The sequence below is a fragment of the Devosia sp. LC5 genome (genome assembly GCF_000735585.1).
Lineage (GTDB): Bacteria > Pseudomonadota > Alphaproteobacteria > Rhizobiales > Devosiaceae > Devosia.
In genome coordinates, this window is sequence record NZ_JNNO01000023.1 from 57,672 (window position 1) to 173,014 (window position 115,343).

Sequence of the window (115,343 nt, forward strand, 5' to 3'; positions counted from 1 at the left end):
ACACCGCGTTGCGCGACGAGGCCGCCGGGATCATCGGCCGCGATTTCGCGACCGAGATCTGGTCGAAAATGCCGCCCATGAAGAAGGGTTGGCGCATCCTCGGCATCGTCGGCCGCAAGGACAATCCTGTTTCGATATTCGGTGAGGCGATCGAAAAGGCCGGACTGGCGACGGCGCCGGACGGCTGGACCGAAACGGCTGTGCTCGACGCGCTGACTTCCGCTGCGGCCGAAAAGTCCGACAAGCACGGTGGGCTGCTCGTTTTCGTCGACGAAATGGGCAAGATGCTCGAAGCCGCCGCGCGGGGACATGGCGACGTCTACCTCGTGCAGCAGGTCGCCGAGCTGGCGTCGCGCAGCGGCGGCCGGCTCGTATTCGTCGGTATCCTGCACCAGGCCTTCGACGAGTATGCCGCTAAGCTCTCCCGCGACCTGCGCGACGAATGGACCAAGATCCACGGGCGCTTCATCGACCTGCCGGTCAACGTCGGCAGCGAAGAGCAGATCACCATCCTCTCTCAGGCCATCAAGGGCGACCCCGAGGGCGACGCCCACCTGCCTGCGGCACATGCGGTGGCGCGCTCCATGTCTTCGGGGCGCATCGACGCATCCGATGGCCTGGCCACCCTGTTGGCGTGCTGCTGGCCCTTGCATCCGGCCACCGCCGCGCTTCTCGGCCCGATTTCGCGGCGCCGTTTCGGCCAGAACCAGCGCAGCATTTTCGGGTTTCTCAATTCGGCCGAACCGCACGGCTTCCGGGACTTCCTGCGGCAGACCGAGTCAGGCACCTTCATGCCCGACCGGTTATGGGAATATCTCAGGTTCAACCTCGAGCCCGCCATACTGTCTTCGCCGGACGGTCACCGATGGGCCGTCGCTGCGGAAGCCATAGACCGCTGCGGCGCCATGGGCGGCGACGACATGCACCTGCGCCTGCTCAAGACAGTTGCCGTCATCGATCTGTTCAAGGACCGGTCGGGCCTCGTGGCGTCGGACGATGTCATATTGTCCTGCTTCCCCGACAGGTCGGACGATGAGGTCAAGAGCGGGCTTTCGGCCCTGGCGAAATGGTCGCTGATCGTTTTCAAGAAGTTCGTGGGTTCCTATGCCGTCTATGCCGGCAGCGATTTCGACATCGAAGCGGCCATCGACGCCGAAGTGGCCGATCGTCCCGAGATCGACATGGCACTGGTCCGCTCGCTCTCCGGTCTCCAGCCCGTCCTGTGCAAGCGCCATTACCACCGCACCGGAGCGCTGCGCTGGTTCGACATGGACATCGTGCTTTCCGGCGCCGTGGAGAAGCACCTGCAGACCTACCAGCCGGCCGAGGGTACGATCGGCCAATTTGTGCTGGTGGTTCCCGACGGCGGCGAGACGATGCCGGAACTTGACCGGACACTGAAAGAAATCGCTCCGAAGCAGTCTGATTGGGACACTGTTTTCGGTATCGCCTCCAACACCGAATACATCCTCAACCTGGCCCGCGAAGTTCAGGCATTGGGCCGCGTGATGGCCCATCCCGATCTGCAGGGCGATCCCGTTGCACGGCGTGAGGTCACCGCGCGTCTGGCCGGCGCCCAAGGCATGTTCGAAGCCGAAGTCGCCCGGGCGTTCGGCGTGGTCACGTGGTACCACGGCAAGGGACCGTCCGAGAGCAAGGCACTGCGCCACGTCAGCCAGATGGCGTCCGAGTATGCCGATCGGCGGTTCCTCTATTCCCCCGTGCTCCATAGCGAGCTGCTCAACCGCATCAAGCCGTCGAGCAATGCCGTGGCAGGTCAAAACACCCTGCTCAAGGCCATGGTGACCGAGGGTCACCGCGACCGGCTGGGCATCGACGGTTTCCCGGCCGAGGGCGGGCTCTACATGTCCTTGCTGGCCAAGACCGGGCTGCACGGGCAATCAGGCGAAGAATACGCTTTCTTCGATCCGCGCGAGGGTAAGGACCCGGCACGCCTCGGCCCGCTATGGTCGGCTGCCGAGAAGCACCTGCGCAAACATGCCGATCGGTCGGTGTCGCTGGCCGAGATCTATGAGCTCTGGGGCAGAAAGCCGTTCGGGCTGAAGCGGGGTGTCATGCCGGTGCTCGTCATCGCCTTCATGATGACGATGCGGACCTCGCTGGCCTTCTATCGCGACAGCATTTTCCAGCCCGCATTGCGCGATATCGATATCGACTACTTGGTCAAGGATGCGTCCCTCCTGCAGGTCCGCTGGATGGATCTCAACGAGGATGCCAGGGAGCTGTTGTCCGGCCTCGCCGACGTCGTGCGCGATCTCGACCGGCAGAATTCGCTTGCCGATCTCGAACCCATCGACGTCGGCCGCGGCCTCGTCGCCATCTATTCGCGCCTGTCGTCATGGACCCAGCGCACCCAGCGTCTCTCTTCGAACGCCACTGCGGTCCGAGGCGTCTTCAAGAAGGCGTCGGACCCAAACAAGCTCATCTTCAACGATCTTCCTGGGCTCTTCTCGGCCGGCACCGCCGGGCATGATGCCGTGATCTCCAACGTCCGCGAGGGTCTCGAAGAGCTGGTCGCGGCCCATCCCGGCATGCTCCACCGCATGCGATCGGAGCTGCTCGCCGAGCTGCAGGTGCCTAATGCTTCGCCCAAGGCCATTGCCGACCTGCGAGCCCGGGCCGAGAACATCCGCGACCTAGCCGGCGACTTCCAGCTCGAGGCCTTCGTCGGGCGTGTTGCCACCTTCAAGGGCAGCGACGAAGATATCGAGGGTCTTGCGAGCCTGGCCGCCAATCGGCCGATGCGGGACTGGTCGGATGCCGATATCGACCGGGCTGCGATGGGTTTGGCCACGCTGGCCCAGAAGTTCAACCGGGCCGAAGCCTTCGCTCACGTCAAGGGCCGCAAGGACAAGCGCGAAGCCATTGCGTTCGTCGTGAGTGTCGGCGGCCGGCCGGAGCCGATTTTCGGCGAGTTCGACGTCAGCGAGGCGGATCGGCCGCTCGTGGACGACCTCGTGGCAAAACTCGGCACGCAATTCTCGGGCGCCGACCGCAAACACGTGCTTGCTGCCATTGCCCGGTACGGGGCGAGTATTCTCACCGCACAAAACGACGAAGACAAAAGAAAGGCGGCCGTCTGATGGCCCATCGCCATGTTCTGGGATTGTCGGGCGGCCGCGACAGCGCCGCTTTGGCCGTCTACATGCGGCACCACCACCCCGAGATCGAGGTCGAATACTTCTTCACCGACACCGGCAAGGAGCTCCCCGAGGTCTACGAGTATCTTGGCCGGCTCGAGGGTGTCCTGGGAAAGCCGATCCTTCGGCTCAACCCGGATCGCGACTTTGATTTCTGGTTGATGCAGTACAACTCGTTTCTCCCTTCCGCGCAGACTCGCTGGTGTACGCGCATGCTCAAGCTCCGGCCTTTCGAGAACTGGGTGAAGCCCATGCTCAAGGAAGGTGACGAGGTGACCTCCTATGTGGCCATCCGCTCAGACGAGGATTACCGCGAGGGCTACAGCTCGAAATCCGCAAACCTGAAGGTCCGGCTGCCGTTCCGGGAAGACGGTGTCGACAAGGCCGGTGTCATCGAGCTGCTTGACGCTTCGGGCCTGGGCCTGCCGTCCTATTACGAGTGGCGCTCGCGCAGCGGCTGCACCTTTTGCTTCTTCCAGCAGAAAATCGAATGGGTGCGCCTCATGGAGCGGCACCCTGAAGCGTTCGAAGAAGCCAAGTCGTACGAGAAGTCCGCGGTCGAGCACGGCTCCCCGTTCACTTGGAGCCAGGGAGAGTCCCTGGATCAGTTGGCAATGCCTGAACGCGTTGCGCAGATCCGGAAAGACCATGCGGTACGCCTCGAACGCGCCCGCGCCAAGATGCAGCCCAATCCGCTGCGCCCGGACGGCGAGCCGTTGGACATCGACGATTTGTACGGTCAATCCAAGATGTGTTTGACTTGCCATAAGTAACGATTGAAGGCTCGACGCCGGACTGGCGAGCGTGTCTATTGAGGCAAAGCACTGCCGTGATTGGGTAATCGCGTGTCTGGAGGGGCAATGAACAATAACGCGCTGGTCGAATTCCTGGCGGCCTATGGGCCGACCTCGGACGGCAACAACATGTACGACGAATTCGTCGTCGGCGCCGCCGCCAAGGCGGGTGTAGAACCTATCTCCATTCCCGAAACGAGGTCCGTCGAGATCGTGGATCTGCTGCGCGGCGGTCCCGGTCGATCGGTTGTGCTGACCGGGACCGCCGGCGACGGCAAGACCTACACGGCCAGGAAAGTGCTCGAGCTCATGGGCGGCGGAGCCGATGGTCTGCAGGAAGTCACGCCGTTCACTGACCCCTCTACCGGACGAAAGGTTGTCTTCGTCAAGGACCTGAGCGAGGTCGGCGCATCCGAAAAGGCCACGCTGATACCGCGCATGATCGCCTCGTTCACCGCTGCCGATCCGCAGGAACTGTTCGTCCTCTGCGTCAATGACGGCCATCTGTTGAGGTCGTGGGAGGATCATCTCGGCGGCAGTGCGGTAGGTGCTGCAGTCCTGACCTGCTTCCGCGAGTTGCTTCGGGACGACCACGAAATCCCTCCTCCCGAATATTCGTTTCGCCTCTTCAACATGTCGCGGACGTCCCACGCTTCGACCATCGACGCCATCATCGACCAGATCTGCAATCATCCGCGCTGGAACGACTGCGACGCCGGCTGCGCTTCGGGCGATGCAGGTCGCTGCCCGATCCAGATCAATCGCCGCATACTCCTGCGGGAGGGCGACGCGTCGATGCGTTCGCGTCTGCGTGCCCTGGTCGAGATCTCGGCGGCCGACGAGCGGCACCTTTCGATCCGGCAGATCATCATCCTCGTGGTCAACGCCCTGCTCGGGGACGCCAAGAACGTCTACGCCACCCCGCTTCTCAACTGTGCCCGGTCGGCACAGCGCGCCGACGAGGGCGATTACGGTTACACCAACCCCTACAGCAACGTTTTCGGCGAGAACCACCCGCCCTTCCGCCGCGCCCAGAACACGGCATTTTCCGCGTTGAACGATTTCGCGATTGGGTTCGAGACCAACAATTATTTCGACGACGTGTTGATGGATGCCCAGTTCAACGGCGTCGACCACACGCAATACGGCAGCCCCAGCTATGCGGGAAAGCGGGCCAGCTACCTCGAGAACCCCGCCGAGCATATCGGGGATCTGCGCAAGATCCTGACCGCCCAGCGCCGTCGCCTGTTCTTCGAATGGCCGGAAGCGGCGGGAGACGCGCGTGAGCAGAGCCCCTGGCAATTGTCGGTGCACAGCTACGGCGATCATTACCTCAACATCCTCGTACCCGAGGACAAGCGGGACGCCGAGAAGTTCCGCAAGACCCGGTCGCGCCTGGTTAAGGGTCTCAACCGGGCTTTGACCGGTTCGCTGACGGAAACCAGCGACCGCCTTTGGCTGACCCAACCGTCGGGCGTCTACAAGGGTGCCGACATCCCGATCCTGGTGACCGGACCGATCGGCTGGAAGGGTCAGCCCTATAGCCTTCATCTGGCGCCACCTGCCAAACCCGGGCGGCCGCCCATGCTCCAGCTGTTGGCTGCCTATCCTCCGGTCGGCGTGCTGGCGGCGCTGCCGCTCACCCCGACCCTTTTCGAATATCTCATGCGCGTCAGCGATGGTGCCCTGCCCATGAGTTTTTCGAACCAGTGCTTCCAGGACGTGCGCAACTTCCAGATCCGATGCGTCGGGCGCATCCTCGATCGCGACGGCAAGAACGGCTCCGACTTCAAGGCAGTTGACACGGAAGGCGAGAACCTGGCCGAGCGCTCCATCGGCGCCTTGGAGGACGATATCTGATGCTGGATGCGATCGAAATGCCGGCAGCGAGTGCACGCGAGCTCAAGTCCCATCTCGGTGAAGACGGGCGCGGCGCCGAGACTCTGATGTGGGTGCAGGAGCAGATCTTCGGCCACCGCTATGTGGAAGAGCAGCTGCCCTACATGCTCGTCCTCGAAGTTCTCTCGATCTGCCGGGTCCTGCAGATCGGGGATGACGGGCGGTCCTATGCGGAGACCCGTATCTTCAATCAATCCGGCCCCACCCCGCAGGACCACGAGTCGGTGGTGATCCCGATCGTCCGGTCCGTGGCGCTGCGCTACATCATCTTCAAGGACAACTCCCTGGAGCTGATCGCCAAGAACGAGCGCATCGCGCCTCAGGACCGTTTCGACAAATGGATCGAGGCGCTCAATCGCGGCTTCGCCAACGAGGTCCGCCTGGGCGGCGTCAATTTCGCCTATCTCAAGAATCGGTTCGACGACAAGTTCGAGGACGTCCGCCAGGCCGTCCGCATCATCAAGGGTCTCGAGCTCGACGTTCTGAACAACCGTCGCTACACGTCCAAGTTCCTGGCACCGCGCGGGCCCAACCTCATCCTCAACGACGTCGATCTCAAGTTCGTCGCCGACCGCTCCTTTTTCGGCCGCGGCGGAGAAATGATCTACCTGATGCTCAACCGCTCGAGCCTTGCCGGCGAAGTGGCGGCCGAGGTCTCGCGCTGCTTCCTGAGCGCGTCGGACCCGGCCGAGCGACTGGCATCCCGATTGGTGCCGGACACGGCGGATCGCACGACCGGCGGCCAGATCGGTTATCTGCCGCTCGATAACCACCCCGCCTACGACAGGCTGGCGGAAGATTGGACGGCGATCCTCGCCTTGCGCAGCCTGCCGCCGCCGCAGAAGTTCGAACCCCTGTTCCGGATGACGGCACTGAACCTGGTTTGCTACTTCGCCGACCGGGCGCGCGAGGTCAGCGGCAATGCCGTCGACCCCATTCCGCTCGACATGACCGGCGGCCGCAACGCCAACCTGCGGGACGTCTCGAAGAACTATCTCAACCGACACAGGCAGGTGATCGACGACGCCGTCGAGACTTTCATCCGCGACAGGATTGAGGGCGTGCAGGCCTGGCATTCGGCCAAGGCCCATGCCGACCCCGGTATCGGCTCGCAGATGGCCGTAGAAGCCATCGTCAAGACGTTCGAGGCCAAGCGTTGGGCCGACAAGGTAGTCCAGTCCGAAGCCGGCAGGTCGCCCGATGCCTGGCTCGACAGCTTCATCTCCGCGGCAAAGCGGCGAGACCGCAACAACATTTCCTCCATGATGAGCCCGCTCGGCCGGCACGGTGGCTTCATCGTCGCCCGTCGCAGCGCCGGCACGTGGTTTTCGGCATCCGACGAATTCCTGGAGGCGTTGGTCCTGTCCGTCGTTCGCGGGCCCATCACCGTCGGCGACTTCCTTGATCGGCTATACCGCCGGTACGGCATCGTCATCGGGCCGACCGAGCAGCGCCAGGCCTTCTCCGAGCCGCCATGCGACGTTTCGGCCTTCGAGGAAAACCTGCGGGAATTCGAAAAGCGTCTGACGGGCCTCGGCTACGTCAAGCGGTTGTCCGACGATTGTGCCTTCGTCTCCAACGTCTACTGCCTCGACGAGAACCCAGCATGAATGCGATCACCGCCAATCCCGTGCCAGCCGACCGTAATGCAGGCGAACGTGCCGATCTCATCGGCCGGGTAATCTGGGGCATGGTCCGACAGGAAGTCGACCGTAAAGCCGGTCGCACCCTGATGCTGCTTGCGGGCCTCAAGCCCGAGCACCTGGCGGCCGTTGCGAAGCACTACCCGACCATCGAAGGTAAAACCGTCGTCCTGGCGATCGCCCGCGAAGTCGACCCTGTGCTTGCCCGCACGCTCGACGCCCGCTTCCTTACGGATCGACCGGGCGTGTCATACCGCAATTCCGCCGAGGCCGATGTGGTGCTGTTCGCAGTCCCTGATGCCCAGCGCGACACCGTCGGCGCCAGCCTCAGCAACGTCACCCGTGTCGACCGCCGCTCCGTGCAGGACAAGTCGGAACTTTGGCTCGAGGCAATTCTCGATGGCGCCGGTGACGCGATCAAGGGCGACGAGCACCGCACCTGGATCTCGGCCATGCTGGAGGGCCTTGATGACGCCGATATCACTCGGGACCTCGATCAATATGCCGAGTTCGTCCGCAGTTTTATGGCGCTCAAGGAGGAGCCGCTCGACAATCGCCTGCGCAAATCCGCACCTGCGCTCAAGCTGCCCATGGCCAGTTTCGAGGCCGTACCCTCCAAGGGACAGCCACGCGCCAAACTCGTTGTCGATTTCAAGTCGATGTTCCGGAACGCCTATCGCGAGCTTTCCGACATCCCGTATCTGCTGGACGCCAAATCCACGCGCATGGCCGTCGAGCCGATCCTGCAATATCTCGACGCCCCGACTGTAGCGTTCAAGGCTGCCGAACACGACATGGCCGAAGCGATCCGCGACCTGATCGCCGATCGCAAGCATTTGCGGCACGGTGAGTGGCGACCGAGCCAAAAGCGATTCTGCGAAGTCGTGGAATGGGACGATTTCGGCAAGAGCGTATTTGCCTTCAAAGCCCGCAAGCAGACCCCGTCATTGGTTCAGCGCACGCGGCAGTTCATCGAGAACGAATACCCAAAACGCCTCGAAGAACCCGCGACCAAGGAATATCTGGAAAAGCTGGAAGCCGGTGCCAACACCTCCGAGCAGGATCAGGAATTTTTCGACACCTGGCAGGATCAGATCCGGACGGTAAAAGACAAGAAGCTCTATGAGAGCTGGCGCCGGCATCTGTTTACCGACGAGGTGAAGGAAACCGATCTTCTCTCGCTGATCGTCAAAGGCGTGAGGTCCCTGTTGATCAAGAACGCCGAAGATGACGTCATCGCTTCGGACGCCGAGATCACCGTCAAAGTGAAAAACGGCGAGAAGACGTCGGCCTGGGCCGACCTCAACCCGCGCCTGGTCAAGCTGCTTCGTCTCGAGGGTCGTCTTGTCGAGGAAGTCCTGGCGCCGCATGTCAGGTTCGACTTCGGCAAGTGGCTTACTGCCAAGGGGGAGGCCCGCACACAGTCGGCCGGCGCCAACCAGATCGAGTTCGAGCTGAGCCTGAAGATCGGCGGAGAGCCGGCCAAGGCGCAGGTGCGCCTGTTCTGGCATCCCGGCGTATCGAGCATCGCTCTCGCCTGGCCTGAAGACATCGAGGCATTTGGTAGGGCGGCCAACGAAGGTGCGGTGCGCGTCGTCGGTCACACCTTCGAATTGAAGCAAGGTGCCGCTGTTGGGGGTATTCCGGCATCTCTGAGCGATACCGCCAGCTTCGTCGACATCTCGGGCGGCGAAGCCGGTTCCACCGCCAATCCGGCCGATCATGCCTTCGAGAAGGATTTCTTCGCCACGATCCCCGCCAGTCTTGACCAGGCGGTGGCGAGCCGCACGATCGAGCCGGAATCTCGCGATGCGATTGCCTTTGCAGTCAGGGCCTTTGGCGCCGCATTCGGTGCAGCCGTGACGGCCATCGCCAACGACCCCGGGTCCGTCTATTCTGGAAATCTGATCGAGGATCAGGCCAACGCCTTTGGCGAGATGTGTCGCATTGCGCGTGAACACCTGGGCAGCCGGACGACGGTGCGAGAGACGCTGCTGCGGCCTATCGTCGAATTCGGCCTGCTTCCCGCCTCGAACGAGCAGGCGGTGATCATCCCGGCCTGGCACCCCTTGCGTCTGCTGGAGCGGAAGGCCAAGGCGCTGGACCTGGCCGAATTCATTACCCTGGCGATCGGCTCCGAAACGACGTCGGTCGACGGTCTCGAGCGCGCAACCGACGTGCAGCGGTCGATTTTTGCCGAATGGTTCTTCCCCAAGATCGTCTCGTTCGATCTCAAGCCGTACGGCACGGTCCAGGACTGCGCCGGCTACAGCCTCGCCGTGCCTGTCGACTCTCGCGTGTCCGGTGAGCAGAAACTCGAAGCTACCGCCGACATCGCATGCCGCGAATTCATGCTGGCATCGGACAAGTTCATTGAGCTCAATCCCCACGAGGAAGGCAACTTCTCGGCGGCCCTCTACAACGCCGATGCCGTCAGCCTTGCCGGGTTGGTGGCCAAGGAACTCGAGAAGCGCATGAGCAAGAAGGGCCACCTGCGGGCCAGCCTGCTCATCACCCACGACAGCTCCGCGCGCTTGCGTGAGGTCTACATCAAACAGAACGCCCGTCTGAGCGGCGAAAACCTCGACGAGGTAACCGAGGGTTTCCTATCCCGACTGCGGGTCGGTGTCGGTCGCGGCGACAACGTAAACCCGGGTCGTCGGTCCAATATCGACGTCGTCTTCCTGCATGACGCCTTCTACAAGCATGCGCGCATGGCCTGGGAGTTCGTCGACGGGGTCTCCGAAGATCTCGCGACCGATGTCGACTTCCGCAACGCGTCGCTGCCGCGCCGGCGCACGGACTCCGATACGGCCGGCAACATCGCTACCAACGCCATCGAAATCTTCATGACGGCCTCACGGCCGCCGCGAGCTGTCGCCCAGTTCACTGACCTCTGCTACGTCGCTGCCGAAGAGGCCAGAGTCCTGCCTCCGGCACGACGGGCGGTGCCGCTCCAGCGCGTCAACTGGACGGACCAGGACGTCAGTACCACGATCCGGAAGGCTCACGAGCTGGGAGAGTGGGTCGTCAGTGTCGACACGATGTCCAGCAGGCAAATGTTGGCGGCCAACGGCATCAAGGTGATCCGCGACATCCAGTTGCCCGACATCGACATGCGCGTTTTGGTGTCGTCCCGGGAGCCAAGCCAAAACCTGCTGCGCCACCTGCAGGACGACTTCTCGACGATGCAGGACAGCTATCTGGGATCGAACGCCGTCGCGCTTGCGCAACTGGTGGTCAACAAGGTGGTCGAGGTGTGCGGTCAGAAGATCTTGTCGTCGGCCCGCTCCCGATCCGCTGCGCGCGAAATCGTCGGCCTGGCCGCCGCCACCGCGATCGTTGATCGCGAGAAGTCGGTCTTGGGCAAGAAGCCGATCTGGTTTTCGCTCGACGACAATCGGGCCTTCTTCAACCACAAGGGCAAGCTCGCCGATACTCTGGCGCTGACGATCCGCAGAGAGGGAGAGAAGTTCGTCATCTCGATGACAGTGGTCGAGGCGAAATGCGTGAGCGGCGCGTCCGAACTCATCGAAGCCAAATCGAGCCGCGAACAGGTCGTCTCCACCTTGGGCACGATCGAGACCCATTTCGTGACCCAGGCCGATCTGATGGCAAAGCGGGCCTGGGGCCGGCAGCTGCTGTATCTGATGTCCCTGCGGCCCGATTACATCCAGTTCTTCAAGGACAACCGGGAGCTCGAAGAGTTTCGCCAGGCCGTTGCGGACGGTGACGTTGAATACGAGGCCGAGGGTCGCTCGGTCGTGGTCGTCCATGACGATGTCTCGTCGGCTTCGCTTTCGGTCATCGCGGCCGAAAAGAACGACGCCGTGTGGCAGTACACCGTCCGTCAGCGGTCGTTGTCGACACTGCTGCAGGCGCTGGCGGACCCGACGGGTACCGCGCCCCTGGATCTGCCGCGGCCTCACGTGAAGGAAGCCGCGTTCCTGCCGGATCGCATTGAGGTCGAGGGCGTCGACACCGCTGTCGATCTGCAGACGAATACGGGCACCCCGCCCCACGCTGATGCCCCGTCGGTTGAAACGGCGTTGCTTGGTTCCGTGGCCGACGCCCTTTCCATCATCGCCGGCGGACCGGTTTCGGAACCTGCACCCGCACCGCCGGCCCCGGGTATCTTCTCGCACAATCCAGGCCTGCCTTCCGGGCTCGAGACTGTCTTGCGTGAGGTGGCCGAGAGCAAGGGGGCCGGTGAGGTCATGGAAGCCGAGGAGCGCTTCGCGGCCGACACCGCGCGCAATCTTCAAGCTGCACTGACCGAATTCAACATGGTCGCACAACTGGCCGAGCCGCGGACGATTTCGACGCCGAACGGCGTGCTCGTGAACTTCGTCGGGCATTCAACCCTGACGGTGCCCAAGCTGAACGGCAAGCTGACGGAGTTGCGCACGACGTTCGGTATGGACGTCACCGACATCCGCGCCGGCCTCGGCAAGATTTCCTTGTTCGTCGCCGCCCAGGACCGTCGTGTCGTTGACTTGGCGCGCGTCTGGCTGGAAACGAAATGGCCCGATAGCGCGCCGGACAGCATCTCCAATTTCCTGCTCGGGCTGCGCGAGGATACCGGTGAGCCGTTGTGGCTGAACCTGCGCGGCAATTATGGTCGCAACAGCGAGCATGGCCCGCACACCCTGATTGCCGGCGAGACCGGGTCGGGCAAGGGCGTTCTGATGCAGAGCCTGCTGCTGCAGATGATCGCACTCAATTCACCCGACAATCTCAAGATCTATCTGATCGACCCCAAAATGGGTGTCGACTTCCCATGGATCGAAGACGCGCCCCATATGGCCCGGGACATCATTACCGATCAGGAAGAGGCCAAAATGGTCCTCGAGTCCGTGGTCATTGAGATGGACAGGCGGTACGAGCTCATCAAGGAGAAGCGGGTCCCCAAGATCTCTGAGTACAACCGCCTGGTGCCGAAAGCCGAGCAGCTGCCATACATCTTCGTCATCCATGACGAGATGGCCGACTGGATGGCGAGCTCGGACGAGTATCGCAAGGTCATCCAGCAGAAGGTCACTCGGCTGGCCGCGAAGGCGCGGGCATGCGGCATCCATGTCATTATGATCACCCAGCGCGCAGCCCAGGAAGCCATACCGCCGGGCATCCGCGACAACCTCAACAATCGCCTGGTGCTCAAAGTGGCCGGCGAGGCCGGGTCGGTGCTGGCATTGGGGGTCAAAGGCGCCGAGCGTCTCCTCGGGAAGGGTCACCTGGCGGCGCGCCTAGGCGGAGACAAGCCAGCAGGCGAGGAATACTTCGTGGCGCAGGTGCCGTTCGCTTCCACGGAGGAGTTACAGCGCTACGCCAATGCGATCTTGTTGAGGCCCTAGGCGGAAAACAGCGAACAGGTGATCAGCATCAAGCATGCACATGAAGCACCTGACGGTTTGCGTCGATCCTGATCCATCCGTCCTGTCAGTGCCGATGGCAAGATCAAGAGTTGGCGGTAAGGCATCGTCAGACTTTCATATGGCCATCAATCGCTGCCGCGACACAGAGATCATCTTTATGGCCGTGTCCGACAATGCTCTTCCTTCCCAGCGCTGGGAGATTTCCGTGAGATTCAATAAATTCGGCGCCGGCGAAGTGGATTACGCCGTCCATTACAGCCAGTTCGCGGCACCGTTCGTCATCGAAGGCAACGAAACCAACAACAGGTTTTTCGAGACAGAGGCACAAGAAATGCACGTTTTCGGTGTGACCAATGCCGTCAACGAGCTGACGGCGGACGCGCTATTGTTGCTCTCGATGCCGACGCTGCAGCCGGAAGCCGAAAAATTGCTCCGATATGGCGTCATGCGCCGGTGGCGGATGATCGCTGCCGCATGGGCCGACTTCGGATCGGTGGTGAGCCCGCGACGGGAGCGTCCGCTTTCCCTGGAGCAGAGCACGCTGGTCGGCAGAAGCCTCAACGCGTTGTACATCGACTTGCACGGCCTGCTCGACAACTACGCCTGGACATTGGTGCACCAATTCGGCAGCACCGAGACGCGAAATGCAAAGCCGATGGGGATTGGATTGTTCTCAAGGACGTTTCGCTCCGACCCGGGTTTGGCAGCCATAGCGGATCAAGTGGCGTCGTTCGAGACCTGGGAAACCGATTTCAAGACGCGTCGCAATCCGGTCGCGCACAGGATACCGCTGCACGTGCCGCCGGCGGCCCTGACGCAAGCAGACGTCGCCGAGCACCACCGTCTGGACCGCCTCGCCTCCGAGGCCCTGCGAAGCGGAGATTTCGAGGCAAATGCCCGCCATCGGGAAGCCACCTGCGACTTGGGTTCGTTCCTGCCCAAGTTCGTGCACGACCCAGACGAGCCGTTGATGAATATCTTCCCGACCATCCCTGACGATGTCGGCCAGGTCGTGCTTATCGGCCGGGAGGTGCAGGAGTTCATTTGCCCAACCGGCGCAGCAGGGCAGCCGGAATGACAGACCTCGGCCCCTACCCCCTGCAACCCGCAGCGGGCGCGACTCGATGCCGAATTTGGCGAGATCAAGGGGCTCTTCACCAAGAATTTCGACGCCCTCGACGGCCGAATTCTCTGGCATAGGATCGTCATGGCGGTGATCGTCTTATTATCTGTTGCCGGTGCTGGCTTCACTTTGAGGGCCTACGCGGTCCTCACCAAGGGTCGATGCCTGGCCATGTATAAGGTGAGGCAGGCAGTGAAGACGCTGTGGTTTCCGGCATCAGGCCGCGAGTATCGGCGGTTACCTGCCGTCGAGAGGACCTCAGGTTTCGAGCAGTAGGACTCCCACCCCTCGGTCAGTTACCAAGAACTCTACGCCCCCTGAGGAGAGAGCCTCCTCGATCCGTTCGATCGTGCCCGAATAAGTTTTGCCGCCGGCCTCAAACAGCCGGACGGTATGTCGAGCGACGTCAGCTTTCTCGGCCAAAGCGTCCTGACTCCAGTTCAGAAACGCTCGCCCTGCCCTGCACTGGGCGCCGGTGATCATGATGATCGATAGTCACTCGTGGAACGATTCTGGTCAAGGATTGACCGACCCAACGCCAATTAACCATGATTGAAGAACTCTATCCAAAATGGATAAAGTTTGATTGAAATTTTGCCCGATTTGTGTTTTGATGCAGCTTGTGAGGCGGCCACCTTCCCTAAGGCGCTTCTCAGCGTGGTTTTGACCGCGCCATCTCGCTGAAGACGCTGGCGGCATTCCGCCGGTAGAGAGAAAATCTAACATATCCATCGTTGACGCGACAGTCCGTCGCCAACCGGAGCCTCTTCTGATGTCTCTTGCTGCAAAACGCGGGCCGCGCCCGTTCGCCCAGAATTTCAACAGGCCCGAAGCTGTCGATCGAAGTTTCGTCGTGCGGCGTTTGCACAGAAACGCCGCCAGCCTGGTGTCCGCCCATCCCAGGGCTGACTATGTCGGCGCCGACGATCTGACCGAGAGCCTTGCCCGCGCGAAGGGATTCTCCCATGACGATCTGGCAATCCTTCGCATCTCAATCGGCGCAAAGCGGCACACCATGATCTGCGTGCCTTCCAACATCTGGCATTCCCGCAAGTTCGACCTAATCGAGCTCAAGGACATGGCAAATGCGGCCGCCAGGGCATGCATCCTTGTCCCGGAGTCCGCGATCCAGCGCGAGCCGCGCCTGAGTGTCGCCCGGGCAATCGAAGAAGCATTCGGGGTCACTGTGGGTCTCGAAGATCGCATGGCAATCCTTGTCCATATGATCGAGGCAGGCGGGCAGAGCTCCATCATGGATTGCGCGTGCGCGATCGTCCACCCGGAGCCCTTTTCCGCCGTCCTGCACATGGTCGCCTTGGGCGTCCTCAAGATGACCGCATCTGGCGACCTTACGCCTCACAGTGTGGTATGCTTGGCCGATACGACGATCGCTTGAGCACTCGCCGGTGATGCGCTGATAATCCACCGCCCCGCTCGCTCCCAATTTCAATCCTTCATTCCTGAGCTGCGCGGCAATTCGCCGGCGGCCGGACTGGCGAAACATGGAGATGCGCCATGAGTGAACTCGACTTTCTGGTTAAGCCGCATTTGATAACCAGCCTTGCCCTCGACATCGCCAAGTTGCTGGCCCATGGCGCGCCTATGCCTCAGGACCTGGATGTCGCGCCGCTGCTGGAGAATTGGAACCTTGGCATGACACGAAGGGCCCCCGCACTGACGGGTATAGTGTCCGGCCATCCCAAAATCGAAGACGGAACGCTCCACTCGTCCGAACTGATGATCATCGACCCCAGCCGCCGCTGGGCACGCACCCTTTCACGGTTTTACCTGCTCGGCGCCAAGGCCCCCTGACACTAGTCGTTTCCCTTCCATCCTGAGACGGAGCCTGGAATGAAAGAAAACGAAGCCCTCACAGCGGCCGAGGCTTTGGCACGCGTATATGTCGATGCGTTGGCTTTGGCGAATGGCGCCTCACTACACCCGATGAACCGGTCAACCGACACCACGCTCGATACGCTCCTCGGGCTGCAGGACGTCGTTCCGACCGCGGATACCGATCGACTCCGGGTCGATCAGACCCTGGCGGCTATCCTTACGGCGCGCTGTATTGCAACCGAGCCATTGCTACCGGGACGACTCCACCGTGGGGAGGATGTCATCCTCGTCATCGAGACCATTCATGCGGAATGGGTCGACTTGGTGGATGACGTCATCACCACATGCGCGACACCCAAGGGCTCGAAAAAGACCATTCTGTCTCAAGACGGCTCCGAGAAGTCGCACACTCCAGACCGCGGGAACACGTTGATCCACAAAGCCCTGGGGCGTGGTGGTCCGGTCGTTGGCATCTCGACCGCCCCATCCCGCCATTTGCCGTCGGCACTGATGCGGACTGTGGAAGTCCGCATCACCCTGCCGTCGATCGACGCTTGGGCGATCCGCCTCTTGCTCGAAGCAATGACGGGCCAGAAGTATGCTGGCACCATCGACGAGATGGTGATCCGCGCTGCAGAAATCGGTGATCTGAGCCTAGCTATCCGGCCAGGTAAAACCCCGGCAGAGTGCCTGCGCCGGTTGGCGGACTTGGTTTCGGGAAAGGCGCAGTTCGCCGGCGGCGGCCCAAGGTTGGAGCAACTGCATGGATACGGCGAGGCCGCCACGTGGGGCCTTGAGCTCGTGGACGATATCAAGGAATTCAAGGCTGGCCGTCTGAAGTGGGCGGATGTCTCGAACCGCAGTATCCTGCTGTCTTCCGAGCCGGGTCTGGGAAAGACGAGCTTCGCCCGAGCGCTTGCGCGTTCGATGGGTGCTCATCTCGTGGCGACCAGCGTAGCCGACTGGAACGCCGGGCCTCATCTCGGGGCGACCCTCCAAGCCATGCGAGGTGCTTTTGCGGAGGCCCGACGGAATCGGCCGTCGGTCCTCCTGATAGATGAATTTGAAGGCATCGGCGCCCGAAACCGCCTGTCCGGGGACTACATCGAATACTGGACCCAAATCGTAAATCAGCTTCTTGAGCTGCTTTCCAATGAGAGCGATCTCGAAGGGACAGTTATTGTCACGACGACAAATCACCCAGAGAAAATCGACAGCGCTCTGCTTAGATCTGGCCGCATCGACAAGATCATTACCCTGCAGAGGCCCGATCATCCCGATCTGGCAAATATCTTTCGCTATTGCCTCGGAGCCGACTGCCTGCCGCAGATGGACTTGATGCCCCTCGCCTTGGCCGCAACGGGCGCCACCGGCGCCGATGTGACAAAATGGGTCATGCGGGCGAAGGCGATCGCGCGACGCCAGGATGTCGAGTTGTCGATGGATCACCTGCTCTCGGAGATTCGCGGCGACGCACCGTCAATGTCGCCGGAAGTCCGGACGCGTGTGGCTGTCCATGAAGCAGGACACGCGGTGTTGGCCAGGTTCTTCAAGATCGGGACGGTAAGGGCAATGGCGATTGTGCCGAGCGGCGGTCGGACCGAGGTCGACTTTGACCAGTCGTTGGATCTCAATGAAGTCGAGTTGACGCGCACCATAGCCTTCTTTCTGGCAGGTCGGGCAGCCGAAGAGCTCGCGATCGGCACCGCCGGCGGCGGGAGCGGCGGTACGGACGGCAACAGCGACCTGGAGCGGGCGACCGACTTGGCGATCAAGGCCGAAAGTACCTTCGGCTTCGGCAAGACCCTGGGTCTTGTTCACATGCGCATCGAGCATCCCAGCACACTGGTGATGATGCCGCAGGTTTTGGCGGCGGTAAAGGAAAGGCTCGACAACGCCATGGATTTGGCTCGGCAGGTTCTCGAGGTCAGAAAGCTGGAGCTAAACACGATCGCCCAGCATTTGGACCGGATGGGTTATGTCTCCGGGTCTGAGCTACAGGCGTTGTCTGTCCCTCCCTCTGATGTAGCTGCTGCTGCGTAAGAATGGAAGTTGGCTTGGCGTGCCTATTGCCTAACCGAGCGCATCACCAAATCAAATGGCCGGAGGTCGGTGAGATGCTACCAGCCAGGGACCAGCATATTGCCAACGGGTGCTTCTACTTTTTCGCCCCCCGCCGGAGCCCCAGCGTCCGTGATTGGCCGCGTTTGACCTTTGGTTTCGGCGACCTGATCACCTTACCAATGGCTATCGGCGGCTCAGGGGTTGCTGAGGGATCCGCCATCTCTCTGGCCACAGACAAAGCGGCCTGCTTCTGGAGAAACGATCTTGGGTCGGAAATCTCAGCCAGTCGTCGCTCGGTTTCCGAGACCGCCGTCACGGTCGCCAGGACTTGATCAAGATATGCCTGGAAATCCTTGCCGCCACCGGTTTTGTCACCGAGCTCCTGTAGCCTGAGAACGATCTGACCGATCCGGCCATATGCCAATCCGCTCGGGGTCGGCCTGTCGGTCTCTCGCTTGATCGGAACATCAACCCGGAGCCGTCCTGCACCCATTTCAACCATCCCGAGGTTGGAATGATTGTTACCGTACGACCGGTGAAAGAGCGTGACGAGAAATTGCCTCTCGATGCGGTTAAACGCATGGCTGAGAGCGCCACTACTCAGTTCCTGGCGGAAGCGCATGCGTTCCGGTTTTTGGCCAAAGAACCGAGGAAAGGACCCGAACGATGGCCGCACCGCGGGGTTGCTCCTCCGGCAGGCCTCCATGTAGTCCATGTAGTGACCCAGCAGGGTCAAATCCTGAAGGGCGGCTCGGTTGTCAGTGGTCTTCGACAGGTCGAGCTTCCCGACAAAGACCGATCCCTTGCTCTCTCCATCTTCATTCGAGGTGAGGCGGAAGATGGTTTCTGCAGCCGACATCTCGCGGTCTACTGGCCAAAATTCTGGGACGGACAGAGCCAAAAAATCCTCCAAGGATAGTTCCCCTGTCCTTGTGAATGTCAGAGCCTACCTAAACCTAAACGAAGGAGTGGATTGTTGGTCTTCTTCGTTTCCTTGCGGCGAATGATCCGTCTCAGAAAATTCCATCGCTGCGCCGGCAATTTTGCCAACTATAGCCTGGTTTATCGCCTCCCGAATGGCGGCATAGCATCCAGAGCGGATTGCCGGACTTTCCTCAAACAGGATCTCAAGGTCACCGAGATTTAGGCGCTTCATCGCGGCATAAGCACACCGGATCATCACTTCCTCCGCATAGACGGAATTGATCTCGACTTCGGCCGGCGAGATGTCGTGGTCGAGCGCTTCCGTTCGCCGAATTTCATCGAGATGTTTCCTGGTTTCTTCCGCGGCTTCATTGCAGAGCGATTCGAAAAGCATGGGATTTTGAACTCCGTTCCTGCGCCAAGATCCAGCAGGCATTGGCAAGCAACAAACGACGTCCTTGCGTTTAACCGCGCCCGTCGCTCCGGCTCGGAGCGAGAGCTAGGAGCCAAAGACCATCGGCTCTGAGGATTCCTGCTCTGTAGCGGAAACTAGAAGTCGGCAGGTCGCTCCGCCGCGGAGCGATCGTTCAATTTCATGATGTTTATCAATGGGTTAGTTGAATTTCTTGGAAAACGATCCTATAATCGGCGCATAAGCGGCGAGGTCCGCCCCCAGATGGGGGGGTCGCCGAAGCATCGAAGAAGGAGATCAATCGACTGGCCCTGCTGGTACGCACGTCCAATTTTGACGTCGTCCACATCGGGACCAAGAGAACCGTAGCCTCAAAAGGAAACACCCGGGTTCGAGGCCCGGGCGTCTCATTCAATCAAGATCCAGAAGCAAGTTTGGACACAACCTTCTGAATCGAAACCTAAACAACCTGTTCGGGCTGTGATTGCAGTTTTCCGGAAGCGGACCTGTGTGTCAAGCATCCAGACGCTGCGCCACGGCCAAGGAGACATCTATTGGCCCAAAAAGTTTTTTCCGATGACAACGTCGCCGCCACGGTGCCGATCATTGCGCCGCCGTTTTCGTTCCCTCCCGAAGATACGTCGCATACATATCTCGTCACTGCCAAGTCGCGCGGTGATCGTAGTATCGCCCTCACGGGCACGAACCGCGGCTCGTTCGTGGGTGCGATCGTCGCGTGGATTGGGGATCGCTGGCAAACCATCAGTTTCGAAAGCCGGCACGAGATGATGACGGCATATCTCTTGCTGTCCCACCCCAAGCTCACTGATCTTCGTGAGCAGGTTCGTTCGCCTGGATACGTCGATGAAGACGGTGTGCACCACGACCACGTCTTCGACTTTGTGGCGACGATCGATGGCGAGGACCACGCCATAGCCTGCAAGTTGCAGAGCAGCACGGATCGCCTGAACTTCCGCGCAACACTAGGTTTGCTCGCATCTCAGATGGGAGATTTCGCCGACACCGTCGACCTGGTGGTCGAAGGTGCGTTTTCGCGCACTCGCGCTTTTAACGCAGAGCTTTTCCATTTCCTGCGGTGGGAACACGATCAGGAAGCAGACGAAGTGCTATTGGGCTTGGTCAGTTCGCTGGAGGGCGTCACGACAGTAGCGGCGATCGTCGCAGCCTCAGGGCTGAAAGGTCGTGGTTGGCGCTCGCTCGTGCGCATGTGTGCCCATCATCGTGTTGCAGTCGTTCGCGGTCGTATCGACGACTACACCACACTGATTGCCCGGGATATCGCCGCATGACAAAGCTTCGTGTCGCTGTCGGTGACGAGTTCCAACTTGGCGAGAAAACCTTTTTTGTCTCCGCCGCCGCCGGCGACGCCTGCCTTGCGTATCCTGTTGGCTTTCCGAAGCTGGAACAGCAATTCCAGAAGCGGGATCTTGCCGCCCTGCTCGATACAAATGGCTTTGCATACAAGACTTCGGAAACCACGCCCCTTTCGACAGTCGCGCGCCCGACGCTCGCCGCCCTTCATCCCCTACTGCAAAAGGAAGTGCGCCGTCGGCTGAAGTATGTGGAGGGCTTCATCGCTCTTTTGGCCGCAAGCCAATACCTCAATTCCAAGCAGGTCGTCTTGGAATCCCCCCAATGGGTTGCGGCGGTAAAGCTGACAGGCGGTAGGCGTTTTTACAGGACCAGGAACAGCGCCAATGACGCCGCCACGTTCCTCCAACCCAAAGTGGATCGCGAAGGCAAATTCGTCCTCACTGACGACCACGTTATAGAGCTGACGGAAGAGGCCGAAGTAGTCCCAAAACGCAAGCGACGTCATGGCCAGCCAAAGATCGTGGATGGCCAGGAGTCATTTACCGCGATCGATGAACCAAGCGGAAGCACCCTGCTTGATTGGCTGTCGCGTTACGAGGCGTCCGGGGGAAATTGGGAAAGCCTCAAGCCTCAATATGCAAAGTCGGGAAATCACGGTCCCAAGCTGGCGGACGACGTACAGGCAATCATTACCGAACAATTGCCCACTTATCTAACCAAAGAAGCGATCTCCGCAAAGCGGTTCCTCGAAAACGTAAATACTGCCATCCAGCGGGAAAATGAGGTCAGGAAGGTCTCTCGCGAGCCACTGCTGACCAAGGTAGGCATTGGGGCCATCAATAAGGTCATTGGTCAGATTGATCCTTATTTCGCCGATTTTTGCCGCCTTGATGCGGGCATAGTCAAAGCGAAATGGGGCTGGGTTCAGGACACGATTAGGTACCAAGTTAACGGCCAACGCATCGAAATTGACGCATATAAAACCGACTTGGTGACGCTGCTGATCCTCTCCGGGGCATGGAGCGGCCTGAACCACGAGCAGCGCAAAAAAATCAAGCGCGAGCGGCTTTGGCTTACAGTTGCTATCGACAGCGCAACGCGTGTCATCCTGGCGATGCGCTTGTCCCGATCACCCGACGTGCCCAATGGCATTGCCTTGCTCGATATGGTCGAGTCGGACAAATCCGCTATCTCCGATGCCGCCGGCGCCGAAACGAAGTGGAGCCAGCGGACCGGACTTTGCACAGTCGTTGCGGATGGCGGATTTATTTCAGCCGAAATGCGCGATGCCGTGACCGAAGCACGCGCGACTTTCGAAAACCCGATCGCCGGCGCCGCCTACCTCCGCCCCTACATCGAGCGCGTGTTCCGCACGGTCGCCACGCAGTTGATGGCGCGTTTGAAGGGCAAGACCTGGTCCAATGTGTTGCAGCGTGGCGACTATGATTCCGAAGCTAACGCCTCGCTTACAGAGGACGAGCTCGCTTGGATTCTCGTTACTTGGGTTGTCGATATCTACCATCAGACACCCCACGAAGGTTTGGGAGGGGCGACCCCGGAGCAGGCATGGGCATATGCAGAAGAACACTACGATGTTCGACCATGGCGCGACGCTCATGGACGACGCACCGCATTTGGGGTGCCTCTCAAGCGAGCGGTGACCGAACAGGGTGTCGAGGTGCTGGGCAACTTCTACCGCGATGATTCACCGGAAGGCTTGCGCATCCTGCGCAGCGTTCGTAACGCGGAGAAATGCTCGGTAAGGGTAGACGTCGCCAACATGGGCGCGATCTCCATCATTATCGGGGAAGTCGCGTACACGTTACCTGCTCGCGACCAGCGCCTGGAGGGGGTGCGGGCTAGCGATTGGATCGAAGCCACCGCCGAAGTGCGCCGCCAATTTAGCGCCAGCCAAGTGATATCACGCGAGATCGCTTATCGCGCACTCGGCCGGATTATCGACAAGAACAATCAGGCCGCCGAACGAGCTTCGATCATTACACGCGTCTATTCAGCGGCCGACCTCGACTACCTTGAAGAGGGCCTCTTCAAGAGGGTTCGATATGCACAGCCGGTTGACGGGGAAAGTGTACTCAAGATTGGCGAAACCATCGCCCCCATCGATGTGGCGCCGTCCAATTCGCAGGCAACGCGCGCTAGCGATGCCGACGAGATGCCGACGTCTCTTCCGCAGGAATCTCAACAGCCGACCACTGTCCATGGCAGCGCCAAAACGCGCCGTTGGACAATGGAGTGACCCTATGAGCCTTTCCTATGAGTCCCTGCCTTACTATCCCGACGCCAAAGTCTATGATGTCGTAGAAACAATGGCACCATTGCGTCAAAAGCAGATCGCAACCGAGGTCGATGCTCGCATACGGCAGAACTTTACTACCTTGCTGGCCAACCGAAGGCAAAACGTCGCTGCGCCCGGCACGGTAGAAAAGATGGGCATGGTCATCACTGGCCAAACCGGTAGCGGCAAATCCAGGCTGGTGAGCAAGTATATCGAAAAGGATGACAGGGTTGCGTGCCAAGCGGGCGTGGAGCATAGGCCATTCGTAAGTCTCCGCTTGACCGGCCAAGTCAACCTTAAATCAGCTGGCTACGATACCGCTCTGGCCTTGGGAGCCAGGATTGAAGAGTTCAACAGCCGAAAAAACTATTGGACCCGCGTGGCCCAACTGTCGAAGGCACTCGACACACGCGTCATCCACTTCGATGAAACGCATGACATCTTCACGAGTGCCAACGTTCTGGAGGCTGGTCGAATCCTGTCGATGTTGAAGGGGCTCATGGACCGGCCTGATCACCCCATGATCGTTATCCTGACCGGCACCGAAAAGCTCCAACAACGCATGAACTCCGGGGAAACCAACCGGCGCCTGATATCAGTCGCCATTCCCCCTGTCGACCTGGACAAAGACTGGGGCGAGGTCGTTTTGACCATCAACGAATATTGCGAGGCGGCACGCTTGGAAAACAAGCTTTCTGACGAAGACGTCCTCCGCCTCATCCACGCCGCCGGCGGGCAACTCGGCCTTACATTTGCGAGGGCGCTGGACGGTATCCAGGAAGCTCTTTGCGCCGGCAATGCGGCGCTTACGCGCATGAACTTGGCACACGCCTACCATCGAAACACTGACATCGCGGAAGAGTTCAATATTTTTGTGGCCTCTGACTATTTGAAGATAGTTCCCGGGAAGGCAGAAATTCAAACATCGGTCCCGGACGAAACCGCGAAAAGGCCCAAGCGTAAAAATGTGAAGCGGAAGGAGACCCGCTATTGATGTTGCCGCTCACCGTGCCTTTTCACCCCGGGCAAAACTTTACTTCCTATTTCTCTGGTCTCGCCTGCCGGAATTTTGCCGGTAACTCTCGCAATTTCGCGAATGAACTTGGGCTTAAGTGGCCGGATGTCGTCGGCGGGTCGGATACGGTCATCAAGACCATGTCAGATCTCGGCGGCATCGACCTCGCGACGCTGACCGCAGGCACAATGCGAAGGGTCGGACTGCGGGAATTTGCGGTAAGACAGGAGGTTCTTGGTCAATACACCTTAAGCCGGCAGCGGGTCATCGTCTGTCCCTGCTGTCTGGTGGATGATATCGCAGTTGGCAGGTTTGGCGGCCTCCTGGATACGTACCAACGGCTAGCCTGGGAGGTGACCCATATCCGCGCCTGCACGCGCCATGATGTGAGGCTTGTCGACCTCGATTTGAAACTGAACCACCGCCAGACGTTCGACTTTCACCTGCAGATCGCCGATCAGTTAGACCGGATCAATATCCTTGCGGAAAACACCAGCATGCGCCCGGCGACGAAATTGGAGCACTACCTGACTAACCGTCTTGCGGGACATCGCGCTGGCTTGGAGTGGCTTGATACACTTCCATTCGGTTTAGCGGCCAAAGTCTGCGAGATGCTGGGGGTTGTCCTCGCTTTTGATAGCCGACGTAACCTGCAAACACTGCCCGAAGACGATTGGGCGCGAGCGGGCGACGCTGGCTTCGCTGTTTGCAGCGGTGGTGTTGTCAGCGTCAGGCGGTGTCTCGAACAGCTCCAGCATGCATCACCTGGAAAACGATCTCTCCATTCGCGCATGCGGGCCTTTGGTCAGTTTTACGAGTGGCTCGCTTATTCCGACGCGGACTTAGAGCCCGTCAGGGCAATAGTTCGTGACCACATATTTGAAACGACAGCTGTCTCCCCAGGGGTGGCCATACTTGGACAGACGAGAAACAAAGCGGCGGTGCACTCGCTTCAGTCGGCACGCAATTCTTACGGGGTGAGTATCAGGATCATTCGCGGCATTGCGAAACATCAAGGTTTGTTACCAGAAGAATCGGAAAACATCGGTGACGCGAAACTGCTGATTCCTGCACCTGAACTCGCTTCCGCAGTTGCTGCATGGTCAAAGGGGATCACTGGGCTCCAAGCCCAGGAACTGTTAGGGGTAAGCAAAAACGCATGGTGGGTGCTTCAAGGGGCGCACTTCCCGCCACTCTTCGGCGGATTGGGGGCTGCCACTCGGTACAACGCTTTGATGATTACAGACTTTCTGGATAATCTTGAGAGATTGGCCGTCCCGCAGTCCCGCCAGGCCGGCATGAACCCGTTTTTTGAAACGATGTACTCGCAGCAATATGGCGTGCTGAACGCTCTTGATTTGGCCCACTCAGGTCAACTTCGAATAGGGTGGGATCGGAGCAGGCATGGTCTCAATCGCCTACTAGTTTCGGAGATCGAGCTGCGCGAGGCCTTGGCCCAACAGAGAAATCAAGCGAAATATCGCGCGAAAGAAGTGGCTCACCATCTCAATCTCACGCAATCTGCCACTGACAGAGCGATAATACGTGGCCTTATACCATGCTCGGTAGGTGCCACTACCACCGGTCAGATGGTTCGCTTCGTAGCAGGTTCTGACCTCAAATCCCTGCAGCGAAGGTTTGTATCTTTAGGCACATTGACGGGGAAAGGCTCGTCAGCATCAAAACGTGTTCAGATGCGACAGACCCTCGAGAAACGGGGAGTTTTGCCGCTGCCCGACTGGCTCGAATGCAGCGCCATGGTTTTCCGACGATCGGAGATTTAGACCAACCACACCACCCCCCGGATCGCCTCCGGGGGTATTTTTTTGCCCCGCATCCGAGGATGCCAGATCTATCGTGCGGCCAATGCCAAACCTATGGGCTCTGGAATACGAAGACGCTTTGGAATTGATCGAAGCCACAACCTTGTTTTTCAACTACTTAGGCGTCGCTCCAACACCTGAACTGTGGGGTACGGCACACTTGTGAGCCCTATGCGTCTGAACTTCGCAAACCGCAGGCTCAGCACTTGGGCTAGAGGGTCACCGTGCCGTCACGGGGCCAAGGCATAGTGCCTTCATGCAGCGCAACACGGCTAAAAGCACGACACCTGACCGGCTTCGCAGTGCCTGCGAGGATTTGCTCAGGACGGCAACTCACCCGGAAGTGGTGACCGTACGCAGCATAGCGCAGCGCGCGGGCACCAGTATTGGCGCGGTCAGCTATCATTTCGGCAGTGTTGAGCAGTTGATCTTTTCGGCCGCCGAACGCGTCTATCTCAGGCTCAATGCCGAGCGTCTGGCCTTGCTGCAGGCCGCAATACAGCGCGCGCACCCCGCACCTGCACCGGTCGAGGACATTATCGTTGCGCTGATCGGTCCCTCGATCCGCTGGAGCCTGGATCCACGCTCGAGCTATAGCGTACTCCGGCATATGACCACGATTGCCCAATCGAGCGATCACCCCGAGATTTTCCGGCCGATGATCGAGGATATCGACCACCATCGCCTGTTCATCCCGCATTTTCGCAAGATCGCGCCCTGGCTAAGCGACGTGGACATTGGCTTTCGCATCTCGTGCCTTTTGGGTGTGCGCTCGCAGATGACGCGCAGCCGGCAGCGGACGGATGAGCTGACCGATCACAGGCTCGACCTGAGCGATCCCAATGTCGTGCTGGCCCAGGTTGTGGCTGCGACAGCGCCCATGTTCACCTCGCCCCCAACACATTCAAACGCTGTTCCAAACTCGTCACGTCACTGAGACGGGACGGGCATAGGTCGTGTTCCAGCAAAGGGAGCACGGCCCATGGGCGAAACCACTTTCATCCACATCACCGACCTGCATGTCGGCAACCCGGCGGTTGCCGACGATCACCTGTTCAGTGACACCGCGGCGACGCTGACCCGGGTGCTTGAGCTTATCGGCACGATGGAGCAGCCGCCAAAATTCATCGTCGCCAGCGGCGACCTGACCAATCGCGGTGATGCCGACAGCTATCGCCAGCTCCGCTCGATCATGTCGGCCACCGACCTGCCAGTGGTCTGTGCGCTGGGCAATCACGACACCCGCCCCGGCTTTTATCAAGGCATGCTGGATCGAAACGTCGATCTCGATATGCCGTACGATCATGAGCAGGTGATTGCGGGCGTGCATATCATAACGCTCGACACCACCATTCCCGGCCAGATCGGCGGTTCCATCGAGCCGGAACAATTCGCCTGGCTGGAAGCGGCACTCGACGCCAATCCCCACCTGCCCAAGCTGATCGTGGCGCACCATGCTCCAGCGCTCGGCGATACCCCGCCCTGGGATCATTGGCGCACCATCGAGTTCAACCAGTCGCAGAAGCTGGCCGAACTGCTCAAGGGTCGCAATGTATTGGGCATTCTTTCCGGCCATATCCACCATGACCGTTTCTCGCTGTGGCACGGCATTCCCGTCATTGTCGGCATGGGCCAGCACGCGGCCACCGACATCTTGACCTCTGATGTACTGCGCATGGTGGAAGGCGCTTCGTTCGGTATCGGCACCATCCGCCGCTCCGGCCTCACCATGGCGCTGGTGCCCCTGCCCCAGACCCGTGCGGAACTCAACCGCTATGACCTCAAACTGCTCCGGCAAAAGCAGGAAACGGCTCTAGCCGAAGCCGCTGCAAGCTGATCCCTCCCCAAGGACAATCGCCATGATCAAACGCAATTTCCTCAAGCTACTGGCTGCTGCCAGCCTGGGCTTCACCGCCCTTTCCGGCGTGGCCTTCGCCCAAATGGCCGATGCCATCACCGAACCGGTGACCATCAGCTTCTACAATTACAACCTGGCCACTGCGAGCGCCGGCGCCGACGCCACGCGCGAGTTGCTGGCGAAATTCGAGGCAGAAAACCCCAACATCAAGGTCGAGACCGTCGGCGTGCCATCCAACGAAATCGTCACGCGGCTCCAGGCCGATATGGCCGCAGGCCTTCAGCCGGATGTGGCTCAACTGGTGTTCCGCGACCTCTACTACATTGCCAGCGATCTGGGCGCCAACGCGCTGGAAGACATGGCCGGCGCTGAAGGCTATGCCGAGCTTACGGACGGTCTGATCCCCCGCGGCGTCGACCTCGGCAGGATCGACGGCAAGACCTATGGACTGGCCTATACATTCTCGACGCCGGTACTGTTCTACAATGCCGACCTATTCCGCCAAGCCGGTCTCGATCCTGAAAATCCGCCCAAGACCTGGGCCGAAGTGAAGGCCGCTGCCGAAGCCATCGTCGAAAAGACCGATGCGGAAGGCTTCTTCCCCGGCGCCTATGGTCCAGCCGACGGCACCTTCGTCTACCAGGCAATCCTGATGTCCAATGGCGGCAAGGTCCGCGATGGAAACACGCTGACCTTTGCCGATCCCGAGGGCATCGAGGCCGTGCAGATGCTGCGGGACATGGTGGGTAGCGGTGCTCATGCCCGGTTGGACCTCACCAATCCGAGCGAAGCCATGGCCGCAGGCCAGCTCGGCATGTTCCTCTATACCAGCGCCATACAAAACAGCCTGTCCGCGGCTTCGCAGGGCAATTGGGAGCTCCGCGTGGCCGCCATGCCGAGCTTTGGGGACAAGCCGACTGCGCCGACCAATTCGGGCAGTGCGCTCTATGCCTTCTCCAAGGATCCGGTCAAACAGCGGGCAGCCTACGAACTGATGAAGTTCCTTACCTCGAAACACGGCTACACGATTATTACCAGCAAGATCGGTTATCTGCCGCTGCGCCTCGACATCGTGGACGATCCGGAATTCCTTGGTCCGTGGACCCAGAGCCATCCGCTGATCCGCCCGAACCTGGAACAATTGTCGCGCCTCACCCCCAATATTGCTTTCCCAGGTCCCAACTACCGCCAAGCCGAAGCGATGATGAAGGAATCCGTCGTCGAAGCCGTACTCGGTGATGGCGATGTCATCGAAGTGCTGAGCCTTGCCCAGGACAATGCCCAGAGCTTGATGCCCTGATCCCTGCCGGGCGCGGCCAAGCCGCCGCGCCCATTTCTTGAGACTGGAGGCAGCCATGACCATGGCAGCGACACGTCACTGGCCCTTGCCGGAGACCTGCAATATCCGTGACCTGGGCGGCTATGCCCGCGGCAATGGCGGCACCACGCAATGGGGCCGCATCCTGCGCGGCGAGGCCCTGCATCCCCTGCTTGACGACAGCGTCGCCAAGCTCATCGATAATGGCCTGAGCCTGGTCATCGACCTGCGTGGTCCCCATGAGACCAAGGTAACCGCGCACCCATTTCGCGAACACACCATAGTTGCCTATCGCAATATCGCGTTGTTTGACGCCCTGGACCCAATCGCCATGAGCGAGACGCCGTTCGATATGGCGCGACGCTATTGCGACGCCCTGGACAAGTGCGGCGCGCAATTGGCCGAAGTACTGCGCGCCATCATTGCCGCGCCGCAGGGAATTGTCCTGTTCCATTGCACGGCCGGCAAGGATCGCACCGGTATTATTGCCGCGCTCCTGCTGCTGGCCGCAGGCGTCGATCAAGCAGATATCGTCGCCGATTATACCCTTACCGCAGCGGCAGATGGCCTGATCGGCCAATTGCGCCAACGGGCTCTTTCGGCCGGTGGCCGGCCCGAACATGTCGAGCGTGTGCTCGCCAGCGATGCATCGACCATGCAAAACATGCTCGACCATCTCCACACCGCCCATGGCGGTATCGAGGCCTATCTGGCCGGCATAGGCCTGTCCCAAACCGAGGTGGCATTGCTGGCCGACCGGTTATGCGGCTGATCGTCTCAAGCGGCGATGGCGGCCCAGCACATGGCCGCCACCAATTGCCGGTCGGTGGCGCTCAGCGTGGTCTCGGTCATGCGCCGACGCTTGAGCGTGTTGCGGATGGAGCCGCGTACAAAGCTCATGATCATGGTGGGAGGACCAGCACGGACCACGCCTGCCGCCTGAGCGGCCTCGACCATGGCGATGCCGTGCTCGACGAAAGCACTAAAAATCGTCCTGGCATCGCTCAGCGTGATGAGCGGGTTATTGTCGAGATAGTCGAACAGAACCGCGCGATCAGCATCCTCCCAGATGAAGTCGATATAGCTCTCGATATAGCGTTGTACCGGCTCTTCGCCACTGCTGGCGGGATCGGGCGGAGTCACCAGACGTTCGGTCATCAATTCGGTGACGCGCGTATAGACGCCCAGCACCAGCGCTTCCTTGGAGTCGAAGTAATTGTAGAGCGAGCCGGTGGCCACATTTGCCTCTTCGGCAATGGCGGCCATGGAACACTGCAAGCCATTGCGGACGATGAGCCGGGCGGCCGCCGCCAGGATGCGCTCACGCTTGTCGAGGACAATATCCATAAACTGAATGAACCTTCATTCACCTGTCATGCTGAGACGGTAACCGTATCGGCGGCGCCACACAAGACGTTTTTAGGAAAACTAAGTCGCAACAAATAGTTACAGCGGGAATTTTGCCGTTTTGGCCCCCGCCAGAGCAAGGAGAGCGCTCGTGTCCGAACCCGTCACCTTCATCCATCTTACTGACCTGCATGTCGGCAATCCGGCCGTCCCGGATGATCATCTTTATTCCGACACCACAACGACGCTGCGCACCATTCTGGCAGACATCAAGACGCTGGTGCCGCAACCCAAATTCATCGTGGTCAGTGGCGATCTGACCAATCGCGGCGATGCAGGCAGCTACGAAAACCTCAAGGCGCTGATTGCTGAATCCGGCCTCGACATGCCGATCCTCTATGCACTGGGCAATCACGACCGCCGCGACGGCTTCTACCCAGCCATGCTTGGCCGCACCGATAATGTCGATGCGCCCTATGACCATGCCGCTGTCATTGCCGGCATTCATGTCATCACTCTCGACTCCAGTCTGCCCAACAAGGTTGGCGGCGCGTTCGAGCCGGGCCAGCTCGATTGGCTCAGGGCCGAGATCGAGAACCACCCCGAGCTGCCTAAGCTCTTGGTCATGCATCACGCCCCCGCGCTCGATATGCACAATCCGGATATGGAATGGGAATCCCTGTCCTATGTCGATACCGAGGCGCTGCGTCAGCTCGTTGCCGGCAAGAACGTCATCGGCATCCTGTCAGGCCATATCCATTATGACCGCGTCTCCAATTGGTATGGCATCCCAGCCGTCGTCGGCATTGGCCAGCATGCCGCCACCGACGTGCTCTGGCTGCATGAAGGCCTGCGCATGCTCGAAGGCGCTGCTTTCGCCATCGGCACCGTCCGGCCCTCGGGTCTTTCCATCACCTTCGCACCGCAGCCGGCCACCCGCCGCGAACTGCATAGCTTCAGCTTTTCCGGCATGGCCGAGATGCTGAAGAAATACGAAGCCGCTCCGGCCGCCGCCGCTGAGTGACAGGAACCAACACCATGCTCCGCACAAGTATCCTTGCCTGCCTGCTGGCGCTCTCCACGGCCGTTCCTGCGCTCGCCCAAACCATGGCGCCCAGCATCGAGCAGCCAGTCACTATCACTTTCTACAATTACAATCTCGCCGCGGCGGGTCTGGGCGCCGAAGCCACGCAGAAGCTGATCAACGAATTCATGGCTGCCAATCCCAACGTCACTGTGACTGGCGTGCCCTATGGCAGCGCCGATGGCAGCCGCATCCAGGCCGACCTTGCCGCCGGCCTGCCGGTCGACGTGGTCCAGACCGTGTTCAGCGATCTCGACTTCTCGGTCACCAATTTCGGCGCTCAGGCGCTGGAAGACATTGTTCCCGCCGGAGAAATCGCAACGCATCTGCAAGGCATGCATCCCAATGGCACCAAGCTGGGCGTCTTGAATGGCAAGACCTATGGTCTGGCCTATACGTTCTCGACGCCGGTGCTGTTCTACAACGCCGATCTCTTCCGCGCGGCGGGCCTGGACCCGGACAATCCGCCCAAGACCTGGGCAGACGTCAAATCGGCCGCCCTTGCCGTCGAGGAAAAGACCGACGCCGAAGGCTTCACCGCAGGTATTACCGGTCCCAGCGCAGTCGACTGGCTGTTCCAGGGCGTCGTTCGCTCCAACAATGGCGAAGTGATTTCGCGCGACCGAAAGACGCTCAAATTCGCCGAGCCGGAAGCGATTGAGGCCGTCGCCATGTTGCGTGATCTCTACGACGCCGGGGTCTACGAGAATTACGACTTTGCCGGTGCCGTCGATGGTATGGCTTCGGGCAATCTGGCCATGTATTTGCAGACTAGCGCGCTCCAGGGCTCGCTGGTGGCCGGAGCCAACGGCAATTACGAGCTGCGCTCGTCCACCATGCCCCGCTTCGCCGACAAGCCGACCCGCCCGAATAATTCGGGCTCAGCCTTGACCATCCACACCACCGATCCACTCAAGCAACGCGCCGCCTGGGAGCTGATGAAGTTTCTGACGTCCGAGCATGGCTATACGATCATTACCTCGGAGATCGGCTATCTGCCGCTGCGTCCCGCCATCGTCACCGATCCCAAATACCTGGCCGGCTGGATCGCCGACCATCCGCTGGTCGCGCCTAATCTCGAGCAGCTTGACCGTCTCGAGCCCTGGGACCCGATGCCGGGCGCGAATTATCGGCAGATCGTCAAAACGATGATGGATGCGGTGGAAATGTCGATCTTCGGCGGCGCCGATGTTGCGACCACGCTGGCCGACGCTCAGGCCAACGCCCAGGCGCTGATGCCCTGACCCTTTGGCTCGCCCTACGGGGCGGGCCTCCCACTCTCTGACAGGAGCGCGAAATGGCCATTGCTGCCCACGCCCCAACCCGTTTGCGACGCATCAGCAACGCGCGCTGGGCCCCCTGGCTTTATCTGGCTCCAGCCCTGATCACCTTGGTCGTGTGGATCTACTGGCCGCTCGTCGACGCCGTACGCCTCAGCTTTTTCCAGTGGAACATGCTGCCCAATTCCCCTCAGGTCTTTGTCGGCTGGGAGAATTATCAGCGCATTTTCGCACTGCCTAAGTTCTGGCAGGCCCTGCGCAATACCGGCGTCTATGTTCTGGGGCTGTTGCCACTGGCCGTGCTCATTCCGCTGGCCATCGCCATCTACACCCACGACCTGCCCGAGCGTTCGCGCAACATCTACCGCGCCATCATTTTCGTGCCGATGATCATCGCCCCGGTGGTCGCCGCTGCCGTCTGGCGCTGGCTGCTTGATCCCGCCTATGGCCTTGCCAATCAGGCCATCAAGGGCGTCGGGCTCGATCCGGTCAAGTTCCTCTCCGATCCCAACGTGGCAATCTGGACCGTCATCGCCATTACGGGCTGGAAGCTGATGGGCTTTTCCACCCTCATCCTCTCCGCCGCCAATGCCAATATCAATCCCACGTTGATCGAGGCTGCCCGCATGGATGGCGCCGGCAAATGGGAAATCATCCGCGACGTGCGCTTGCCGCTGCTCAGCTCCACCGTGCTGTTTCTGGTGGTCATGACCATCCTGCTCGGGGCGCAGTGGAGCTTCACCTATATCAATGTGCTGACCGGCGGGGGCCCGCTCGGCGCCACCACCAACATCTATTACCTGCTCTGGGATTTCGGCTTCTCCACCATGTCGGTGGGTTGGGGCTCTGCCTCGGCGGTCATCCTCTTTCTTGGCTTCGGCGTGCTGGCCTTCGTGCTGTTCCGCCTGATCGACCGGTATTCCTTCCATGACAATTGATGTGATTGCCCGTCCGGCCCGGGCCCGGCCCGTCACCCTGCGCCGCATTTCGAACCGCTCCGGTCTCAATACCGCTGCGGGGCATCTGCTGATGGTGCTATTGTCGATCTTCTGCCTGTTTCCGGTCTATTGGATGCTGGTCAGCTCGTTCCGCCCGGCCAACACACTGTTCGAAACCAGCCTGTGGCCGACGCAACCTTCGCTCGACAATTACACGCGGGCCGTGGACGCGATCCCGATCGCCCGCATGTTGATCAACACCCTGGTCTTTTCGGCAGTTTCCACGGTCTTCCAATTGCTGACCGGCATTCTCGCCGCCTTCGCTTTTGCCCGCTGGAAATTCCCCTTCGACAAGCTGGTCTATACCGGCGTGGCGCTGACCTGGCTGGTGCCCTTCCAGGTGGTGATGATCCCCAATTACCTGCTGATCGCGCAAATGGGCCTGCTCGACAGCGTACTCGCACTGATCCTGCCCAATATCGCGGCGGCACTCGCCATCATGCTGCTGGCCCAGGCCATGCGCGGTTTTCCCAAGGAGGTCATCGAGGCCGCCCGCATGGATGGCGCCAGCAATTGGCGGGTTCTGTGGGAAGTGCTGGTGCCCAATCTGCGCGGCACCATCGCCTCGCTGGCCATCCTCATCTTCATCTCGACCTGGAACGAATACTTCTGGCCGCTGCTGCTCAGCCGCACCGCCGAGAACAGCGTCATCCAGATCGGCATCCAGATGTTCATGACCGCCGAAGGCAATCAGTGGGGACCGCTGATGGCTGCCTCGACGCTAGCCAGCCTGCCGGTCCTCGTCATCTATGTCGTCCTGCAGCGCCAGGTCGTCCAATCCTTCATGAAGTCCGGAATCCGCTGATGCAATCCGCACCAACCCGTCACCTGCCCATCAAGGGCACCTATAATGTCCGCGACCTGGGCGGCTATGCCGCGGCCGGTGGCAAGACCCAATGGCGCCGCATCCTGCGCGCCGACGCATTGCACCGGCTCGACGGCGACGGGGTTGCGGCGATGCTGGCTTCCGGCATTACCACCGTAATCGATCTGCGCCACGGCGACGAACTCATCCATCAGCCCAACCCGTTCAACGGACACGGCGCCGTGGTCTACCACAATGTGTCGCTGCTCGATGGATTAGCGCCCAGCCTGATGGGTGAAGGCGATGTGCTGCTCGAACTCTACAAGCTCGCTCTGACCCAGCGCCAGCCTGCCCTGGCCCAGGTGCTGCGCATCATTGCCGACGCGCCAGCCGGCGCAGTCCTCTTCCACTGCACCGCGGGCAAGGATCGTACCGGCATCGTCGCCGCGCTGTTGCTTGGCGTGGCGGGTGTCGAAGCCGGGCTCATCGTCGAGGATTATGCACTCACAGCCGAGCTCATCGCCCCGATCGTCGCTGATATCACGGCCGGCGCCGTCGCCCGCGGGGCAGACCCCGCCAGCTTTCAACGCCTGCTGGCGTCCGAACCCGCCACCATGGCGGCGACCCTTGCTTTCATCCAGGCCGAGTTCGGCTCCATCGCGGCCTATGTGGAACGGATCGGACTGGACCAGGTCACGATCGAACGCTTGCGCAACCGCCTTTTGGGAGAGTTCTGATGGCCGATGTCACGATCACCAATGTCAAGAAATCCTATGACGGCAAGCCCGTGTTGCACGGTATCGACGTCGCCCTGCCCGATGGCCATTTCGTGGTTATTGTCGGCCCGTCGGGCTGTGGCAAATCAACCCTGCTGCGCATGATCGCCGGCCTCGAGGATATCACCTCGGGCACGATCGCCATCGGGGGCACGGTGATGAACGACATCGAACCTGCCGATCGCGGCTGCGCCATGGTGTTCCAGAACTATGCGCTCTACCCGCACATGAGTGTGCGGCAGAATATCGCCTATCCGCTCCGCCTCGCCAAACTCCCTCCTGCCGAACGCGATCTACGCGTCGACCAGGCTGCCAAAATTCTCAACCTCACCGATTATCTCGATCGTCGCCCCGCCCAGCTGTCGGGCGGCCAGCGCCAGCGCGTCGCCATGGGCCGTGCCATCGTGCGCGAACCCGATGTTTTCTTGTTCGATGAGCCGCTCTCCAATCTCGATGCCTTGTTACGGGTGCAGATGCGCATCGAGATCAAGCGCCTGCATAAACGCCTCAACGCCACCTCCATTTTCGTTACGCACGATCAGGTGGAAGCCATGACGCTAGCGGATACACTCATTGTCATGAATGCCGGGCGGGTCGAACAGATCGGTTCGCCCGCCGAGATTTATCGCAAGCCCGCCTCGGTCTTCGTTGCCGGCTTCATGGGCTCGCCAGCGATGAACCTGCTGCCCGCCACTGTCGGCGAAAATGGCGCCATTACACTTGATGGCATTGCCGGCAATGCCACAATCGCCCAATCCAAACTGGCCAGGGGCACCCCAGTTACAGTCGGCATCCGCCCCGAGAGCATCTTGCTCTCAACCGAGCCCAACAAGGGATTGCCGGTCACCATCGACCTGGTGGAAGAACTGGGCGGCTCCCGCGTGGCCTATGGCAATTTGGGCGGCCGCGAACTGGCCGTCGTCCTGCCGCCAGGCGAGGAGAACCTGGAAGGGGAGACCGTATGGCTGACATTCCCGCCCCAGGCCTTGCAAGGCTTTGACCGCGTCACCGGCAAGCGCCTCGCGACCGACCTGATTGCGGGCAATTCCGCCCCGGCCAGCGCCCAAGCCGCGGCCGTCTAATGGGTCAGCCGACAATCAGCGGGAGACATGCGGGCTCGCCATGAGCTAACCCGAGGCAGACTCAAAAATGGCGGTGGCGCTGGGCCCTACAGCCCTCCCGCACCGGCTCGTCGGACAAGTTCGTCTACCACTATGCGGACCCTTGGGAGCATGGTGCGGGTTGCTGGCCAGACGGCGTTGAACGGGGATCGCACCTGACAACGGTCCGGCAACACGACGACCAGTTCACCCGCGTCGATGCGGGCCTGGACCAGTGACTGCGGCATTTGACACAAGCCGAAACCAGCTACAGCCATTTCAATGACGACCTCACCGTCGCTTGCCTGATGCGTTGCCAGCGGGTCAAAAGACTGGATACGATTTTCCTCATCGACAAAGCGCCAGGCGACTGGTCGGTCGGGCCGGCTTCCCAGAATGCAGGCGTGACGGTGCAGGTCACTCAGCCTCATCGGCACGCCATGCGTCTCCAGATAGCTGGGCGCCGCACAGAGGAGGAGGCGTTGCGATCCGAGCGGCCTGGCTGCAATATCGGCGCGATCCGGTAGCTCGCCGAACCGAAGGCACAGGTCCACCCCTTCCTCCACCGGGTCGATGATCCGATCCGAAAAGCTCGCGACCAGGCGCAGGTCGGGATGGGCCCTGAGGACGTCCAGCAGGATCGGCATGGCGACCCGACGGCCAAATGCCGCGGGCATGTCCACCCGGAGTATACCTCGCACAGTGCTTGCTCTCGAGCGGGCAAAGTCCTCCGCTGACCGGAGCTGATCAAGGGCAGCCTCGGCTTGCTGGAGATAGGCCGCGCCTTCCGGTGTCAACGACAGCCGCCGTGTCGTGCGGTGCAGCAGCTTGACGTCAAGCCGGCTTTCCAGTTGCGCCACCGATTTGGCGGCCGCTGACTTGGTTATGCCCAACCGGGCAGCTGCCGCAGTGAACGAGCCGGATTTTACCGCATTGATGAAGACTTCGACGCCAGCGAAAGTGTTGGTGAGAGCCATCTGACGCGCCTCGATTGACGCCCTCAAGTCTACGATCTGGCAACCCGAAGCGCAATTGTCTCCGGAGTGCTGCGCGGCCATATCTGCTCCCAACCCAAGGAGTTGCAGATGTCCCGCTTGTTCGACCCGTTGAAAATTGGCGCCCTCACGCTGCCGAACCGCATCATCATGGCGCCACTCACCCGCAAGCGCGCGGGTATCGAGCGCGTTCCGAACGCCATGATGGCGGAATATTATCGGCAACGGTCCGGGGCCGGTTTGATCCTGAGCGAAGCGACGTCGGTATCCCCACAGGGCGTCGGCTATTGGGGGACGCCCGGGATCTGGAACGATGCCCAAATGGAAGGCTGGAAACACGTCACCCAGGCGATCCACCAAGCCGGTGGTCGCATGTTCCTGCAATTGTGGCACGTTGGCCGCATCTCCGACCCTGAACTCCTCGACGGTGAGCTTCCGGTGGCCCCCAGCGCGATTGCGGCTGCCGGTCATGTCTCATCGTTACGCCCGAAGCGCCCACATCCCGTTCCACGTGCACTGGAAACCCAGGAAATTCCTGGCATCGTCGATGACTTTAGACGTGGCGCCGAGCGGGCGAAGGCGGCTGGTTTTGACGGGGTCGAGCTGCATGCCGCCAATGGCTATCTCATCGATCAATTCCTGCAGGACAAAACCAACAAGCGGACCGACCGATATGGCGGTTCGGTGGAGAACCGAGCCCGGTTCCTCCTCGAAATCGTCGATGCGGTGATCGCGGCGTGGGGTGCTGATCGCGTCGGGGTACATCTGCGGCCCCGTGGCGAGGAACACGATATGGGTGACAGCAATCCCAGGGCGATCTTCGGCTACGTCGCCGACGAACTCGCGAAGCGGAAAATCGCGTTCATTTTTGTTCGTGAGATTGAAGCCGAAGACAGCTTGCTTGGTGAGATCAAGCGCCGGTTTGGCGGTCCGGTGATTGCCAACGAACTCATGTCGAAGGAAGATGGCGAACGGTTTATTGAAGCCGGCATTGCCGACGCGCTGGCCTATGGGCGCGACTACATCGCTACCCCCGATCTCGCAGAGCGTCTTCGGGAGGGCCTACCTTTGAACACACCGAACAAGGATACGTTCTACGGCGAAGGTCCGGAGGGTTACATCGATTATCCGAGGCTCTTGCCGTTGCGGTGATGCGGGTCCGCCTAGATCATCGTCGCTCCAAGCCGGTGATGCAGCGCCTTGATCTTGCTGCGCATCTGCACCCGCAGCGGGCGAACCGCCGCTCGCGGGATGGGCTCCGGAATACCAGGACGCTTTGGAATTGATCGAAGTCACGACGTTGTTTTTCAACTACTTAGGCGTCGCCCCGATACCTAACCTGTGCGGTACGGCACAGCTTGTCTGATGGCGGCAACTGCATTAATGCACAAGGACACTGCCCGGGACCACCACCGCCATGCTGTTCAAGTCCGCCGATGAGTTCGTGAAGGCCCCGCGCCGCACCGTGACGGTGTTCGGCATGGCCGGCGTTGGCAAGACGCGGCTGAGCAATATGCTGCGCGCCTCGCGCTGGTTCCACTATTCGGCCGATTACCGCATCGGTACGCGCTATATGGGCGAATATATCGTCGACAATTTCAAGCGCGAAGCCATGAAGGTGCCGTTCCTGGCGGATCTGCTGCGCTCGGATTCGATCTATATCTCGTCCAATATCACCTTCGACAATCTCGACCCGCTCTCGAGCTATCTCGGCACGCCCGGCAATCCGGACCAGGGCGGCTTGCCGCTGGCCGAATATCAGCGCCGGCAGGAACAGCATCGGGTGGCCGAAATTGCCGCCCTGCAGGACGTGCCGCATTTCATCGAGCGGGCCAAGGAACTCTATGGCTATGACGACTTCATCGCCGACACCGGCGGCTCGCTGATCGAGGTGATCGATCCCTCCGATCCGCAAGACCCGGTGGTGCGGACGCTAGCGGCTTCTACCGCCCTTCTCTATATTCGCGGCACCGACAAGGACGCCACTGAACTGGTGAAGCGCTTCAAGCAGAGCCCCAAGCCGATGTATTACCGCCCCCCGTTCCTTGTCGAGAAGTGGGCCGAGTACAAGGCGCTCAACAACATCGCCGAAGACTGCGACGTCGACCCTGCCGGGTTTGGCGCCTGGGGGTTCGAGGCGCTGCTGCATGACCGCCTGCCCCGCTACCAGGCGCTAGCCGACAATTTCGGTTATGTGGTGGAGGCGTCAGACTTGGCGATGGTGCGCGACGGTGACGAATTCGTCGATCTCATGGCCACAGCGATCGAGAAACGCGAGCAGCGAATGCGTTAGCGCGTTCTCCCATTGGAGACGCGCACCTGCTTGAATCGTTTTCCGATCATTCTCGCTTAAGAGGCTGATATGCCTATCCGTATTCCCGACGACCTGCCTGCCCGCAAGACCCTCGAGGACGAGGGCGTCTATGTGATGGATTCCACGCGCGCCGCGCGGCAGGACATCCGTCCGCTCGAAATCGGCCTGCTCAACCTGATGCCCAATAAGGAGCGCACCGAGACCCAGTTCACAAGGCTGATCGGCTCGACGCCGCTGCAGGTGGACCTGACACTGGTGCGCATCACCGACCATCAGTCCAAGCACACGTCCGAGGACTATCTCAAGACCTTCTACAAGACCTGGGAAGAGGTGCGGACCAAGAAGTTCGACGGCTTCATCGTGACCGGCGCGCCCATCGCCAACCTGCCGTTTGAAGAGGTGCGCTATTGGCCTGAAATGCTCGACATCATGGAGTGGACCAAGACCAATGTGCACCACGCCATGTTCATCTGCTGGGGCGCGCAGGCGGCCTTGCACCACTTCCATGGCGCCAGGCGCTACCGCATGGACAACAAGGCTTTCGGCGTGTTCCGCCACCAGGTGACCAATCCGCGCTCGCCCTTCCTGCGCGGTTTTTCGGATAGCCCTATGATCCCGGTGTCGCGCTACAACGACATCGATCGGACCACGCTGGGGGAAAACCTCGAAGTGCTGATCGACAATGCTGAGATCGGGGTCTCCATGCTGGGCGATCGCAAGCATCGCGCGGTCTATTTCCTCAACCATCTGGAATATGACAACCGCTCGCTGGCCGACGAATATGAGCGCGATATCAAATCGGGGCTGGATACGCCGCCACCGGCCAATCTGTTTCCCAATGGGGACACCAGTGTCGAGCCGGAAAACCGCTGGCGCAGCCATGCACATCTGCTGTTCCAGAACTGGATCAACGAGATTTACCAGACGACGCCGTACGATATGGGCGAGATTGGGACGTAGCAAATGCAAACCGGCCCCGCGAGGGGCCGGTTTTTTTGTTGATGGATCGCGGCTGCGGAAGCAGCCCCCTCACCCGTCTCGCCCTACGGGCGATCCACCCTCTCCCACAAGGGGCGAGGGTTGGGATCCGAGTTCAGCCGAACCACCGAGCGTCCCTTCTCCCCTCGTGGGAGAAGGTGCCCGAAGGGCGGATGAGGGGAGCTATCCTTAGACCGCGATCTTGCCGCCGCCCTGCTTGGTGATGACGACCACCGAGGGACGCACCGGCATGGCGTCGTCGAAGTCGGGCCAGCGGGTCGACAGGTCCTCGTAATAGGACACGCGGCCAAAGCCTTCCCAATCGTCGCCGCCATCGGCGGGATGCTGCACGGCGACGAAGGCCGTTTCATCATCTGGGGTGAAGAGCGGGCCGCACATTTCGGCGCCGACAGGCACACGGAAGAACAGCTTGGAGGTCGCGCGGGCATCGCCCTCGGTATCCACCGCCCACAGGCCATCGGTGCGGCCCGTGCCCGAGGGGCTGTTGCCATCGGTTGAGACCCAGAGGCGGCCCAGCGAATCCACCGCGCAATTGTCGGGCATGCCGAACCAGCCATTGACGGTCGTGTCGGTGGAGAAGGTCGCGCCCACTTCGGCAATCGAGGGATCGCCGCATTTGAGCAGCACTTCCCAAGTGCCGGTAGTCGCAGCGAAATCGCCATCGGCTTCGGCAATTTCGATGATGTGGCCGAAGGCATTTTCGGCGGTCGGGTTGGCGGCGTCCACCTGCTCGGCCGTGCGGCGGGTATTGTTGGTCAGCATGACATAGACCTTGCCGTTGACGCCATTCGGCTGGATGTCTTCGGGGCGGTCCATCTTGGTGGCGCCGAGCAGGTCACCGGCGCGGCGGGTCTCGATGACAACGTCGGCCTGGCTGGCAAAGCCGTTGGCTTCGGTCAGCGGACCTTCGCCATACACCAGCGGCAGCCAGGCAATGGTGCCGTCTTCGGCGAACTTGGCGACATAGAGCGTGCCTTCGTCGAGCAGGTCCATATTGGCGGCGCGGTCATCGGGGTTGAATGTGCCGGCGGTGACGAATTTATAGACATAGTCGAAGCGCTCGTCGTCGCCGAGATAGAACACCACGCGGCCGTCCTTGTTGACGATCGACTCGGCGCCCTCATGCTTGAAGCGGCCCAAGGCGGTGCGCTTCTTGGGGATGGAATTGGGATCCATCACGTCCACTTCAACGATGTAACCGAAGCGGTTGGGCTCGTTCGGTTCCTTGGAGACGTCGAACCGGTCGTAGAAATTGGCCCATTCGTAGGAGCCCTCGGGAATGCCCAGGCGATCGTAATTCGCCGCTTCTGGGTGATCGGCCGGCAATTCGCCACCGAAATAGCCGTGAATGTTCTCCTCGGCCATCACATAGGTGCCCCAGGGCGTGACGCCGCCAGCGCAATTGTTGATGGTACCGAACACTTTCGTGCCGCTCGGGTCGGCATTGGTCTGCAGGCGCGCATGGCCAGCGGCGGGGCCGCTAATGGCCATTTCGGTGTTGACGGTGATGCGGCGGTTGAGCGCGCCGTCCTTGACCACGGCCCATTTGCCATCGGTCTTCTTGATTTCGACAATGGTGCCGCCATGGGCCGCCAATTCGATATCCACCTGCTCCTTGGTGAGCGGATTGAGGGTCATTTCGCCCTCGGCCAGCGTCACGATGCCAGGGAACATCAGGTGCGGATTGGTATATTCGTGGTTGACGACCAGAAGGCCATGTTCGGAGGAATCCTCGAAGGGGATATAGCCGACATAGTCGTTATTATAGCCGAACTGGCGGGCCTGGGCCTCGGCAGTCTGGGCGGTCGGATCGAATTCAGGCGCGTCGGGAAACAGGCCATCGCCCCAGCGCAGCAGGATATCGGCATCATAGCCTTCGGCGACGTGGTGAGTCTCGTCGATACCGGCTTCCACTTCGGGGAAGGAGAAGGCCGAGCCGCCGGCGGCCTTGGCATCCTGGGCGGTGAGAATGGCGAGCGGGCTGACGGTGGCGGCAATGGCCGACACGGCAAGCGAACCCTGGAGGAACCCGCGGCGCGAGAACCGCGCGCTGATCAGTTCGCCCATAGTGGGATTGGCAGTCATGTTGCGCGGCGGTGCATCGGCCGCTTCGAGCTGGGACGTCTTGAAAATGGGGGCCTGGTCGTTCATCGCGGAAAGCTCCTCAACAGCCTGGAAGTTTTGAACCATTCCAATCTGTAGGGTGTGCGGCTGACAGCCGGGCGACAATGACATGACGTTTTAACGACATCGTTTTTGGCTGGGGGCTCAAGCACTTGGCCGCAGGCGCGGAATCATCGCCTGTGGATAGCACGGCGATTGCGTCACGCATGCCGCTCTTGCATTGTGGCCGCCAGTCCTTACTTTCTGCGGGCACATGGGAGGCTCGACGTTTGGCTCAATCTCCAACCACCATCGTCGACGAACTGGGCATTGCCCTTGCCAATCTGAGCGACGCCGCAACCGGCGCTTTCACCCCGACATTGCGGTTGGGGGTGACCGGGCTGAGTCGGGCGGGCAAGACCATCTTCATTACTGCTCTGGTGCATAATCTGCTGGCCGGCGGACGGCTCCCGGGCTTCACGCCACTGGCCGAGGGACGTTTCATTGGCGCCCGGCTGGCCGAATATCCAGATGCGACCATTCCCCGCTTTGCCTATGAACGGCATCTGGAAGCGCTGACCGGCAAGACACCCACCTGGCCTGATAGCACGCGGCAGATTTCTCAACTGCGCATCGTACTCAAATACCAATCCAATCGCTGGTATTCGGGGCTGCGCGGGCCTTCGACGCTCAATCTCGATATTGTCGATTATCCCGGCGAATGGATACTCGACCTGCCGCTGCTCGGCCTCTCCTTTGCCGAATGGAGCGCCGAGGCGCTGGAGCGCGCCCATCGCCCCGGATCTGGCAAGGAGGCCAAGCCGTTCCTTGATCTGCTGGGCGCGATAGATCCGTATAAGGAAGCCAACGATCCCGATGCGGAAAAGCTGGCTGCGGCGTTTACCGACTATCTCAGGCGCAGCCGGGAGCATGGGGCGCTGTCCACCCTGCCCCCGGGCCGGTTTCTGCTGCCGGGTGATCTGGAAGGCTCGCCCGCGCTGACCTTTGCGCCGCTGTCGCCCTCGGACCAGCGCGCCCGCTCATCAAGCCTTTATGCCATGCTGGAGCACCGCTACGAGGCCTATAAGGACCGCATCGTGCGGCCCTTCTTCCGCGATCATTTTGCCCGGCTCGACCGGCAGGTGGTGCTGGTGGACACGCTACGGGCGCTCAATGCCGGGCCAGCGGCGGTGGCGGATCTCGAGACGGCGCTGACGGCGGTGCTGTCCTGCTTCCGGCAGGGCGAGAGCAATCCGCTGCTGCGGCCCTTCATGCGCAAGATCGACCGGATATTGTTTGCCGCGACCAAGGCCGACCATGTCCACCACACCAGCCACGACCGGCTGGAGGCGATCCTCAACCGGCTGGTGGCCAGCGCCAGCAAGCGGGCGCGTTTTGCCGGGGCCGAGACCAAATCCATTGCCCTGGCGGGCATCCGCGCGACGCGCGAGGGCAGCATTGTCGAGAATGGCGAGACGCTGCCCACCATTATCGGAACGCCCATGGCGGGCGAAGTCCTGGACGGCACGAGCTATGATGGCAAAACCGAAATTGCTCTATTTCCCGGCGACTTGCCGGAGCGGCCGGATTCATTGTTCGAGGATGGCACGCCCGTGGCATTGAATTTTTTGCGCTTTACCCCGCCGCAAAAGCTCGACCGCAATGCCACGGGCGACGTGGTGCTGCCCCATATACGGTTTGACCGCGCGCTGGATTATCTGGTGGGAGATTGGCTCGCATGAAACGTCCTATTGCCCGCCCGACCGCAGCCACCACCGAGAATAGCGAAGCGCTCCGCGTCCCGCGCGCCTTCGCGCCGGCCAAGGTGGAGATTGCCGAGGTCGACTTTGACCCGGCGGTGGACAAAACCCTCGCTGCGCCCCCGCCAAGACCCATGGGCTGGCTGGGTCGCTTGGCTTGGACCACGGGCGGCGTGCTGGTATCGGCCGGGCTGGGGCTGGCCGCCGACCGGCTGATCCGCGACCTGTTCGAGCGCAATGAATGGTTGGGCTGGGTCGGGATCGGCGTACTGGTGCTGTTCGTGCTGGCGGTATTGGTGCTGGCGGCACGGGAAATGTTCGCGCTGCGGCGGCTGAAAGTGCTGGATCATCTGCGGAGCGATGCCGAGCAGGCCACGGCCGACAATGACCAGCACAAGGCCAGGCATGTGGTGGAGCGGCTGGAAGCCATTTATGCCGCCCGGCCTGATCTGGCGCGGGCACGCCAGCATGTGGCCGATAACCTGCCGCATCTGTTTGATGGGCACGAAGCCATCGCGCTGGCCGAGCGCAGCCTGATGGCGCCGCTCGACGCCCGGGCCAGGACGCTGACGGCAGCTTCGGCCCGGCGGGTGGCACTGGTGACGGCAGTATCGCCGCGCGCCTTGGTCGATATTGCCTTCGTGATCTATGAGAGCATTCGGCTTGCCGGGGCCATTGCAGCACTCTACGGGGCCCGCCCGGGCCTGTTCGGCTCCTGGCGGCTCACTGGTGCCGTGCTGGCGCATCTGGCGGTGACGGGCGGCCTGGTGTTGACTGACGGCATTGTCGAGCAATTGGTGGGCCAGGGCCTCGCGGCCAAGCTATCGGCGCGGCTGGGCGAGGGCGTCGTCAATGGCTTGATGACGGTTCGGGTAGGCATTGCGGCCATGCGCGTGGTGCGGCCCCTGCCGTTCGAGACGCAGAAGCAGCCCATGGTGCGGGATTTTATTCCGGAGCTGACCAAGGTTACGGCGGATGCGGGGAAGGCCGGCTAAGTGTTTGCGGGAGCATCGCACCCCTCACCCTGATCATTCCGCTGAACGCAGAATGATCTGTCCCTCTCCCACAAGGGACGAGGGTAGGCATCGTGGATTGGGAGGCACCGCACCCTCCCTTCTCCCCTCGTGGGAGAAGGTGCCCGTAGGGTGGATGAGGGGGCCTATTCCGCCGCCTGCAATGGCTGATGCAGCACCACCCTGCCCTTGGGCCTGGGCATGGCGTCGGGATGGGCGTCGAAATAGCGCATCCGGGCGGCGATGACTTTGGGACGGTTATTGACCGCCCAGGCGCCCAAAGCCTGGAGCGGCACCTGCAGGTCGCGCCCCAATTCGGTCAATTCATAATCAACCCGTGGTGGAATCGATGGCGTTACCGTGCGGGTGACCAGGCCATCCATTTCCAGATCGCGCAGCGTGGCGGTAAGCACTTTCTGGCTGATGCCACCAATGACTCGCTTGATTTCACCGAAGCGCATCGGCCCTTCGCTGAGTTTGTTGATGATCAAAACGGTCCACTTGCCGCCGATCTGGTGCAGGATTTCACTGACCGGACGGCAATCGTGGTGGGGTTCAATTGGTTTCATTTAAGTGCCTGACATATCGCAAAAGTGCCGTCTTGCGGCATTGGAGACAGTCACTCATATTAGCGTCAGTCTCTAACGGATACCATAGGGTCCATCATGAAAACCGTCGCCGTCCTCGTTGGCAGCCTGAGCCCCGATTCCATCAACCGCAAGCTGACCCGCACGCTGGAAAAGCTGGCCGGCGGCAAGCTGAAGTTCGACTATGCCAATCTGGGCGGCCTGCCCCACCCGAGGCGGTCACCAAGTTCAAGCAGTTCGTCCCCGCTTTCGCGGGGATGACACTGTAGGTGGAACAAAATTTGGGGCAGTGCTGAGCCTTTGTCGGCTCAGTCCTTGGCCGCACTCGGCGCCAAAGTCAGCTTGAGCCCATCCAGTGCGTCGCTCATCAATATCTGGCAGGAGAGGCGCGAATTGGAGCGGACGTCGCCGACGCTGTCCAGCATGTCCTCTTCCTCGTCGCTGGGGGCGCCGACCACGTCCATCCAGTCCTTGTCGACATAGACATGGCAGGTGGCGCAGCTGAGCGCGCCGCCGCATTCGGCCTTGATGTTGAGGCCCCAGTCGCGGATCACTTCCATGGCGCGCCAGCCCTCGAGCCCTTCAAGCTCGTGGACGTCGCCGGCCTGGTCGGTGACTTGGATTTTCATGGGCGTTTCCTCAACTCCGGGGCGTCCATACCCCCCTCCCGGCCTCCCCCGCAAGGGAAAGCCCGCATACCATTCGACGAACCTGGAGGTTAAGCCACGCCCAGCTTCTTCTGCAGCTTGGTGGAGCTGGTGGTGTATTGGAATACCACGCGTTCGTCTGGCGAGACGATCTTCTTGGCGGCCTGGGCCATCAGGGCCGCTTCGTGGAAACCGGAGAGGATAAGTTTGAGCTTGCCCGGGTAGTAGTTGATATCGCCGATGGCGAAAATGCCGGGCACTGAGGTCTCGAACTTTTCAGTATCGACCTTGATCGTGTTGTCGTTGAGCTCAAGGCCCCAATCGGCCACCGGACCCAGCTTCATGGTGAGGCCGAAAAAGGGCAGCAGGCGCGTTGCGGGCACCGAGAGGTCACCGGCATCGGTGGTTAGATGCACATGGTTGATCTGCCCGTTCTCGCCATCGAGCTTGCCGATCTGGCCGGTCAGGAAGTTGATCTTCCCCTCGCCTACCAGTTCCTGCATCTTGTTGACCGACGCTGGAGCCGCCTTGAACACCGCGCGGCGGTGAACCAGCGTCAGCGAGCGCACGATGGGCTGCAGGTTGAGCGTCCAGTCGAGCGCGGAATCACCACCGCCCACGATGACCACGTCCTGGTCGCGGAAATCGTCCATCTTGCGGACGGAGTAGAATACCGACTTGTTTTCAAATTCTTCGATATTGTCGACCGGCGGACGCTTGGGCTGGAACGAGCCGCCGCCAGCGGCGATGACCACGACCTTGGCATGGAAAACCTCGTCCGCATCGGTTTCCAGCCGGAACGAGCCATCTTCCTGCTTCTGCAGCGAATTGACCATGCGGTTGAAGTGGAACTCAGGCGCGAAAGGCGCGATCTGGGCCATCAGATTGTCGGTCAGGTCCTGGCCGGTCACCACCGGGAAGCCGGGAATGTCATAGATCGGCTTTTCGGGATAAAGCTCGGCGCACTGCCCGCCGGGGCGGTCCAGGATGTCGATGAAATGACATTTGAGGTCGAGCAGCCCGAGTTCGAAGGCTGCAAACAGCCCGCAGGGGCCCGCGCCAATCACAACGACATCGGTGACGATTTCAGTGCTCATCTCAGACTCTTCTTAGGGCCATGCGGCCGAAATTCTTCTCAGGGTCATTCCCGCGCAGGCGGGAACCTCTGTTTCAGCAAAACGGGGGTTCCCGCTTTCGCGGGAATGACCCTGTGGGTTAATGTGACAAACCCGATCCACTTACCTCAATGGGCGCGGCGAAGGAAGGGGCGCGTGCCGGCGGGGATTTCTGTCAGTCCCGCTGGTTGGTAGAATAGCGCGACTTCGGGGAGACGGTTCTCGATCAATGCCTGGCGAGTCGGCTCATGGGTCACCACAAAGGCGTTGAAGCCGCAGCGGCGCATCAGCGGAATCTGATCCTGAAGGACATCACCTACCGCCCGAATTTCATTCGCATATCCGTAGCGTTCGGCTAGCAATCGGCTAACCGAATAGCCACGTCCATCGGTGAATGCGGGAAACTTGATGGCGATGGAGGCAAAACGGCCCAGATCGGCCTGCGCATCCTCGATCCGGTCACCCGGAACGATCAGCAGGCCCAGCGGATGCGGATTGGCCAGCACGGCATCGCGATTGGCGAGGAACACGGCCAGCGGCACATGCTTGTAGCTGACGCTCGCGGGATCGTCGCCTTCGGCCCATTCATGGAACGGGTCAGCGATGAAGGCGCCATCCTTCCACAGATTGTGTTTGGTCGCGGCAGTCATCGGCTTGGCGATCGCTCCGTTGAAATCGAAATGGATGCCGCACTCTTTTTTGTTGAGGCCGCGCCACCGGCCGGCACGCGGGTCCTCGCCCTCGGCAACCACCGAGGTGCAGGGCGCGCAGCCGATCGACTTGTAGCCCTTAGCGAAGAGCGGGTGCTCGGGCAAGCCGTGGTCGATCTTGTATTGGTTGACATCGGCATCGGAGAAATAGGCCAAGGGGTTGACCTTGATGCGATCATCACTCGTCAATTCGAAATGCGGCAGCACGCCGCGTTCCTTGGTCTGGAAGCGTTTGCGGCCCGTGACCCAGCCGCCATATTGCTCGGTGACCGGCTCAAGCGGCTCGGTCTTGCGAATATGGCAGCAGGAATCGGGGTCGGTTTCCCAAAGATCGCCATTGGGATCGAAGCGCTTCACATCCTCCGAATTGGGATGCAGGGCATGCACATTGATCAGGCCCAGATGTTTTTTCAGCGTCTCGACATAGTCGAGCGTTTCGCGGAAATGCTTGCCGGTTTCGAGGAAATAGACCGGCAGGCTCGGATCGACCTGCGCCACGAGATGCAGCAGCACGGCGGAGTCCGCGCCGAAGGATGAAACGACAGCCAGATCACCCGCGAGGATTTCGCTGGCGGCCTGACGGAGGACGCCGACGGCATCCATCTCGTCGAACATGCCGTTGAGGGCCAGAATGCCTAGCGCGCGCAATTTGTCATGCGCGGCCGGAACGGGGGCCAATTTAGGCATTGCCATAGAGGGCCTCCTTAAACGGCGCTTCGCCCAGGCGGCGATAGGCGGCAATGAAACTTTCATCGGCGCTTTCGCGCTTGGCGATATAGGTATCGACCAGCGTTTCGATGGCACCGGGCACCGCATCGGCCTCAAAGCCGGGGCCGATGATCTTGCCGACGGAGGCGTGCTCGGTGGCGTCGCCGCCCAGGGTGATCTGATAGAGCTCGCCGCCCTTTTTCTCGACGCCCAGAATGCCGATGTGACCGACATGGTGGTGGCCGCATGCATTGATGCAGCCGGAAATCTTGATCTTGAGATCGCCGATTTCAGCCTGCCGCTTGGGCTCGGCGAACTTTTTCGAGATTTCCTGCGCGATGGGGATCGAGCGGGCATTGGCCAGGGCGCAGAAATCAAGGCCCGGGCAGCAGATCATGTCGGTGATCAGCCCATTATTGCCTTCGGCAAGGCCGGTGGCGACCAGCGCGTCATAGACAGCGCGCAGGTCAGCAATGGCGACGTGCGGCAGGACCAGGTTCTGCTCATGCGTCACGCGCAATTCGTCGAACGCATAGCGCTCGGCGATATCGGCGATATCGTCCATCTGCTTGTCGGTGGCATCGCCCGGCGCGCCGCCGACCGGCTTGAGCGAGACGGTGACCGAAGCATAGCCGGGTTCGCGGTGCGAATTGATATTGTGGTCGAGCCAGCGGCCATAGGCCGGGTCGATGATGGATTGGTAAGCCACATCGATCTTGGTGGCCGGCTGCGCCTTGAACTGCGGCGGCGCGAAATAGGCCGTGATCCGGTCCACTTCCTCAGCCGGCAGGGTCAGCACCCCGCCGCGCACTTCGGCAAACTCGGCTTCCACCTGCCCCTTGATCGTCTCAAGGCCTTCTTCGTGCACCAGGATCTTGATGCGCGCCTTGTACTTGTTGTCGCGGCGGCCATAGCGGTTATAGACCCGCATGATGGATTCAAGATACGCCAGCAGGTGCTCATTGGGCACGAAGCTGTTGATCAGCTTGCCGATCATCGGCGTGCGGCCCAGGCCGCCACCAACCCAGACTTCCCAGCCGATATCACCGGCCGCATTGGTCGCCGCCTGCAGGCCGATATCGTGGAAGCGGATGGCAGCGCGGTCGTTCGGCGCGCCAGTCACGGCGATCTTGAACTTGCGCGGCAGATAGCTGAATTCGGGATGCAGGCTCGACCATTGGCGCAGGATTTCGGCAATCGGGCGCGGATCGATGATTTCGTCGGCAGCGGCGCCGGCGAAATGGTCGGCGGTGACATTGCGAATGCAATTGCCCGAGGTCTGGATAGCGTGCATCTCAACCGAAGCCAGCTCCTCCAGGATCACCGGAATGTCCTTGAGCTTGGGCCAGTTGAACTGGATGTTTTGCCGCGTGGTGAAGTGGCCATAGCCGCGATCATAGGTGCGGGCGATATGGGCAAACTTGCGCATCTGCTTGCTCGACAGCGTGCCATAGGGCACGGCGATGCGCAGCATATAGGCGTGCAATTGCAGGTAGAGCCCGTTCATCAGCCGCAGGGGACGGAACTGGTCTTCGCTCAGCTCGCCCGAGAGGCGCCGCTTAACCTGATCGGCAAATTGGCTGGTGCGGCCCGCAACGAAAGCCGCGTCGAATTCGTCATATCGATACATGACCGTCCTCATCCAGATGCTGGCGGTCGTAGATCTCGCCGTTCAATGTCAGGGGCGCGGTGGGGCCCGCCGCCCTAATGCGTTCGCGCAAGCGCTTGGGGACGATCACGCCGCCCTCCTGGCTCACTTCCTCGATCTCGAGGCTGATGACGCGACCACCGGCCTTGGTCGCCACCAAAGCGGCATCGCGCTCGGCAGTCTCTTCCTTGGAAAAGAGGCGGGCAGCTTGCAGGTCCTCGACCCATTCATTGTGGGCGTCGAGATAAACCGTCGCACCCGATATCAGCTCATTGCCGGTCAGAATTTCCATGCTGCTATGCTACCTTGAAGCTCATGCCGGTGAGCTGGGCGGCATCTGCCCAATCACCGGCCTCAACGGCTTCGCCTACGAAAATGATCGCCGGGCCATCGGCAAACGCCAGCGCATTGGCCGCCAGCGCCCCCAGAGTTCCGGAATAGGTTGATTTGTCGGCCCGGCCCGCATTGACCACGATGCCGATGGGCAGCGCAGCGCTGGCACCCTGCCCGATCAGCCGGGCGGCGACCTCGGGGGCGATGGACTTGCCCATATACAGCGCCAGCGTCAGGCCGGACTGGGCCAGGGCCGCCCAATGGGTCAGGTCACTATCGTCGGCGCCATGGGCGGTGGCCATGACAAAGCCGCTGGAGACCTTGCGCAGGGTGACCGGGGTGGCGGTGTCGGCTGCAGCGGCGAGCGCAGCGCTGACGCCGGGCACGATCTGATAGGGCAATCCGGCCTTGCGCAGCGCGGCGATTTCCTCGCCGGCGCGACCAAAAATCATCGGATCGCCGGATTTGAGGCGGGCAACCTTTTTGCCCTCTTTGGCGAGGCGAACGATCAGCGTGTTGATCTGGGCCTGCGAAAAGCTGTGATGGCCCTTGGCCTTGCCGACGGAAATCTGCTCGGCATCGCGACGGCCCATCTGCACCACCGCATCGGGAACCAATTGGTCATGCACGATGACATCGGCTTCCTGCAGCAGGCGCTGGGCGCGCAGGGTGAGCAGGTCTTCCGAACCCGGACCAGCGCCGATCAGCCAAACGACGCCATTGGCGTGGGCATTGTCGGCATGCTGGGCCAGCAGGGCTTCGGCGGCAGCAGCGCCCTGGCCTGCGGCTTCGGCGGCTTCCACGGCAGGCGAGGCGACCAGCGCTTCGTAAAAGCGGCGGCGGGCGGCGCCATCGTGAATCAGGCTCTCAACCTTCTGGCGCAAGCTACCGGCCAGCCTGGCGATTTTGCCGATGCGAGGCGACAGCATGGCCTCGATCCGGGCGCGGACGAGACGGGCCAGAACCGGCGCATCGCCTTCAGTGGAGATGGCAACGGTGAGCGGCGCGCGATCAACGATGGAGGGCGTGTAGAAATCGCATTCGGCGGGGACATCGACCACATTGAGCGGAATGCCACGGGCGCGGGCTTCGGCCTTGGCCAGATCGGCTGCGGCGCTTTCTTCGGCGACGAAAACCAGGGCGGCATTGTCGAGATCGGCGGCGATGAAATCGCGCTCGATCAGCTCGACAGGGCGGCCGGAAAAATCGGCTTCGATCTGTGCGGATACAATCACGACCTGAGCGGTCGTCTTAGTCACCAGCCGGGCTTTGTTGAGGGCTTCTTCACCACCGCCGACGATGACGATGCGCAGACCCTGTACCTTGTAGCTCAACGGAAATGTGTTGAGATAACCCATTGGAACCCTGTTGTGAGTGGCTGGCAAAATAATCCACTCCACCCCGAATACACAAGACGTTGAAATTCAATAGCTTTTATATTTCTCTGCCGGGGCATGGCGTGGAACGCCGACAATGGGAATACCACAAACCCGCTAAATGAATCTTTGCGGCAGGGGTGCGGAGAAAATTTTACTCTCTGCGACATGGCAGGGACTGGATTGCGCAACACCCACCAGGTCTCCCTCGGACTTGATCCGAGGGTCTTCTCGTATTCCTGCCGCGCTGAGAGCGGCCTTCGGATCAAGTCCGAGGGAGAACGGTGGGGAGGATAGTACAGGGTGTCGGCCCAGCGGAGTGTGTGCCGGGGAGAGTGCGCTGCTTAACCCTGGCGGCTGGGCACGTGCACCACCAGCCCATCCAGCTCGTCCTTGACCTTGATCTGGCACGACAACCGGCTGCTGGCTTTCACGTCGAAGGCGAAATCCAGCATGTCTTCTTCCATGTTGGACGGGCCGCCGACAATATCCGTCCAGGCGTCATCGACATAGACATGGCAGGTGGCGCAGGTGCAGGCACCGCCGCATTCGGCAACGATGCCCGGAATGCCGTTCATGATGGCGGTTTCCATCACGGTGGCGCCGTTCTGGCCTTCAGTCTCGATGCGTTCGCCGTCCTGCTGGACGAAAGTGATCTTGGTCATTGGTCTCTAAGGGCTTGCTGTTCACCAAGGATATAGAGGCTGGGGGACGGTTTAGGAACCCTGCGGATGGCAGATCCGCTTTGCACCCGCTGAGACCTCATGGTGAGCCTGTCGAACCACGAGGTCGGGAACGCAAATGGTGCCACGACCTCGTCCTTCGACAAGCTCAGGATGAGGTCTATTGGGGGAGGAATCTCAGAGCCCCAGCAGACCCTCAAGATAATGCCGCTCGATGCCGAACATGGCCTTGGTGTCGGCGATCTGCTTGAGGATCGCGTCACGGTCGCGGCCGGCGCGGCCGTCTTTTTCGGCGACGATCAGATTGTTCTTGGGCGTATGGGCGTCGGAGACGAACTCGAACACCTTGGTGCGATAGCCGTTCAGCTCAAGATAAAGCGCGCGCAGGGCGTCGGTGACCATTTCGGCCTGGCGCTCCATGAAGATGCCGTGGCGGAGCAGGTTCGATAGCGTGTCCTGGGGCTTGCCGGCTTCCATCTGGCGGCGGATTTGCTTGTGGCAGCAGGGGGCAACGGCGATCAGCGAGGCACCGGCAGCGATGCCCTTGAAGATGGCGTCATCGGTGGCCGTGTCGCAGGCATGCAGTGCAATAACGGCGTCGGCGCCGGTGGCATCATGGTCGAGAATGGTGCCGGGCTGGAAGCTCAGGCCGCCAAAACCGGATTGGGCGGCGGTGGCATTGCCATCTTCAACCAGCTTGTCGCGCATTTCGACGCCGACGATCTCGGCGGGACGATTGGCGACATTGGCGAGATAGTCGTAGAGCGCGAAATCCAGATACCCCTTGCCCGCGCCCATATCGACGATGCGGGGCTTGTCGGCCTTGATCGCCTGAATCAAGGGGGCAAAGATTTCGACCATCTTGTTGATCTGGCGGAACTTATCCTGCGCGTCGTTGCGCACGACGCCATCCTTGCCGGTAATGCCAAGGGCATGCAGATACGGCTTATTGGTCTCGGATAGCGGGCGGTTCTTGGCACGATTATGCTCGGTCGAGGGGGCTTCGCGGCCGGCAACGTCTATGCGCTTGAGGCGGATTTTGTCGCCATTGCGCTCGAAGCTGAGGTCGAACTCGGTCGTCGCCAGCTGGGCGCTGCGGAACTCATCCCTGAGGGCAATGCGCAGATTGCCCAGGGCCTCGGGCTGGATCTGGTTCTTGATGATGTCGCGCGTCTTGTAGTGGAAGGTGAAGCTGAACTTCTCCACCCCCTTGGCGACGATCTTCTTGACGTCGATGGATTTAAGATCGGGCTCGCCGCCGTGATAGCCAGCCAGTTTCAGCTTGACCAGACTATTGCCGGCAAAGGCCGATTTCACCGCGCTCAGGAACTCTTCGATACGATCGGTCAATGCCGTTCCTTCGTGGTGAGGAAGCGTATCCTGGGGAAATCCTGCTTGGCGCGATCGGCCCACCAGGCATTTTGCGCGAGGAAGACCGGGGAGCCGGTGCGATCCTCGGCAATGTTCATCTTCTGGGCGGCGATGAAGCGGTCCAATTCCTTGGGATCATCGCTCTCGATCCAGCGGGCCACTTCGTAATTGAGGCTCTCAAAGGTGATCGGCACGCCATATTCCTTGGCGACGCGCGAGGACAGCACTTCAAGCTGCAACTGGCCGACCACGCCCACGATCCAGTCCGCGCCGACGACACGGCGGAATACCTGAGTGACACCTTCTTCGGACAGGTCCGAGAGGGCCTTGGCCATCTGCTTGGTCTTCATATGATCGGTGAGGCGCACCCGGCGGATGATTTCGGGGGCGAAGTTCGGAATACCTGTCACATTGATCGTCGCGCCTTCGGTGAGCGTATCGCCCACCGAAAGAGTGCCGTGATTGGGAATGCCGACAATATCGCCGGCAACGGCCTGTTCGGCCAGTTCGCGGTCATTGCCGAAGAAGAACATCGGGTTGGACACGGCCATGTCCTTGCCGGAGCGGACATTCTTGAGGCGCATGCCGCGGGTGAAAGTGCCCGAGCAAAGGCGGACAAAGGCGATGCGGTCGCGGTGATTGGCGTCCATATTGGCCTGCACCTTGAACACGAAGCCGGTGACCTTCTTGTCGGCGGGTTCGATGGGCGCAGGAATGGCGGGTTGCGGGCGGGGCTCGGGGCCCCATTCGCCCAGTGTGCGGAGGAGTTCGGCCACGCCAATACCCTTGAGGGCCGAGCCGAACAGCACGGGGCTCAGATGCCCGGCATGGAAGGTGTCGAGATCGAAGGGCGGCAGCATGGCCGTGGCCATTTCGAGGGTTTCGAGCGCGATCATGAAAACCGGATCATCGACCAGCGCTTCGTTGTCCAGCAGGTCTTCGATGGCGTCATAGTCGGCAACAGGCTTGCCCTGGGGGCTCAGCACGCGCTTTTCCAGCAGGTCGAGATAACCGTGGAAATCGACGCCCTGCCCGATGGGCCACAGCACGGGGGTAAGATCGAGCGCCAGCTTGCCCTGGATTTCGTCGATCAGCTCGAGCGGGCTGAGGCCCTCGCGATCCACCTTATTGATAAAGGTGATGATGGGGATGTCGCGCAAGCGGCAGACTTCGAACAGCTTCAGGGTCTGGGCTTCGATGCCCTTGGCGGCGTCGATCACCATGATAGCGGCATCGACGGCGGTCAGGGTGCGATAGGTATCCTCGGAAAAGTCCGAGTGGCCGGGGGTGTCGAGCAGGTTCAGCGTCAGCCCGTCATAATCGAAGGTCATCACCGAGGAGGTGATGGAAATGCCGCGCTGCTGCTCCATTTCCATCCAGTCCGAGCGGGTCGAGCGAGTGCCGGACTTGCCGCGCACGGCACCGGCAGACTGGATCGCACCGGCAGCAGCCAGCAGCCGCTCGGTCAGCGTGGTCTTGCCCGCGTCCGGGTGCGAAATGATCGCGAAGGTCCGGCGGGTGCGATAGGGCTCAGTGATGGCGCGAGACGGCGTCTCGGCGGCGAGGGACATGCTCATGGAAACTTGCCTTTGGGCGCCCGACGCGGCGGGCTGCGAAGCGCAACAAATATTGGGCGCTCTATAGGGGAAGGCAAGGGTGGTGGTCAAATGGGGTGATCTGGGCGCGACCTCGTGGTTCGACAGGCTCACCATGAGGTCTACTAGGGAATCGCGGTCCTACACGTAGACCTCATCCTGAGCCTGTCGAAGGACGAGGGCGTGGCACGATCTGGGGCAAGACCTCGTGGTTCGACAAGCTCAAGATGAGGTCTACTGGGAGTCCTTATCCAGCACATCGCTGACAAACACGCTGACTTCCTCCACCGCCATTTTGAGGTCGTCGATCTGCTCGGGATTGATGCTCACCCCGGCCCTGGCATCGGCCTCCATACCCTTGGCGAGATCGGCAATAGTGAACGCGCCCACGCCCACGGCAGCGCCTTTGATGGTGTGGAGCGCAAAAAGCACCTGATCGGGGGCCTCGGCGGCCAGCAGCCGCGTCAGATAGGTTTTGATCGTCGTGTCGAACAGGCGCAGCACTTCGTGTTCCAGCGCGGCATCGCCCAGGCATTGCTTGGCCAGATGCACCAGATCGATGGGGCGCGACCTGCGCAGGAGGGGGACAGGCGCGGCTCTGTCGAGCGCGGGAAACCGCCGGGCCATCCAACGAACTCCTTAACAAAAGCGGTAACGCAGCCCACAGGGGCAAAACCGCCGGACAACCTTAGAAGCCCCGGATGAACAGGCGATTAAGCCACATCTTCGCCGTTCTTTGCCGTTTTTGATGCCCCTCGTTCTCCCCAAAAAATTAACCTTTGGGTAAGAAAGCGTTCGGTTTGAGTAAAATTGAATGTATGTATGGATTTTGAACCAGCGCGCGGCGGCGGTGGTGCGGAAATAATGCGCGGCATTTGCATCGAATTGTTTCCATTTGACCATCGGCCCGGAAACGGGTTGGGGGTTAACACACCGCCAGTTTGCCGCCCGATCGCTGTGAAGTCGACGCGAGAGTAGTAAAGAGTATGGCGCAGAATTCGACACCCCCAAACGATCCCGCCGCCCTGGCTTTTTCTGCCGTTGAAGACGCCCTCAAGGACTCGGTCTTCAATCTCGACAGCACGCCGGAAAAGGCACCGGAAAAGCGCGCGGCCAATCCCGCGCGGTCCGAGCGCCTGCGCGCCGCCGACAAGATCGCCCAGCAGGCCGGCGCCGTGGCCAATGACGATCGCTTCCCCACCTCCAAGCTGCTTTATACCCTGCAGAGCCGTTCTTCGGCCGCCCCCACCTGGGTAGCGCTGGCACTGTCGGTCATCTGGCTCGCGGTGACGGGCACAGCCGGCTATTTGCGCTATGGTAGCCAGCTCGGCAATTTCGGCCAGTTTGCCAGCAGCATCGATTTCATCGCACTCGCCGCCATCATGATCCTGCCCGTGCTGGGCTTTTTCGGTGTCGCCACCCTGTTCCGCCGCGCCCAGGACCTGCGCAATGCCGCGTCCTCGATCACCCAGGCCGCTATCCGCCTGGCCGAGCCTGAGGTCACCGCCGCCGACAAGGTCGCCTCGGTGGGCCAGGCCGTGCGCCGCGAAGTCAATGCGCTGGGCGATGGACTGGAACGCGCCCTTTCCCGCGCCGGCGAACTCGAAGTGATGATCCACAACGAGGTCACCGCGCTCGAACGCACCTATTCGGATAATGAATCGCGCATGCGCGCGCTGATCGCCGAACTGGCCAGCCAGCGCGAAAGCGTGCTCACCAATACCGAACGCGTACGCGAAGCCATCACCGAGAGCCATACCGGCCTGGTGTTCGACCTCGACATGATCAGCCAGCGCATTTCCGGCACCATCGTGGAAAGCGGCGGCAATCTGACCCGCGCGCTCGAAACCGCCGGCAACACGCTGACCAACGCCTTTGGCGAGCGGACCGAGAATTTCGTCTCATTGGTCGATAACCGCACCACCGACTTTATCTCGGCGCTGGACGATAGCGCGGGCCGCCTGTCGCTGACCTTCGACGACAAGACCGCGGCCATGACTGGCGCCCTTGACGAGCGCGCCGGCACGCTCAACTCTGGTGTCGAAAGCCGCATTGCCGCGCTGACCGACGCACTTGACGGCCACGCCGCGACCATTGCCGCCGCCATGGACGAGCGTACCCGCCTGATCGAGGAACGCACCGGCGCCATTGCGGGCAGCTTCGAAGACCGCACGGCGAACCTTGCCGGCCTGCTCGAAGGCACCAGCGGCCGCATTGCCGAGGCGATGGACAGCCGCACCGGCAACCTGGCCTCGGCCTTCGACGAGCGCGCTGAAAAGCTCGCCAACCTGCTCGACGGCACAACCGGCCGCCTGTCCGAAACGCTGGACGACACCACCGGCCGCCTCGCCGCGGCGCTTGATGAGCGCACCACCACCATTTCGGGCCTGCTCAGCGACGGCAGCACGTCCCTGCTCGGCCAATTGCGCGACCGCGGCCATGAAGTGACCGGCGCGCTGGACCTGATCGGCCAGAAGATCGCCGAGGACATTACCGGCCGTTCGCGCGAGGCCGAGGTGCTGCTCAACGCCCTCACCCGCCAGCTCGATGAATCGGTCTCCATCCAGCTCAACGCCATGGATAGCCGCCTGCAATCGGCGCTGATCGAAATCAACGGCGCGCTGGACGACACCTCCGACCGCGCCCGCATCACCCTGTCCTCCGCCGGGCAGGATTCGCTCAGCCAGTTCGACGCACGGCTGACTGAAATTGCCGCCATTCTCGATACCCGTCTGGGCACGCTCGACGGCGTCATCGGCGACAAGGGCGATAGCCTGATCGCCCGCCTTGAAGCACAGGGCACCAGCTTTGCCGCCCGCGCCAATGTGCTTGAAATGGCGCTCAACGAGGAATCCGGCCGCTTTGACAGCGCCATCAGCGAAAAGACCCGCGAATTGGGCGAAGTGCTGGGGGCCAAGGCCCGCGCCATCTCCGAAGACATCGGCAGCCGCAGCCAGGCCCTGTCGGAAAAGCTGGACGGCCATGTCAGCCTGATCGCCGGCACGCTGGACGAAAGCACCCAGAAGCTGGACGATATCCTGAATACCCGCGCCGGCGACATGAGCGAAGCCATCCGCGTACGCAGCGAGGAACTGGGGCAAGCCCTGTCCGCAGGCACCACCGAATTCGACCAGGCGATCTCGGGCCGCACGACGCGGCTGGCCGATACGCTATCGGAACGCACCTCGGCATTGTCGCTGGAAATCGAATCCCGCACGGGGAACCTCGCCAGCCAGCTCGATGAACGCACCGAATTGCTGGCTACCCAGCTGAGCGAGCGCACCGAAACGCTGACCAGTCAATTGGCTGATCAAACAGCCACGCTGACCGGCGCGCTGGACGAACGCTCGGCGCAACTGCGCACCACGCTCGACAGCGGCACCCAGCAATTGGCCCAGGCCGTCGGCACCCGCACCCTGGCGCTCAGCGAAGCGCTTGGCCAGCGCACCCAGGCGCTGTCGGACACGCTGGAAACGCACACCGCCTCGATGGGCGAGACCATCGGCCTGCGCACCAGCGAACTGGCCGACGCCATCGCGCTGCAGGGCGAAGAAGCCCGCACCAAGATCGAAACCTCGCTGCTCAACGTCACCGAGACCATGAACGAGCGCGTCACCACCATGTCGGACATGATCGCCGAGAAGGTGGCCGAGGTGAACACGCATCTGGGCACCGGCCTCGACAGCGCCATCTCGCGCATTTCGGACGCCGAGCATGGTGTTTCCGCCCGCATCGACGCGGCCAGCGCCACCGTGGGCGAAAGCGCCCGCAAGGCCGCCGACCTCATCGAGAGCGGGGTCAATTCGGCCCGCCGCGCCATTACCGACATGGTCGACCAGCGCCTGGGCACCCTGCCCGAGGCCATCACTGCCCGCGCCGATATCACGGCCGAGCGGCTGGCCGCGCTCAATGCCTCGATCAATACCTCGATCACCCAGTCCATGGCGGATCTCGAAGCCGGCGCCGACCGGATCGAGGAAACCATTGCCACCCGCATCACGGCAGCGACAGAAAATATCGCCACCGACGTCACCGCTACGGCCGACCGCATGGACGGCGCCGTGCGCAACGTGCTCGACCTGATCCGCGCTGCAGCGGGCAATATCGACCAATTGCTGACGGTCAAGGCGCCCGACGCGGTGGGCAGCATCGAAACCCGCCTCACCGACATCAACCGCTCGGTCGAAGAGCATACCAATGCCTTTGCGGCCCTGGTCAGCGACCGCTCCGACCAGTTGCAAAACGCCCTGCTCAGCCATGGCAATCTGCTGCGCGACGCCCTGGGTGACAATGCCAAGGAAGCCGAGGCCATCATGGCCGTCTCGACCTCGCGCATCCTCACCGACGTTACCGCCGCGCTCGGCAAGCTCAACGATTCCAACCTGCTGCTGCAGCGGGTGCTCGATGCCTCGACGGCCAATCTGGCAAACCTGGAAACCAGCGTCGCCCAGCAGACCTCGACCTATTCCAACACCATTCGCGACGCCATCGGGCAGACCGAACAGGCCGGCGTCATGGTCAGCCAGCATGTTGGTGCGCTGCAATCCACCATCCGCTCCATGGTCGACGAATTCTCGACCGTGCTCGGCCGGCTCGATGCGGAAGCGGCCAATATGCAGCAGGTTTCGAGCGAGCTCAGCTCGACCAGCGAATCCGCCCTCATCACGCTGGAAGATCGCCGCGGCGCCATGGATGCCCTGGCCCAGAGCTTTGCCAGCCGCGCCGACGATATCGATGGCCGCATGCGCATGTTCGCGCAATCCATCGCCGATACGGTCAACGATACGGAACGCCGCCTGATCGGCGCCCGCCGCGCCATGGACGAGGCTTTGCAGGCCACCACCGGCTCGGTTGCCGAAACGCTGGAAGCCACCACGGCCACCATTACCGAGGCGATCCAGTCCTCGACGGCCGATGTCAACGACGCGCTCTACCAGACCAACCAGCGCTTCACCTCGACCCTGTCGAGCAATGCCACCCAGGTGGATGGCGCCGTGCAGCGCGCTGCCGAAGCGGCTGCCAGCGCTCTCAACCAGACGGCCTCCTCGGTACGCCTGGCGCTCAACGACCAGACCAGCCAGGTCAACAACGCACTGGAAGAAAACGCCGCCAAGGTCAGCGATGTGCTGGCTTCGACCGCCGGCAATGTCACCGACGTGCTGACCACCACGACCAGCACGCTGGCCGACACGATTGCGGATTCGACCGCTTCGGTGCGCGGGGCGATCGCCTCCAATACCGGCCAGCTGCGCAACGCCATCGACCAGACCACGGGCACGTTCCGCCAGGCGCTGGACGAAACCTCGGGCGAAGTCAGCAGCCGCCTCGGCGATTTCCGCGACAGTGCCGACGCCGAGGGCCGCCGCGCCAATGCGGCCCTGCAGCAGGCCCAGCAGCAGATGATCGCCGAAATGCAGAAGGCGATGGAAGAAGCCACCCAGCGCTTCAACGACACCGCCCGCGCCATGCGCCAGACGGCCAAGGAAGTGGGCAGCGAACTCGAAGCCACCCGCGCCGAACTGGCTCGCGGCGTCAACGAGCTGCCCGAGGAAACCCGCGCCAGCGCCGCTGCCATGCGCCGCGTCGTGGCCGAGCAGATCGAGGCGCTGAGCGAACTCAATGCGATCGTGCGCAGCCAGCCGGCCACGCTCGACCTCAACGACCGCCGCCCGCCACAGCGCCCTGCTTCGCGCACCGAACCGCGTCAGGAAGCCCCGGCCTATCAGGCCCCGCGCGAAACCTATCGCGAGCCGCCGCGCCAGACGCTGGTCGACCCGATCCGCACGACCGAGCCCGTCCGCCAGCCCGAGCCTGCCCGCGCCGCAGCGCCGCAGCGCGATGTCGACGCCCAGGCCGCGGTGGAAGCCGATGCCGCCCCACAGGGCGAAGGCGGCTGGCTGCGCGACGTGCTGCGCAATGCCACGGCCAAGCAGGCCAGCACCCAGCAGCCGCAGGCGGGCCTGTCGGGGCTGACCGACGAGATCGCCCGGGCCATCGACGATGGCGCGCTGGCCGAAGCCTGGGCCCGTTACCAAGCCGGGGAATCCAACGTATTCTCGCGCCGCATCTATACGCTGACCGGCCAGGGCACCTATGACGACGTGCGCAAGAAGCTGCAGCGCGAACCCGACTTCGCCCGCACCGCGCAGGCCTATATGAGCGAGTTCGAGCAGCTGCTGAAACGCGCCGCCGCCGGCCCCCGCCCCGCCGCCGAAACCCGCGAATACCTGCTGAGCGATCGCGGCAAGGTCTATACGACCCTGGCCCATGCAAGTGGGCGGTTGAGCTAAGGCTTGGTACAGAAATTAAGAAGGCCCTGGGAAACCGGGGCCTTCTTGTTGGTGGGACGTGAGAGGAAGAAAGGAAACAGAGGTTCCCGCTTTCACGGGAATGACACTTCGGAGTTGGCAGCTTCGCGCGGAACTCCACCCACCCACAATGTCATTCCCGCGAATGAAGTGCCACGACCTCGTCCTTCGACAGGCTCAGGATGAGGTCTACTGGCGGTCCGTCACTGCTCTGGCAATAGACCTCATGGTGAGCTTGCGTCGTGCCCTCACGCATCCTTGGGCGGCTTGAGCTTCAGCGACCACAGCACACAGCCCATGCCCAGCAGTGCAAACAGCGCAGATGCAAAGAATGCCCCGGCACCGAAATGGCCGACGAGGACTCCGAACAGCATCAGCGATACGAAGGCCGCCCCCTGTTGCAGCATGGTGGCAAAGCCCTGCGCTTCGGCGGCGATGTCCTCGCTGGTCCAATTGGCGATGAAATGCACCACGCCGAAATAGCCCATGCCGAAGCTGAAGGCATGCAGCGTCTGGGTGACGAACAGCACGGCCACGGGCGGATTGAACGCCATGACGAAAAAGCGCAGCAGTGACGCCGCGCAGGCGACCAGGATCATGTTGCGCGCGGTGACGCGCCCGCCAAAGCGCCGCCACATCACCATGAGGACGGCTTCGGCAGCCGCGGCAATGGCCAGCAAGGGGCCGATGAAATAATCGGGAATGCCATTGTCGTGCCAGATCAGCGCGCCGAAGCCACCCACCACCGCATTGTTGGAATTGACCAGCGCAAAACCCAGAATCGGCAGCACGAACCAGAGCTTGAGGGCCGAGGAGAGGCGAGGCTTTTCCGGATTGGCATCGGCCAGGGTCGAGACAGGCGCGGGCGCCCGAAAACGCGGCAGGGTGAAACCGATGATCGCCCGGCCCACCGAAACGGCAAAGAACAGCGGCACGAAAGCGGCCGTGCCATAGGCGGTAACGGCCAGACCCACCAGCGCTGTGCCGATCACATAACCGATCGTGCCCCAGGCGCGCATGCTGCCAAAATCGCTGCCGGTGCGCTGCGCCAGGCGCAGTGTCGCCGCGTCGGTCAGCGGGGGCACCAGCCCGCCGGGAATGGTGCAGAGCAGCCAGACCAGCACGATGCCCCAGAATTCATGGACGAAGAACAGGCCAATCGGCGCCGCTCCGCTAAGCAGGGAAACGATCAGGATAGTCGAGCGCCAATCGCTGGCCCGATCGGCCAGACGGCCCACCAGCATATTGATGCCCAGCAGCAGCAAGACCGGCAGCGCATTGATGATGCCGATCTGTTCGGCGGGAATGCCATGCTCGGCCAGCCAGATCGCCAGATAAACGCTGCTGACGGCGCCGGGCAAATAGACGGTGAAATGAAAAATCGAAGCGCGCAGCTCGGGCGAGGCCCAGCGCGACAGAACGGATGCCATGAAAAGTGAACCCCGGGCAAATCAGCGCCCGGCACCTTTGTTCGCTTGGCTTGTTGGCGAAGGCAAGGGGATTTGTGACGTTGCAATCGTTACAATTGCAGGTGCGGCATTCGGGTGACGGGGGGTGAAGTGGGCGACGGAGGGGTACGGGAGCCCCCTCACATTACCGCCTGCGCATTCTCGCGCTTAGGGTTCATTACCAGCAGCGACACCACCACCATGACTGCACCGATCGCACTCATGATGGCCGCCACATAGAAAGCACCGGCGCCCATCGTGCCGGCGAGGATGCCGAAGCCCAGCAGCGCCACCACGGTCACCACCTGGCGTATCATCACGAAAAAGCTCTGCGCTTCCGCGGCGATGTCCTCGCTGGTCCAGTTGGCAATGAAATTGGTGATGCCGAGGAAGGTGAGCCCCACAGTTGCCAGATGCAGCGTCTGCAACAATACCAGCACCCAGATATCGGGCTCGAGCGCAAAGCCCCACCAGCGTAACGCACCGCAGAGGCAGCCGAGCAGGATCAGGTGGCGGGCGGCGAAGCGCTTGGTGATGCGCTCGAAATAGACCATGGCGAGGATTTCGGCGGTGGGCGCCACGGCCCACAATATGCCGATGACCCAGCCGGGTATCCCCTCCTCGGCCCAGATCAAGGCGCCAAAGCCCATCTGCATCATGTGGCTGCCATGCAGCAGCGCGGCCCCGATCAGCGTCATCAGAAACCACGGGCGCCAGAGCTGACCCAGGCGAATGGCGATCAGCGGATTGATCGGCGCATCGATGGGATGCATGGGGCGCGAATATTCGTCGGGCGAGCGGAACAGCGGCAGACCAAGCGATACCAGCGCGCGAATGAGGCTGACCGCGATCAGCAGCGGCACGAAGGCCCCCGCGCCCATGCGGTCGAGCACCACGCCGGCCACCAACGTCACGGCGACAAAGCCAATCGTGCCCCAGACGCGGATGGCGCCGAAATCCATGCCGGTGCGGCGCGTCATGCGATAGGCGGCGGCGTCGACCACCGGGGCGATGGCCTGGAACGGCACGATCAACAGGGTCCAGATGATGAGGATGGAGACATAATCATCCCTGAACAGCAGGAAGATTGGTGGAATGGCGGCGATGATGGAGCCGATGACGATGACGTTGCGCCAGTCGCTGGCCCGGTCGGCGAGGCGTCCCACGATCATGTTGATAACGATCATCGCAAAGATCGGCGCGGCGTTGATGACGCCGATTTCGCCGGTGCCGATGCCGCGCTCGCTCAGCCAGATCGGCAGGAACGGATTGGAGACCGCGCCCGAGGTGAACAGGGTCGCGTAGAAAAGACCGGTACGGACAGCGGGCGAACGGAGGCGCGCTGCCAAAGGCGAACCCATCGCAGAATGGCTCCGGGAAAATCACATAAAATCAATGTGACGAACAATGCGCCGCAAGTATGTTCGATGCAAGCAACGATCAGCCGGCAGCGGCCATCGAGACAGACTGCCGGGCCAATTGCAGATGCGAGACGAATTGATCGACACTGGCCGGAACAGTGAAGCGACAGCCATGCGCCCGGGCGGCGGCGCGGGACAGCGTGAGGGCGCGGCGCACGGCACTGCCCAGGTCTTCGTCGAGCGCCCCTGCTGTTGGATCAGTGAGGATATCGCGCGGGCCGGTGACCGGATAGGCAGCCACGGGAACGCCGGAGGCCAGGGCCTCGATCACCACATTGCCGAATGTATCGGTACGACTGGGAAAGACGAAGACATCGGCGCTGCGATAGATTTCGGCCAATTCATCGCCGAAGCGATAGCCGAGGAATTGCACATCCGGATAGCGGCGAGTCAGCGCGGGCAGGTCGGGGCCGTCGCCCACCACGATCTTTGTGCCCGGAACATCGAGATCCAGAAACGCGGTGATGTTCTTTTCTGCCGCGACCCGCCCGACGCAGAGCAGATGCGGGCCGGGCAACTCGGCAAACCAGGTCTTGGGGCCGGGGCTGAAGCGGGAGAGGTCGACTCCGCGCGACCAGAGCGCCAGATGCCCCAGGCCATGGCCGGCCAATTCCACCATCAGCGATGGCGTCGGCACCATGGTGCGGGCGGCCGGCCAGTGGAACCAGCGCAGATAGCCATAGCCGAGTTCGGGCGAAACGGGGACGCGTGCGGCCAGATATTCGGGGAAGCGGGTGTGGAAGCTGGTGGTGAAGACCAGGCCCCGGTCGAGGCAATATTGCCGCGCCTGCCAGCCCAGCGGGCCTTCGGTGGCGATGTGGATGCAATCGGGGGCCACGCCATCGATGAAGGCGGCCACGGCGCCCTGAGTGGCCAGCGACAGCCGGATTTCGGCATAGGTGGGGACCGGCACGGTCCAGAACCGCTCAGGAGTGAGGTAGCGGACCTCGATAGTGCGGGCGGCAAGTTCGCGGCCCAGCGTGTCCAATGTGCGCACCACGCCATTGATTTGCGGGTGCCAGGCGTCGGTAACGATCAGGAGGCGACGGAGCGATCCGCCTTGCGGAGGCGGAAGCGGCGGGGCTCGCCCGCCATCATCTCGGTCCACTTGATCAACTCGAAATTGCCGTCCGTTGTCTCGACTATCGCCGTGCAACTTTCCACCCAATCACCAGTGTTGATGTAGTGGATACCTAGCCTGTCATGCATGTCAGCAAAATGAATGTGCCCGCAGATGACCCCGTCAACCCCGGATTCCTTGGCTTCGTGGACCAGAGCCTCCTCGAATCGCCCGATCACCGAGACGGCATTTTTGACCTTTTGCTTGGCCCAGGCACTCAAGGACCAATATTGCAAACCGAGTCGCCGGCGCACCCAATTGATCGCAATGTTGACGCGCAGGGCCGCGTTATAGGCCCAGTCCCCAACATGGGCGAGCCATTTGGCATTCATCACCACCACGTCAAACTGGTCGCCATGGATGACCAGATAAGTCTTGCCGGTGGCAGTGGTGTGGACGGTGCGATCGACGAATTCGACCTCGCCGAAATAGGTGCCCAGATATTCGCGCAGGAACTCGTCGTGATTGCCCGGCAGATAGACGACGCGGGTGCCCGCATTGGCCTTTTCGAGCAGCAGGTTGACCAGCACATTATATTCATTGGGCCAGTGCCAGGCCTTGGCGAGGCGCCAGCCATCCACGATATCGCCGACCAGATAGATGGTCTCGGCATCATGAGCGCGCAGAAATTCGATGAGCTGGCCGACGCGGATCGGCTTCATGCCCAGATGCACGTCCGAAATGAACATGGCCCGGACTTGTCGGGTCTCGCGCTCGTCCGCCATCAAGCAAAGTCTCCTGCACACGCCATCCAGGGCAGGACAGCGACACGCAGTTTATCTGGGGATGGCTCCCGAGGAAACACTTAGCCCGTTTTGGCTGGGGAAAGCCCCACGGATGCGGGTTTCGGCCGCAGTCTCGATCAGTGGATACGGGCTTTGAGGGCGATGATTCGCTGATAGCTCTGCTCGATCCGCGCCGCAAACGCCGGATCGGCCTCTGCTTCGGCCACTAGAATAGCCCGGATTTCATCGGCCAGACCCGGCCGGTATTTGGCGGTATTGGAAAACAGCAACACATCCATGCCGGCCCGCACCGCCATGGTAACGGTCTGTTTGAGGTCAAAATGCTGGCGGATCGCACCCATTTCGAGATCGTCGCTGATCACCACGCCATCAAAGCCGAGGTCGTCGCGCAGCACGCCGGTGATCCATTGCGGGGAGAGCGAAGCGGGCACCTGCGCGCCCTCGTCGGAATAATCGGCGTGGTAGAGGTGGCCCACCATCACGAAATCCACATCACCCTTGGCCAGCAGTTCCCGGTAAGGATCGAGTTCTTCAGGCTTCCAAGTGCTGGTGATATCGACAAAGCCCTCATGGCTATCGGCGGTGGACGAGCCATGACCGGGAAAATGCTTGAGCGAAGTGAGCAGGCCCGCCGCGTGGTGAGCGGTGATGAAGGCCTCGTCATAGGCGACCACTGTCGCGGCGTCAGCGCTATACGAGCGGCCGAATTTGGCGATCACCGGGTTGTTGGGGTTCAAGTTGATATCGGCAACCGGGCCGAAATTGACGGTGAAGCCAAGCCCGGCAAGGGAAGCGGCCATGCCGGCGTAAATCTTCTCGGCGGCTTCGGGGGAATTTCGGGCGGCAATGCTGGCGGCGCTGGGAATTTCCTTGAAGCCGACATCGCCATCCAGCCGCTCGACGGCGCCACCCTCCTGGTCGACGGTGATGAAGGGCAGCAGCTCGGGCGACGCGGCGCGAAATGCCTGGTTCATCGCGGTGACGGTGGTGAGGTCTTTGACATTGGTCTTGAGGAACATCACCCCACCCAATTCGCTCGCGGCCAGCTTTTCGCGCAGCACCGCGACGCTGGCGTCGTCGGCATCATCGCCCTGAAAACCCACGACGATCATCTGTCCCGCCATCTGCTCGAGGGTCGCGGCATGCGCCGGTACGGCCGCGAACAAGGAGGCGGCGAGCAGCAGGTGGGGAAGAAATGTCACGGGAAAATCCAGCTTTCGGAGAATCGCAGCGACAGCGTCACCGGAAAAAGCCGCCGAAACAATGACAGCCGCAACTATTCGCATGCCTACGTCATTTGGGGTATGCCAATTGATATGCATCAATGGCATAGATGGCACAGGCGACTTGGAGCATAGGCCGTTTTTCAACCTTCCGGCCGATGAAGCCGCCGCCTTTAGCGGGCGGAGATCTTGGGGTCTCCGTCCGCGTTCGTTTTGGCGATAGCGCTACCTACCGGTTCTGCCGGTTGGTGATCAGATCGTCCACCACTGCCGGGTCGGCCAGTGTGGAAGTGTCCCCCAGCGAACCGAAGTCGTTTTCGGCCACCTTGCGCAGAATGCGGCGCATGATCTTGCCGGAACGGGTCTTGGGCAGGCCGGGCGCCCACTGGATCAGGTCGGGCGTGGCGATCGGGCCGATTTCCCTGCGGACCCAATTGCGCAGCTCGACTTTGAGCGCGTCGTCGCTGGCTTCGCCGGCCATCAGGGTGACATAGCAATAGATGCCCTGCCCCTTGACGTCGTGCGGGTAGCCGACAACCGCCGCTTCGCTGACCTTGGGATGCGCCACCAGCGCGCTTTCGACCTCGGCAGTCCCCAGGCGATGGCCGGAAACGTTGAGCACGTCATCCACACGCCCGGTGATCCAATAATAGCCGTCTTCATCGCGGCGGCAGCCGTCGCCGGTGAAGTAATAGCCCTTGTACTGGGTGAAATAGGTATCGATGAAGCGCTGGTGATCGCCATAGACGCTGCGCATCTGGCCCGGCCAGCTATCGGCAATGGCCAGCACGCCCTCGGCCTTGGTCTGCTCCTGCAGCCGCCCCTCGGGCGACAGTACAACGGGCTGCACACCGAAAAACGGCTTGGTGGCCGAACCGGGCTTGGTGGGAATGGCGCCGGGGAATGGCGCGATCATGTGGCCGCCCGTTTCGGTCTGCCACCAGCAATCGACAATGCCGCAGCGCTCCTTGCCGACATGCTTGCTGTACCACAGCCAGGCCTCGGGATTGATCGGTTCGCCCACCGTGCCCAGCAAGCGCAGCGAGGGCATGTCGTATTTATCGGCAAATTCGTGGCCCGCACCCATCAACGCGCGGATGGCGGTGGGGGCGGTGTGGAAGATATTGACCTGGTGCTTTTCCACCACCTGCCAGAAGCGCGAGGCATCGGGATAACTCGGAATGCCCTCGAACATCAGCGTGGTCGCGCCATTGGCAAGCGGGCCATAGACGATATAGGTGTGGCCGGTGATCCAGCCCACATCGGCCGTGCACCAATAGACCTCGCCATCGCGATAATCGAAGCTGAGCTCATGCGTCAGCGCGCCATAGACGAGATAGCCGCCCGTGGTGTGCAGCACGCCCTTTGGCTTGCCGGTCGAGCCGGAGGTGTAGAGGATGAACAGCGGATCTTCCGCATTCATCGGCTCGGGCGGGCATTCGGCGCCGACCTTGGCGGCGGCGTCCTCATACCAGACATCGCGGCCTTCGCTCATGGCGACGGGATTGCCGGTGACCTTGACGACGATGACGGTCTCGACGCCCTGCACCTTGGCCAGAGCTTCGTCGACATTCTTCTTGAGCGGGATGGTCTTGCCGCCACGGCGGCCTTCATCGGCGGTGAGGATGATCTTGCTGCCGCAATCGGCCACGCGGCCGGCGATGGAATCGGGCGAGAAGCCACCAAAAATCACCGAATGAACCGCGCCGATGCGGGTACAGGCCAGCATGGCGACGGCGGTGTCGATGACCATGGGCATGTAGATGGTGACGCGGTCCCCCTTCTTGACGCCATGGGCTTTCAGCACATTGGCAAAGCGGCAGACACGCTCGTACAGCTCGCGATAGGTGGCCTTGCCATCGGTGCCGGGCGTGTCGCCCTCCCAGACGATCGCCGTCTGGTCGCCGCGGGTCGCCAGGTGCCGGTCAAGACAATTGGCCGACACATTGAGCACCCCGTCTTCGAACCATTTGATCGAGACATCTGGATAGGCAAAGCTGGTATTTTTGATGATGGACGGGGGCTTGATCCAGTCGAGCCGCTGCGCCTGCTCGGCCCAGAACCCGTTTGGGTCGCTGATGGAGCGGGCATACATCTCATCATATTGAGCGCTGGTTACGTGGGTGCGTGCGATCGCAGCCGCACTTGGCTGGAATACGAGCTGCTCGCTCATAGTCATCCTCCCTTATCTCTCCCGGCTCCGTTCTAAAGACCGCCCCTGCGTCGGGCAAGCCCATGACCGTGCAACTTCGTACATGGCGCCGCCACCGCCCATTAACTGCCTCAAGCTAGTATGCTTTGTGCGCATCAGGCTGTTTGCTAGTATCGCGACAGCAGAGGGAGGGCTCATCATGGCCGAGATGACTATCCGTGCCGCCACTATTGCCGATATCGACATGGTCCATCGCGAATTGATGGACGTGATTGCGACGTCGCAATATTACAGCGAGCGCTTCAAGGCCCATGAAATGGGTCGCCTCAACAAGGCCTTCCTGCGCAATGTCATGGCGATCGATCCCTGGCATGTCATGATCATGAATACTGACGGGGTGCCTGGCGGCGCCATGATCTCGGGGCCCGAATGCGGCTCGATCTTCCGCTATTGGAGCTGGGTATTCCCCAGCCATCGCAATTCCAAGCTGGGCATGTTCGGCATGCGCGCCTTTGACGAGCACTGGGACAATGGCCGCTTCCACAAGGCCTTTACCTTCGTGCGCCCGGAAAACGAAGTCGCCCGCATGCTGTTGCGGCGCTACGGCTACAAGGAAACCTGCCTGCTCGAAAAGCACATCTTCGGCCAGGATTACATGCTGATCGAAAAGCCCTACACCAAGGTGTCCGAGGACTATGACAGCGGCGTCAATGTCGGCCGCCTGGGCCGGCTAAAGCAGCGGCTCGGCGAGTTGGTGGGCGTTTAGGCCGCCGGCAGCGCCGCTGCCCGCCGCGCGCGGAACCATTGCACGATCGACACATCCATCTTGGCGGTGCGCAGCGCAATGGCCCAAAGCGCGAACGACCAGATGGTGATGGCGATCAGCGCCGAAATTGCCGCGCCCATCAGCCCGAATGGTGGCGCCAGCAGCCAATTACCCACAAAGAGCACGGCGATGCCCAGCGCCACCGCCGGCAGGCTCGCATAGGGCCGATCATGGATCGAGAGGACCAGCGAAGCCGGCCCCATTGCCGAGCGGACCACCAGCGCCAGGCACAACACGGCAAGCGGCGCGGCGCCCGCACTGAAACCCGGGCCGAAGAATTGCAGCGCAATCGGCGCGCCCAAAGCCGTGACGCAGAACAGCACCAGCGATAGCGCCGTCGCCACCATATTGGCGTCGCCCACCTTGCGATGGAAGGCGCTGCGATCGGCATTCGCTTCGCTCTCGAACATATCGGGCATGGACACGGCATAGACAGCCGACACGCCGAACGACACCAGCGCGAAGATGCGGGTGCAAACGCCGAATATTGCCAGTTCCTCGCGACCCAATATCTGGCTGAGCAGCAACAGATTGATATCGAAGAAGAAATCCGTGGCGAGCGCAATCAGCATCCAGGGCAGCGCAAAGCGCCACCAGCGGCGGCTTTCGCGCAGGCGCACTTCCGTATCGCGCCCCGGCACGGCGCTCCAGGCAATCAGCGTAAAGCCGAACTGCACCAGTGCGATCACCACAAAACCGATGGCGGCGCCCCACACCATATGGTCGAAGGCGTCGTCGCGATTGGCAATGCCCATGGCGCCCACAAGGGCCGCAACCAGGATGATCGGGCGGAAAATGCCATCGGCGAAAAAGCCGGAAAACGGCCGCTTGAGCCCGATCAGCAGCGAGCCGCTGAGCATCACCGTGGCGCCGCTGAAGGCCAGCAGAATCACCGGCACATAATGCTGGGCGACGATGCTGCCGCCCTGCCCCACCAGCCCCAGCACGAATTGCCCGGCCACCAGCAACAGCACCAGCGCCACCAGGATATGGCCATAGGCATGCAGCATGAACACGCCAAGCTGCTTGCGCTCGCTACGGGCGCGATATTCGGCGGCGAAATAGGCTCCGATCGTATGAAAGCCCAACGGCATGGCCACCGCAATCAGGTTGCAGCTGGCCGTGATGATCAGAAAATCACCCAGATGCCCCGCGCCCCACAGGCGGGCAATCATCGCCTGCACCAGAAATACGATGCCCGCGCCAAACAGGCGCCCACCGAAAATGATGGTCGATTGGGAGACCAGACGGCGGTGCAGACTCATCCCTGGCTTTCTTTGGAGGCTGGAGCCTGATCGGGACGCGCCTTGGGATTGCGCCAGGCATCGACCACCCGGCGCAGCTGATAATAGGCGTCGCGTGCGTTGAAGGCACCGGTACCCAGCAAATAGGCCAGCGGATTGGACGCATAATTGGCGACCGGCGGTACCGGGCGGATCACCCCGGCATCGCCCACCATGCCCTTTTTGAACTGGTGCAGCCCCTGATAGCCATCGGTGCCGCCCAGATCGTACCAGGCTGCCTCGGTATTATCGCGCAGCCAGCGAATGATGTGCCAATGCATGAAATAGCCCGCGCGCAGCGGCAGCGCCCGGTCATTGGTGGCGCCATAAAGATAGACAGCACGATCGCCCGCCTTGAAGATCAACGCACCAGCAACCAGTTCGCCCTCGTGGCGGACGAAGAACAATTCGGGCCGCAGCGCATCGATATCGGTCGCCATCAACGACGGCACGGTCTCATAGGCGGAATGATCGGTGAACTGCTTGCGGTCAGTCATGGCCGTATAGAGCGCGTCGAATTCGGCCATCCGCTCCGGCCCGGCATGCTCGAAGCTGAGCCCTTCCTTCTCGGATTTATTGAGATGGTAGCGCCATTTCTGGTGCAGGCTCTTGCGCTGCTCGGCATCCCCGAGCCGCAGATTGACGATATAACGATTGGGAAATCCCAGCACCGAGCCGCGCTGGAAGCCCCGGGCGATCAGCCGCTCATAATCGTGATTGGTTTCGGTCAGCGAGGCACGCGGCAACACGGACAGCAATTGCCCGCGCTTGCCGGCATATTCGGCGACCAGCGCATCGATCATGGCGGCGTGGATAATGTCGCGATCGGCACGGGCGCCGTGCCTGACAATGGGGGCCCATTTGGAAATGGCAATGGCGCCAATACCCAGCGGCAGGCGCTGGATCATCATCAGCGCACCGCCGACGATCTCGCCCCGGTCGAGAAACAGCATCGGCTCCTGCGTCACCGCGGGCCAGCGCGTTTGCGCGAACATGTGGAGCTGTTCCTGGCAGACTTCGTCGAACCCGGCGATGGTCCGGTCCCATTCCTCGCCCGATACGATGCGGGTCTGGAGCTGAAGTGCAGCCGTGCCGGCTTGGCGCTGCTGAAGCGCCGCGTCGGCATCGTCGTGAACCAGGCGGTCGGTGATAGCGGCCATCTTGGAGCTTCCTGCTCAGAACATTTCTGAGCGGCAAGATAGAACCCCAAGGTGAGCAATTTCCTATTACGGCACAACAAATGCCGCAAAGTTCCGCCCGTGGTTACTAAAGACTACCACGGGCGGTAAGCAGTTTTAGTGGCCGCCGGCGCCACTATAGATGAAGGGGATATGCGGCAGGGTATAGCCGAGCCATTGATCGGCGCCTTCATAGATCATCTTGGCGGCGACATAGAGGATGATCAGCAGGCCGACCCAGGCGATCCAACGGTATTGATGCAAGAGGCGCGCGATGAAAGTAGCGGCAACGCCCATCATGACGACCGACAGCGCCAGACCAAAGATCAGGGCTTCAAAATGGTGCTGGGCGGCGCCGGCCACGGCCAGCACGTTGTCGAGCGACATGGAAACGTCGGCGATGATGATCTGGATGACCGCCTGGCGCAGCGACTTGCGCGGTGCCTTGCCGGCAACGGTGCCGTCGGCATTGAGATCGGCATCTTCCAGCGCTTCGGTGGCTTCCTCTTCGTCCTCATGGGAAACGGTGAGTTCGCGATACATCTTCCAGCAGACATAGAGCAGCAACACGCCGCCCGCGATCAGCAATGCCCCGCCCAGCGACAGCAATTGCGTGGTGATCAGCGCAAAAAAGATGCGCAGCACGGTGGCGGCGATAATGCCGATCAGGATGGCTTTCTTGCGCACGTCTTTGGCAAGGCCGGCCGCGGCAAGGCCGATAACCACGGCATTGTCCCCGGCCAGCACGAGGTCAATCATGATGACCTGAAGCAAGGAAGAAAAGAAACTCGGGTCGATGCCGAACATGCTGGGTCCCTGGGAGTGCTGAAATGTCGCGCCGCTATAGGCCTCTATCGCGCGGGAAGGAAGGGCATTTCCTGCGAATTAAACGAAAGACGCAGGCAATCCGGGCGTTTTGCAGGTCATCTGACAGCTTGATGACAGGTTGGGGCAAAAGCCGGGCGATGCCGTGGTCTGGCGGCCCTATCGTCCGCTCGCCCCTCAGGGGAGAGGTGAGGAGCGGATGATGAAACAAAAAGCCGCCCCGGTTTCCCGGAGCGGCTCTTTTTTGGGATCGCCAGCGAACGAGTCGCGGCGCTCCGCCGGTTCTTACTGAACCAGGGTCAGGTTGCAGGCCGAGATCTTGCCGTCACGGCCGCTCTCGAGCTCGTAAGTCACCTTGTCGCCTTCATACAGGCCCTGCAGGCCCGAACGCTCGACGGCGGAGATGTGGACGAAAGCGTCCTTTTCACCATTCTCAGGCGAAATGAAGCCGAAGCCCTTGGTGGTGTTGAAGAATTTAACAGTGCCGTTGATCGAGGCCATGTGTGTAGTCCTAATATAGCCCGAAGCATCAGCAAGCGAGCGCCGCCCACAGGCAACATGCCCGATGGGTTCTAAACGTTCGCAAGAAAGGAAGGAGCCAGAGCCGGATCAAACCGGCAGGCAGCCGACAATGGCTGAAAACGCCTGTCTCTTGTGACAGCACATCGTGTTTAAAGCAAGGCCCAGCGTGTGAACACTGTCATAATGGCGTTGCTTTTGTGAAGGACTTTGGTGGGCGAGCACGGATTCGAACCGTGGACCCGACGATTAAGAGTCGTCTGCTCTACCAGCTGAGCTACTCGCCCCCTGCCGGGGCTTCCAAAGTGGCTGCTCTCTAGCAAAGGGATTCCGGGCTGTCTAGCGCTCAGGCGCACTTTCCTGCCATCACTGGTTTGCTATTGTGGAAAGAGCGGGGGACCAACCGCCCCAGAGACCGGCAAACCATGACGTTTTACGACATTCTGTTCATTCCGATAAATTGGCTCGGCGCCAATGCCCTGACCCTGTTGGCCATCCTCGCGGTGCTGGTGGCCGGCTGGTATCTGTCGCGGCTGGCCGCCAATGCGATTAAAACCTATCTGCCGCGCGCATATGGCGTGGACAAGAATTTCGCCCCGTTGCTGTCGCAGGTCGCCCGCTACGGCATTCTGATCTTTGCGGTGGTCACCGCGCTCAACCTGCTGGGCGTGGCCAATAGCTCGATCATCACCGTGCTGGGCGCGGCGGGCTTGGCGGTCGCCCTGGCGCTGCAGGGCACGCTGGCCAATATCGCGGCGGGCATCATGCTGATCGTGCTGCGGCCCATCGCCATCGGCGAATTCATCCAGGGCGATGGCGTGGCGGGCGTCGTGGTGGAAATCGGGCTGTTCGGCACAAGGCTCCGCTCATCGAGCGGGCTTTACATCTTCACGCCCAACCAGAAGCTGTGGTCCTCGGCCATCACCAATCACAGCCGCGAGCCCAATAGGCGGCTCGACGTCAATGTGAGCGTGCCCGACAGCGTGGATATCGGCCACTCGCGCCGCCTGCTGTTGCGCATCGCTGGTGCCGACAAGCGCGTATTGGTGAACCCGGCCCCGCTGGTGCATGTGGAGAGCTTTTCCGGCACCGCGGTCAATCTGCAACTGCGCGCCTGGGTGGCGACACCGGATTATCTGCCCACGCTTTACGCGCTGACCGAGGAAGCAAAACTGGCGCTGAACCGGGAATTGATCAGGAAGGAAGGCGAGACGGGTGGGATTACGGTGGCCCCTGATCCGGCCAATCCAAGCCCCGAAACCCAATCTGGAAGCTGACGGGGCCGGCGGCTTCTGCCGCCAGCCTCCGTGATAGCGATCGTCAGTGCTGGGCAGCCTGACGCTGCCGGAAGCTCGCAAAGTCCAGCACGTTATCGGCACGCTCGGGCGTCTCGGGACGGAATTCATCCATCAGACCGATCGTCCGCTCGATGATGTGGCGGAGCTGTCGCGAGCGATGGTCTGCCCCCTGCAGAATCGTCGCGGCACGCTGAAGGTGGTCCTTTGCAAGAACGTAGGTTGGCGGCATGCGGTGCTCCTTGAAAGAATCAGTTTGGTCGAAGCGTCAGAAAACTGACACAGGCCGGAAAGTGGACCTGCATGCCTTCCCATATATTGCCGGAAAACTTCGCATTTGAAGCAAATGCCATCCTTGGAAAAGCTACCAAGAGATCCTGATTTTACCGGCACTTATCGGATGCAAGCAACTTAATCGCTGTGCACAACCGCTCGTTTTCCACCCCGCCCTGTCGCCTCCGCCAATGCAGGTTATAGGATGAAGGCGCCATTTCGAACCCGGATCCCGCCCGTGCCGCGTCCCAGCCTTGCCCCCATCGCCGCCGACCTGCCCGAAACGGTGCCGTTTACCGGCCCCGAAACCATCGTGCGGCGCAGTGGCATCAAGCTTAAGGCTCGAATCGGCGCCAATGAAAACCCGTTCGGCCCGGCCCCATCCGTTGTCGCTGCGATGACCGCGGCGGCGCGGGAGAGCTGGCATTATGGCGATCCCGAGAACCACGACCTGCGCGAGGCCATCGCCGCCCATCTGGGCATTGCCCCCGCCAATGTCATGCCGGGCGAAGGCGTTGACGCGATTCTGGGCATGGCGGTGCGTCTGTTCGCAGCGCCCGGCTCGACGGTGGTGACATCCTTGGGCGGCTACCCGACCTTCAACTATCACATCGCTGGCTATGGCGCGGTGATGCACACCGTGCCCTATATCGAAGACCGGGAAGACATCGACGCCCTGGCCCGGGCCGCGCGCGAAACCGGTGCAGCCATGGTGTATCTGGCCAATCCGGACAATCCGATGGGCACCTGGTGGGACGCCGCCTCGGTCGAGCGCTTCATTGCGGCAGTGCCCGACACCACCATGATCGTGCTGGACGAAGCCTATGGCGAATTCGCCCCCGCCGGCACTCTCCCCGCCTTCGACCTCGGCCGCACCAACCTGCTACGCATGCGCACCTTCTCCAAGGCCTATGGGCTGGCCGGCGCCCGCGTCGGCTATGTGCTGGGTGAGGCCGAAAATGTCTCGGCCTTCAACCGTATCCGCAATCACTTCGGCATCAGCAATGTCGCCCAAGCCGCCGCCATCGCCGCCTTGGCCGATGGCGCCCACTTGGAAACCTCATTGGCGGCCGTGCGGGCTTCGCTGGAGCATACGGCTGCCATCGCCCGCCGCCATGGCCTGACGCCACTGCCAACAGCCACAAACTTCCTCGCCATTGATTGCGGCCGCGACGGCGCCTATGCGCAGGCGATTCTCGACGGCCTGGCCCAACGCGGCGTGTTCGTGCGCATGCCGGTCGTGGCGGGCCTGAATCGCTGCATCCGCATTAGTGCGGGGACAGAGGCAGATCGCGCGTTGCTGGATCAGGCACTGGGTGAGGTGGTCGCCGAACTCAGGTGAGGAAGCCCCTTAAAACCACGATGTCATCCCACCCACCGCGTCTCCCTCGGGCTCGACCCGAGGGCCGCCATCAACACGGCACAAGCGGCGAGTGGCCCTCGGGTCAAGCCCGAGGGAGACGCGGTGGGTGGGGAGGTTTGGTGCGCCTCCAGGGCAGCCTCTACCTAGATCATCTTCCGCATCTGGATGCAGTCACCAGAAATCCCGGCCAGTTCCTCGGCATCCCATACGTGCCGATGCCACCCGGTCTTTTCGTAATAGCCCACCGCAGTCGGCGCAGCGTTGACGAATAGTATGCTGGTACCGAAATCCCGGGCCCGCTGCTCCACCATTTGAGACAGCACCCTGCCGTGTCCCCGCCCCTGCTCGGCCGCGGCAATGGCCACGAGCCGGAAGATGGCCGTACCGTCCCCCCGCACGTCGAGACGCGTCGTGCCGAGCGGCACGCCGTCACGCTTGAGCAGATAATGGTACATATTGGGCTCGCGCTCGCCCGGATAATTCTCGTCGTAGACGCCAAACCGCCCCTTGGCCTCGAACAATTCCTGCCGGCGGATGGCGTGATAGGCCACCCAATCGGCAGGATCGTTCACCTCGATCAGCTCATATCCCATTGCTTCCTCCCTGCCCCGGCCACGATGGGTCGGGGCACGGGGAAACTCTAAATCTATCCAGCCATTGCGCCTTGGGCGGACGCGCCGCGTTCGATCAGCAGGCGGTTATAGGCGTTGAGATAGGCGCGAGCCGAGGCGACCAGCGTATCGGGTTCGGCGGCATTGCCGGAAACGAGACGCCCGTTCAGCTCCAGCCGCACATGGGCCGATGCCTGCGCATCGGTACCGCCGGTGACGCCGTCGATGGCGTAGAGCACCAGATGGGGTTGTTTTCCCACGGCCAGTTTGATGGCGTTGAAAATGGCGTCCACCGAGCCGGTGCCTTCAAAGCTGACCGAGGTTTCCTCGCCATCGATCGAGAGCGTCAGATCGCATTTGTGCACGCCGCCGGTCTTGGAAATCACCTGCATGTCGACCAGCTTGATCCGATCGCCCACCGAGCCGACTTCGTCATCGACCAGAGCGACGATATCGGCGTCATAGACATGCTTTTTGCGGTCGGCCAGATCCTTGAAGCGCTGGAAGGCTTCCTGGAAAGCATTGTCGCCCAGCTCATAGCCCAGCTCGCGCAGCTTGTCCTTGAAGGCAGCGCGGCCCGAATGCTTGCCCATCACCAAGGTGGTTTCCTTGATGCCGACGCTGGCCGGCGTCATGATTTCATAGGTCTCGGCATTCTTGAGCATGCCATCCTGATGGATGCCGCTCTCATGGGCGAAGGCATTCTTGCCCACGATGGCCTTGTTGTACTGCACCGGGAAATTGGCCGCTGCTGACACGATGCGGCTGGCGCGGGCCAGATGGGTGGTCTCGATCTCGGTGTGATAGGGCATGACATCGGCGCGAGTACGCAGCGCCATGACGATTTCCTCGAGCGCGGCATTGCCGGCGCGTTCGCCCAACCCGTTGATGGTGCACTCCACCTGCCGGGCGCCACCGCGCACCGCAGCCAGCGAATTGGCTACGGCCAGGCCCAGGTCATTGTGGCAATGAGCCGAGAAGATCGCCTTGTCGGCGCCTGGCACTTGCGTGATGATGTCCCGGAACATCTTTTCATGCTCGTCGGGCACCGCATAGCCCACCGTATCGGGCAGGTTGATCGTGGTCGCGCCGGCCTTGATGGCAGTCTCGACGCAACGCTTCAAAAATTCCAGCGGCGTGCGGGTCGCGTCCATGGCCGACCATTCGACATCGTCGATCAGGTTACGCGCCTGAGCGACGGTGCGCGCGATGATCTCGATCACCTCGTCCTCGGTCTTCTTCATCTGGTGGGCCAGATGAATGGGCGAGGTGGACACGAATGTATGGATACGACCCTTCTGGGCGTGGCGCACGGCTTCACCAGCGCGATCGATATCGGCAGTAATGGCACGGGCGAGGCCCGCAACGGTGGCGCGCTTGACCTGCTTGGCGACGGCGACGACGGCCTCGAAGTCGCCATTGGAAGCGATGGGGAAGCCGGCTTCGATAATGTCGACGCCCATGTCGTCAAGGGCTTCGGCAACCTGCAGCTTTTCTTCGAGCGTCATGGTGGCGCCGGGCGATTGCTCGCCGTCGCGCAAAGTGGTGTCGAAAATGAAGACGCGGTCTTTATTGCTGTCGGTCGTGGGGGCGGTCATTGCTCGTTTTCCTATCGGCGGCCCAGAGTCGTGGCTCTGCAGGCCGGACATTTACTGTTCGGCTGATGGCGTTATCCCCTGACGACCCGCTCGGTAACCGAGCTGCCGGTGATCAGGGGCTGATAAGAAGGAGGAGTGCAGCAGGCAGCAAGAGCATGCCAGCAGCAATCATCAGGACGCGGGCGCGCTCCTGGCGTTGTGCGATGGCTATGGCAATTGCGCGCTTGCGCTGCATGATCTCAGTTCCGATTTACAGCAAGAATGCGCGAAACCGGAAGAAGGTGCAAGCCCAACCTGCGGCAGAGGTTGATTTTTTGCTCTGCGACGGCGTCTAGTTGAACGCAAACACCGCCGAGAGGATCACCCCGGCCAGAGCCAGGCCGGCAACCTGCCCTGCCATGCGGGCCGTGCGCGCAGCTGCCACGTCACCGGCCCGCGCTTTCTTGAACTGGATGCCGCTGACCGTGACTGCGCCCAGCAATAGCAGCACAAGAGCCATTTTTACGCCAAACCAGATCATGTACGGCGCCGAGAAGTCCCATTTGAGCCAGAACAGCACGATGCCTGTGACGATGAGTACGCCCAGCGCGCCGCGACCGGTTTTCGACAGGCGTCCGGCGATCTCGAACAGCGTTTCCCGTGTGGTGCCGTCGGCCGTTGCCAGCTTGCCGCCGATGATCGGCATTGCGACCGAACTGGCACCGCCGCCGACCAGCGCCAGCAAATGCACCCAGAACAACAAGTTTATCAGGATATCCATGCGCAGCCCTCAACGCTGTTGCCGTGATAACTTAGCAGCTATTCCGCCCGGATAAAGGCTCAGACCTCAAGATCAAGCACACCCTCGCCCACGATAATTGCATGCCCGCCAATGCCGCCATGCACCAGCGCCCCATTGTCCTTGCGCAACTGCAGGGTGATACGGCAGGGGCGGCCCATTTCGTGCCCCTGGCGCAGCACATAATCGGCTTGGCCCGAGGCGAAGTCGGCTTGTTCAGACAGCAGGCCGAGCAATGACGCGGCGGCCGAGCCGGTGCCGGGGTCCTCGCCCAGACCCATACCAGGCGCAAACATGCGCGCAGCAAAATCATTGTCTGCTTCTTCGGGTGTCTGGGTAAAGACATAGACCGATTGCCGCCCATGCGAAAAAGCCAGCGGCCAGAGCTGCATATTGCACTGGATAGTGCGCAACACATCCGCGTTGCGGACCGGAACGAGATGAAAATCCACCCCGGCCGAATAGAGGCCCGGCTGATAAAGATCGCAGCCGATATCCTCGGCATCGATGCCCAAAGCCTGCGCCATGCTCGGCTTGTCATCGAGCGGGGCAATCCGCGACGGCAATCGCGGCAGGGCAAAGCGGGCCTCGCCCGAACGCTTGTCTGACTTTTCAAACAGGGCGGTGATCAGCCCCACCTGCTCTTCCAGCCGGACAGCGCTGACCTTGTTCTGCAGGCCCAACACAACCGACGCGCCCACTGTGGGGTGGCCGGCAAAAGGCAATTCGACCGCCGGGGTAAAAATGCGAACGGCGGCGGTGTTCCGCTCGGCATGCGGCTTGAGGATGAAGATCGTCTCGCTGAGGTTGAATTCCCGGGCAATGGCCTGCATCTCGCCATCAAGCAGGCCATCGGCCTTGAGCACCACGGCCAGCGGGTTGCCCTTGAGGGGCTCACGCGTAAAGACGTCGAGCAGCAAATAATTGAGTTTCAATCGAAGCACCCCCGCAGCAATAGCGTGGCTATTCGCGGGAAAGCCACACCACAGTCAAGTGTATCGGCGACAAAAACGCCTTATTGCTTGGGCAAGGCGAAGATTTTCTTATCCAGTCGCAGATGATCGCAGAGCGCATCGACCGCCACGCCATGGTCCTCGCGGCCAGGCAGGCCCGAAATGGTGAGCGCCCCGACAATACCGGCGCCGGTCACGCGGATCGGAAAACCACCGCCCGCAATAACATAATCGGCCGGATCGGCGCCCGCTTGCGGCGGAAACGGCACCTCGCCCCGCTCCAGCACCAGCCGATAGCTGGCCCGCTGGAAACGGCGCACCGAATTGATCTTGCGCCGCACCCATTCGGCATTGTCGAAACTGGTGCCGGCCGTGGCCGCAAAGAACAATTGCCGGTCCCAGGTGCGGATATCGACCACCAGGCTGAGATTTTCGGCCAAGGCACGAGCGCGGACAACCGAGCCAATTTTGTAAGCTACGGCTTCGTCGAATACCGGCAAGACCAGGTCCTGCTCCTGGCGCTTCACGCGGGCGATATCGTCTTCAGCAGTCATGTCACTCAATCCTGATGCGAGCGGGTCCAGGCGTCGTAAAGCGGGGTCCGGTCAACGGCGCCCTTGGCGAAATTGACTTGGGCCGGATCGATCCCGACCCACGCGGCCTTGCTGTCGGTCCAGATATTGCCGACCGGCGCCGCCCAATCCATATCGTCGAGCGTGCCGGCGCGCACCACCTTGATGCGCCCCGCCGGCGGGTCGTTCCAAAGCCAATTGTGGCAATGGGCGCAGAAATTCATGACGATGACATTGCCACTGTCGGCCTTGCGATCATAGCGTTCCATCGTGCCGGAGAGCAGCTCGAAATCCTCGTCCCTGACGATCATCGACATCGACCAGGCCGCGCCTGAAAAGCGCTGGCAATCCTTGCAGTGACAATTGTAAACCGCCAGCGGCGATGCCTTGAGCCGATAGCGCGCCGCGCCACACACGCACCCGCCTTCGACAGGAAATTCCGGCAGACTCATCGCGCCCTCCTGGCTCGAGATTTTACTAAGCCAGCGCAGGTTTTAGCCGAATTTTCGGATTCAAAGAAGCCGCGAAGATTTTCGTCTCCAGAAACGAAAACGGGGGCTTTCGCCCCCGCCATTGTCTTAGTTCTTGGCCTTGTCGACCAGCGCACCGGCCTTGATCCAGGGCATCATGTCGCGCAGCTTGCTGCCGACTTCTTCGATCTGGTGTTCGTCATGCAGGCGACGGGTCGCCTTGAAGCGCGAACCGCCGGCCTTGATTTCCTGCATCCAGTCGGAAGTGAACTTGCCCGATTGGATGTCATGCAGCACGCGCTTCATCTCGGCCTTGGTTTCCGAGGTGATGATGCGGGGCCCAGTAACGTATTCGCCCCACTCGGCCGTGTTGGAGATCGAGTAGTTCATGTTGGCGATGCCGCCCTGATAGATCAGGTCGACGATCAGCTTCACTTCGTGCAGGCACTCGAAATAAGCCATTTCCGGTGCGTAACCGGCTTCCACCAGCGTTTCAAAGCCAGCGCGGATCAGCTCGACCAGACCGCCGCAGAGCACAGCCTGCTCACCGAACAGATCGGTTTCACATTCTTCGCGGAAATTGGTCTCGATGACGCCCGAACGGCCGCCACCGACGCCCGAGGCATAGGCCAGGGCGATGTCATGGGCATTACCCGAAGCGTCCTGATGCACGGCGATCAGGCATGGCACGCCGCCACCCTTCTGGTATTCGCCACGCACGGTATGGCCCGGACCCTTGGGCGCGATCATGATCACGTCAACGGTCGACTTGGGCTCGATCAGGTTGAAATGCACGTTCAGGCCATGCGCGAAAGCCAGCGCCGCGCCGTCGCGAATATTGGGTTCGATATGCTGCTTGTAGATGTCGGCCTGCAGCTCATCGGGGGTCAGCATCATGATGACATCGGCCCATTTGGAGGCGTCGGCAACGCTCATCACCTTGAGGCCTTCGCCCTCGGCCTTCTTGGCCGACGGGGAGCCGGGACGCAGTGCGACGACGACGTCGGTGACACCCGAGTCGCGCAGGTTCAGCACGTGGGCATGGCCCTGCGAGCCGTAACCGACAATCGCCACTTTCCGCGATTTGATGATGTTCAGATCGGCATCCCGATCGTAATAGACGCGCATTGGATCACTCCCTGTTATGCGTTGCCTCCACCCCATACAGGGCGAAGAATTGGTCGGTCGCGGCCTTCACATCGGCTTCGATATTGGCCTCGATATTGGACTGGGTCAGCGTGCTGTCGCCCAGCAATAGGCGGATCTGCACATCGCGGACGACAAGGCCGAAAAACGTGCGATAGGCATCTTCGCTATTGGCAAAGCGCAACAGGCGCGCATCCTTGCCGGCCTCGAGAATGGGCTTGAGGCGCCGGCGAATGCCCATCGGCCCGTTTTCGAGCACGATCAGCCCCAGCCGGTCCTTTTCCTGCGCCGCATGCGTGATGGCGGTGCGATTGAGGGTAACCGAGACATCGCCGATGATGACGGTGAGCAGGTCGCGCGCGAACTGCTCCATGCTGAGCCGCAGCGCCTTGGCGCTGAGATGGGAGCGATCGACCTGCGGCATGCGCACCTTGGCTGCCTGCCACTGCACGGTGGCGGTGAGCAGGCCATCGCGGTCGCCAAACCACTTATAGAGCGTTTCCTTGGAGCACGACGCGCGCCGCGCCACTGCGGTCATGGTCAGCCCGTCCCCATTTTCCACGAGCAAATCCAGCGCCGCCGTCAGCACAGCCTGCTGGCGGGGAGTGAACGTCTCTTCATTGACCTTGATGGTCAGCGGCACGGGGCAGTCCTCACATGGCGGGGCCGATATTCGGCCGATTTCGATCAGAGGCGTACCGTACGGTACGGTTCGTTGCAAGCAGTTTGTTGCGAGCGTCACTCTGTCACCGGCTTCGCCCACAAAACGACGTCGGCCATCCTTATGAAATCCTTATGCGACGGCAGCTCATTTCATATGGAAACCTGACGGGGCATGGGCGCAATGAATGAGCCTCAACTGGAGGCTTGTCATGCTCGACCTTGCATTTATCGCTCTTGGCGCAGGCACGTTGATCGCTCTGGCGATCTATGCCGCTGCGCTGCATCGCCTGTGAGCGGCGCCATGCTCATCATCGCTTTCCTCGTTGCGCTGGCGCTGGCCGTTTACCTCGTGGTGACGCTGCTCGCCCCTGAGCGCTTCTGATCCTTCGGAGCCAAACATGTCCCTCATTGGCTGGCTGCAAATCGGCTTCGTGCTGATTGCAGTCCTTTTGCTCGTCAAGCCACTCGGCCTCTATATGGCCAAGGTGTTTTCCGGCGAGCGCACCTTCCTCTCGCCCGTCTTCGACCCCGTCGAACGCGGCTTTTATGCGCTGGCCGGCGTCCGCCCCGACAAGGAGCAGAGCTGGCTCGGCTATACGATGGGCGTGCTGCTGTTCAGCCTTGCCGGGTTCCTCTCGCTCTATGCCATCCTGCGCCTGCAGAATGTACTGCCGCTCAACCCGCAGGGTTTCCCCGCCCTCGCACCAGATCTGGCCTTCAACACCGCAGCCAGCTTTGTCACCAATACCAATTGGCAGAGCTATGGCGGGGAAACCACGATGAGCCATCTCAGCCAGATGCTGGGCCTCACCGTGCAGAACTTCGTTTCCGCCGCCACCGGTATTGCCGTCGCCATGGCGCTGACCCGCGCCTTCATCTGCTCCGGCGCCAATGAGCTGGGTAATTTCTGGGTCGATCTGACAAGGGCGACACTCTATGTGCTGCTGCCGCTCGCCATCGTGGTGGCGCTGGCTTTCGTCGCACTCGGCCTGCCGCAAAGCCTTGACGCCAGCTTTGCTGCGACCACGCTCGAAGGCGTGCAGCAGACCATCGCCACCGGCCCGGTTGCCAGCCAGGAAGCCATCAAGCAATTGGGCACCAATGGCGGCGGGTTCTTCAACGTCAATGCCGCCCACCCGTTTGAGAACCCCAATGCGTTCTCGAACTATCTCAATATCATCGCCATGCTGTCGGTATCGGCATCGCTGGTCTATGCCTTCGGCCAGATGGTCGGCAGCCGCCGCCAGGGCTGGGCGCTGCTGTCGGTCACCGTCATCATGCTGGTTGTGGGCACCGGTGCCATCTACTGGGCCGAAACTTTCGGCAACCCGCTGCTGACCGCAGTCGGCGTCGATCCAGGCCTGGGCAATATGGAAGGCAAGGAAGTCCGCTTCGGCCCGGCCATGTCAGCACTCTATTCAGCCGTGACCACGGGCCTTTCCGATGGCGGGGTCAATGCCATGCATTCCTCGCTCACCCCGCTCGGGGGCCTGGTGCCGATGTTCCTGATCCAGCTGGGCGAAGTGCTGCCCGGCGGCGTCGGCTCGGGGCTTTATGGCCTCTTGGTTTTTGCCATTCTCGCCGTCTTCGTGGCCGGGCTGATGGTTGGGCGCACGCCTGAACTGCTCGGCAAGAAGATCGAAGCCCGCGAGATGAAATTCGCCATGCTGGCCATTCTCATCCTGCCGCTGACCATACTGGGCTTTACCGCCATTTCGGCCGTTGCCGAATTCGGCACCAGCTCGATCCTCACCCCCGGCCCGCACGGCTTAAGCGAAATTCTCTACGCCTATACCTCGGCGGCAGGGAATAACGGCTCGGCCTTTGGCGGGCTCTCGGCGAACACGCCCTGGTACAATACCACGCTGGGTATCGCCATGCTCTTGGGGCGCTTCGCCTATATCGTGCCCGTGCTCGCCATTGCCGGTGCGCTGGTCACCAAGCCGCGCGTCCCCGCCTCCTCGGGTACTTTCCCCACCGACCGGCCGCTATTTGTGGGCCTCCTCATCGGCATCATCCTCATCATGGGCGGGCTGCAATTCTTCCCGGCCCTGGCTCTGGGTCCCATTGTCGAGCATTTCGCCATGCTGGCCGGGCAGAGCTTCTAGGAAATCATCATGTCCACGACAAAATCCATTTCCATGCTGAATCCGGCAATCCTGGTTCCGGCCCTGCGCGACGCCTTTGTCAAGCTCGACCCGCGCCAGTTGATCCGCAATCCGGTGATTTTTGTCACCGAAGTGGTGGCCGCCCTCGTCACCGCCATTTTCGTCCAGGATGTGCTGGGTGGGTTGGGCGCGGCCTTTTCCGGCCAGATCGCGCTCTGGCTGTGGTTCACCGTGTTGTTTGCCACCTTTGCCGAATCCGTCGCCGAAGGGCGCGGCAAGGCACAGGCAGAGAGCCTGAAACGCGGCAAATCCGATCTGTTTGCCAAGAAACTGCTGTTTCCCGAACAGAAGGATAACCGGGCCTGCGAGGTCATCTCCGCCACCGCGCTCAAGGTCGGCGATATCGTCCTTGTCGAAGTCAACGACCTGTTGCCCGGCGATGGCGAAGTCATCGAAGGCGTCGCCTCGGTCAATGAAAGCGCCATTACCGGGGAATCCGCGCCGGTGATCCGCGAGGCGGGCGGGGACCGCTCTGCCGTTACCGGTGGCACGCAGGTCATCTCGGACTGGCTCAAGGTGCGCATCACCACCAAGCCGGGCGAGACCTTTGTCGACCGCATGATCGCGTTGATCGAAGGCGCAAAACGGCAGAAGACCCCCAATGAGATCGCGCTGTCGATCCTGCTCTCGGGGCTGACGCTGGTATTCCTGATCGCCGTGGTGACACTTTATGGGCTGGCGCTGTATTCGGGCACTGAGCTATCGGTCGCCGTGCTGGCGGCGCTGCTGGTCACGCTGATCCCCACTACCATCGGGGGCCTGCTCTCGGCCATCGGCATTGCCGGCATGGACCGGCTGATCCGCTTCCATGTCATCGCCACCTCGGGCCGCGCCGTGGAAGCCGCCGGCGACGTCGATACGCTGCTGCTCGACAAGACCGGCACCATCACTTTCGGCAATCGTATGGCCTCCGAATTCCTGCCGGTATCGGGCGTGAGCGAGAAGGAACTGGCTGAGGCGGTACTGCTCGCCTCGCTCTCCGACGAAACCGCCGAGGGCCGCTCCATCGTGGCGCTGGCCAAGGCCGATTTCGGCCTCAGCGAACCCCGCATTGTCGGCAATGGCACGACCTCTATTCCCTTCTCTGCCCAGACCCGTATTTCGGGCATCGACATCGAGGGTCGGCGCATTCGCAAGGGTGCTGTGGATGCCGTGCTGCGCTTTGTCGGGCTCGACAAGGCGCAAGCCAGCCCCGAATTCAACAAGGCGGTCGACGCCATCGCCCGCACGGGCGGCACGCCGCTTGCCGTGGCGGAAGCCGATCGGCTGCTCGGCGTCGTCCACCTCAAGGATGTGGTCAAGCCCGGTATCAAGGAGCGCTTTGCGGCCCTGCGCGCCATGGGCATCCGCACCGTCATGGTCACCGGCGACAATCCTGTCACCGCTGCCGCCATTGCCTCGGAAGCGGGCGTCGATGATTTCCTCGCCGAAGCCACGCCCGAGCAGAAGCTGGACTTTATCCGCAGGGAGCAAACCGGCGGGCGGCTGATCGCCATGTGCGGCGATGGCACCAATGACGCGCCGGCGCTAGCGCAGGCCGATGTGGGCGTCGCCATGCAATCGGGCACCCAGGCGGCGCGCGAGGCGGGCAATATGGTCGATCTGGATTCCAGCCCCACCAAGCTCATCGAGATCGTCGAAATCGGCAAGCAGATCCTGATGACGCGCGGTTCGCTCACCACCTTCTCCATCGCCAATGACGTGGCCAAATATTTCGCGATCATCCCCGCGCTGTTCCTGGTCACCTATCCGCAGCTGGGCGCGCTCAACATTATGGGTCTCACCTCACCGCAATCGGCGATCCTCTCGGCGGTGATCTTCAATGCCCTGATCATCGTGGCGCTGATCCCGCTAGCCCTGCGCGGCGTCAAATACCGCCCCGTCGGCGCCGCGGCCTTGCTCTCGCGCAACCTGCTCGTCTACGGCCTGGGAGGCCTGGTCGCCCCGTTTATCGGCATCAAGCTGGTGGATATGGCGGTGACGGGATTGGGGATCATTTGATGGAAGCCGTTCTTCATCTCTCCCTTTGGGGGAGAGGTCGGCGCGCAGCGACGGGTGAGGGGGCCTTCCCCAAACACCGAGCCTGGAAAGGCCCCCTCACCCGCCCCAAGAGGGGCGACCTCTCCCCCAAACGGAGAGGTGAAGTGGGCCACGCCCTCCACATCGCGCAAGCGGCATCATCCAGAATTGTAAGGAGCCACGAAAATGCTCAACCAAATCCGTCCCGCCATCGTCTTCACACTGCTCCTCTCCGCCGTCACGGGCCTGGCCTATCCCCTCGCCATTACCGCGGCGGCGCAGGCAGCCTTTCCCGGCCAGGCCAATGGCAGCCGTATCGAGCGCGATGGCGTCACCATCGGCTCCGACCTGATCGGCCAGAATTTTGCCGAGCCGAAATATTTCTGGCCGCGCCCGTCCGCCACCGGTCCCGAGCCCTATAACGCCGCTGCCTCGAGTGGCTCCAATATCGGGCCGACCGGCAAGGCGCTGGTCGATCGCGTTGCCGCCTCGGTGCGGGCCATGGGCGGCGGACCGGTGCCCGCCGATGCGGTCACCACTTCCGGCTCGGGGCTTGATCCCCATATCAGCCCGCAATACGCGGCCTGGCAGATCGAGCGCGTCGCCCAGGCACGCGGGGTAGAACCGGCCGCAATCGCCAAGCTCGTCGCCGATGTGACGGAAGCCCCCGCTTTGGGTATATTTGGCGAACCGCGCGTCAATGTGCTGCGTCTCAATCTGGCGCTGGACGAGGCCGCGCCCCTCGGGAACTGACATGGCTCGCCAAATCGAAAACCAGAGGCCGGATCCAACCGCCCTGCTCCAGCTTGCCGCGCGCGAAGGCCGTGGCAAGCTGACCGTGTTTCTGGGCGCGGCGCCTGGCGTGGGCAAGACCTATGCCATGCTGGAGCGCGCGCGCGGGCTCAAGGCCGGTGGCACCGATGTCGTCATCGGCCTTGTCGAAACCCATGGCCGCAGCGAGACCGCACAACTGGCCGAGGGCATCGAAATGCTGCCGCGCCAGGGCGGCGACACGCCCTATGGCGAATTCGACCTCGATGCAGCTCTGGCCCGGCGGCCGGCTTTGCTGATCGTGGACGAATTGGCTCATACCAACGCCCCTGGCTCACGCCATCCCAAGCGCTATCAGGACATTGCCGAGCTGGTTGGTGCGGGCATCGATGTGTGGACCGCGCTCAATATTCAGCACCTCGAAAGCCTCTCCGATCTGGTCGCGCGCATTGCCGGCATTCCGGTGCGCGAGACGGTGCCCGATATCGTGCTCAAGCGGGCCGATGAGGTGATCCTGGTCGATCTGCCGCCCGCCGAACTGATCGCCCGGCTCAATGCCGGCAAGGTCTATCTGCCCGACAATGCCAAGCGGGCACTGGACGGCTTTTTCAAACCCGCCACCCTCACCGCCCTGCGCGAACTGGCCCTGCGCCGCGCCGCTGACCGGGTGGATGACCAGATGGTCGATTTCCTGCGCCAAAGTGCGGTGGAAGGCCCCTGGGCGACGGGCGAACGGCTGCTGGTATGCGTGGGCCCCGATGCCATGTCCGAAAGCGTGGTGCGGGTCGCCAGCCGCCTCGCCTCTGGCCTCAATGCCCGCTGGCTGGTCGTGTCGCTGACCAGGCCGGGCTCGCCCCTGCCCACGCCTGCGGAGGCCGAACAGCTGGAGGAAACCCTGCGCCTGGCCGAACGGCTGGGCGCCGAAACCCGCCGCGAAAGCGCCAGCGATTTCGTCGACGCCATCCTGCGCATTGCGCGGCGCGAGCACATTACCCAGATCGTCATCGGCCGCCCGGCAACCAATCGTTGGTTCCGCCGCTCGCTGCCCGATGCGCTGCTGCGTGGGGCCGGCGAGATCGGCATTCACATCGTGCCCGGCGAAGGCTCGGCCCCGGCCCGCGGCACCCGCAAATGGCCCAGCCTGCCCGAATGGGCACTGACCCTGGCCCTGCCGCTGCTCTCGGTTGGCGCCACGACCCTGTTCGGCCTGGGCCTGACCGCGCTGGTCGCGCTGCAGAACCTGTCCATGCTCTATCTCGCCGCCGTGCTGGTCTCGGCCGTGATTGCCGGGCGCGGTTCGGCGCTGATCGCGGCGGGTCTGTCCTTTCTGGCCTATAATTTCTTCTTCATCGAGCCCACCGGCGAATTGACCGTAGCCCAGCCGCAGGAAGTGCTCTCGCTGGTTATCTTCATCGCCGTGGCTTTAGCCGCCGGACAATTGGCCGCCCGCCTGCGCGAAAGCGTCACGCTCTCCCGCCAGCAGGCGCGGCAAAGCCAGGCCTTGCTCGATTTTTCGCGCAAGCTCTCGGCCGCCCATGGGCAGGAAAGCGTTGTTGACGCTGTCGTCAGCCACCTGCATGCCAGCCTGGGCCGGCCCGCTATCGTGCTGATGCCCGATGAATCGGGCGACCTGCTCCCCACCGCCGCCTGGCCGCCCGATCAGGCCCTGGGCGCGGCCGAGCTCACCGCCGCCCGCTGGGCCTTCGACAAGAAGGAGCCGGCCGGCTTTCTCACCGGCACCCTGCCGCAGATCCATTATCTGTTCCGCCCCGTCATTTCGGCCCAGCGCCTGTTGGGCGTGGCAGGGCTGGTCATGGGGCCGCGCGATACCCCGCTCGCCCCCGACGAGGAGCGCACCTGGGTCGCCCTGCTCGATCAATCAGCCATTGCGCTCGACCGTGCCCGCCTCACCCGCGAAAGCGCCAGGGCGTCGGTGGCGCGCGAAAGCGAAAAGGTGCAATCGGCTTTGCTCTCCTCGCTCTCGCACGATCTACGCACCCCGCTCGCTTCGATCACCGGCGCCGTCACCAGCCTGCGCCAGCTGGGCGACAAGATGCCGGCCGAAAGCCGGGCCGATCTGCTGCTGTCGATCGAGGAGGAGGCCGACCGCCTCAATCGTTTCGTCGCCAATCTCTTCGACATGACCCGCATCGAAGCCGGTATGATGAAGGCGCGGCGCGAGCCGATCGACCTTGCCGCCATTATCGACACCAGCACCGCCCGGGCCTGCAAATTGCATCCTGACCTGATTATCGAGACCAGCATCGCGCCCGGACTGCCCCAGGCGCTGGGCGATGCCGTTTTGCTCGAACAAGTGCTGTTCAACCTGCTCGACAATGCCCGCAAATATGGCGGCGACCAGCCTATCACCATCTATGCCCGCGCCGAAAATGGTCAAGTGAGCATATCGGTCACCGACCAGGGCAAGGGCATTCCCGAAGCCGATCTCGAAAAAATCTTCGACAAATTCTACCGCCGCGCCAAGGGCGATGGCCGACCCGCCGGCACGGGGCTGGGCCTCTCCATCGCGCGAGGCCTGATGGCCTCCATGGGCGGCTCCATCAAGGCAACCAGCCCCGCCATCCGCAAGCGCGGCACCCGCTTCACCCTGCGCCTGCCCCTCTTCGAGCCGGGAAAGGCCAGTTGATGCAGCAACGTATCCTCGTGGTCGATGACGAGCCGCAAATTCAGCGTTTCCTCAAGCCCGCGCTGCTCGCGGCGGGCTTTGATGTCGAAACCGCCGCCACCGCCGCCCAAGCCAAGCGCTTCGCCGCCACCCGTGCACCCGCGCTCATCGTACTCGATCTCGGCCTGCCCGATGGCGATGGCAAGAGTGTCATCGAAACTGTGCGCGCCTTCTCAGCGGTGCCGATCATCGTCCTCTCCGCCCGCGACCAGGAAATCGAAAAGATCGCCGCGCTCGACCTGGGCGCCAACGACTATGTCGAAAAGCCCTTCGGCATTGGCGAATTGCTCGCCCGCATCCGTGTCGCGCTGCGCCAGGCGGGATCGGGGGAGGCCCCGCTCACCCAACAGCGCTTTGGCAATCTCGTGCTCGACCTCGAACTCCGCCACGTGCTGGTCGATGGCGTGCCGGTGCACCTGACACCCAAGGAGTTCGACCTCTTTGCCCTCCTGGCCTCCCATGCCAATAGGGTCGTGACCCACCGCCAGGCGCTAACCAGTATCTGGGGACCGGCCCACCAGGACGACGTGCAATATCTGCGCGTCGTCATCGCCCAGCTTCGAGCCAAGCTCGAAGCGGACCCGAAAGCCCCCAGGCATCTGGTCAGCGAGGCTGGCGTCGGCTACCGGCTGGTGGAATAGACCGCGACCAATCAGTCACCAATGAATCCCAGCGCGGTCTCAGCCAATTGCGGCGATACCATCGTGTAATGGGTTAACCCCGGAATGATCGCCAGCCGGTTCTGGTTCATACCCGAGCCATCCCAGCCCGCATCGTTGAGCCCGCCGCCCAGCAGCTCGAAGAAATGCGCAATGTGGCTGGTCTTTATCGCGTCCCAATCGGCAAAGACCAGCATGGTTGGCATTTTGAGGTTCTCGATCTCGGCGGAATAGTCGAAACCCTTCCGCATCATGTCACCAATCTTGTCGAGCAGAATCGGGAAGTTCTTTTCGCCATCGGGCTGTTCGGCGAGATAGGCGTTGTAGAGGGGCGTGCCCACCATGCCGGCTGCCATTTCGCCAGTCATGCTGCGCATGCCTTCGAAATTATAGGTATGCCAGCCCTCGAACGCATAGGGGGCGGACACCACGATCAGCTTGCCGACAAGCTCAGGGCGATCGAGCGCCAGCCGCAACGCGGTTGTCGCCCCCAGCGAATAGCCAAGCACGGCAGGCTCCTCCAATTGCAGGTATTCGATCACGCCGGCAACGTCGGCCGCCATGGCCTCAAAGCTCATCGGCCGCTCAAACGGCAATGTATGGCCATGGCCCTGCAGGTCGATGCCGATGACCTGGTGATTCTCGGTCATGGTCTCGATGATCGGCGCGAAGCTGCTGGCCGACATCAGCCCGCCATGCAGCAGGACGATGGGCGCGCCCTTCCCATGCACCTCATAATAGACTTCCACGCCATTGACTGGGGCATAGCCTGACTGAACGGGAGTGAGCATTGCAGGTGTGTCCTCAGTGGTTTGAGCAAGTACTGGATTGACGGCAGAAAATGCCGTCAGGGCGATAAGTGAGCGAAACAAGCGTGCAAACATGGCGGTCTCCATTCGAGCACGGGAGCCAGGGCCACAATGGCCGGCTTTGACCACACAACGATCAAGCCAGTTGCAAAACGACACGCCCCGCCATTTTTCCAGCCACACCAATAAAACAAGCAATTGCTTTTTTAATTTACCGGATATAACAAGGCACAGCTTGTTTATTCCAGGGAGGCGTATATGTCTGAAACTTCCAGCAGCGGCAGCTGGGCCGAGATCTTTTCGCCGCGCTATGCCACGGTGACGCTGATCCTGTGCCTGGGCGTCGCGCTCTTTGCCTTCAATGCCTTCCTCGCCAGCACCGCGCTGCCCACCGCGGTGCTGCATCTGGGCGGCATCGAGCTGATTTCCTGGGCGCTGACGCTCTATCTGGTGTTCGCCATTATGGGTGGCGCCGGCGCCGCGCTGATCAAGCAGCGCCTCGGCTCGCGCACCGCCTTGCTGGCCTCCAGCGCCGTATTCCTCGTTGGCACCCTGATCGCGTCCAACGCCTCCACCATGACCGAAGTGCTGATCGGCCGCTCGTTCCAGGGCCTGGGCGAAGGCGTCGTCGCGGCGATCTGTTTCGCACTGATTCCCGAACTCTTTCCCTCCCGCCTCGTGCCCAAAGTGTTCGGCACCCAGGCCTCGGTCTGGGCCGTGGCCGCCTTTGGCGGACCGCTCGGCGCGGGGCTATTGACCGAACTGGTCTCCTGGCGCGCCGCTTTCCTCGTCAACGTCCCACTGGTGCTGATCTTCGCCGTGATGGTCATGTTCGTCGTGCCGGGCAAATCCAAGGATGCCGACGCCCAAAGCCCCGGCTTCCCCGGCATTCGCCTGCTCACCATTGGCGGCGGGATCATGCTGGTTGCCCTGGCCAGCATCGCCCCGCCGCTGCAGGCGACGGCATTGCTGATCGGCGCCGCATTGCTGCTCGCCGGCTCGGTGCTGCTCGACCGGCGCAGCCGCGTCCGCCTGATGCCGACGGGCGCCTTCTGGCCCAACTCGGTGATCGGCAGCGGCTATTGGGTCGTGCTGCTCATGCCCATCGCCGGCGCGTCCGCGGCCGTCTATCTGGTGCTGCTGGTACAGCAGCTCTGGGGCTATGGCCCAACCCTGGCCGGTGCCATCGGCGCGGTGATGGCAGTGGCCTGGAGCCTGTCGGCCATCGCGGTGGCCAATGTGCGCCAGCGCGAAACCCGCAAGATGCTGATCCGCACGGGCCCTGCCCTGATCGCTCTTGGCCTCCTCGGCGTGCTGGCTGGCTTGCTCACAAGCCAGATCGCGATCGTGCTGATCGCGCAACTGGCGATCGGCACGGGATTTGGCGTTTGCAATGGCTACCTCAATCTGACGCTGATGGAATCGGCCAGCGATGCCGACCGCGACCGCACCTCGGCCCTGCTGCCCACCACCCAATCGGCCGGCAACGCCATCGGGGCGGCCCTGGCCGGCGTCGCTGCCAATTCGGCCGGCTTTGCCACCGCAGTCACCGCCGGCCAGATCCACCACGCCATCATCCCGGTCTTCGTGCTGGGAGCTGCCGTAGCGGCACTGGCCTTCATCGCGGCCCTGCGTATGACCGGTCTGGCGGGCCGTCAGACCACGCAATCGAGCTTCGCTACAGCTCGCTAGGCGAGCCCCGATCCAGTCCCCTCCCCCTTGAGGGGCAGTGTTTCACTCCGGACGCGTTCAAAAATACGGTGTCATTCCCGCGAAAGCGGGAACCTCCGTTCCGGGATGCGAGCCCAAGTAACAGAGGTTCCCGCTTTCGCGGGAATGACATCGTGGGTGGTGCGAGTTCACGATGAGCACTCCCCCTTGAGGGGGGAGGGAGGCAGACCGCGGCTCGCAAACCACCTTGCAGGCCAGCCTCAGTGAATGTTCCATCGGCACTTGCCGATGGATAGAGGAACGTGCATGCTTGTGGCTGCCGCCTTCCGGCCCTGTTTGACCGCCACGAGTCCCCCATGCCACAGCTTTTCTCGCCTGCCACCCTGCGCGGCGTTACCCTGCGCAACCGCACCGTCGTTGCACCCATGTGCCAATATTCGGCCAAGGACGGCTTCGCCACCGACTGGCATCTGGTGCATCTGGGGCGCTTTGCCATTGGCGGGTTCGGGCTGGTGATCCTGGAAGCGACCGGAATCGTGCCGGAAGGCCGCATCTCCTATGCCGATCTGGGCCTGTGGAAGGATGAGCATATCCCGGCCCTTGCCCGCATCGTGCAATTCATCCAGAGCCAGGGCGCTGCCGCCGGCATTCAGCTGGCCCATGCCGGCCGCAAGGCCTCGACGCCTGTGCCATGGCGCGACGGCTTTGACGAAACCGAGGCGGAAAAGCATGCGCTCGGCTTCGAAAGCTGGACCCCGGTCGGGCCGAGCCCGGTCATCCATGCCGAAAACCGCAATTTCACCAAGCCGGCCGAGTTGGACGAAGCAGGCATAGCCAATATCATCGAGGCCTTCACGGCGGCGGCGGTGCGCGCCAATCAGGCCGGGTTCGACACGGTCGAAATCCACGCCGCCCATGGCTATCTGCTCAATCAATTCCTCTCCCCGCTCGCCAACAAGCGCACCGACCGCTATGGCGGCAGCCGGGAAAACCGCATGCGGCTGGTGCTGGAAGTGACCGAGGCGGTGCGCGCCGTCTGGCCCATGGACAAGCCCCTGCTGGTGCGCCTGTCGGTCAGCGATCATCACCCCGATGGATGGCAGACCGAGGATAGCGTCGTGCTGGCGCGCGAACTCAAGGCGCTCGGCGTCGACGCCATCGATTGTTCGAGCGGCGGCTTTGATGGCGCCTCGATCAAGACCGGCCCGGCCTATCAGGTGCCGCTGGCCAAGGCACTACGCGACGGCGCCGATATTCCCGTCATGGCCGTGGGCCTGCTCGGTGGCGACCCCAAGGCCGACGATGCGCTGGTCGCCAAGGGCGACACCGACTTCATCGCCCTGGCGCGTGGCGCACTCGACGATCCCAATTGGCCCCAGCATGCCCGGCTAGCGCTTGGCATGACCGATTACGATCTCTGGCCGAACCAGACCAAGCGCGTGAAGGAATGGCAGCGCGTGATGAGCGCTATTGCCGAATAGCAACGCGGCCAACCTAAATTCGCCGTTTTTACCCCGCTCCCTTGGCGGGCGTGGGGATAATCACCAGATGCATGGTGAGACACGGGAGAAGTGCCGGATGGATACCAAGGCTGCGATCATTGCTTTGCTCAGCGTTTGGGGCGTTGGTGCGGCCACTTTGCCCGCCGCAGGTCAGGATGCCCAGGACGTCGAAGACGCCACCGACGACGCCGGGGAAACCGCGAACCCGCTGCTCAACAAGGTGTGGGTCCGCACCGATGATGATCCCTCGCGCCCCGGCCCGATGCAGATTTTCCTCGAGGACGGCACGTTGGTTTCCGACAGCTGCTGGGAAACCTATCGCCTGTCCAAGTGGCAGCAGGTATCCGACACCGCGATCAGCTGGGACGAGGACGGCATGACCATCAATGCCGATATCTCAAGCATCAGCGCCACCGAATTGGTGCTCAGCCTCAAGCTGGGCAGCGATGTGCAGGAACAGCACTTCGCGCTGGCGAGCGTGCCCTATGTCTGCCCGGACGTAGTGAAATAGCCAGCAGCGCTACAGCACGACCTGTGTGCCGATTTCCACGACGCGGCCGGTGGGGATATGGAAATATTCCGTCGCGTCGCTGGCATTGCGGGCCAGCCGCGTAAACAGCCTATCCTGCAAATTGCGGACCAGGCCGCTCTTGGGCCCCGGTTTCAGTGAGCGGCGCGACAGGAAGAAGGAGGTCGACATGATATCGAACTTCCAGCCCAGCTTGCGGCCTAGCGCCAGCGCCTTGGGAATATTGGGCGTTTCCATATAGCCAAAGGTGACGACCACACGGCTGAACAACTCGTTATAGGCGTCGATGGTCACCTTCTCATCGTCAGGCACCCGCGGCGAAGCCGAAGTGCGCACGGTGAGGATGACATTCTGCTCGTGCAGCACCTTGTAGTGTTTGAGGCTGTGCAGCAGTGCCGTCGGTGCACCTTCGATATCGCTGGTGAGGAAGACCGCAGTGCCCGGCACCGTAGTCGGCTTTTTCTTGGACAGATTGTCGACCAGGAATTCCAGCGGCACCTCGTCGCGGCGGGTCTTTTCCGACAGACGCCGGCGCCCCGCCATCCAGCTCCACATGACGATGGCGACCATGACAGCAACCACCGCAGGCACCCAGCCGCCCTGGAACAGCTTTGACGCATTGGCGGCAAAGAATGCGCCATCGAGAATGGCGAAGAACACGCCAAAGGCGATGACAGCCAGCGGATGCCACTTCCAGTTGCGCCACATGACGACCACGAGCAGCATGAGCGTGACAACCATCACGCCAGACACCGCAATGCCATAGGCATGCGACAGGGCGGCCGAGCTGCGGAATGACACCACCAGCAACAGCACGCCGATCATCAGCATGGAGTTGATCTGCGGCATGTAGACCTGGCCGCTCTGGGTTTCGGAGGTGTGCTCCACCACCATGCGCGGCAGCATGTTGAGCGCGATAGCCTGCTGGGCGAGGCTGAACATGCCCGAAATCACCGCCTGGCTGGCAATGATGGTGGCAGCGGTGGCCAGCCCCACAAAGGGCACCAGCGCCCATTCGGGCTGCATTTCGAAGAATGGGCTTTCCACGTTTTCGACGCCCACCCGGAGCACGAAAGCCCCCTGCCCGAAGTAATTCAGCAGCAGGCACGGAAACACCATGCCGAACCAGGCCATGACGATAGGCTTGCGGCCGAAATGGCCCAGGTCGACATAAAGCGCCTCGGCGCCGGTGACAGCCAGGAAGATCGCGCCCACCACGACAAAGGAAATGCCGATATGTGTAGCGAGGAATTCCACCCCGAGCAGCGGATTGAGCGCCCAAAGCACTACTGGATGGCCAACGATATGGACCAGGCCCGAAATGCCCAGGGTCAGGAACCAAAGTGCCGTTATCGGGCCAAAGACGATAGATACCTTGGCCGTGCCGAAACGCTGGACCGTAAAGATGCCGATGATGATGACAATGGTGATCGGCACCACAAAACGGCTTAGATCCGGCGCCACCACCTCCAGGCCCTCCACGGCCGAGAGTACAGACATTGCGGGCGTGATAATGGCGTCGCCAAAGAACAGCGCCGCGCCGACCACACCCAGCCCCGTGATCCAGGCCGGCGGATTGGTGAACGTCTTGCGCGCCAGGGCAACCAGTGAAAGCGTGCCGCCTTCCCCATTATTGTCGGCTCGCGTGACGAAGAAAATGTACTTGACCGCAACAGTCAGCGTCAGCGCCCAGACGATCAGCGACAGCAGGCCCAAAATCTCCACATTGCTTGACGCAGCGCCCGGGCGGGCATGCATGGCTTCGCGAAAAGCATAGATCGGGCTCGTGCCGATATCCCCATACACCACGCCAAGCGCCCCCAGAATGAGGACGGGCAAGTGTTTATCGGGGTGGGAATGTACGGCGCCGCTCGCATCGATTCCGGCAATATCGCCGGCAGCGTTCGTCTGCGTCATGAACCTTGTGCTCTCTTGATCAGGGCGGGCGCCGCTATACACCCGCCGCCAGTCACACACAACACCATGTCGCCACATTGGGTTCAATGCAACAGGGGCCGTCCCTTCTGGAACGGCCCCTGCTGGCAAACGAAGGCTTGGAGGTCTTCGTAAGACTTATTCGGCGGCCTGGGCGACCGCAGCGTCTTGGTCACGCGCTGCCTTGGTTGCCTTGGTCCACCAGGTCAGCTGGTTGAGCATGTCATTGGCGCTCGGCGCGATATTGGCTTCGACATCAGCCAGCGTCTGCTTGCCCATATAGATGCCGTAGAAATCGGCGCCGCCGATATGGACGGCCGAACGCGCATTGGCCATCTGCAGTTCGACTGCGATCGTGCGGGCATGCTCGATAGCGCGGGCGCCACCGACTGAACCGTAACCGACAAAGCCGATCGCCTTCTGATTCCACTCGGTATAGGCCTGATCGAAGGCGTTCTTGAGGGCGCCGGTGATCGAGCGGTTGTACTCGGCGGTCACCACGATATAGCCGTCGAATTCACCAATCTTGTTCTGCCAGGCAACAGCGCGCGGGTCCTGAGACGGCGCCCATGCATTCGACGCGGCCTCGTTGAACAGCGGCAGGTCAAAGGCCTTCAGATCAACGATTTCGACATCGAGTTCCGGGCGCTGTGCAGCAAGATCGGCAATCCACTGTGCTGGCTTGTCGCCATAGCGGTTGTCGCGGGTGCTGCCGATAATCACTGCAATCTTGAGTTTGGACATTGGAGCCCTCCTTGGTAACAAATCGTAACTGAGGCGATATATGTGCCTTTAACGAAAGCTGGCAAGGAGGCACTATTTAGTGGTGCGGAGACACCAATTGTCCTTAGGAACATTTATGTAAGTATTGGCGAGAGCTGGCTTTTTTGTGATTAGGACATCGAATCTGCCCTAATCAGGCCGTTCCGTCAGCTTATCCCTGACGCACTGTTCGATCTGCCATGACAGTAGCGCAAGGCTCAGCCAAGAGGGTGCCGGCAACCCGGCACCCCCTTGCTTATTCGGCTGCTGCGGCCAGCGGCGCGCGCGACCGCTTGATGGTCAGGCGCGTCAGGGCAAAGGCAATAACGGCACAGGCCGCGATGCCCAGCACCATGGGGCGCGCCGTGCCATCAAAGAAGCTGCCGACAATGCCCATCACCACCGCAGCTGTCACCAGCTGGAGCGTCCCCATCAGCGCCGAAGCCGTGCCGGCAATCGTGCCATGCTCTTCGAGCGCCAGCACCGCGGTGGTCGGGATGACCAGGCCCAGGAAGCCGTAGCCGACGAACAACAGCGCGGCCAGCACATCGAGCCGATCGACGCCCAGGGCAAAGACCGCCGCCAGGGCCATCATCACGAGGATGAAGCCATTAACCGCCGTGCGCACCACGGCATTGAGCCCGAAGCGGCGGGTCAGCACGCCGGTCAGCTGCGACACGCCGATAAACGACACCGCATTGATCGAGAACATGATGCTGTATTGTGTCGGGTTCAGCCCGTAATGGTCGATCAGGATGAAGGATGAATTGGCGAGGTAAGCCATGAAGCTGGCCATTCCGAAGGCGCCGATCATCGACAGGCCCAGGAAATTGCGGTCGCGCAGCAGCACGCCATAGCCCTTGATCGCGCTGCCCACGCTGCTCTCCAGCCGCGCCGAAGCCGGGCGGGTTTCCTTGAGGAAAAACATCACCAGCAGGATGCCGAGCAGGCCAATGCCGGCCACGGCATAAAAGATCACCCGCCAGTCGCCGAACTGCACGATCAGGCTGCCGCCCAACGGCGCCAGGATGGGCGACACCGAAAAGACCAGCATCAACAGGCTCTGCAATTGCGCCGCGTCCGCGCCGGTATAGCCATCCCGCACGATGGCGCGGGGCAGCGCCATGGCGGCACAGGCCCCGATCCCCTGCACGAAACGGGCAACGACCAGCCATTCGATGGAGGGAGCAAGCGCGCAGGCAATGCCGCCGGCGGTGAACAGCGCCAGGCCGAAATACAGCGGCGGCTTGCGCCCGACCATGTCGCTGACCGGGCCGTAGAACAGCTGGCAGACCGCGATGGCGGCCATGAAGGCCATGAGGCTGGCCTGCACGCCGGCGGTGTCGGCACCAAGGCTGGCGCCGATGGCCGGCAGCGCCGGCAGATACATATCGATGGCGAAGGGACCGATGGCCGACAGCAAGCCGAGCACCAGCGCTGCGCGCAGGATGGTTGGGTTCATTTGCGAAATACCTCTCGGCCGCTGCCGAAGCAACGGGCCGTACATTGGGAAAAGCTGTTCGGCGCGGTGGGGAGGCACGGCAGCCGACGACGCGATATTGGACACAAGTGTAAAATCAGTCAAGCACTGGCGTCAAATATTTTTGACAATGTTGTAAAATTAGGCATTTCGTGTATGCTCTGCTCATGAGTCAGATCGAGCTGCTGCCCACCGAAAAAGCCTTTCCCCGCGCTGTCGCCAAGCGGCAGGCGATTCTGGATGCGGCCAAGCGCGCCTTTGTCCGCGATGGTGTCAGCGCGGCCGGCATCGACGCCATTGCAATTGAGGCGGGCGTTTCCCGGCAAACCGTCTACAACCAGATTGGCGACAAGGATCAGCTCTTCATCGCCGTGGTCGAAGACGTCACCGCCCGCTCCAGCGCCTCGCTGATGCAGGTGCTGCACAGCTTCCCCGACAAGCCCGACAATCTCGAACAAGCCCTGACCGATTTCGCCGCCGGTCTCCTGGGCCGCTGCATGTGTGACATCGATGGCCGCGCCCTGGCCTCGCTGATGGAGCGCGAAGCCCATCGCTGGCCCCACCTGTTCAGTGCCTGGAAGGAATATGGCCCCGGCAAGGACTGGCCGGTCATCGCGGCCCTGTTCGGCAAGCTCGGACAGGACGGCTATCTCGACATCGACGACGCCAGCCTGACCGCCCGCCACTTCATGGCATTGATCAACGCGGATTTGCCCAAGGACCAGGGCATGTGCTCCCGCCCTACCGAAGCCGCCGTGCACAAGGCAGCAAAGGCCGGTGTGGCGACGTTTCTAAAGGCGTTCGGGAAGCGGTAATTCTCCCGTAGACCTCATCCTGAGCTTGTCGAAGGACGAGGTCGTGGCAACCAAGCCTCCACTCGCCCGACCTCGTGGTTCGACAGGCTCACCATGAGGTCTTGGCGACGCCGGAGCAAAAACGCCCCTACCCTTCCAACACGTCCCGATACCGCCGCACCGCCTCAGCAAACCCCATCAGCAGCGCATCGGCCGTCAGCCCATGCCCGATCGAGGCTTCATCCACACCCTTCACCGCGGCCTGGAACGCCGGCAGGTTTTCCAGCGTCAGATCATGCCCGGCATTGAGCCCCAGCCCGGCTGCATGCGCCGCCGCAGCCGTGTCGGCCAGCGCCGCCAGCTCCGCCTCGGCCCGCGCCGGATCGTCATAACACCCGCCATAAGGCCCGGTATAAAGCTCGACCCGATCCGCACCCGTGGCTTTTGCCGCACTGATCCCCTTGGCGCCCGCATCAGGATCACAGAATAGCGAAATCCGGCGGCCCGGCTGCTTGAGCTTTTGCACCACCGAGGTCAGGAAATTGTTGTTGGCATGGAAATCCCAGCCGTGATCCGACGTCGCCTGCCCCGGATCGTCCGGCACCAGGGTCACCTGCTGCGGATTGACCCGCTCGATCAGGTCGATGAAATCCTCGCTCGGATAGCCTTCGATATTGAACTCGGCCCGCGGATATTCATCGCGCAGCAACACCGAAAGATCGAACACATCACTGCGCCTTATATGCCGTTCGTCCGGCCGCGGATGCACGGTCACGCCGCTGGCGCCCGCATCAAGCACCACGCGGGCCATGCCCACCACGCTCGGCCACGGCAGATCACGCCGATTGCGAAGCTGGGCGACGGCATTCAGATTTACGGAAAGCAGGGTCATGGCAGGGACTCGAAAAACGCTATCCCTGCCATATACCAGACTGGGCGTGCCGCCCAATCGAACCTTGTGATGACAGCCATCAATCGCGGCTGCCTACATCCCCTGCGGGCCGCGCGAGATCGCCGCCAGCCCGGTGCGCACCACTTCCACCAGCCCAAGCGGCTGCATCAGGGCGATGAAGCTATCGATCTTGGCCGGCTTGCCGGTGACCTCGAAGACGAAGCTCTCGACCGAGGCATCCACGATCTGCGCCCGGAAGGCGTCAGCCAGCCGCAGCGTTTCGGCGCGATGATCGCCCGAGCCAGCCACCTTGATCAGCGCCAGTTCGCGCTCCAGTGAAGCGCCTTCGGCGGTCAGGTCATGCACCTTGTGCACCGGCACGAGGCGCTCAAGTTGCAGCTTGATCTGCGTCAGCGTCTTGGGCGTAGCGATGACGACAACGGTGATGCGACTAAGTCGCCGCCCATGTTCGGTCTCACTGACGGTCAGGCTTTCGATATTATAGCCGCGCGCCGAAAACAGGCCGACGACTCGAGCGAGAATCCCCGGCTCGTTATCGACCAGAACCGACAGGGTATGCCGCTCGATCTCCTGGGTTTCCTTGGTCAGGAAATAAGCCGAACCGGTAGGCTGCAAATGTGCGTTCATTTTTTTGTTCCTCAAGGCTTTGGCTAACGCGAAACTCCCATCAGACCTCATCCTGAGCTTGTCGAAGGACGAGGTCGTGGCACCATTTCGGGCACGACCTCGTGGTTCGACGGGCTCACCATGAGGTCTACTAGGTCATCGGCGTCACACCAATTGCCGTCCCTTCTCGTCGATGATGTCGCCAATGTTCGCCGTATCAGGCAGGATGATCTCGTTGTGTGGCTTTCCCGACGGGATCATCGGCAGGCAGTTTTCGTCCTTCTCCACGATCACGTCGAACAGCACGGGGCCGTCATAATCGAGCATTTCGGCAATGGCCGCGTCGAGTTCGGCCGGGCTCTCGCAACGAATGCCCTTGCCGCCATAGGCTTCGGCCAGCTTGACGAAATCGGGCAGCGATTCCGAATAGGAATGCGCGTAACGCGATCCATGCAGCAGGTCCTGCCACTGGCGGACCATGCCCATGCGCTCATTGTTGAGAATGAAGATCTTGATCGGCAGGCGATACTGCACGGCGGTGCTCATCTCCTGCATGGTCATCTGCACCGATGCCTCGCCGGCAATGTCGATCACCAACGCATCGGGATGCGCCACCTGCACCCCGACTGCGGCCGGCAGGCCATAGCCCATCGTGCCGAGCCCGCCCGACGTCATCCAGTGATTGGGCTTGTCGAAGTGGAAATGCTGGGCGGCCCACATCTGGTGCTGGCCCACTTCGGTGGTGATGAACACCTCCTTGCCCTGCTTCCTGGTGGCTTCATACAGCCGCTCGATGGCGTATTGCGGCTTGATGGTGGTGTCCGAATTCTTGTAGCCGAGCGAATCCACCGCCCGCCACTTCTCGATCTGCTTCCACCATGGCGCAATGGCCTCGGTGCGCGGCTGATTGGTTCTGCTCCGCCAGACACGGACCATCTCGGCCAGCACCCGCTCGCAATCACCGATGATCGGCACGTCGACGCGCACGACCTTGTTGATCGAAGAGGGATCGATATCGACATGGATCTTGCGGCTATTGGGCGAGAAGGCATCGATGCGGCCGGTGATCCGGTCGTCGAACCGTGCGCCGATATTGATCATGACGTCGCAGTCATGCATGGCCAAATTGGCTTCGTAGGTGCCGTGCATGCCCAGCATGCCCATCCATTGCGGATTGGACGCGGGGAATGCGCCCAGCCCCATCAGGGTCGAGGTCACAGGAAAGCCCGTGAGTTCAGCCAGTTCGCGCAGATGCTTGGAGGCCTCCGGCCCGGCATTGATCACCCCGCCGCCGGTATAAAAGATCGGGCGCTCGGCCTTGAGCATCAGATCGACAGCGGCCTCGATGGCGGCACTGTCGCCATCCATCTGCGGGCGATAGCTCTGGTGGCGCAAGGTGTCGAGGTCAGGCTGGTAGTATTCACCCAGCGCGAACTGCACATCCTTGGGGATATCGATCACCACCGGGCCGGGGCGGCCGGTCGTGGCGATGAGAAAGGCCTCATGCATGATGCGCGGCAGGTCTTCCACGCGCTTCACCAGGTAATTATATTTGGTGCAGGAGCGGGTAATGCCGACCGTGTCGCATTCCTGGAAGGCGTCGCTGCCGATCAGGGTAGTGGGAACCTGGGCCGTGATGCAGATCAGGGGAATGGAATCCATCAGCGCGTCGGTCAGGCCGGTCACCGCATTGGTCGCGCCCGGGCCTGAGGTCACTAGCACCACGCCAGGCCTGCCGGTCGAGCGGGCATAGCCTTCGGCCATATGGGTCGCGCCCTGCTCATGGCGCACCAGAATGTGCTGGACCTTGTCCTGCTGGAACATGGCGTCATAGATCGGCAGAGCCGCGCCGCCGGGATAGCCGAAAATATGCTCGACCCCCTGATCGGTCAGCGCCTGTATCACCATTTCTGCGCCGGTCATCTGTTCGGCCATCGTATAGTCCTTCCCTAGTCCAAATCTGGGAGCCCGTTCTCGTAGCGGCAAAAACCGGGCAATAAAAAAGGCCCCGTTCGGGACCTGTTTTCGGCGCACCAGCTATCGCGCGGGATTTCATCCCACGTTGCCGATGCGCCTGCCTACTACGAGAATGAGTGCCCGCACGGGACCTCTCCTTAAAATTACCGGGGCATTGATAGGAGCAAGCCAGCGCAGGTGTCAATAGCGCAGTGGCGAATGACAAAATACTTAACCAAAGACTTAATCGTTGACAGGGCGCGCCGCACTCACTTAAGGTTCAGCTTAAGTTAACCCGGAAGGACATCCTGAAATGACCGAACGCTCCATCGCCCACGGCACCTTTGTTATCGAGCGCAAATACCCCGCCGATCCCGCCCGCGTCTTCCGCGCCTGGGCCGATCCCGAAATCAAGAAGCGCTGGTTCGCCGCCGGCAACGACACCAAGATGTTCGAATTCCGCGAGGGCGGCCGCGAATATGCCGAAGGCGATGGCCCCAATGGCGGCAGCTACAGCTATGACGTGACCTATCAGGACATCGTGGAGAATAACCGCATCGTCTATACCTACCAGATGAGCCTGGGCGGCCAGCGCATCTCCGTCTCAGTCGCTGCCGTCGAGCTGTTCGCCGATGGCACCGGCACCCGCCTCAGCGTCACCGAACACGGCTGCTTCTTCGATGGCCTCGACACTGTCGACCAGCGCAAGCAGGGCACCGAATGGCTGATGGGCGAGTTGGGCAATGAACTGCAACGGCAGGTAGCGAATTGAGGGCTAACGCCGGATACGCCCCGATCCATCCTCCCCGTCATCACCCGGCTTGTCCGGGTGATCCATCTTGGGTAAGATGGATTGCCCGGACAAGCCGGACAATGACGGCCGCTGAGATATCGGAGGTGGAACGCAGGCTCTCCTCCCCATTTCAGTCGACAAATGCTGCAAACAATTGTCCAAGGTGGAGACCCATTCTGGACAATGCACCACAGATGATTTCGGCCGCCCCAACCTCCCTGCCCTCTCGCGCTGAAGCGCCGCGAGCCCTGGCGTGAACCGCGCCCTGCTCATTTTCATCGCCGCCCTCTTTGTAGGCGCGGCGGTACTCTGGGCCTCCTGGTTCATTCCCGATGGCCCGCTGCGCTATCTGGCGGTGATCGGCGCGGCGGCGACCGCCTACATGGCGCTCAATGTCGGCGCCAATGACGTTGCCAACAATGTCGGCCCGGCCGTCGGCGCCAAGGCCATCACCATGGGCAGTGCCCTGGCCTTGGCCGCGGTTTTCGAAATCTGCGGCGCCCTGTTTGCCGGCAATGAGGTCATTACGACGGTCTCCGGCGACCTGCTGACTTTGGGCCATGGATTTGCCGATCGCACCATGATGCTGGCCATGACCTCGGCCCTGCTGGCCGCGGCGCTGTGGATCAATATCTCGACCCTGTTCGGCGCCCCTGTCTCCACCACCCACGCCATTGTTGGCGGCATTGTCGGCGCCTTCGCTGCTGCGGCCGGGCCAAGCGCCATCGCCTGGCCAATCGTCGGCACAATTGCCGTCACCTGGACCCTCTCCCCCATTCTCGGCGGCATCCTGGCGGCCGCTATCCACGCTATTATCCGCAAGCTGATCACGCGGCGCATCGACAAAATCGGCGCCGCGCGGCTCTGGGTGCCGCTGCTGGTGGCGGCCATGGCGGGCCTGTTCGCCGCCTATCTCAGCACCAAGCTGCATCCGCAGGGCTGGCGTCCCGATTTCTACACCGTCGCCGCGATAAGCCTTGCGACCGCCGCCCTGGGCTGGATCCTCGCCATGCCCTGGGTGCGCATGAACTCGCTGACCATGGAGAATCGCAAGAAGCAGATCGGCCGCCTGTTCCGCCCGCCGCTGGTGGTCGCCGCAGCGCTGCTGTCCTTTGCGCATGGCTCCAACGACGTCGCCAACGCCATTGGCCCATTCGCCGCCATCCTGTCAGCTATCGGGGCAGCGCCGGGCCCGGTTGCCGGCGGTGTCGCCCCGCTCTGGACCCTGGCCATCGGCGCCTTCGGCATTGCCTGCGGCCTGTCGCTGTTCGGCCCGCGCGTCATCCACACCATTGGCGAGCAGATCACCAAGCTCAACGAAATCCGCGCCTTCTGCGTCGCGCTATCGGCCGCCGGCACGGTCTTGCTGGCCTCAGCCTTTGGCTTGCCTGTTTCATCAACACATGTCGCGGTGGGCGCAGTGTTCGGCGTGGGCTTCCTGCGCGAATATCTGGCCATGCGGAACATGCAGGGAGCCGCCGCCGGCAATGCGCGTTTCCTTGATCCAGCCTCGCTCAATGCTACCCCGGAAGAAGCCATTGCCCGCGAACGGCGCCACGACCGGCGCTATCTGGTGCGGCGCCTCAAGGTCGCACGGATCGCCGCGGCCTGGGTCATTACCCTGCCGGCCGCCACCGCCATGGGCGCACTATTCTATTGGCTGGCAAGCTCCGTCATCAGCCTGTGATGCAGCCGGTAGGCCACCTTGGTCAGGGCGCGGTCCTTCAGCAGTCGCTTGGTTTCACTGAGCAACGCCCAATGGCGCCGGCGCTGGTCCATCTCGTCCCAGCTGTCGAGCTGGGTTTCCACAAGCAACGGATAAAGGTCGACATCGACCAATTGCCCCTTGTCGCTAAGGCGATAACTGCCCAGTGGCTCGGCCTCCACCACCCCGGTTACCCCGGCCTCCTCGAAGGCTTCCTTGGCCGCGCTGTCCCAGGCACTCATGCCATCGCTGATCGAGCCCTTGGGAAAAATCCAGCGCCCGGTGCGCCGCGAGGTGACCAGCAGGAACACGACCCTGCCGTCGCGCACCACATAGGGCACGGCGCCGGACTGGCGCAGCCCGGGCGGCGACTCAACCCTCGGATTCCACAGATTGAAAAATTCACGCAGCATGGCGCTGTTCTAGGGCAATCGCACCGGCCTCGCCAGCTAACAAAAAAGGGCCCGCAAGGGGCCCTTTCGTCAACGCAAACCGCCGCTTAGCTCAGCAGGGTCAGGTTCGTCGCCGAAACCTTGCCATCGCGGCCGGTCTCGAGTTCGTAGGTCACCTTGTCGCCTTCATACAGGCCCTGCAGGCCCGAACGCTGAACGGCGGAGATGTGGACAAACGCATCCTTTTCGCCATTTTCAGGCGAAATGAAGCCGAAGCCCTTGGTAGTGTTGAAGAATTTGACGGTACCGGTGATGGTAGCCATGAGTGCATCCTCTTAATGAGTGCTCGCCGCTCACGCGGCCAGGAGTTGAACATAGGCCTCTTTGAGACAGGCCCTGCCGAACGATTCACAGATCAGGAGGTAGCCAAGTTTCCGGCATGCCGGTCGTCAGATAGCGCAAGACAAGTGTAACGTCAGACGTCAAATATTGTCGCTATCGGATGCAAATTCAAGGCACTTCGCTCGATCGATGAAACACCCGGCCCAGGAGGGACTCCGGACCGGGTGCTTTTTTGGCGCCTGAGGGCGCATTGCAGCATGGGGCGATGCTGCAACTCTATTTAGCCGCGCGGGCAGCTATCAACGTAGCGCGTGCCATTGGGGCGTTCGTAGACGCAGCGATTGCCGCTGCCTTCGACGCGGCCAATCATGTTGCCCGCTGCAGCGCCGACCACGCCGCCGACACCGGCACCAACGACAGTGCCCAGAACGCTACCAGTGGTGGCAGCGCCGACAATGGCGCCTGCGCCCGCACCCACCGCAGCACCCTGCTGGGTAGGCGTGCACGCTGCTAGCGACAAAGCGGCGGCGGCGATGATCAGAAACTTATGCATGGAAACCCTCCAAAGATATTATCGACGACCAAATGCGCCGGACGGCGGAATGGTTCCGCCATGATTCCAGCTTTTTTGCAGCAAGCCCAGTCATTGCCGCGAAAAGAGTGCACCAATTACAATCAGAACCCAGCCAAAGATCATCCCGGCACCGCCCAAGGGCGCGGCTCCAGCAAAAGCGCCATGGCCCAGCCACTCGCGAATCCCCAAATCCGCGCTGAAGATCAACGTGCCCGCCGCGAGCAGATAGGCCGCAAGACGGAACATCCGGCTGTCGAGTCCAATGGCGCACAAGGCCAGCAAGGCCGGGCCATGCGCCAGGCAAATGGTGGCGATTGCCGATAGGTTCCGGCTCTCCCCGGCATGGGACGCGGCCGCAGCCGATATGACGCCAACGGCCCCGGCCAGGCCCGCGGCGAGCAGCAGAATACGCCGGGGCAAATCGCTATTTGGCTGCATGACTTGGTTCCTTTTGCCGCCATGCCCTATCGCGTCAGGCGGGCTTCGTCTAATGCTGACTGGCGATTGGGATGATATCAAATGAACGAGCACATCACGGCGGCGCCCGGCGCGGCCGCCAGTTCCGTTCCGGCCGATTCGGGCTGGTGGGATGAACTTCGCGCCACATTCACCCTGGCCTGGCCGCTGGTTATTGCGCAATTGGCCGGCACGGCGCTGACCATGACCGACGTCATCATGCTCGGCTGGCTCGGGCCGAGCTATCTCGCCGCCGGCACGCTGGCGACCACCTTCCTGATGCCATTTCTGGTCGGCAGCATGGGCATTGTCGGTGCCGTAGCGCCACTGGTGGCCCAGGCGCGTGGCGCACACGACATCAAGGCGGTGCGCCGCATCGTTCGGCAAGGGTGCTGGGCAGCCATTGCCCTGACGGTCTGCCTGACGCCGATTCTGTGGCAGATCCGGCCCATCTTTGCCCTATTGGGCCAGGACGCAGACCTCTCCATCATGGCCGAACAATACATTCATATCGCGGTGTGGATGCTGTTCCCGGCACTGGGGCTTGTCGCGTTCCGGTCGCTGCTGTCGGCCTTTGCCAATACCCGCATCATCCTGCTGGTTACCGTGGGCGGCGTCGTGTGCAACGCTCTGGTCAATTATGCGCTGATCTTCGGCAATTTCGGCTTTCCACGGCTTGAACTCCGTGGCGCGGCCTTGGCGACGCTGCTGACCAATCTGGCGATGTTCACCGCGCTCGCTGCTTACGTTTTGCGGCACCGCCGCTACCGGCGCTTTCACCTGCTGGTGCGGTTCTGGAAGCCGGATTGGTCGCGATTCGCACAGATTTTCCGCATCGGCACGCCAATCGGACTGACATTGCTATCCGAGGTTGGCCTGTTCACTGCCGCCGCCCTGCTGATGGGCCAATTGGGCACTGACGAAGTGGCAGCCCATGCCATCGCGCTGCAATGCGCCAGCATGGCCTTCATGGTGCCGCTGGGCCTGGGCACGGCCGCCACCGTGCGCGTGGGCCTGGCCTATGGCCGCAACGACCCGCAGGGCATCCGTCGCGCCGGCTGGACGGCTTTTGCACTGGGCACCGGCTTCATGGCGCTGTCCTGCATCGCGTTTCTCACCTTGGCGCCAGTTATTGTCCGTCTGTTCCTCGACCCCAGCCACGCTGAAAATGCCAATGCCCTGGCGCTGGCCGCCAGCTTCCTCATGGTGGCCGGCGTGTTCCAGCTGGTCGATGGCGCCCAGGTCGTAGCCGCACACGCGCTACGCGGCCTCAGCGACACCAAAATCCCCATGGTGCTGGCCTTTATCGGCTATTGGGCCCTTGGCTTGCCTGTCGCCTATGTTCTGGGCTTCATCCTCGGCTGGCGCGGCATCGGCATCTGGACCGGCCTCGCCGTCGGCCTCGCCTTCGTCGCCCTGGTCCTGGTAACCCGCTTCGCCCTCCGCGAACGCCTCGGCCTGGTATCCCGCGCGCTATGACCCAGCGAGCCCTCGCCGTGGCCAATCCCCCATCCGGTTACGGAACCAGGTCCGCTGCCTTTTCGCATATTGCTGCGTCGCAATCGTCGCCAACCGGATCGCCTCGCCCTCCCCCATCGCCCCATCCAGCCACGCGCTGATTTCGGGCACACCAATCGCCTTCATTACCGGCAGGCTGGGATCGAGCTTCTGCGCGCGCAACGCCTCGACCTCGGCCACCGCACCGCTCTCGAACATGGTGGCAAAGCGCTTGGCAATCCGCCCGCGCAAGACATCCCGGTCGGGATCAAGTACCATGCGTTCCACGGCAAACTCACCAAGCAACCCCGCCTGCGGCTCATCCTGAAAGCTCGACAACATCCGCCCCGTCGCCCGCTTGACTGCCAGAGCACGGATCAGGCGCTGCGGATCGGCCACCTTGAGCCGGGCAGCGGTAGCCGGGTCCTCCCGCTGCAACAAAGCCAGCCGCTGGCCCGCGTCCAATTCCTGAATCTCTTGTTGAACTTCAAGCGCGACGTCAGCCGAAACCTCCGGCACATCCGCGAATCCGTTTAGCAAGGCATCGAAGTAAAGCCCTGTTCCACCAACAAAAAACAGCGGCCCCTCATTCGCCTCGATCACCGCCTTGGCCGCGCTCAGCCATTGCCCGGTCGAGAACCGAGCAGACGCCGGCACTCTCCCATAAAGCCGGTGATCGGCCCGTGCCTCCTCCGCCTCGCTTGGCCGCGCCGTGACCACCCGCACCGTGTCATAGACCTGCATAGCGTCGGTATTGACGATAACGCCGCCCTCTTGCTCCGCCATGGCGAGCGCCAGCGCCGACTTGCCGCTGGCAGTCGGACCCGCTATCAGAACGGCGCGCCTGCGGCCCGTCACGCCGCCCCCCAGAAAGTGTTGCCTACCATGCCGGTCCTTTGCCTCATCGCCAATCCCGCCGATTCCGAACTCGACCCGGCTTTGGCCGCTGCCGTCGTCAAACAGATCGGCGGCCAGCTCAATTGGCTCAATCACGCCATTGCCTGCGAGATCATCGAGCCGAAGTCAACCAATGCGCTGGCCCTTGCCCGTGAAGTCATCGGCACGCGCAAGGTCGACGCCGCTCTGGTGGACACCGAAGGCCGCCGCAAGCCGATCCTCGTCGCCGACATGGATTCCACCATGATCGAGCAGGAATGCATTGACGAGCTGGCCGCCGCCCTTGGCATCAAGCAGCAAGTCGCCGAGATCACCGACCGCGCCATGCGCGGCGAACTCGATTTCGCCCAGGCGCTCGATACCCGCGTCGCCCTGCTCAAGGGGCTGGAACGCAAGGTCATCGAGGAAGTGCGCCGCGAGCAGATCACCCTCGCTCCCGGCGGTCGCGCCCTGATCCAGACCATGAAGGCCTATGGCGCCTATACCTCGCTCGTCTCGGGCGGCTTCACCTTTTTCGCCGACTATTTCGCCAAGCGCATCGGCTTCGACGAGGCCATCGCCAACGTCCTGCTCTTTGACGGCGACGTCCTGACCGGCACGGTGCAAAAGCCCATCGTCGATAAATCCACCAAGCGCGAGCGCCTCACCGCCCTCGCCGCCGAGCGCAACCTGCCGCTCAGCGCCACCATCGCCGTCGGCGACGGCGCCAATGATCTGGACATGATCCGCGTCGCCGGCTTCGGCGTCGCCCTCCATGCCAAGCCCGCCGTAGCCGCCCAAGCCGGCATCCGCATCGACCACGGCGACCTCACCGCCCTGCTCTATCTGCAAGGCTATGCCGAAGAAGATATCGTGCGATGAAGCTGGAAACCGAACGGCTGCTGCTGCGCGAATGGCGCGATACCGACCGCGAGGCCTTCGCGGCAATCGTCGCCGATTCCCATGTCATGCGGTTCTATCAGGCCACCCGCAGCCGCGCGGAGGCCGATGCCTGGATCGACAAAATGATCGCCGGGCTCGCCAATGGCACCGCCCATTTCCTGGCGGTGGAGCGAAAGTCGGATGGCGCCATGCTCGGGCTGACCGGCACGGCCGACATCAATTTCCCCATTCCCACCGAACCCAAACTCGAAATCGGCTGGGTATTCGGCAAGGACTATTGGGGCCAGGGCTACGCGCCAGAAGCCGCTCGCGCCGCGCTCGAACACGCCTTCACCCAGTTGCACGCTTCCGAGGTCGCAGCCTTCACCGCCCGGGTGAACCTGCCCAGCCAGCGCGTGATGCAAAAACTCGGCCTCGTCCGCGACCCACGCGCCGACTTCGAACACCCCCGGATCGCCGAGGGCCACCCCCTGCGCCCGCATGTGCTCTATCGGATTGCCAATCCCAAAACCTAGACCACCCCCCCAAAACAAAACCGGCGCCCTGAGGCGCCGGTTTATTCTTATGGACTTGCGGGCGGACTGGCCGGCGGCGTCGTTGTCTGGGTCGGGGTGGTATCGACCGGAGCCGGTTCCACTTCCACAGCCGGCGGCGCTTCCGTGCCGACGGTGGGAGCCAGCTGCGAGCCGTCCTCCAGCGTCATGGTCGGCGCCACGCTATCCTCGATGCCCAACCCGTCCAGGGCCGGCTCATCGCTGGTCGCCGGCGTTTCTGGCACTGGCGCGATCGGCAGCGGCGGCGCCAGATTGGCATTGGCCGCCGGGATTTCCCCATTGGAGCCGAAATAGCGGAAGAATTCGCTATCGGGCGACAACACCATCGTGGTCCCGGTGCCGGTCAGCGCGGTACGGTAGGACTGCATCGAGCGGAAGAACTCAAAGAATTCCTCATCCTGACCATAGGCCGCCGCGAACAGACGGTTCCGCTCGGCATCGCCCGTACCACGGATGATTTCCGCATCGCGGGTCGCCGCTGCAACGATTTCGACGGCCTGACGGTCCGCGATGGCGCGCAGGCTCTGTGCCTGCTCCTGGCCACGGGCCCGCAACAGGGCCGCTTCCGCCAGACGCTCGGCGCGCATGCGCTCGAAGGTGGTGGCAGACACGTCCTGATCCAGGTCCGTGCGCAGGATGCGAACGTCGACCACTTCAATGCCCAGCTCCGCCATATCCGGACGGATCAGGTCACGCGCTTCCCGCATCATCTGCGGGCGCTGTTCGGACAGGGCCGCATTGAATTCGCGCAGACCATAGACCTGGCGCAAAGCCGAGTCGAAACGCGTCCCGATACGGTCATCGACCACCGAAAGCTGGCCCAGGGCGCGTTCACGGAACAGCCGCGGATCGGAGATGCGATAGGTCAGGAAGGCATCCACCTGGTAGAAGGCATTGCCCGAAACCTGCACCGTCATATTGGCAATGTCATAGCGCAACAGCCGGTTTTCGATGATCTGCACCGTATCCACGATATCGGTCGGGATCTTGAAGTAAA

General features: G+C 61.9%; 97 protein-coding genes and 1 tRNA gene (2 of these 98 cut by a window edge). 48 read left to right on the top strand and 50 right to left on the bottom strand.

Annotated features, from left to right (window positions below):
• The 9 genes from FF80_RS12450 to FF80_RS12500 form a co-directional block, all read left to right on the top strand.
• On the top strand, positions 1-3,104 hold the 3' portion of the coding sequence (locus tag FF80_RS12450; RefSeq protein ID WP_035100854.1) for an ATP-binding protein. The gene continues 241 nt to the left of window position 1, outside the view; only the last 3,104 of its 3,345 coding nucleotides appear in the window; its start codon lies beyond the left edge, outside the window; the stop codon is at positions 3,102-3,104.
• A complete protein-coding gene (locus tag FF80_RS12455) occupies positions 3,104-3,934 on the top strand; it encodes a phosphoadenosine phosphosulfate reductase family protein (RefSeq protein WP_035100856.1) in 831 nt (276 codons plus the stop codon). Before FF80_RS12450 ends, FF80_RS12455 begins: the two co-directional genes overlap by 1 nt.
• 87 nt (positions 3,935-4,021) lie before the next feature.
• Positions 4,022-5,815, top strand: a complete 1,794-nt coding sequence (locus FF80_RS12460; RefSeq protein WP_035100858.1) for a hypothetical protein — start codon at positions 4,022-4,024, stop codon at positions 5,813-5,815.
• Entirely contained in the window at positions 5,815-7,464 is a 1,650-nt protein-coding gene (locus FF80_RS21920) for a hypothetical protein (protein WP_035100860.1), read from the top strand. Before FF80_RS12460 ends, FF80_RS21920 begins: the two co-directional genes overlap by 1 nt.
• Positions 7,461-12,851: an FtsK/SpoIIIE domain-containing protein gene (locus FF80_RS12470; protein ID WP_035100863.1), complete on the top strand. Its 5,391-nt coding sequence runs from the start codon at positions 7,461-7,463 to the stop codon at positions 12,849-12,851. The genes FF80_RS21920 and FF80_RS12470 overlap by 4 nt, the downstream gene beginning before the upstream one ends.
• Before the next feature lie 139 nt (positions 12,852-12,990).
• Complete coding sequence (locus FF80_RS12475) at positions 12,991-13,950, top strand: hypothetical protein (protein WP_052153489.1); 960 nt, start codon at positions 12,991-12,993, stop codon at positions 13,948-13,950.
• A gap of 817 nt (positions 13,951-14,767) precedes the next feature.
• Positions 14,768-15,391: a hypothetical protein gene (locus tag FF80_RS12490; RefSeq protein WP_035100871.1), complete on the top strand. Its 624-nt coding sequence runs from the start codon at positions 14,768-14,770 to the stop codon at positions 15,389-15,391.
• A gap of 119 nt (positions 15,392-15,510) precedes the next feature.
• Positions 15,511-15,807 (top strand): DUF6634 family protein, encoded by a 297-nt coding sequence (locus tag FF80_RS12495; RefSeq protein WP_052153490.1) that lies wholly within the window; start codon positions 15,511-15,513, stop codon positions 15,805-15,807.
• A gap of 39 nt (positions 15,808-15,846) precedes the next feature.
• Positions 15,847-17,874 carry an AAA family ATPase gene (locus tag FF80_RS12500; protein WP_052153491.1) on the top strand — a complete coding sequence of 676 codons (2,028 nt, stop codon included), beginning with the start codon at positions 15,847-15,849 and terminating at the stop codon, positions 17,872-17,874.
• A gap of 115 nt (positions 17,875-17,989) precedes the next feature.
• Here FF80_RS12500 and FF80_RS12505 read toward each other — a convergent pair whose 3' ends face one another.
• Positions 17,990-18,796 carry a hypothetical protein gene (locus tag FF80_RS12505; RefSeq protein WP_152558370.1) on the bottom strand — a complete coding sequence of 269 codons (807 nt, stop codon included), beginning with the start codon at positions 18,794-18,796 and terminating at the stop codon, positions 17,990-17,992.
• 45 nt (positions 18,797-18,841) lie between these two features.
• Positions 18,842-19,213: a hypothetical protein gene (locus FF80_RS12510; RefSeq protein WP_035100876.1), complete on the bottom strand. Its 372-nt coding sequence runs from the start codon at positions 19,211-19,213 to the stop codon at positions 18,842-18,844.
• Positions 19,214-19,785: 572 nt separating this feature from the next.
• Between FF80_RS12510 and FF80_RS12515 the strand changes: the two genes are divergently transcribed.
• The 8 genes from FF80_RS12515 (at position 19,786) to FF80_RS12550 (ending at position 29,648) form a co-directional block, all read left to right on the top strand.
• Positions 19,786-20,541, top strand: a complete 756-nt coding sequence (locus tag FF80_RS12515; RefSeq protein WP_035100879.1) for a hypothetical protein — start codon at positions 19,786-19,788, stop codon at positions 20,539-20,541.
• Positions 20,538-22,823, top strand: a complete 2,286-nt coding sequence (locus FF80_RS21925) for a hypothetical protein (RefSeq protein WP_035100881.1) — start codon at positions 20,538-20,540, stop codon at positions 22,821-22,823. Before FF80_RS12515 ends, FF80_RS21925 begins: the two co-directional genes overlap by 4 nt.
• Positions 22,824-22,827: 4 nt before the next feature.
• Positions 22,828-23,856, top strand: a complete 1,029-nt coding sequence (locus tag FF80_RS12525; protein ID WP_035100883.1) for an ATP-binding protein — start codon at positions 22,828-22,830, stop codon at positions 23,854-23,856.
• Positions 23,856-25,661: a TniQ family protein gene (locus FF80_RS12530; protein ID WP_035100885.1), complete on the top strand. Its 1,806-nt coding sequence runs from the start codon at positions 23,856-23,858 to the stop codon at positions 25,659-25,661. Before FF80_RS12525 ends, FF80_RS12530 begins: the two co-directional genes overlap by 1 nt.
• A gap of 295 nt (positions 25,662-25,956) precedes the next feature.
• Positions 25,957-26,637: a TetR/AcrR family transcriptional regulator gene (locus FF80_RS12535; protein WP_052153492.1), complete on the top strand. Its 681-nt coding sequence runs from the start codon at positions 25,957-25,959 to the stop codon at positions 26,635-26,637.
• 45 nt (positions 26,638-26,682) lie between these two features.
• The gene (locus FF80_RS12540; protein WP_035100887.1) at positions 26,683-27,537 is read left to right on the top strand and encodes a metallophosphoesterase; all 855 of its coding nucleotides are present in this window, start codon (positions 26,683-26,685) and stop codon (positions 27,535-27,537) included.
• 22 nt (positions 27,538-27,559) lie between these two features.
• Positions 27,560-28,858: an ABC transporter substrate-binding protein gene (locus FF80_RS12545; RefSeq protein WP_035100889.1), complete on the top strand. Its 1,299-nt coding sequence runs from the start codon at positions 27,560-27,562 to the stop codon at positions 28,856-28,858.
• A gap of 55 nt (positions 28,859-28,913) precedes the next feature.
• Positions 28,914-29,648 (top strand): tyrosine-protein phosphatase, encoded by a 735-nt coding sequence (locus tag FF80_RS12550; RefSeq protein ID WP_035100892.1) that lies wholly within the window; start codon positions 28,914-28,916, stop codon positions 29,646-29,648.
• A 5-nt stretch (positions 29,649-29,653) separates the two neighbouring features.
• Here FF80_RS12550 and FF80_RS12555 read toward each other — a convergent pair whose 3' ends face one another.
• Positions 29,654-30,223, bottom strand: a complete 570-nt coding sequence (locus FF80_RS12555) for a TetR/AcrR family transcriptional regulator (RefSeq protein ID WP_035100895.1) — start codon at positions 30,221-30,223, stop codon at positions 29,654-29,656.
• Positions 30,224-30,374: 151 nt separating this feature from the next.
• Between FF80_RS12555 and FF80_RS12560 the strand changes: the two genes are divergently transcribed.
• From FF80_RS12560 to ugpC, 6 genes are read left to right on the top strand one after another with little or no spacing between them, the layout of a single operon-like run.
• Positions 30,375-31,247 (top strand): metallophosphoesterase, encoded by an 873-nt coding sequence (locus FF80_RS12560; protein WP_035100896.1) that lies wholly within the window; start codon positions 30,375-30,377, stop codon positions 31,245-31,247.
• 14 nt (positions 31,248-31,261) lie between these two features.
• Positions 31,262-32,551, top strand: coding sequence for an ABC transporter substrate-binding protein (locus FF80_RS12565; RefSeq protein WP_035100899.1), 1,290 nt, complete (start codon positions 31,262-31,264; stop codon positions 32,549-32,551).
• Between the two features lie 53 nt (positions 32,552-32,604).
• The gene (locus FF80_RS12570) at positions 32,605-33,525 is read left to right on the top strand and encodes a sugar ABC transporter permease (protein WP_035100902.1); all 921 of its coding nucleotides are present in this window, start codon (positions 32,605-32,607) and stop codon (positions 33,523-33,525) included.
• Positions 33,515-34,390, top strand: a complete 876-nt coding sequence (locus FF80_RS12575) for a carbohydrate ABC transporter permease (RefSeq protein ID WP_035100906.1) — start codon at positions 33,515-33,517, stop codon at positions 34,388-34,390. Before FF80_RS12570 ends, FF80_RS12575 begins: the two co-directional genes overlap by 11 nt.
• The gene (locus FF80_RS12580) at positions 34,390-35,127 is read left to right on the top strand and encodes a tyrosine-protein phosphatase (RefSeq protein ID WP_035100909.1); all 738 of its coding nucleotides are present in this window, start codon (positions 34,390-34,392) and stop codon (positions 35,125-35,127) included. Before FF80_RS12575 ends, FF80_RS12580 begins: the two co-directional genes overlap by 1 nt.
• Positions 35,127-36,248, top strand: a complete 1,122-nt coding sequence (gene ugpC, locus FF80_RS12585; RefSeq protein ID WP_035100911.1) for a sn-glycerol-3-phosphate ABC transporter ATP-binding protein UgpC — start codon at positions 35,127-35,129, stop codon at positions 36,246-36,248. The genes FF80_RS12580 and ugpC overlap by 1 nt, the downstream gene beginning before the upstream one ends.
• Before the next feature lie 86 nt (positions 36,249-36,334).
• On the opposite strand, the gene FF80_RS12590 is transcribed toward ugpC, so the two are convergent.
• Positions 36,335-37,243: a LysR family transcriptional regulator gene (locus tag FF80_RS12590; RefSeq protein WP_035101299.1), complete on the bottom strand. Its 909-nt coding sequence runs from the start codon at positions 37,241-37,243 to the stop codon at positions 36,335-36,337.
• Between the two features lie 108 nt (positions 37,244-37,351).
• Between FF80_RS12590 and FF80_RS12595 the strand changes: the two genes are divergently transcribed.
• The 3 genes from FF80_RS12595 (at position 37,352) to metA (ending at position 40,535) form a co-directional block, all read left to right on the top strand.
• Positions 37,352-38,413 (top strand): alkene reductase, encoded by a 1,062-nt coding sequence (locus tag FF80_RS12595; protein WP_035101301.1) that lies wholly within the window; start codon positions 37,352-37,354, stop codon positions 38,411-38,413.
• A gap of 265 nt (positions 38,414-38,678) precedes the next feature.
• Positions 38,679-39,554, top strand: a complete 876-nt coding sequence (locus FF80_RS12600) for a hypothetical protein (RefSeq protein ID WP_035100914.1) — start codon at positions 38,679-38,681, stop codon at positions 39,552-39,554.
• Positions 39,555-39,623: 69 nt separating this feature from the next.
• The gene (gene metA, locus FF80_RS12605) at positions 39,624-40,535 is read left to right on the top strand and encodes a homoserine O-succinyltransferase (protein ID WP_035100917.1); all 912 of its coding nucleotides are present in this window, start codon (positions 39,624-39,626) and stop codon (positions 40,533-40,535) included.
• A gap of 207 nt (positions 40,536-40,742) precedes the next feature.
• Here metA and FF80_RS12610 read toward each other — a convergent pair whose 3' ends face one another.
• Positions 40,743-42,725 carry a PhoX family phosphatase gene (locus FF80_RS12610; RefSeq protein WP_035100919.1) on the bottom strand — a complete coding sequence of 661 codons (1,983 nt, stop codon included), beginning with the start codon at positions 42,723-42,725 and terminating at the stop codon, positions 40,743-40,745.
• Between the two features lie 242 nt (positions 42,726-42,967).
• Here FF80_RS12610 and FF80_RS12615 point away from each other — a divergent pair, with 242 nt between their 5' ends.
• Together FF80_RS12615 and FF80_RS12620 are read left to right on the top strand one after the other, a co-directional pair.
• A complete protein-coding gene (locus FF80_RS12615; protein WP_035100922.1) occupies positions 42,968-44,419 on the top strand; it encodes a YcjX family protein in 1,452 nt (483 codons plus the stop codon).
• Entirely contained in the window at positions 44,416-45,432 is a 1,017-nt protein-coding gene (locus FF80_RS12620; RefSeq protein ID WP_035100923.1) for a TIGR01620 family protein, read from the top strand. Before FF80_RS12615 ends, FF80_RS12620 begins: the two co-directional genes overlap by 4 nt.
• 164 nt (positions 45,433-45,596) lie before the next feature.
• Here the strand turns inward: FF80_RS12620 and FF80_RS12625 are convergent, their stop codons facing one another.
• Positions 45,597-46,019, bottom strand: coding sequence for a helix-turn-helix domain-containing protein (locus FF80_RS12625; protein WP_035100926.1), 423 nt, complete (start codon positions 46,017-46,019; stop codon positions 45,597-45,599).
• 96 nt (positions 46,020-46,115) lie between these two features.
• Between FF80_RS12625 and FF80_RS12630 the strand changes: the two genes are divergently transcribed.
• Positions 46,116-46,298 carry a hypothetical protein gene (locus FF80_RS12630; protein WP_035100929.1) on the top strand — a complete coding sequence of 61 codons (183 nt, stop codon included), beginning with the start codon at positions 46,116-46,118 and terminating at the stop codon, positions 46,296-46,298.
• A gap of 47 nt (positions 46,299-46,345) precedes the next feature.
• Here FF80_RS12630 and FF80_RS12635 read toward each other — a convergent pair whose 3' ends face one another.
• The 10 genes from FF80_RS12635 to FF80_RS12680 form a co-directional block, all read right to left on the bottom strand.
• Positions 46,346-46,666: a 2Fe-2S iron-sulfur cluster-binding protein gene (locus FF80_RS12635; protein WP_035100932.1), complete on the bottom strand. Its 321-nt coding sequence runs from the start codon at positions 46,664-46,666 to the stop codon at positions 46,346-46,348.
• 89 nt (positions 46,667-46,755) lie between these two features.
• A complete protein-coding gene (locus FF80_RS12640) occupies positions 46,756-47,781 on the bottom strand; it encodes an NAD(P)/FAD-dependent oxidoreductase (protein WP_035100935.1) in 1,026 nt (341 codons plus the stop codon).
• 146 nt (positions 47,782-47,927) lie between these two features.
• On the bottom strand, positions 47,928-49,202 hold the full coding sequence (locus tag FF80_RS21405) for a phosphoadenylyl-sulfate reductase (RefSeq protein ID WP_081917421.1): 1,275 nt from the start codon (positions 49,200-49,202) through the stop codon (positions 47,928-47,930).
• Entirely contained in the window at positions 49,189-50,847 is a 1,659-nt protein-coding gene (locus FF80_RS12650; protein WP_035100938.1) for a nitrite/sulfite reductase, read from the bottom strand. The genes FF80_RS21405 and FF80_RS12650 overlap by 14 nt, the downstream gene beginning before the upstream one ends.
• Positions 50,834-51,157 carry a DUF2849 domain-containing protein gene (locus FF80_RS12655; RefSeq protein WP_052153493.1) on the bottom strand — a complete coding sequence of 108 codons (324 nt, stop codon included), beginning with the start codon at positions 51,155-51,157 and terminating at the stop codon, positions 50,834-50,836. The genes FF80_RS12650 and FF80_RS12655 overlap by 14 nt, the downstream gene beginning before the upstream one ends.
• Before the next feature lie 4 nt (positions 51,158-51,161).
• Complete coding sequence (cysG, locus tag FF80_RS12660; RefSeq protein WP_035100941.1) at positions 51,162-52,556, bottom strand: siroheme synthase CysG; 1,395 nt, start codon at positions 52,554-52,556, stop codon at positions 51,162-51,164.
• A gap of 362 nt (positions 52,557-52,918) precedes the next feature.
• Complete coding sequence (locus FF80_RS12665; RefSeq protein ID WP_035100944.1) at positions 52,919-53,239, bottom strand: 2Fe-2S iron-sulfur cluster-binding protein; 321 nt, start codon at positions 53,237-53,239, stop codon at positions 52,919-52,921.
• Positions 53,240-53,434: 195 nt separating this feature from the next.
• Positions 53,435-54,607, bottom strand: coding sequence for an SAM-dependent methyltransferase (locus FF80_RS12670; RefSeq protein ID WP_035100947.1), 1,173 nt, complete (start codon positions 54,605-54,607; stop codon positions 53,435-53,437).
• Positions 54,604-56,205 (bottom strand): peptide chain release factor 3, encoded by a 1,602-nt coding sequence (locus tag FF80_RS12675; protein ID WP_152558371.1) that lies wholly within the window; start codon positions 56,203-56,205, stop codon positions 54,604-54,606. The genes FF80_RS12670 and FF80_RS12675 overlap by 4 nt, the downstream gene beginning before the upstream one ends.
• A gap of 252 nt (positions 56,206-56,457) precedes the next feature.
• Positions 56,458-56,850, bottom strand: a complete 393-nt coding sequence (locus FF80_RS12680) for an Hpt domain-containing protein (RefSeq protein ID WP_052153495.1) — start codon at positions 56,848-56,850, stop codon at positions 56,458-56,460.
• Positions 56,851-57,209: 359 nt separating this feature from the next.
• Here FF80_RS12680 and FF80_RS12685 point away from each other — a divergent pair, with 359 nt between their 5' ends.
• Positions 57,210-62,513: a hypothetical protein gene (locus tag FF80_RS12685; protein ID WP_035100949.1), complete on the top strand. Its 5,304-nt coding sequence runs from the start codon at positions 57,210-57,212 to the stop codon at positions 62,511-62,513.
• A 266-nt stretch (positions 62,514-62,779) separates the two neighbouring features.
• On the opposite strand, the gene FF80_RS12690 is transcribed toward FF80_RS12685, so the two are convergent.
• The 6 genes from FF80_RS12690 to acs form a co-directional block, all read right to left on the bottom strand.
• Entirely contained in the window at positions 62,780-63,961 is a 1,182-nt protein-coding gene (locus FF80_RS12690) for an MFS transporter (protein ID WP_035100952.1), read from the bottom strand.
• Between the two features lie 158 nt (positions 63,962-64,119).
• A complete protein-coding gene (locus FF80_RS12695; RefSeq protein WP_035100955.1) occupies positions 64,120-65,340 on the bottom strand; it encodes an MFS transporter in 1,221 nt (406 codons plus the stop codon).
• A 79-nt stretch (positions 65,341-65,419) separates the two neighbouring features.
• On the bottom strand, positions 65,420-66,508 hold the full coding sequence (locus tag FF80_RS12700; protein WP_052153497.1) for a glycosyltransferase family 1 protein: 1,089 nt from the start codon (positions 66,506-66,508) through the stop codon (positions 65,420-65,422).
• Complete coding sequence (locus FF80_RS12705; protein WP_052153498.1) at positions 66,436-67,245, bottom strand: UDP-2,3-diacylglucosamine diphosphatase; 810 nt, start codon at positions 67,243-67,245, stop codon at positions 66,436-66,438. Before FF80_RS12705 ends, FF80_RS12700 begins: the two co-directional genes overlap by 73 nt.
• Before the next feature lie 137 nt (positions 67,246-67,382).
• The gene (locus tag FF80_RS12710; protein WP_160172834.1) at positions 67,383-68,468 is read right to left on the bottom strand and encodes a glycoside hydrolase family 3 N-terminal domain-containing protein; all 1,086 of its coding nucleotides are present in this window, start codon (positions 68,466-68,468) and stop codon (positions 67,383-67,385) included.
• A 250-nt stretch (positions 68,469-68,718) separates the two neighbouring features.
• On the bottom strand, positions 68,719-70,662 hold the full coding sequence (gene acs, locus FF80_RS12715; RefSeq protein WP_035100957.1) for an acetate--CoA ligase: 1,944 nt from the start codon (positions 70,660-70,662) through the stop codon (positions 68,719-68,721).
• Between the two features lie 178 nt (positions 70,663-70,840).
• Between acs and FF80_RS12720 the strand changes: the two genes are divergently transcribed.
• Positions 70,841-71,407, top strand: a complete 567-nt coding sequence (locus FF80_RS12720; RefSeq protein WP_035100959.1) for a hypothetical protein — start codon at positions 70,841-70,843, stop codon at positions 71,405-71,407.
• Here FF80_RS12720 and FF80_RS12725 read toward each other — a convergent pair.
• The 5 genes from FF80_RS12725 to FF80_RS12745 form a co-directional block, all read right to left on the bottom strand.
• Positions 71,404-72,732, bottom strand: a complete 1,329-nt coding sequence (locus FF80_RS12725) for a polysaccharide biosynthesis C-terminal domain-containing protein (protein ID WP_035100961.1) — start codon at positions 72,730-72,732, stop codon at positions 71,404-71,406. The genes FF80_RS12720 and FF80_RS12725 overlap by 4 nt on opposite strands.
• Positions 72,729-73,910 carry a GNAT family N-acetyltransferase gene (locus FF80_RS21020; RefSeq protein ID WP_052153502.1) on the bottom strand — a complete coding sequence of 394 codons (1,182 nt, stop codon included), beginning with the start codon at positions 73,908-73,910 and terminating at the stop codon, positions 72,729-72,731. The genes FF80_RS12725 and FF80_RS21020 overlap by 4 nt, the downstream gene beginning before the upstream one ends.
• A 135-nt stretch (positions 73,911-74,045) precedes the next feature.
• Complete coding sequence (locus tag FF80_RS12735) at positions 74,046-74,735, bottom strand: TerC family protein (protein WP_052153505.1); 690 nt, start codon at positions 74,733-74,735, stop codon at positions 74,046-74,048.
• 303 nt (positions 74,736-75,038) lie between these two features.
• The gene (locus FF80_RS12740) at positions 75,039-75,254 is read right to left on the bottom strand and encodes a cold-shock protein (protein WP_035100964.1); all 216 of its coding nucleotides are present in this window, start codon (positions 75,252-75,254) and stop codon (positions 75,039-75,041) included.
• Positions 75,255-75,483: 229 nt separating this feature from the next.
• A tRNA-Lys gene (locus FF80_RS12745) sits at positions 75,484-75,559 on the bottom strand.
• A gap of 138 nt (positions 75,560-75,697) precedes the next feature.
• On the opposite strand from FF80_RS12745, the gene FF80_RS12750 reads away from it, so the two are divergent.
• Entirely contained in the window at positions 75,698-76,549 is an 852-nt protein-coding gene (locus FF80_RS12750; RefSeq protein WP_052153506.1) for a mechanosensitive ion channel family protein, read from the top strand.
• A gap of 43 nt (positions 76,550-76,592) precedes the next feature.
• On the opposite strand, the gene FF80_RS12755 is transcribed toward FF80_RS12750, so the two are convergent.
• Positions 76,593-76,799: a hypothetical protein gene (locus FF80_RS12755; protein WP_035100967.1), complete on the bottom strand. Its 207-nt coding sequence runs from the start codon at positions 76,797-76,799 to the stop codon at positions 76,593-76,595.
• A gap of 279 nt (positions 76,800-77,078) precedes the next feature.
• Between FF80_RS12755 and FF80_RS12760 the strand changes: the two genes are divergently transcribed.
• Complete coding sequence (locus FF80_RS12760) at positions 77,079-78,182, top strand: pyridoxal phosphate-dependent aminotransferase (RefSeq protein ID WP_035101329.1); 1,104 nt, start codon at positions 77,079-77,081, stop codon at positions 78,180-78,182.
• A 164-nt stretch (positions 78,183-78,346) separates the two neighbouring features.
• On the opposite strand, the gene FF80_RS12765 is transcribed toward FF80_RS12760, so the two are convergent.
• The 9 genes from FF80_RS12765 to FF80_RS12800 form a co-directional block, all read right to left on the bottom strand.
• A complete protein-coding gene (locus tag FF80_RS12765; protein WP_052153510.1) occupies positions 78,347-78,796 on the bottom strand; it encodes a GNAT family N-acetyltransferase in 450 nt (149 codons plus the stop codon).
• Positions 78,797-78,849: 53 nt separating this feature from the next.
• Positions 78,850-80,412 (bottom strand): 2-isopropylmalate synthase, encoded by a 1,563-nt coding sequence (locus tag FF80_RS12770; protein ID WP_035100970.1) that lies wholly within the window; start codon positions 80,410-80,412, stop codon positions 78,850-78,852.
• A gap of 112 nt (positions 80,413-80,524) precedes the next feature.
• Positions 80,525-80,647: a hypothetical protein gene (locus FF80_RS22340; RefSeq protein ID WP_280113900.1), complete on the bottom strand. Its 123-nt coding sequence runs from the start codon at positions 80,645-80,647 to the stop codon at positions 80,525-80,527.
• A 96-nt stretch (positions 80,648-80,743) separates the two neighbouring features.
• Positions 80,744-81,172, bottom strand: a complete 429-nt coding sequence (locus FF80_RS12775; protein WP_035100973.1) for a hypothetical protein — start codon at positions 81,170-81,172, stop codon at positions 80,744-80,746.
• A gap of 59 nt (positions 81,173-81,231) precedes the next feature.
• A complete protein-coding gene (locus tag FF80_RS12780) occupies positions 81,232-82,125 on the bottom strand; it encodes a PhzF family phenazine biosynthesis protein (protein ID WP_035100976.1) in 894 nt (297 codons plus the stop codon).
• 80 nt (positions 82,126-82,205) lie between these two features.
• Positions 82,206-82,697: a heme-degrading domain-containing protein gene (locus FF80_RS12785; protein ID WP_035100980.1), complete on the bottom strand. Its 492-nt coding sequence runs from the start codon at positions 82,695-82,697 to the stop codon at positions 82,206-82,208.
• Positions 82,698-82,702: 5 nt separating this feature from the next.
• Positions 82,703-83,167 (bottom strand): GFA family protein, encoded by a 465-nt coding sequence (locus tag FF80_RS12790; RefSeq protein WP_035100984.1) that lies wholly within the window; start codon positions 83,165-83,167, stop codon positions 82,703-82,705.
• A 126-nt stretch (positions 83,168-83,293) separates the two neighbouring features.
• Entirely contained in the window at positions 83,294-84,313 is a 1,020-nt protein-coding gene (ilvC, locus tag FF80_RS12795) for a ketol-acid reductoisomerase (protein WP_035100987.1), read from the bottom strand.
• 4 nt (positions 84,314-84,317) lie between these two features.
• Positions 84,318-84,974 carry a TetR/AcrR family transcriptional regulator gene (locus tag FF80_RS12800; RefSeq protein ID WP_052153515.1) on the bottom strand — a complete coding sequence of 219 codons (657 nt, stop codon included), beginning with the start codon at positions 84,972-84,974 and terminating at the stop codon, positions 84,318-84,320.
• A gap of 309 nt (positions 84,975-85,283) precedes the next feature.
• Between FF80_RS12800 and FF80_RS21930 the strand changes: the two genes are divergently transcribed.
• The 6 genes from FF80_RS21930 to FF80_RS12825 all read left to right on the top strand — a co-directional run bounded on the left by FF80_RS21930 (position 85,284) and on the right by FF80_RS12825 (position 93,279).
• On the top strand, positions 85,284-85,376 hold the full coding sequence (locus FF80_RS21930) for a potassium-transporting ATPase subunit F (protein ID WP_160172835.1): 93 nt from the start codon (positions 85,284-85,286) through the stop codon (positions 85,374-85,376).
• A gap of 16 nt (positions 85,377-85,392) precedes the next feature.
• Positions 85,393-87,102: a potassium-transporting ATPase subunit KdpA gene (gene kdpA / locus FF80_RS12805; protein ID WP_035100989.1), complete on the top strand. Its 1,710-nt coding sequence runs from the start codon at positions 85,393-85,395 to the stop codon at positions 87,100-87,102.
• 9 nt (positions 87,103-87,111) lie between these two features.
• Positions 87,112-89,163, top strand: coding sequence for a potassium-transporting ATPase subunit KdpB (kdpB, locus tag FF80_RS12810; protein ID WP_035100991.1), 2,052 nt, complete (start codon positions 87,112-87,114; stop codon positions 89,161-89,163).
• A 204-nt stretch (positions 89,164-89,367) separates the two neighbouring features.
• Positions 89,368-89,934, top strand: coding sequence for a potassium-transporting ATPase subunit KdpC (gene kdpC, locus FF80_RS12815; RefSeq protein WP_035100994.1), 567 nt, complete (start codon positions 89,368-89,370; stop codon positions 89,932-89,934).
• Between the two features lies 1 nt (position 89,935).
• Positions 89,936-92,599, top strand: a complete 2,664-nt coding sequence (locus FF80_RS12820; RefSeq protein WP_035100997.1) for a sensor histidine kinase KdpD — start codon at positions 89,936-89,938, stop codon at positions 92,597-92,599.
• Positions 92,596-93,279, top strand: a complete 684-nt coding sequence (locus FF80_RS12825; RefSeq protein ID WP_152558372.1) for a response regulator — start codon at positions 92,596-92,598, stop codon at positions 93,277-93,279. The genes FF80_RS12820 and FF80_RS12825 overlap by 4 nt, the downstream gene beginning before the upstream one ends.
• An 11-nt stretch (positions 93,280-93,290) precedes the next feature.
• Here the strand turns inward: FF80_RS12825 and FF80_RS12830 are convergent, their stop codons facing one another.
• On the bottom strand, positions 93,291-94,088 hold the full coding sequence (locus tag FF80_RS12830; RefSeq protein WP_052153517.1) for an alpha/beta hydrolase: 798 nt from the start codon (positions 94,086-94,088) through the stop codon (positions 93,291-93,293).
• A gap of 276 nt (positions 94,089-94,364) precedes the next feature.
• Between FF80_RS12830 and FF80_RS12835 the strand changes: the two genes are divergently transcribed.
• The 3 genes from FF80_RS12835 (at position 94,365) to FF80_RS21025 (ending at position 97,790) form a co-directional block, all read left to right on the top strand.
• Positions 94,365-95,798, top strand: coding sequence for an MFS transporter (locus tag FF80_RS12835; protein ID WP_035101004.1), 1,434 nt, complete (start codon positions 94,365-94,367; stop codon positions 95,796-95,798).
• A gap of 335 nt (positions 95,799-96,133) precedes the next feature.
• Entirely contained in the window at positions 96,134-97,258 is a 1,125-nt protein-coding gene (locus tag FF80_RS12840; protein WP_035101008.1) for an NADH:flavin oxidoreductase/NADH oxidase, read from the top strand.
• Positions 97,259-97,355: 97 nt separating this feature from the next.
• Positions 97,356-97,790: a hypothetical protein gene (locus FF80_RS21025; protein ID WP_052153519.1), complete on the top strand. Its 435-nt coding sequence runs from the start codon at positions 97,356-97,358 to the stop codon at positions 97,788-97,790.
• A 9-nt stretch (positions 97,791-97,799) separates the two neighbouring features.
• Here FF80_RS21025 and FF80_RS12850 read toward each other — a convergent pair whose 3' ends face one another.
• The 3 genes from FF80_RS12850 to FF80_RS12860 form a co-directional block, all read right to left on the bottom strand.
• Positions 97,800-99,725 carry a potassium transporter Kup gene (locus FF80_RS12850; RefSeq protein ID WP_052153521.1) on the bottom strand — a complete coding sequence of 642 codons (1,926 nt, stop codon included), beginning with the start codon at positions 99,723-99,725 and terminating at the stop codon, positions 97,800-97,802.
• 156 nt (positions 99,726-99,881) lie between these two features.
• The gene (locus FF80_RS12855) at positions 99,882-100,487 is read right to left on the bottom strand and encodes an NAD(P)H-dependent oxidoreductase (RefSeq protein WP_035101011.1); all 606 of its coding nucleotides are present in this window, start codon (positions 100,485-100,487) and stop codon (positions 99,882-99,884) included.
• 274 nt (positions 100,488-100,761) lie between these two features.
• Positions 100,762-101,967 (bottom strand): multidrug effflux MFS transporter, encoded by a 1,206-nt coding sequence (locus tag FF80_RS12860; RefSeq protein ID WP_035101014.1) that lies wholly within the window; start codon positions 101,965-101,967, stop codon positions 100,762-100,764.
• Between the two features lie 185 nt (positions 101,968-102,152).
• Between FF80_RS12860 and FF80_RS12865 the strand changes: the two genes are divergently transcribed.
• Entirely contained in the window at positions 102,153-102,800 is a 648-nt protein-coding gene (locus FF80_RS12865) for a TetR/AcrR family transcriptional regulator (protein ID WP_052153523.1), read from the top strand.
• A gap of 127 nt (positions 102,801-102,927) precedes the next feature.
• Here FF80_RS12865 and FF80_RS12870 read toward each other — a convergent pair whose 3' ends face one another.
• The 3 genes from FF80_RS12870 to FF80_RS12880 all read right to left on the bottom strand — a co-directional run bounded on the left by FF80_RS12870 (position 102,928) and on the right by FF80_RS12880 (position 106,233).
• Complete coding sequence (locus tag FF80_RS12870; RefSeq protein ID WP_035101017.1) at positions 102,928-103,671, bottom strand: pyridoxine 5'-phosphate synthase; 744 nt, start codon at positions 103,669-103,671, stop codon at positions 102,928-102,930.
• Positions 103,672-103,764: 93 nt separating this feature from the next.
• Positions 103,765-104,319 carry an acetolactate synthase small subunit gene (ilvN, locus tag FF80_RS12875; RefSeq protein ID WP_035101021.1) on the bottom strand — a complete coding sequence of 185 codons (555 nt, stop codon included), beginning with the start codon at positions 104,317-104,319 and terminating at the stop codon, positions 103,765-103,767.
• A 144-nt stretch (positions 104,320-104,463) separates the two neighbouring features.
• A complete protein-coding gene (locus FF80_RS12880; RefSeq protein WP_035101023.1) occupies positions 104,464-106,233 on the bottom strand; it encodes an acetolactate synthase 3 large subunit in 1,770 nt (589 codons plus the stop codon).
• A gap of 334 nt (positions 106,234-106,567) precedes the next feature.
• Here FF80_RS12880 and FF80_RS12885 point away from each other — a divergent pair, with 334 nt between their 5' ends.
• Positions 106,568-107,026 carry an SRPBCC family protein gene (locus FF80_RS12885; protein ID WP_035101025.1) on the top strand — a complete coding sequence of 153 codons (459 nt, stop codon included), beginning with the start codon at positions 106,568-106,570 and terminating at the stop codon, positions 107,024-107,026.
• A gap of 274 nt (positions 107,027-107,300) precedes the next feature.
• A complete protein-coding gene (locus FF80_RS12890; protein ID WP_052153525.1) occupies positions 107,301-108,734 on the top strand; it encodes an inorganic phosphate transporter in 1,434 nt (477 codons plus the stop codon).
• Here the strand turns inward: FF80_RS12890 and FF80_RS12895 are convergent.
• From FF80_RS12895 to FF80_RS12910, 4 genes are all read right to left on the bottom strand, one after another.
• Positions 108,701-109,165: an NUDIX hydrolase gene (locus tag FF80_RS12895; RefSeq protein ID WP_052153526.1), complete on the bottom strand. Its 465-nt coding sequence runs from the start codon at positions 109,163-109,165 to the stop codon at positions 108,701-108,703. The two genes, FF80_RS12890 and FF80_RS12895, sit on opposite strands and share 34 nt — an antisense overlap.
• 86 nt (positions 109,166-109,251) lie before the next feature.
• Complete coding sequence (locus tag FF80_RS12900) at positions 109,252-109,467, bottom strand: cold-shock protein (protein WP_035101027.1); 216 nt, start codon at positions 109,465-109,467, stop codon at positions 109,252-109,254.
• 299 nt (positions 109,468-109,766) lie between these two features.
• On the bottom strand, positions 109,767-110,039 hold the full coding sequence (locus FF80_RS12905) for a glycine zipper domain-containing protein (protein WP_035101029.1): 273 nt from the start codon (positions 110,037-110,039) through the stop codon (positions 109,767-109,769).
• A 90-nt stretch (positions 110,040-110,129) separates the two neighbouring features.
• On the bottom strand, positions 110,130-110,498 hold the full coding sequence (locus FF80_RS12910; protein WP_035101031.1) for a DUF423 domain-containing protein: 369 nt from the start codon (positions 110,496-110,498) through the stop codon (positions 110,130-110,132).
• A gap of 81 nt (positions 110,499-110,579) precedes the next feature.
• On the opposite strand from FF80_RS12910, the gene FF80_RS12915 reads away from it, so the two are divergent.
• Positions 110,580-111,995, top strand: a complete 1,416-nt coding sequence (locus FF80_RS12915) for an MATE family efflux transporter (protein WP_035101034.1) — start codon at positions 110,580-110,582, stop codon at positions 111,993-111,995.
• Here FF80_RS12915 and miaA read toward each other — a convergent pair.
• Positions 111,990-112,871, bottom strand: coding sequence for a tRNA (adenosine(37)-N6)-dimethylallyltransferase MiaA (gene miaA, locus FF80_RS12920; RefSeq protein ID WP_035101038.1), 882 nt, complete (start codon positions 112,869-112,871; stop codon positions 111,990-111,992). The genes FF80_RS12915 and miaA overlap by 6 nt on opposite strands.
• A 27-nt stretch (positions 112,872-112,898) precedes the next feature.
• Between miaA and serB the strand changes: the two genes are divergently transcribed.
• Both serB and FF80_RS12930 read left to right on the top strand, forming a co-directional pair.
• Positions 112,899-113,771: a phosphoserine phosphatase SerB gene (serB, locus tag FF80_RS12925; protein WP_035101042.1), complete on the top strand. Its 873-nt coding sequence runs from the start codon at positions 112,899-112,901 to the stop codon at positions 113,769-113,771.
• Positions 113,768-114,307 carry a GNAT family N-acetyltransferase gene (locus FF80_RS12930; RefSeq protein WP_035101045.1) on the top strand — a complete coding sequence of 180 codons (540 nt, stop codon included), beginning with the start codon at positions 113,768-113,770 and terminating at the stop codon, positions 114,305-114,307. The genes serB and FF80_RS12930 overlap by 4 nt, the downstream gene beginning before the upstream one ends.
• A gap of 47 nt (positions 114,308-114,354) precedes the next feature.
• Here FF80_RS12930 and FF80_RS12935 read toward each other — a convergent pair whose 3' ends face one another.
• Positions 114,355-115,343, bottom strand: partial view of a protease modulator HflC gene (locus tag FF80_RS12935; protein ID WP_081917424.1) — the 3' portion only. The gene runs 145 nt beyond the window's last position; the window shows 989 of its 1,134 coding nt (coding positions 146-1,134); the start codon falls outside the window, past its right edge — the gene reads right to left on this strand; it ends in the stop codon at positions 114,355-114,357.

Bases quoted from the DNA above. Each gene is read 5' to 3' on its own strand.
- FF80_RS12455 (WP_035100856.1), top strand. From the start codon at position 3,104: ATGGCCCATCGCCATGTTCTGGGATTGTCGGGCGGCCGCGACAGCGCC.
- FF80_RS12460 (WP_035100858.1), top strand. From the start codon at position 4,022: ATGAACAATAACGCGCTGGTCGAATTCCTGGCGGCCTATGGGCCGACC.
- FF80_RS21920 (WP_035100860.1), top strand. From the start codon at position 5,815: ATGCTGGATGCGATCGAAATGCCGGCAGCGAGTGCACGCGAGCTCAAG.
- FF80_RS12470 (WP_035100863.1), top strand. From the start codon at position 7,461: ATGAATGCGATCACCGCCAATCCCGTGCCAGCCGACCGTAATGCAGGC.
- FF80_RS12475 (WP_052153489.1), top strand. From the start codon at position 12,991: ATGGCCATCAATCGCTGCCGCGACACAGAGATCATCTTTATGGCCGTG.
- FF80_RS12490 (WP_035100871.1), top strand. From the start codon at position 14,768: ATGTCTCTTGCTGCAAAACGCGGGCCGCGCCCGTTCGCCCAGAATTTC.
- FF80_RS12495 (WP_052153490.1), top strand. From the start codon at position 15,511: ATGAGTGAACTCGACTTTCTGGTTAAGCCGCATTTGATAACCAGCCTT.
- FF80_RS12500 (WP_052153491.1), top strand. From the start codon at position 15,847: ATGAAAGAAAACGAAGCCCTCACAGCGGCCGAGGCTTTGGCACGCGTA.
- FF80_RS12510 (WP_035100876.1), bottom strand. From the start codon at position 19,213: ATGCTTTTCGAATCGCTCTGCAATGAAGCCGCGGAAGAAACCAGGAAA.
- FF80_RS21925 (WP_035100881.1), top strand. From the start codon at position 20,538: ATGACAAAGCTTCGTGTCGCTGTCGGTGACGAGTTCCAACTTGGCGAG.
- FF80_RS12525 (WP_035100883.1), top strand. From the start codon at position 22,828: ATGAGCCTTTCCTATGAGTCCCTGCCTTACTATCCCGACGCCAAAGTC.
- FF80_RS12530 (WP_035100885.1), top strand. From the start codon at position 23,856: ATGTTGCCGCTCACCGTGCCTTTTCACCCCGGGCAAAACTTTACTTCC.
- FF80_RS12535 (WP_052153492.1), top strand. From the start codon at position 25,957: ATGCAGCGCAACACGGCTAAAAGCACGACACCTGACCGGCTTCGCAGT.
- FF80_RS12540 (WP_035100887.1), top strand. From the start codon at position 26,683: ATGGGCGAAACCACTTTCATCCACATCACCGACCTGCATGTCGGCAAC.
- FF80_RS12545 (WP_035100889.1), top strand. From the start codon at position 27,560: ATGATCAAACGCAATTTCCTCAAGCTACTGGCTGCTGCCAGCCTGGGC.
- FF80_RS12550 (WP_035100892.1), top strand. From the start codon at position 28,914: ATGACCATGGCAGCGACACGTCACTGGCCCTTGCCGGAGACCTGCAAT.
- FF80_RS12555 (WP_035100895.1), bottom strand. From the start codon at position 30,223: ATGGATATTGTCCTCGACAAGCGTGAGCGCATCCTGGCGGCGGCCGCC.
- FF80_RS12565 (WP_035100899.1), top strand. From the start codon at position 31,262: ATGCTCCGCACAAGTATCCTTGCCTGCCTGCTGGCGCTCTCCACGGCC.
- FF80_RS12570 (WP_035100902.1), top strand. From the start codon at position 32,605: ATGGCCATTGCTGCCCACGCCCCAACCCGTTTGCGACGCATCAGCAAC.
- FF80_RS12575 (WP_035100906.1), top strand. From the start codon at position 33,515: ATGACAATTGATGTGATTGCCCGTCCGGCCCGGGCCCGGCCCGTCACC.
- FF80_RS12580 (WP_035100909.1), top strand. From the start codon at position 34,390: ATGCAATCCGCACCAACCCGTCACCTGCCCATCAAGGGCACCTATAAT.
- ugpC (WP_035100911.1), top strand. From the start codon at position 35,127: ATGGCCGATGTCACGATCACCAATGTCAAGAAATCCTATGACGGCAAG.
- FF80_RS12590 (WP_035101299.1), bottom strand. From the start codon at position 37,243: ATGGCTCTCACCAACACTTTCGCTGGCGTCGAAGTCTTCATCAATGCG.
- FF80_RS12595 (WP_035101301.1), top strand. From the start codon at position 37,352: ATGTCCCGCTTGTTCGACCCGTTGAAAATTGGCGCCCTCACGCTGCCG.
- FF80_RS12600 (WP_035100914.1), top strand. From the start codon at position 38,679: ATGCTGTTCAAGTCCGCCGATGAGTTCGTGAAGGCCCCGCGCCGCACC.
- metA (WP_035100917.1), top strand. From the start codon at position 39,624: ATGCCTATCCGTATTCCCGACGACCTGCCTGCCCGCAAGACCCTCGAG.
- FF80_RS12610 (WP_035100919.1), bottom strand. From the start codon at position 42,725: ATGAACGACCAGGCCCCCATTTTCAAGACGTCCCAGCTCGAAGCGGCC.
- FF80_RS12620 (WP_035100923.1), top strand. From the start codon at position 44,416: ATGAAACGTCCTATTGCCCGCCCGACCGCAGCCACCACCGAGAATAGC.
- FF80_RS12625 (WP_035100926.1), bottom strand. From the start codon at position 46,019: ATGAAACCAATTGAACCCCACCACGATTGCCGTCCGGTCAGTGAAATC.
- FF80_RS12630 (WP_035100929.1), top strand. From the start codon at position 46,116: ATGAAAACCGTCGCCGTCCTCGTTGGCAGCCTGAGCCCCGATTCCATC.
- FF80_RS12635 (WP_035100932.1), bottom strand. From the start codon at position 46,666: ATGAAAATCCAAGTCACCGACCAGGCCGGCGACGTCCACGAGCTTGAA.
- FF80_RS12640 (WP_035100935.1), bottom strand. From the start codon at position 47,781: ATGAGCACTGAAATCGTCACCGATGTCGTTGTGATTGGCGCGGGCCCC.
- FF80_RS21405 (WP_081917421.1), bottom strand. From the start codon at position 49,202: ATGGCAATGCCTAAATTGGCCCCCGTTCCGGCCGCGCATGACAAATTG.
- FF80_RS12650 (WP_035100938.1), bottom strand. From the start codon at position 50,847: ATGTATCGATATGACGAATTCGACGCGGCTTTCGTTGCGGGCCGCACC.
- FF80_RS12655 (WP_052153493.1), bottom strand. From the start codon at position 51,157: ATGGAAATTCTGACCGGCAATGAGCTGATATCGGGTGCGACGGTTTAT.
- cysG (WP_035100941.1), bottom strand. From the start codon at position 52,556: ATGGGTTATCTCAACACATTTCCGTTGAGCTACAAGGTACAGGGTCTG.
- FF80_RS12665 (WP_035100944.1), bottom strand. From the start codon at position 53,239: ATGACCAAGATCACTTTCGTCCAGCAGGACGGCGAACGCATCGAGACT.
- FF80_RS12675 (WP_152558371.1), bottom strand. From the start codon at position 56,205: ATGAGCATGTCCCTCGCCGCCGAGACGCCGTCTCGCGCCATCACTGAG.
- FF80_RS12680 (WP_052153495.1), bottom strand. From the start codon at position 56,850: ATGGCCCGGCGGTTTCCCGCGCTCGACAGAGCCGCGCCTGTCCCCCTC.
- FF80_RS12685 (WP_035100949.1), top strand. From the start codon at position 57,210: ATGGCGCAGAATTCGACACCCCCAAACGATCCCGCCGCCCTGGCTTTT.
- FF80_RS12690 (WP_035100952.1), bottom strand. From the start codon at position 63,961: ATGGCATCCGTTCTGTCGCGCTGGGCCTCGCCCGAGCTGCGCGCTTCG.
- FF80_RS12695 (WP_035100955.1), bottom strand. From the start codon at position 65,340: ATGGGTTCGCCTTTGGCAGCGCGCCTCCGTTCGCCCGCTGTCCGTACC.
- FF80_RS12705 (WP_052153498.1), bottom strand. From the start codon at position 67,245: ATGGCGGACGAGCGCGAGACCCGACAAGTCCGGGCCATGTTCATTTCG.
- acs (WP_035100957.1), bottom strand. From the start codon at position 70,662: ATGAGCGAGCAGCTCGTATTCCAGCCAAGTGCGGCTGCGATCGCACGC.
- FF80_RS12720 (WP_035100959.1), top strand. From the start codon at position 70,841: ATGGCCGAGATGACTATCCGTGCCGCCACTATTGCCGATATCGACATG.
- FF80_RS12725 (WP_035100961.1), bottom strand. From the start codon at position 72,732: ATGAGTCTGCACCGCCGTCTGGTCTCCCAATCGACCATCATTTTCGGT.
- FF80_RS21020 (WP_052153502.1), bottom strand. From the start codon at position 73,910: ATGGCCGCTATCACCGACCGCCTGGTTCACGACGATGCCGACGCGGCG.
- FF80_RS12735 (WP_052153505.1), bottom strand. From the start codon at position 74,735: ATGTTCGGCATCGACCCGAGTTTCTTTTCTTCCTTGCTTCAGGTCATC.
- FF80_RS12740 (WP_035100964.1), bottom strand. From the start codon at position 75,254: ATGGCCTCGATCAACGGCACTGTTAAATTCTTCAACACCACCAAGGGC.
- FF80_RS12750 (WP_052153506.1), top strand. From the start codon at position 75,698: ATGACGTTTTACGACATTCTGTTCATTCCGATAAATTGGCTCGGCGCC.
- FF80_RS12755 (WP_035100967.1), bottom strand. From the start codon at position 76,799: ATGCCGCCAACCTACGTTCTTGCAAAGGACCACCTTCAGCGTGCCGCG.
- FF80_RS12765 (WP_052153510.1), bottom strand. From the start codon at position 78,796: ATGGGATATGAGCTGATCGAGGTGAACGATCCTGCCGATTGGGTGGCC.
- FF80_RS12770 (WP_035100970.1), bottom strand. From the start codon at position 80,412: ATGACCGCCCCCACGACCGACAGCAATAAAGACCGCGTCTTCATTTTC.
- FF80_RS22340 (WP_280113900.1), bottom strand. From the start codon at position 80,647: ATGCAGCGCAAGCGCGCAATTGCCATAGCCATCGCACAACGCCAGGAG.
- FF80_RS12775 (WP_035100973.1), bottom strand. From the start codon at position 81,172: ATGGATATCCTGATAAACTTGTTGTTCTGGGTGCATTTGCTGGCGCTG.
- FF80_RS12785 (WP_035100980.1), bottom strand. From the start codon at position 82,697: ATGACTGCTGAAGACGATATCGCCCGCGTGAAGCGCCAGGAGCAGGAC.
- FF80_RS12790 (WP_035100984.1), bottom strand. From the start codon at position 83,167: ATGAGTCTGCCGGAATTTCCTGTCGAAGGCGGGTGCGTGTGTGGCGCG.
- ilvC (WP_035100987.1), bottom strand. From the start codon at position 84,313: ATGCGCGTCTATTACGATCGGGATGCCGATCTGAACATCATCAAATCG.
- kdpA (WP_035100989.1), top strand. From the start codon at position 85,393: ATGTCCCTCATTGGCTGGCTGCAAATCGGCTTCGTGCTGATTGCAGTC.
- kdpB (WP_035100991.1), top strand. From the start codon at position 87,112: ATGTCCACGACAAAATCCATTTCCATGCTGAATCCGGCAATCCTGGTT.
- kdpC (WP_035100994.1), top strand. From the start codon at position 89,368: ATGCTCAACCAAATCCGTCCCGCCATCGTCTTCACACTGCTCCTCTCC.
- FF80_RS12820 (WP_035100997.1), top strand. From the start codon at position 89,936: ATGGCTCGCCAAATCGAAAACCAGAGGCCGGATCCAACCGCCCTGCTC.
- FF80_RS12830 (WP_052153517.1), bottom strand. From the start codon at position 94,088: ATGCTCACTCCCGTTCAGTCAGGCTATGCCCCAGTCAATGGCGTGGAA.
- FF80_RS12835 (WP_035101004.1), top strand. From the start codon at position 94,365: ATGTCTGAAACTTCCAGCAGCGGCAGCTGGGCCGAGATCTTTTCGCCG.
- FF80_RS12840 (WP_035101008.1), top strand. From the start codon at position 96,134: ATGCCACAGCTTTTCTCGCCTGCCACCCTGCGCGGCGTTACCCTGCGC.
- FF80_RS21025 (WP_052153519.1), top strand. From the start codon at position 97,356: ATGGATACCAAGGCTGCGATCATTGCTTTGCTCAGCGTTTGGGGCGTT.
- FF80_RS12850 (WP_052153521.1), bottom strand. From the start codon at position 99,725: ATGACGCAGACGAACGCTGCCGGCGATATTGCCGGAATCGATGCGAGC.
- FF80_RS12855 (WP_035101011.1), bottom strand. From the start codon at position 100,487: ATGTCCAAACTCAAGATTGCAGTGATTATCGGCAGCACCCGCGACAAC.
- FF80_RS12860 (WP_035101014.1), bottom strand. From the start codon at position 101,967: ATGAACCCAACCATCCTGCGCGCAGCGCTGGTGCTCGGCTTGCTGTCG.
- FF80_RS12865 (WP_052153523.1), top strand. From the start codon at position 102,153: ATGAGTCAGATCGAGCTGCTGCCCACCGAAAAAGCCTTTCCCCGCGCT.
- FF80_RS12870 (WP_035101017.1), bottom strand. From the start codon at position 103,671: ATGACCCTGCTTTCCGTAAATCTGAATGCCGTCGCCCAGCTTCGCAAT.
- ilvN (WP_035101021.1), bottom strand. From the start codon at position 104,319: ATGAACGCACATTTGCAGCCTACCGGTTCGGCTTATTTCCTGACCAAG.
- FF80_RS12880 (WP_035101023.1), bottom strand. From the start codon at position 106,233: ATGGCCGAACAGATGACCGGCGCAGAAATGGTGATACAGGCGCTGACC.
- FF80_RS12885 (WP_035101025.1), top strand. From the start codon at position 106,568: ATGACCGAACGCTCCATCGCCCACGGCACCTTTGTTATCGAGCGCAAA.
- FF80_RS12895 (WP_052153526.1), bottom strand. From the start codon at position 109,165: ATGCTGCGTGAATTTTTCAATCTGTGGAATCCGAGGGTTGAGTCGCCG.
- FF80_RS12900 (WP_035101027.1), bottom strand. From the start codon at position 109,467: ATGGCTACCATCACCGGTACCGTCAAATTCTTCAACACTACCAAGGGC.
- FF80_RS12905 (WP_035101029.1), bottom strand. From the start codon at position 110,039: ATGCATAAGTTTCTGATCATCGCCGCCGCCGCTTTGTCGCTAGCAGCG.
- FF80_RS12910 (WP_035101031.1), bottom strand. From the start codon at position 110,498: ATGCAGCCAAATAGCGATTTGCCCCGGCGTATTCTGCTGCTCGCCGCG.
- FF80_RS12915 (WP_035101034.1), top strand. From the start codon at position 110,580: ATGAACGAGCACATCACGGCGGCGCCCGGCGCGGCCGCCAGTTCCGTT.
- serB (WP_035101042.1), top strand. From the start codon at position 112,899: ATGCCGGTCCTTTGCCTCATCGCCAATCCCGCCGATTCCGAACTCGAC.
- FF80_RS12930 (WP_035101045.1), top strand. From the start codon at position 113,768: ATGAAGCTGGAAACCGAACGGCTGCTGCTGCGCGAATGGCGCGATACC.